The organism is Rathayibacter sp. YIM 133350 (assembly GCF_037404875.1).
GTDB lineage: Bacteria > Actinomycetota > Actinomycetes > Actinomycetales > Microbacteriaceae > Orlajensenia.
Window position 1 is genome coordinate 1 of the sequence record NZ_JBBELO010000018.1, and the last position, 114,624, is coordinate 114,624.

Here is a 114,624-nt window from a genome sequence, read left to right on the forward strand (position 1 = left end):
CATCATCGAAATCCTCAAGGGACTCGAGGTCTTCCAGGAGCGCCGCCATACCCCCAGTTTCGAACACGTGTTCGATAACCGCAAGGGTTCTAATGACTTATTTCGAGCCTCTCACCGGGGTTTCCCTAGGCCCGAGGGCACGTTTCTGCACATCCGGATCAGGCGCCCGGCTTCAGCACCACCTTGATGCAGCCGTCCTTCTTGTCGCGGAAGGTCTCGTACATCTCGGGTCCGCGCGAGAGGGGCACCCGATGGGTGACGAGATCCTCTGTACCGAGGGGATCGTTCTCCTGCTCGACGACCTTCAACAACTGATCGCGCCAGCGGTGCACGTTGCACTGGCCCATGCGCATCGTGAGCTGCTTGTCGAACATGCGCATGAGGGGCATGGGGTCGGCCATGCCGGCGTAGACGCCGGCGAGCGAGACGGTGCCGCCGCGGCGCACCGCATCGATCGCGAGGTCGACGGCGGCGAGGCGGTCCACGCCGGCCGTCGTCATCACTTTCTTCGCGAGCGGATCGGGCAGCACGCCGACGGCGTTCTGCAGCAAGGACGTTGCGGGGTTGCCGTGAGCCTCGAGCCCGACGGCGTCGACCACCGAGTCGGGGCCGCGGCCATCCGTCGCGTCGCGCAGCGCCTCGAGCTCGTCGCCGTCGAGGTCGAAGGTCTCGGCGCCGTAGCGCTCGGCCATCAGACGCCGTTCCGGCACGGGGTCGACGGCCACGACCCGGTGTCCGAGCAGCGATCCGATGCGCACGGCGAACTGCCCGACCGGCCCGAGGCCGATGACGCCGAGCACGCCGGCATCCGGCAGTTCGGCATACTGAACGGCCTGCCAGGCGGTGGGCAGGATGTCGCTCAGGAAGAGGTAGCGGTCATCGGGCAGGTCATGCCCGACGATCAATGCGTTGGCGTCGGCGAGCGGCACGCGCAGGTACTCCGCCTGGCCGCCGGGAACACTGCCGTACAGCTCGGTGTAGCCGTAGAGGTCCGCCCCGGTGCCGTGCTCGCGGTTCTGGGTGGTCTCGCACTGCGTGGTGAACCCGCGCTGGCACATGAAGCAGTGCCCGCAGGCGATGACGAACGGAATGACGACCCGATCGCCCTTCTTGAGCCGCCGGACCGCGGGTCCGACCTCTTCGACGACCCCCATCGTCTCGTGGCCCAGCACGTCTCCACGGTTCAGGAAGGGGCCGAACACGTCGTAGAGGTGGATGTCGGAGCCGCAGATGGCAGTGGACGTCACGCGGATGATCGCGTCGGTGCCCTCCTGGATGCGGGGATCCTCGACCTCGTCGACGCTCACGGAGCGGGTGGCCTGCCAGGTCAGAGCTTTCATGCATTCTGTCTACGCCGGCGGCCAGCACCCGGGCAGGGGCTTGACACCATTCGACCCGGATCCCTCGCCCGAGGCCGTCGCCCGACTACTTCGCCCGACGCGGTGCGGCGTTGTAACGGATGCTGCGGGCCTCGGCGATCTGGCGCTGCCGGTAGTTCGCGCGCTTCTCGCTCAGTCGCTCGTCACGCGGCGGCATCTGCAGTTGATCCTCCGCGGCGATTCCGGCGTGCAGCTGCCTGGCCCGCTCGACCTCTGCGTCGCACTGGGCGCCGAAGAGCAGCGCGAGGTTGGCGATCCACATCCAGATGAGGAAGATGAGGGCGCCGGCCAGCGAACGGTAGATCTTGTCGTAGTTCGAGAACCCGACCGCGTAGATGAAGAACGCCGCCGACGAGAGCACGAGGGTGACGAGCGAGATGACCGCCCCGAGGCTCAGCCAGCGCAACCGCCGCTGGTGCACGTTGGGCGTGGCGAAGTACAGGGTGCCGATCAGCAGCACGCCGAGAAGCACGAGCACCGGCCACTTGCCGATGCTCCACACGGTCACCCAGCCCGTGCCGAGGCCCAGGGCGTCGGCGCTCGCGGTCGCGATCGTGCCCGACACGACCGAGAGCACGGCTATGAGGCCGATGATGAGGATGACCGCGACAGCGACGCCCAACTGCTGCGGCTTGAGGATGCGGAAGGAACGGCCCTCGTCGATCTCGTAGATGCGGTTCATCGCCCGCGCGAAACCGCCGACGTAGCGCGAGACGGTCCACAGGGTCAGGAGCACGCCGAAGGCGAGGGCGAACCAGCCTGAGCCGTGCGCGAGCTCGTCGAGGGCCTGGCGAACGCCCTGCGTCGAGACGCCCGAGAAGGTGTGCTCGAATCCCTTGAGCAGGGTGTCGATCGCGCCCGCGCCGTCGCCGAACATGACGAACCCGGCGACGATGGCGATCAGCGCCGGGAAGATCGAGAGCACGCCGTAGTAGGTGAGGGCAGCTGCCGCGTCGGGCAGGTCGTTGAACCCGAAGGCACGCGTCGTGCGCTTGAGGATGTAGATCCACGTCGAGCGCGGAAGCTGCTGGGGACCTGAGGGCTCCACGTCCTCCTGCTCGGCCGCGACGGCTGCGGTCTGGGTCTGCGTCACGGATTCTCCTCGGCTGATCGATGAACACTGTAGCGGTGAGCGGCCAGGTGCATTGCCCCTTGCGCGTCCGCCGACATCCGGTCATGCTCGGCGGATTCACGGTTGTTCCCGGCGGCACCGGCGTAGCATTGCGGCTATCCGGAAGAGGTGTGTCATGCGTGGATCACGTCGCTGGTTGCCGGCGATTCTCATCCCCGCGGCCATCGCGGCCGCAGCCGTCATCGCGCCGCTCCAGGCGGGCGCTGCGACCGACCTTGCCGACCTGAGCGCCGACCAGTTGGTGCAGCGCGTCGCCGCGTCCGACGCAGAGGCCTTCAGTGGCACGTTCGAGCAGGAATCGCAGCTCGGACTGCCCGACCTCTCCCTTCCCGGCAACGCGCCGCAATCGGAGGCGGGAGCCGCCTCGGCCCTCGAGCTCGCGACGGGCAGCCACACCGGCCGTGTCTACGTCGACGGCGCCGACCACGTGCGGGTGCAGGTGCTCGACGCGCTCGCCGAGCGCGATGCCGTGCGCAACGGCGACGAGGTCTGGCTCTACTCCTCGAAGCAGAACGAGGCCACCCACGCGAGCCTTCCGGATGGCTCGGCGGATGCCGCGCTCAGCAATGCTCAGACTCCGGGGCAGCTGGCCGAGCACTTCCTCACCCTCGCCCGCGAAGACGCCCGCCTCAGCGTCGCCGCCGACGGAAGCGTCGCCGATCGGCCCACGTACACCCTCGTCATCACGCCGACGAGCACGGACACGCTCGTGGGCGACGTGCGCATCTCGGTGGATGCCGCCACCTGGGTTCCCCTGCGGGTGATCGTGCGCGCCCGAGGCGTCTCGGATCCCGCGTTCTCCCTCGGCTTCACGACGTTCGACACCGCCCGCCCCGACGCCGAGCGCTTCGCGTTCACGCCGCCGGCGGGAGCGACCGTGACGGAGCGGACGGTGCCCGCCGGCACGAGGCACGTTTCCGCCGCCGACGACTCCGCCGCCCCGCTCGTCCACGGATCGGGCTGGGACGCCGTCGCCGAATTCGCGACGGGAGCACTGCCGGCCGAGCTCGAGGCCTCGCCGCTGTTCTCACAGCTGACGAACCGGGTCGAGGGCGGCCGGGCGGTCACGACCTCGCTGGCGAGCCTGCTTCTCACCGACGACGGCCGCATCCTTGCCGGGGCGGTGCCGCTCTCCCGCCTGCAGGCGGCGGCCGCCGAGTGAGCCGCTGCTGAACGCCGTGCGCCCGGAGGGCGAGGCCGACCTCGCGATCTCCACCACCGCGCTCGTGAAGAGATTCGGCCGCCACGAGGCCGTCGGCGGCATCGACCTGCGCGTGCCCCGGGGCTCGGTGTTCGGGTTCCTCGGTCCCAACGGGTCGGGCAAGACCACGACGATCCGGATGCTGCTCGGGCTGGCTGCGCCGACCTCGGGGGAGATCCGCGTACTGGGCGCCGCCATGCCGGCGGCGGGCAACGAGGTGCTGCCGCGGGTGGGCGCCCTCGTCGAGGCTCCCGCCTTCCTGCCGTTCCTCAGCGGCATCGAGAACCTCCGCCGTCTCGACAGTGCCAACCGGGCGGCGCCCGGCGGCACGCGTGCGGTCCGGATCGCCTCCGCGCTGGAACGCGTCGGTCTGGCGCACGCCGGGGCGACGAAAGTGAAGGCCTACTCGCTCGGCATGAAGCAGCGCCTCGGCATCGCCGGCGCCCTGCTGCTGCCGCGCGAGCTGCTCATCCTCGATGAGCCGACCAACGGACTGGACCCGCAGGGCACGCGCGAGGTGCGCAGCCTCATCCGGTCCCTCGCGCACGCGGGGACGACCGTGTTCGTCTCGAGCCACCTGCTGGCGGAGGTCGACCAGGTGTGCACGCATGCCGCCGTGATGAGCCATGGATCTCTCGTGGCGTCCTCGTCGATCGAGGCGCTGCGCAGCGGAGGGGAGAGCTCCCTGCGCGTGCTCACCCCGGATGCCACCGCGGCCGTCGCCGCGCTCGCCGCCCTCGGCCTGGCCGGCACGGCGGACGAGCAGGAGGGGCTCGTCGCGGCCCCGCTTCCGCAGGACGGACCGCCTGTCGAGCACGTCGTCGCGGCGCTCGTCTCGGCCGGAGTGCGTGTGCGCGGCATCGAGCGATCCGGACGCAGTCTCGAGGAGCGGTTCGTGGCGCTCACCGGGGAGGGCTTCGATGTCGACGGCTGAGGCGCGGCCCGCCCGCTCGGTCGTCGGGTGGGCGCTCGTGGGCTCCGAGCTCGCCGTGCTCTACCGCCGACGGCGCACGTGGGCGCTCCACGCAGCGCTGGCGGCGGTTCCGGTGCTCATCGCCGTCGCCGTGCGCATCAACGCCGAACGCTCCCGCTCCGGCGGTCCCGCCTTCCTCGGCCAGATCACCGAGAACGGCTTGTTCGTGGCCTTCGCGGCGCTCGTCGTGTGCGTGCCGCTGTTCCTGCCGCTCGCTTCGGCCGTGGTGGCCGGCGACGCGATCGCGGGGGAGGCCGCTCACGGCACGCTGCGTTACCTGCTGGCGGCTCCCGCGGGCCGCGTGCGGCTGCTTGTGGTCAAGTACGCGGCCGCCGTCGTGTTCTGCCTCACGGCCACCCTCGGCATCGTCGTGGCCGGTGTCATCGCGGGCGCGGCCCTCTTCCCGATCGGGCCTGTCACCCTGCTCTCCGGCGACACCGTGGGGGTGACGGAGGCGCTCGGGCGCATCCTCCTCGTCGCCGCCTACGTCTGCGTCTCGCTTCTCGGCGTCGTCGCGATCGGGCTGTTCGTCTCCACGCTCACCGACGTTCCGATGGGGGCGATGGCAGCGACACTCGTGCTGTGCATCGCCTCGCAGGTGCTCGACTCGCTCCCGCAGCTGGATGCGCTGCATCCGTGGCTCTTCAGCCACCTCTGGCTGGGCTTCGCCGACCTGCTGCGCCAGCCGATCGCCTGGGAGTCATTCGGCGCGAACGCCCTGCTGCAGGCCGGCTACATCGCTGTCTTCGGCGCCCTCGCCTTCGGCCGCTTCACGACCAAGGACATCCTCTCCTAGGAATGAATGATCCTCATCGGGTACCGGTGGTGGGACTCGAACCCACATGCCCTCTCGGACAAAGCATTTTGAGTGCTCCGCGTCTGCCATTCCGCCACACCGGCTCACGAGCCTGCATCAGAATACCGTAGGCTTTCCTGCGTGACAGACGCAGACACCACCGCCACTCCGCCCCGACGAGTCGTCGTTGCGGAGGACGAGTCCCTCATCCGCCTCGACATCGTCGAGATCCTGCGCGATAACGGATTCGACGTGGTCGGCGAGGCCGGTGACGGCGAGACCGCCGTGGCCCTGGCAACGGAACTGCGTCCCGATCTCGTCGTCATGGACGTGAAGATGCCCAAGATGACCGGCATCCAGGCGGCCGAGCAGCTGAGCAAGAACCACATCGCCCCCGTCGTGCTGCTGACGGCATTCAGCCAGAAGGAACTCGTGGAGCAGGCGAGCGAGGCGGGCGCCCTGGCGTACGTCGTCAAGCCGTTCACTCCGAACGACCTGCTGCCGGCCATCGAGATCGCCCTGGCCCGTTACGCCCAGATCATCGCCCTCGAGGCCGAGGTCGGCGACATGGTCGAGCGCTTCGAGACCCGGAAGCTCGTGGACCGGGCCAAGGGCCTGCTCAACGAGAAGATGGGCCTGACCGAGCCCGAGGCGTTCCGCTGGATCCAGAAGGCCTCGATGGATCGCCGCCTGACGATGCACGACGTCGCCCAGGCCATCATCGAGCAGCTCGCACCCAAGAAGGCCTAGCCCTCATATGCTCCGCCGTGCATGAGCACGGCGGGTGATCCAGCGGGGTCCGAGGGTGTCGGAACCGGCTTGTAGGCTGGAATGGTGTCGGACGCAGAAAAGCCCACCCTCCTTGTCATCGACGGCCACTCGCTCGCGTTCCGGGCCTTCTACGCGCTGCCGGTGGAGAGTTTCCGCACCCGCGACGGCCAGCACACCAACGGCATCCACGGCTTCCTCTCGATGCTGCTGCTGCTCCTGCAGAACGAGAAGCCGACGCACATCGCCGTCGCCTTCGACATCTCGCGGTACTCCTTCCGCACCCGCGACTACGCGGAGTACAAGGGCACGCGCGGCGAGACGCCGTCCGAGTTCATCGGGCAGATCCCCCTGCTGCGCGACGCCCTTGCGGCCATGAACATCACCACCCTCGACAAAGAGGACTACGAGGCCGACGACATCCTCGCCACCCTCGCCAAGCGCGGGGTCGAAGAGGGCTACCGGGTTCTGCTCGTCTCCGGCGACCGCGACACGATCCAGCTCGTGAACGAGAACGTCATCCTGCTCTACCCCAACTCCCAGGGCGTGTCCCAGCTGAAGCGCTACGACGTCGCCGCGGTGCAGGAGCGCTACGGCATCCGGCCGGAGCAGTACCCCGAGATCGCCGCACTGGTCGGCGAGACGAGCGACAACCTGCCCGGCGTCAGCAAGGTCGGCGAGAAGACCGCCGTCAAGTGGCTGAACCAGTACGGCGACCTGCAGGGCATCCTCGACAACGCCGAGAAGATCACGGGCGTCGTCGGCCAGAACCTGCGCGACCAGAAGGAGAACGTCGTACGCAACCGGCGCCTGAACCGGCTGGTGGACGACGTCGAGCTGCCGATCGCCCTCGGCGACCTCGCCCGGCAGTCGATGAACGACGATGCGGTGCGCGAGCTCTTCGGCCGGCTCGAGTTCCGCACGCTTCTCGACCGCGTCTACAAGCTCGAGGGAACGGGCACCACGAGCGGTGCCGAGGGTGCAGCGGCGATCGCCGCGGCTGCCGCCGGCGTGCCTGCCACGCCCACACCGCTGGCGCTCGTGGGCGACGAGCTCGCCGCCTGGCTCGAGAGCTCTGCTGCGGCCCATCCCGAGGGGCTCGGGTTCACCGTCGAGGTGCTCGACGGTCGCGTCATCGGCTTCGGGGTGGCGAGCCCGACCGAGGCCGTCACCCTTCCGTGGCAGCCGAGTCGTTCCGACTACCTGCCGCTCGAGCGCTGGCTCGCCTCGGATTCGCCCAAGATCATGGCCGACGCGAAGCCCCAGCTGAAGGCGCTCCGGCGGACCGGCCTCGACTTCGACGGCATCCGCACCGACGTGCTCGTCGCCGGATGGCTGCTGCGGCCGAGCCTGCAGGAGAAGACGCTCGCCGATCTCGTTCAGCGTCACCTGCACGAGATCATGCCCGAACCCGACGTGAACCAGCTCGTTCCCGACGATGACGTCGCCGGCGGGGTGGCGATCGCGGCCTGGTACGCCGCTCGCGTCGCGCCCATCGTGCTCGAGCAGCTCTCCGAGGGATCGACCCGGGTGCTCACCGACATCGAGATGCCGGTGCTCGTGGCGCTCGTCGACATGGAGCTGCGCGGCGTCGCCGTCAGCCACGCGGAGCTCTCGGAGCTCTCGGCCCAGCTCGCGGAGCGTGCCGCGTCACTGGCGGCCGCCGCCTACGCCGAGATCGGCCGCGAGGTGAACCTGGGTTCGCCCAAGCAGCTGCAGGAGGTGCTCTTCGATCAGCTGGGAATGCCGAAGACGCGCGCGAACAAGACGGGCTACTCGACGGATGCCGGCGCCCTCGCCGACCTTCAGGAGAGCAACCCGCATCCCTTCCTCGACCTGCTGCTGCAGCATCGTGACGCCACGAAGCTGCGCCAGATCGTCGAGAGCCTCGACAAGGCGATCGACGGTGAGGGTCGCATCCATACGACCTACAGCCAGATCGGCGCGGCCACCGGGCGCATGTCGTCGAACGACCCCAACCTGCAGAACATCCCGGTGCGTACCGAGGAGGGCCGGCGCATCCGCGGGGCCGTGCAGGTGGGAGCGGGCTACGAGACACTGCTCACGGCCGACTACTCGCAGATCGAGATGCGCATCATGGCGCACCTCTCCGAAGACCCGGGGCTCATCGAGGCCTTCAACGCCGGAGAGGACCTGCACCGCTTCGTCGGTGCGCGCATCTTCGGCGTCGACCCCGCCGACGTGACCTCGCTGCAGCGCACGAAGGTCAAGGCGATGTCGTACGGCCTCGCGTACGGCCTGAGCGCCTTCGGCCTGTCCAAGCAGCTGCGCATCGACACCGCCCAGGCACGGCAGCTCATGAGCGACTACTTCGAGCGCTTCGGTGCGGTGCGCGACTACCTGCGCCGTGTCGTCGAGCAGGCCAAGATGGACGGCTACACCGAGACGATCTTCGGTCGCAGACGGCCGTTCCCCGAGCTCGCGAGCCCCAACCGCATCCAACGTGAAGGGGCGGAGCGCGCCGCGCTCAACTCGCCCATTCAGGGCTCGGCCGCCGACATCATCAAGGTCGCCATGGTCGGCATCGAGCGCGACACCGCCGAGCAGCAGCTCAGCTCCCGCATGCTCATGCAGGTGCACGACGAGCTCATCTTCGAGGTCGCCGAGGGGGAGTGGGATGCGATGGAGGCCATCGTGCGTGCCCGCATGGGCGGAGCGGTCGACCTTCTCGTTCCTCTCGACGTCCAGATCGGCCGCGGCCCGAACTGGGACGCCGCCGCCCACTGAGATCGCGTGCACGGGAGTAGCGGCGCCCCATAGAGTCGTGACATGACTGCGCCAGAACAACGCACTCCCACCGCCATCGACGCCATCGCGGAGCAGTGGGTCGACACGATCGTCGAGCTGGAGCCGACGCTCGGCACCTACATCGGCCGCACCGAGTCCGACACCCGCTTCGGCGACTACTCGCCAGCAGGGCACGAAGCACGCGTCGCCGCGGCGAAGGCCGCGGCGGAGACCCTCGTGGCCGCGGAGCCCGTCGACGACGTCGATCGCGTGACGAAGACAGACCTGCTGAGCGAGCTGCTGCTCTCCGTCGAGAGCCACGACGCCGGCCTGCACCTGCGCGACCTCAACGTGATCGCGAGCCCGGCGCAGGAGATCCGCGAGATCTTCGACCTGATGCCGACCGCGAGCGTGGAGAACTGGGACGCCATCTGCAAGCGCCTGGCCGCGGTTCCCGCCGCCGTCGACGGCTACATCCAGACCCTGCGGCTCGGCATCGCGAACGGCGTGACGCCGGCTCGCCGGCAGGTGCGCGAGGTGACCACGCAGGTGCGCAAGTACGCGCACGCCGGCGGATTCTTCACGAGCTTCGTCGCCGATGCCGAGCTCGAGCACGGCTCGCTGCCCGCATCGCTGGCGCGCCACCTGTCCGACCATGCCGGGGAGGCCGCGACGGCCTACGGCGAACTCGCGGACTTCCTCTCTCACGAGCTGGAACCCAAAGCCACCGAGCAGGACGCGATCGGCCGTCACCTCTACGCGCTGAACTCGCGCCGGTTCCTCGGCGCCGTCATCGACCTCGACGACACCTACGAGTGGGGCCTCGAGGAGCTCGCCCGCATGCGCGCAGAGCAGGAGGCGATCGCCCGTGAGATCAAGCCGGGCGCATCCGTTCGGGAGGCCATCGAGTTCCTCGACGGCGATCCGGCGCGCAAGCTGCACGGCACCGACGCGCTGCAGCGCTGGATGCAGGAGACGAGCGATCGCGCCGTCGCCGAGCTGGGCGCGACGCACTTCGACATCCCCCAGGAGATCCGCACGCTCGAATGCCGCATCGCACCCACGCAGGAGGGCGGCATCTACTACACCCCGCCGACCGACGACTTCTCCCGCCCCGGTCGCATGTGGTGGTCGGTGCCCGAGGGGGTCAACGAGTTCGACACCTGGCGCGAGCTCACCACGGTCTACCACGAGGGCGTTCCCGGCCATCACCTGCAGCTGGGCCAGGCGGTCTACAACCGCGCCAAGCTGAACACCTGGCGCAGGCAACTCGCCGGGACCTCGGGCCACGCCGAGGGCTGGGCCCTCTACGCCGAACGGCTCATGGAACAGCTTGGCTACCTCGACGACCCGGCCGACCGCCTCGGCATGCTCGACGGGCAGCGGATGCGCGCCGCTCGCGTGGTGCTCGACATCGGCGTGCACCTGCAGAAGCAGCGGCCCGACGGCCAGGGGGCGTGGACGGCCGAGTACGCCCTCGAGTTCATGCGCGAGAACGTCAACATGAACGACGGCTTCATCCGTTTCGAGGTGAACCGCTACCTCGGCTGGCCCGGGCAGGCGCCCTCCTACAAGGTGGGCCAGCGCATCTGGGAGGAGCTGCGCGACCAGGTGCATTCCCGAGAGGGGGAGTCGTTCTCGATCAAGGAGTTCCACCGTCGCGCCCTCGATCTCGGGGGAGTGGGACTGGACACGCTGCGCCAAGCCCTCCTCGGGTGAGGACCTCCCCGTACGAACGTGCGCTCGGCGGCAGGATTCACGACCTCGACCCGCGACTGCGGGCCTACTTCTCCACGATCCCGGAGGGTCAGGTCGGGCAGGGCCGCGGCACGTTCGACGTCGTCGGCACTCCGCGGCGCTGGCTCTGGCCCGTGCTCTGGCTGCTGAGCGGTGATGACGTGCTCTGGCCCGTATGGCAGGGCGGCGTGCCCTTCGAGATCGAGAACCGGCAGGTGGGCGACGCGCTCGTGGCTCGCCGCGTGTTCCACCTCTCCGGCGGCGATCGCGTGATGGTCGACGAGATGCGCTGCACCGCGGGGCGGCTCGTCGACGCCCTGGGGTCCCGCGGCGACGTGCGCGCCGGCTTCGAGGCCACGGTCGATGCCGGTGCTCTCCAGCTGGACTCACGGGCCGTCGGGTTTCGCATCCGACACCTGCGCGTGACGGTGCCCCGGCTCATCCGGCCGCGCGTGCGCCTGGTCGAGCGGATCGACGGCGCGAGCGGGCGCCAGCACGTGCGGCTCACGATCACGCTGCCCGTTCTGGGACTCATCTACGAATATGCCGGCAGCTTCGAGTACGAGCTGCGGCCTGAGGGGGAGGCATGAAGCGTGTCGTCATCGCCGGCGCGTCCGGCTTCATCGGTCATCGACTGATCGAGCACTATCGGGATCAGGGTGTCGAGGTTCTCACGATCGGCCGCTCCCGAGCGGATGCGGCGTGGGGTGACCGAGACGCGATCCTCGCGCTCATCGAGGGCTCCGACGTGCTCATCAACCTCGCGGGCAAGAGCGTGAACTGCCGTTACACCGCGGCGAACCGGGCGGAGATCTTCCGCTCCCGCCTCGAGACCACCCGAGAGCTCGGCGAGGCCGTTCGGGAGGCCTCCAACCCGCCCTCCGTCTGGTTCAACGCCTCCACCGCCACGATCTACCGCCACGCCGAAGACCGTCCCATGACCGAGTCGACGGGCGAGCTCGGCACCGGATTCTCGGTTCAGGTGGCGAAGGCGTGGGAGGCGGAGCTCTTCGACGGTGAACTGCCCGGCACGCGCCGGGTGGCCCTGCGCATGGCGATCGTCCTGGGCGACGGGAGCGTCATGGTGCCGCTGAGCAACCTCGTCAGGTTCGGCCTCGGCGGCGCCCAGCTCGATGGCCGCTGGTTCCGCACACGCAGTCGGCTCGCCAGCGGAACGCAGCACGTCTTCGGTGCTCGGGGCGGCCGGCAGCGCTTCAGCTGGGTGCACATCGACGACGTCGTCGGCGCCATCGACTTCCTCACCGCGCACGGTGAGATCGACGGCGTCGTCAACGTGAGCGCGCCGCATCCGAGCGACAATCGCACCTTCATGGCGACCCTGCGCCGGCTCCTCGGCGTTCCGATCGGCCTTCCCGCACCGCGGCCGCTGCTCGAGATCGGCTCGGCCGTCATCCGCACGGAGACCGAGCTCGTGCTGAAGAGCCGCTGGGTGCTGCCGGAGCGGCTGACGGATGCGGGCTACGTCTTCGCGTATCCGGACCTCGGACCCGCCCTGCGTGCGGTGCTGGGAGCGAGGAATTCCCAGCCCGAGCCGAGCGTTGCAGCTGAGTGAACTCCCGGTTCAGAGGGGACCTCGCGCGTTTGCGGCCGACCTTCCGAAGCCGGTAAGCTGGAACGTCACGTTCGTGACGTCCTATCCGCATGCCTCTCGCGGAAAAATCAAGAGCTCTGCACTCGCGAGTGGCCTGAACCTGTCCGTACTGGAGCAACTACTACATGACAACCGCAACGACCGAGAAGGCAACCAAGCAGGTCGCTATCAACGACATCGGCTCCGCCGAAGACTTTCTTGCCGCGGTCGAGAAGACTTTGAAGTTCTTCAACGACGGTGACCTCATCGAGGGAACCGTTGTGAAGATCGACCGCGACGAGGTTCTCCTCGACGTCGGCTACAAGACCGAGGGCGTCATCCCCTCGCGCGAACTCTCCATCAAGCACGACGTCGACCCCTCCGAGGTCGTCAACGTCGGCGACACCGTCGAGGCCCTCGTTCTCCAGAAGGAGGACAAGGAAGGCCGCCTCATCCTGTCGAAGAAGCGGGCTCAGTACGAGCGTGCATGGGGCGACGTGGAGAAGATCAAGGAAGCCGATGGCGTCGTGACCGGTTCGGTCATCGAGGTCGTCAAGGGCGGCCTCATCGTCGACATCGGACTCCGCGGATTCCTCCCGGCCTCGCTCATCGAGCTTCGCCGCGTTCGGGACCTCACGCCGTACCTCGGCCAGGAGATCGAGGCGAAGATCCTCGAGCTCGACAAGAACCGCAACAACGTCGTGCTCTCCCGCCGTGCCCTGCTCGAGCAGACCCAGTCCGAGAGCCGCACGACCTTCCTCAACAACCTGCACAAGGGCCAGGTCCGCAAGGGCGTCGTCTCGTCGATCGTCAACTTCGGTGCGTTCGTCGACCTCGGCGGCGTCGACGGTCTGGTTCACGTCTCCGAGCTCAGCTGGAAGCACATCGAGCACGCCAGCGAGGTCGTCGAGGTCGGTCAGGAAGTCACCGTCGAGATCCTCGAGGTCGACCTCGAGCGCGAGCGCGTCTCGCTCTCGCTCAAGGCCACCCAGGAGGACCCGTGGCAGGTGTTCGCCCGTACCCACGCGATCGGCCAGGTCGCACCGGGTAAGGTCACCAAGCTCGTTCCGTTCGGTGCGTTCGTTCGCGTCGCCGACGGCATCGAGGGCCTCGTGCACATCTCCGAGCTCTCCGGCAAGCACGTCGAGCTCGCCGAGCAGGTCGTGTCGGTCGGCGAAGAGGTCTTCGTCAAGGTCATCGACATCGACCTCGAGCGTCGCCGCATCTCGCTGAGCCTCAAGCAGGCCAACGAGGGTGTCGACCCCGAGGGCACCGAGTTCGACCCGGCGCTCTACGGCATGCTCACGGAGTACGACGAGCAGGGCAACTACAAGTACCCTGAGGGCTTCGACCCCGAGACCAACGAGTGGCGTGAGGGCTTCGAGGCCCAGCGCGAGAAGTGGGAGCAGGAGTACGCTGCCGCCCAGGCTCGCTGGGAGGCCCACAAGAAGCAGGTCGCAGCGGCTTCCGCTGAGGCCGCCGAGGCTCCGGCAGCCGCCGGCACGTCGTTCTCGAGCGAGACGGTCTCGGCCGGCACGCTCGCCGATGACGCATCCCTCGCCGCGCTGCGCGAGAAGCTCTCGAGCAACTAGTACAGCCCAGCAGTGAGACGGCCGGACCCTTCGGGGTCCGGCCGTTTCGCGTTTCCTATGCTGGAGGCATGAGTGATCTTCCCCGCGACCGCCGGCATGCGCAGTCCTTCCGAGAGAACGCCGGCGGCTATGACGCGCATCGTCCCGGCTATCCCCGTGAGAGCGTGCAGTGGCTCCTCGGGGACGCGCACGACGTTGCGGATATCGGGGCAGGCACCGGCAAGCTGACGCGGGAGCTCGTCGAGCTCGGTGCGAACGTCACCGCGATCGACCCGGCACCCGAGATGCTGCACGTGCTCGGCGAGCGACTGCCGCAGCTGACCCGCCTGGAGGGCGCCGCCGAGAACCTGCCGCTGCCCGACGCATCGATGGATCTCATCACGTTCGCGCAGGCCTGGCACTGGGTCGACGTGGATGCCGCCACCCGGGAGGCGCTCCGCGTGCTGCGTCCGAAGGGGCGACTCGGCCTCATCTGGAACACGCGCGACGAGTCCGTCCCGTGGGTCGACGCCCTCTCTGCGGCGATGCACCGGGGCCTGCACGAGGCGAGCGCCTACGAACCGCAGCTCGGTTCAGGGCTCGAGCTGGTCGGGCAACGCGAGCAGCGCTGGAACGCGCGCACCGACCGGGAGGGGATCCTCGCCCTGGCAACGACCCGCAGCTACTACCTCACGGCCACCCCGGCCGAGCGCCGGGTCATGATCGCCCGCATCGAGGGCGTGCTGGACGCCTTTCCCGAGACCTCGGGCAGCGAGATCCTTCTGCCGTACGTGACCCAGGCGTGGATCGCCGAACGCTGGACGCCCGGATGCTGAACCTCCCGGGTCGCGTCCGTACCGGGGCCGGTAGGCTGGGCGCGTGTACCTCATCGGTCTGACGGGCGGGATCGCCGCGGGCAAGTCCACCATCGCCCGCCGTCTCGTGGAGCACGGCGCCGTGCACATCGACGCGGACGAACTGGCGCGCCGGGTCGTCGAGCCGGGAACTCCCGGCCTCGCGCAGGTGAGGGAGGCCTTCGGCGATGCCGTCATCACGGCAGACGGACGGCTCGATCGGGCGGCGCTCGGCCAGCTCGTCTTCGGCGACCCCGAAGCTCTCGCCCGGCTGAACGCCATCGTGCACCCGCTGGTTCGCGAGCTCTCGACGGCGCGCATCCAGAAGGCGGCGGCCGCCGACCCGGATGCCGTGGTCGTCTACGACGTGCCCCTGCTCGTCGAGGCCGCCGTCGATCATCCCTTCGACCTCATCGTGGTCGCCCACGCCGAGAAGAAGACCCGGGTGCGCCGGCTGGTCGAGCTGCGCGGTCTGAGCGAGGAGCACGCCGAGGCGCGCGTGGGGGCCCAGGCCGGCGACACAGCGCGCCTGAACGTGGCCGACGTCGTCATCGACACGAACGGCAGCATGGCCAACACGGTGGGCCAGACCGACGGGCTGTGGGCGCGCATCCGGCGGGAGCAGAGGGCGTCCGCTCAGGGCTGAGCGCCAGCGGGCTCGCTCCGGCGGGAGTGTCGGCGGTGCTCCGTAGACTTGGAGAATGGATGCCACACGCTCAGTACGACCCTTCCAGGTCGTCAGCGAATACACGCCGAGCGGCGACCAGCCCACCGCCATCGCGGACCTGGCTGCGCGCATCAACGCCGGCGAGACCGATGTCGTGCTGCTCGGCGCGACGGGTACCGGCAAGTCGGCGACCACCGCCTGGCTGATCGAGCAGGTACAGCGCCCCACGCTCGTGCTCGCGCACAACAAGACGCTCGCGGCGCAGCTCGCGAACGAGTTCCGCGAGCTCATGCCCAACAACGCCGTCGAGTACTTCGTCTCGTACTACGACTACTACCAGCCCGAGGCCTACGTGCCGCAGACCGACACCTTCATCGAGAAGGACTCCTCGGTCAACGCCGAGGTGGAGCGACTGCGCCACTCCACGACGAACTCGCTGCTCAGCCGGCGCGACGTCGTTGTCGTCTCGACCGTCTCCTGCATCTACGGACTGGGAGCGCCGTCCGAATACCTCGATGCGATGATGCCGCTGCAGGTGGGCCAGCGCGTGGACCGGGACTGGCTCATCCGCAAGTTCGTCTCGATGCAGTACCAGCGCAACGACATCGACTTCTCGCGGGGCAACTTCCGCGTGCGCGGCGACACCATCGAGATCATCCCGATGTACGAGGAGCTCGCCATCCGCATCGAGATGTTCGGCGACGAGATCGAGGCGCTCTACACGCTGCATCCGCTCACGGGTGAGATCGTGCGCAAGATGGACTCCGTCGCCGTCTTCCCCGGATCGCACTACGTCGCGAGCACCGACGTGATGAAGCGCGCCATCGGCACCATCCAGTTCGAACTCGGCGAGCGGCTGCGCGAGCTCGAGCGAGAGGGCAAGCTGCTCGAGGCCCAGCGCCTGCGCATGCGCACCCAGTTCGACCTCGAGATGATGGAGCAGATCGGGTTCTGCTCGGGCATCGAGAACTACTCCCGGCACATCGACGGCCGCGCGCCCGGGGAGGCGCCGCACTGCCTGCTCGACTTCTTCCCCGACGACTTCCTCGTGGTCATCGACGAGTCGCACGTGACCGTTCCGCAGATCGGTGCGATGTACGAGGGCGATGCCTCGCGCAAGCGCACGCTCGTGGAGCACGGCTTCCGGCTGCCGAGCGCCATGGACAACCGGCCGCTCAAGTGGGACGAATTCAAGAACCGCGTCGGCCAGACCGTCTACCTCTCCGCGACGCCCGGTCGCTATGAGATGGGCATCGCCGACGGCATCGTGGAGCAGATCATCCGGCCGACCGGGCTGGTCGACCCGCAGATCGTCGTCAAGCCGAGCAAGGGCCAGATCGACGACCTGCTCGAGGAGATCCGCCAGCGCGCCGAGCGCGATGAGCGCGTGCTCGTCACGACGCTCACCAAGAAGATGGCGGAGGAGCTCACCGACTTCCTGACCGAGGCCGGGGTGCGGGTGCGCTACCTGCACTCGGATGTGGACACGCTGCGCCGGGTCGAGCTGCTCACGGAGCTGCGCGCGGGCGTCTACGACGTGCTCGTCGGCATCAACCTGCTGCGCGAGGGCCTCGACCTGCCGGAGGTCTCGCTCGTGTCGATCCTCGACGCCGACAAGGAGGGGTTCCTGCGCTCCTCGACCTCGCTCATCCAGACGATCGGGCGCGCGGCCCGCAATGTCTCCGGACAGGTGCACATGTACGCCGACGTGCTCACCGACTCCATGAAGAACGCGATCGAGGAGACCGAGCGCCGGCGCGAGAAGCAGGTGGCGTACAACACCGCCAACGGCATCGACCCCCAGCCGCTGCGCAAGCGCATCGCCGACATCACCGACGTGCTGGCCCGGGAGGGCGCCGACACCGTGGCCCTGCTGGGTGGACGCGAGGGGCGCACGAAGGCTCCGACGCCCAACCTGCGCAGGGAGGGCATCGCCGCGGCCGGAGCCAACCAGCTCGAGGAGCTCATCGCCGACCTGAACGCCCAGATGATGGAGGCGGCGGGGGAGCTGAAGTTCGAGCTCGCGGCGCGCCTGCGCGACGAGCTCGGCGACCTGAAGCGGGAGCTCCGGCAGATGGAGAAGGCCGGGCACGCCTGAGGCGCCCGGTCCGGCCATCATGAGACTGCTGCTCACCTCCGGCGGAGTCACGAACGCAAGCATCCGAGCGCGTCTCGTCGAGCTCCTGGGCAAGCCGATCGCCGAGTCGCGCGCGCTGTTCATCCCTACGGCGCAATGGGGCCAGCCGCTCTGCTCGCCGGGCACGGTATGGCGTTCGATCGCGGGGGAGGGCGGCGGTGAACGCGGCATGTTCGACCTCGGCTGGGCCTCCGTCGGGGTGCTCGAGCTCACGGCGTTGCCCGGCATCTCCCCGGACCGCTGGGTCCCGTGGGTGCGCGAGGCCGACGTGCTGCTCGTGGACGGCGGCGAGGCGACCTACCTCGCGCACTGGATGCGGCGGTCGGGGTTGGCGGAGCTGCTGCCATCGCTTCAGCAGACGGTCTGGGTCGGCGTGAGCGCCGGGAGCATGGTGATGACGCCGCGCATCGGCCCGGCGTTCGTGGACTGGCCCGAGGGCGACGGCAGCGACGAGACGCTCGGCGTCGTGGATTTCTCCCTCTTCCCGCACCTGGACTATCCCGGCTGGAGTTCCCACACCCGCGAGAACGCCCGCCGCTGGGCCGACGGCATCGACGGCCCCGCGTACGCGATCGACGACCAGAGCGCGATCAGCGTCGTCAACGGCGCCGTCGAGGTCGTCTCCGAGGGGCACTGGGAGCTCCTCAATCCCTAGTGAGCGGCTCCGTTCGCTCAGGGCATCCCCTCGACGCACGAGAGTGTCAGAGGGGTTCCGTAGAATTCTTGGGTGTCTGTAACAAAGGTCGATTCCACCGCCAAACTCAGCGTTCGCGGCGCGCGCGTGCACAACCTGCGCAATGTCGACCTCGAGATTCCTCGTGATGCACTCGTCGTCTTCACCGGCCTCTCCGGCTCCGGGAAGTCCTCCCTCGCGTTCGACACCATCTTCGCCGAGGGCCAGCGCCGCTACGTCGAGTCGCTCTCGGCCTACGCCCGTCAGTTCCTCGGCCAGGTCGACCGCCCCGACGTCGACTTCATCGAGGGTCTGAGCCCCGCCGTCTCGATCGACCAGAAGTCGACGAACCGCAATCCCCGCTCCACCGTCGGAACCATCACCGAGATCTACGACTACATGCGACTGCTGTGGGCGCGTATCGGCGTTCCGCACTGTCCGGTCTGCGGGGCGAGAATCCAGAAGCAGACGGTGCAGCAGATCGCCGACCAGCTGATGGAGCTCGAAGCCGGCACCCGCTACATGATCGTGAGCCCGGTCGTCTCGCAGAAGAAGGGCGAGTTCGTCGACCTGTTCTCCGAACTGGCGGCCTCCGGATACTCGCGGGCCATCGTCGACGGCCAGCAGGTGCAGCTCAGCGAGCCCCCGACCCTGAAGAAGCAGGTCAAGCACGACATCTCCGTCGTCGTCGACCGTCTCGTGGCCGGTCCCGACATCCTCAGCCGCCTGACCGACTCGCTCGAGACGGCCCTGCGGCTCACCGACGGGCTCGTGAGCATCAACTACGTGGATGCCGAAGGCGACGCCGCCTGGCAGAACTTCTCCGAGAAGCTCTCGTGCCCGAACGGCCACCCCATCCAGCTCACCGAGATCGAGCCGCGCACCTTCTCCTTCAACGCGCCGTTCGGCGCTTGCCCCGAGTGCTCCGGCCTCGGAACCCGCATGTCGGTCGATGAGGACCTGCTGCTCGGCGACACCGAACTCTCCATCTCCGAGGGCGTCATCCTGCCGTGGACGAGCCAGGGCAAGAGCCTCTACAACTACTACGAGAAGCTGCTCGAGGGCCTGGCCCGCGACCTGAAGTTCTCGCTCGAGACGCCGTGGCACGACCTGCCCGAGAAGGCGCGCACCGCCGTGCTGCGTGGCGAGAACTTCGAGGTGCGGGTCAAGTGGCGCAACCGGTACGGCCGCGAGATGAGCTACACCTCCGGCTTCGAGGGCGTCGTGCCCTACATCGAGCGCCAGTACCTGCAGGCCGAGACCGACGTGCAGCGTGCGCGCTGGGCGGAATACCTGCGCGAGGTCCCGTGCCCCGTCTGCAACGGCAAGCGGCTGAAGCCCGAGGTTCTCGCCGTGCAGGTGCACGGCTCGAGCATCGCGGATGTCGCCGACCTCAGCCTCAGCGACGCCCACGCCTTCATGGGTGCCATGAAGCTGACCGACCGCGAGCAGCAGATCGCCGCTCAGGTGCTGCGCGAGATCACCCTGCGCCTGGACTTCCTCATCCGGGTCGGCCTGAACTACCTGAACCTCTCCCGGGCGGCGGGTTCGCTCTCCGGGGGCGAGGCCCAGCGCATCCGCTTGGCGACGCAGATCGGGTCCGGCCTGACAGGGGTGCTGTACGTGCTCGACGAGCCGAGCATCGGCCTGCACCAGCGCGACAACCGCCGGCTCATCGAGACCCTCGTTGCGCTGCGCGACCTCGGCAACACCCTCATCGTCGTCGAGCACGACGAAGACACCATCCGCACGGCGGACTGGATCGTCGACATCGGCCCCGGCGCCGGCGTCAACGGCGGGCGGGTCGTGCACTCGGGTTCGCTGGATGCGCTGCTGGAGAACCGGCGATCCCTCACGGGCGACTACCTCTCGCGCCGCAAGGAGATCATCACCCCGCACACGCGGCGACCGTTCGATAAGAACCGCAAGATCACCGTCGTCGGGGCCGAGGCCAACAACCTGCGCAAGGTCACGGTCGACTTCCCGCTGGGAACCTTCACCGCGGTGACCGGCGTGAGCGGCTCGGGGAAGTCCTCGCTCGTGAACGACGTGCTTTACCGGGTGCTCGCCAACAAGCTGAACGGCGCGCGCAAGCTTCCGGGCAAGCACACCCGGGTGACCGGACTCGACCACCTCGACAAGGTCATCCACGTCGACCAGGCGCCGATCGGCCGTACGCCCCGATCGAACCCGGCGACCTACACCGGCGTCTTCGACCGCATCCGCACGCTCTTCGCCGACACGATGGAGGCCAAGGCGCGCGGGTACCTGCCGGGCCGGTTCAGCTTCAACGTCAAGGGCGGCCGCTGCGAGGCGTGCTCCGGCGACGGCACCATCAAGATCGAGATGAACTTCCTGCCCGACGTCTACGTCGCGTGCGAGGTCTGCGGCGGTTCGCGCTACAACCGCGACACCCTGCAGGTGCACTACAAGGGCAAGAACATCGCCGAGGTGCTCGACATGTCGATCAGCGAGGGCGCCGAGTTCTTCGAGCCGATCTCGGCCATCCACCGCTACCTGAAGACCCTCGTCGACGTGGGCCTCGGCTACGTGCGGCTCGGCCAGAGCGCCACGACGCTCTCGGGCGGCGAGGCGCAGCGCGTGAAGCTCGCCACCGAACTGCAGCGCCGCTCGAACGGGCGCAGCGTCTACGTGCTCGACGAGCCGACGACGGGCCTGCACTTCGAAGACGTGCGCAAGCTGCTCAAGGTGCTGAACGGGCTCGTCGACAAGGGCAATACGGTCATCGTGATCGAGCACAACCTCGATGTCATCAAGTCGGCCGACTGGGTGATCGACCTCGGTCCAGAGGGCGGCTCCGGCGGCGGCAGGGTGATCGCGACGGGCACGCCCGAGCACGTGGCCGATGCGCGCGGCAGCCACACGGGCATGTTCCTGCGCGAGGTGCTCGATGCGGATGCGGAGAACCACGGCATCATCGCCAAGGTGGCCGGTTAGTATTCTCCGGCGATGGCCACTGCACTGAGTTACCGGCCCCGGCCGGGAGAGATTCCCACCGACCCCGGCGTCTACCGCTTCCGCGACGCCTCGGCGCGCGTGCTGTACGTCGGCAAGGCGAAGAACCTGCGCGCCCGGCTCTCGAACTACTTCGCGCCGCTGCACACGTTGCACGAGCGCACCCGGCGCATGGTGACGACGGCGGCATCCGTGGAGTGGACCGTCGTCAGCAACGAGGTCGAGGCGCTCCAGCTCGAGTACACCTGGATCAAGGAGTTCGACCCGCCCTTCAACGTCATGTTCAAGGACGACAAGTCCTACCCGTACATGGCGGTGACGCTCGGGGAAGAGGCGCCGCGCGTGCTCGTGACGCGCAACACCAAGATCCGCGGCGCCCGCTACTTCGGGCCGTACCCCAAGAAGTGGGCCGTCGACGAGATGGTCGAGCTCATGCTCAAGGCCTTCCCGATCCGCACCTGCAAGGACTCCGACTACAACCGTGCGATCGCCTCGGGCAAGCCCTGCTTCGCCGGGCAGATCGGGCGCTGCTTCGGCCCGTGCTCGGGCAAGGTCACGGTGGAGGAGCACCGGGTGGCCGTCGGCCGGTTCGTGAGCTTCATGCAGAATCAGGACCGGCGCCTCATCGGAGAGCTCACCCAGGAGATGAGGGAGGCCTCGGCCGAGCTGAACTTCGAGCTCGCCGCTCGTCGCCGCGACCAGATCCAGGCGCTCGAGGCCGTGCTCGCGAAGAGCGCCGTGGTGCTGCGCGACTCGGTCGACATCGACCTCTTCGGCGTGGTGCACGACGAGCTCGCCGTCTCGGTGCAGGAGTTCATCGTTCGCGGAGGCCGGGTGCGCGGTGTGCGCGGCTGGGTCGTCGACAAGGAGCTCGACATGTCGACGGGGGAGATCGTCGACCGGCTGCTCCAGACCGTCTACGGCGAGGGCGCCACGCCCGCGCGCGAGATCGTCGTGCCCGAGCTCCCCGACGACACGACGGCGCTGGAATCGTGGCTCGCCGGCCTCGGGGGCGCGAAGGTGCGGCTGCGGGCAGCCCAGCGCGGTGACAAGGCGGCGCTGCTCGAGACGGCCAACCAGAACGCCGCCCAGGCCCTCATGGTCTACAAGACCCGCCGCAGCGCCGACTTCACCGCCCGCTCGCAGGCCCTGGAAGACATCCAGGAGGCCCTCGAGATGCCCGACGCGCCGCTGAGGATGGAGTGCTACGACGTCTCCCACCTCTCCGGCACCAACATCGTCGCCTCCATGGTGGTCTTCGAAGACGGCCTTCCCCGCAAGGACGAGTACCGCCGGTTCAACGTTCCTGAATCCACCGACGACACCGACTCCATCTACCGGGTGCTGACCCGGCGACTGGCGTACCTTGCCCAGCCCGAGGAGCCGCTCGACGAGGAGTCGGGTCGTCGTCGCAAGTTCAGCTACCGCCCCAACCTGCTCATCGTCGACGGCGGTGCCCCGCAGGTGGCGGCGGCCGCCCGGGCGCTGGCGGAATCCGGCGTGACGGGCATCACCCTCTGCGGAATCGCGAAGCGGCTCGAGGAGATCTGGCTGCCCGACTCGGAGTACCCCGTGATCCTGCCGCGCGGCAGCGAGGCTCTGTTCCTGTTCCAGCGCATCCGTGACGAGGCGCACCGCTTCGCAATCACGCACCAGCGCGCCCGACGCAAGCGGGACATCTCCTCCGTGCTCGCGGAGATCCCCGGCCTGGGGCCTGCCCGGGTGAAGGAACTGCTGCGGCATTTCGGATCGGTGTCGCGCCTGCGCCAGGCGTCGATCGAGGAGATCTGCGAGGTCAAGGGAATCGGGCAGAGCCTGGCGGCCACGATCGGATCCCGTTTGAGCAGCGAGGGCTGATCGCGCTCGATAGGCTTGAACCCCCACCTCCCGACCGAAAAGGGCGAATCTGAGCATGGCTGACGCCGAGCAGAAGGAAGTCCTGATCGTCACCGGCATGTCGGGTGCCGGGCGGTCCACCGTCGCCGACGCGCTCGAGGACCTCGGCTGGTACGTCGTCGACAACCTTCCGCCGCAGATGCTGCGGCCGCTCGTAGAACTCGTCGAGCGGGCGTCGTCGGGGCTGCCCAAGATCGCGGCGGTCGTCGACATCCGCGGTCGCGACTTCTTCTCCCAGCTCACCGAGATGATCAGCGCCCTGCGCAGCGGGACCGAGCTGCGGGTCGTCTTCCTCGACGCCACGGATGCGGCGCTCGTGCGCCGGTTCGAGTCGGTCCGCCGGCCGCACCCCCTGCAGGGTGAGGGCACCATCCTCGACGGCATCGCCGAGGAGAGGCAGCGCCTGGGGGCGATCCGCGAGGCGAGCGACATCGTGATCGACACCTCGGAACTGAACATCCACCAGCTCGCGAACGCCGTCACCGAGTTGTTCACCGAGGAGGGCTCTGCCGCCGTGCGGGTCACGGTGATCAGCTTCGGGTTCAAGTACGGGGTACCCGCCGACGCCGACAACGTCGCCGATGCGCGCTTCCTGCCCAATCCGTTCTGGGTGCCGGAGTTGCGCGGGCTCACGGGATTGGACCCAGCCGTGCGAGAATTCGTACTCGACCAACCGGGCGCGCGCGACTTCGTCGAACGCTACGCCGCGGCGCTCGAGCCGGTGATGGCCGGCTATCGCCGCGAGAACAAGCGGCACGTGACGATCGCCATCGGCTGCACGGGTGGAAAACACCGCTCCGTCTGCCTCGCCCGCGAATTGGCGCTGAAGCTCGAGAAATTCCCGGGCGTCGGCGTGAGCGTCAGGAACCGCGACCTCGGTCGCGAATAGCCGGCTACGCAGCCGCAGAGACACACGCAACAGAATGGAACATCGATTGGCCCTGACAGCCGACGTCAAAGAGGAACTGGCACAACTGGAGGTCAGCAAGAACACGGTGCGGGCCGCTGAGCTCGCGACGGTTCTGCGCTTCTCGGGTGGCTTGCACGTGATCAGCGGACGCATCGCGGTGGAGTCCGAACTGGACTCCGCCACCATCGCCCGGCGCGTGCGCAAGGACCTCGCGGAGCTCTATGGAGTGCGCAGCGACGTCTCCGTCGTGGCCGCATCGGGCATCCGTCGCACGAGCCACTACCTCGTGCGCGTGCTCGACGGCGGCGAGACGCTCGCCCGGCAGACGGGTCTGCTGGATGCGCGCCGCCGGCCCATCCGCGGGCTTCCGAATCGCCTGACCACCGGATCGAAGGAGGAGGTCGCCGCCATCTGGCGCGGCGCGTTCCTCGCCCACGGCAGCCTGACCGATCCTGGCCGATCCGCCGCCCTGGAGATCACCTGCCCAGGCAACGAGTCCGCGATGGCGCTCGTCGGCGCCGCCGGACGCCTGGGCATCGCGGCGAAGGCCCGCGAGGTGCGCGGCGTTCACCGCGTCGTCATCCGCGAGGGCGAGGCCATCAGCGCCATGCTCACCCACATGGGCGCCGAGCGCACCGTGCGCAACTGGGAGGAGCTGCGCCAGCGCCGCGAGGTGCGCGCGACGGCCAACCGTCTCGTGAACTTCGACGACGCCAACCTGCGCCGGTCGGCGCAGGCCGCTGTGGCGGCCTGCTCCCGGGTGGAGCGGGCCCTGGAGATCCTCGGCGACGACGTTCCCGAGCACCTGCGCTACGCGGGCGACCTGCGCCTGAGCTTCCGCGAGGCGAGCCTCGACGAGCTGGGCCACCACGCCGACCCGCCGATGACGAAGGATGCGGTGGCCGGCCGCATCCGTCGCCTGCTGGCCATGGCCGACAAGAAGGCGGCCGACCTCGGCATTCCGGACACCGAGGCGAACCTTCCCGCCGATCTGGACGCATTGTAGGGCGGGCAGGGCCGCGGGGGAAGCATCCCGTAACCTGCGCGGTTGCCCTCACTAGACTGAAAAAGTGTGGCCGGCGCAGACTGTGCCGGCTCCTGAAGGAGGAAAGCGCATATGCCTGAGTACACGTTGCCGGAACTGCCGTACGACTATTCGGCCCTCGAGCCGAGCATCAGCGGCACGATCATGGAACTGCACCACTCCAAGCACCACCAGACCTACGTGACCGGCGCCAACACGGCGATCGCCCAGCTCGCCGAGGCGCGTGAGAGCGGCAACCTCGCGAACGTCAACAAGCTCGAGAAGGACCTCGCCTTCAACCTCGGCGGCCACGTCAACCACTCGATCTTCTGGACCAACCTCTCGCCCGACGGCGGAGACAAGCCCACCGGCGAACTCGCGGCCGCGATCGACGACAACTTCGGATCCTTCGACGCCTTCCAGGCGCACTTCACCGCGACGGCGCTCGGCGTGCAGGGCTCGGGCTGGGCGGTGCTGGCCTGGGACTCGATCGGCCAGCGTCCGATCATCGTGCAGTTCTTCGACCAGCAGTCCAACTTCCCGGCCGGCACCGTGCCGCTGCTCATGCTCGACGTCTGGGAGCACGCGTACTACCTCGACTACAAGAACGTGCGCGCCGACTACGTGAAGGCGTTCTGGAACATCGCGAACTGGGCGAACGTCGCCCAGCGCTTCGAGACCGCCCGCGAGAAGACCGACGGGCTGCTGCTACTGTCATAGCGGCGGGCCGCCTCGCGCGGCCTGGGACACCGCCGTCCCGTTCTTGTTCACCCCATTAATGCGCGTCAGCGCCATCTGCAACAGGAGTCATTCGTGTCCGTAAAGATCGGAATCAACGGATTCGGCCGCATCGGCCGTAACTACTTCCGAGCCGCCCTTGCAAAGGGGAGCGAACTGGAGATCGTGGCGGTCAATGACCTCACCGACAACAAGACGCTCGCCCACCTTCTCAAGTACGACTCCGTCACGGGACGCCTGGACGCCACCGTCGACTACGACGACGAGAACATCATCGTCGACGGCAAGGCCATCCGCGTCTTCGAGGAGCGCGACCCCGCGAACCTCCCGTGGGGTGAGCTCGGCGTCGACATCGTCATCGAGTCCACCGGCCGCTTCACCGACGCCAAGGATGCGCGCAAGCACATCGAGGCCGGTGCGAAGAAGGTGCTCATCTCGGCTCCGGCCAAGGGTGAGGATGCAACCTTCGTCATCGGCGTGAACGAGGGCGACTACGACCCGGCGAACCACCACATCATCTCGAACGCCTCCTGCACGACCAACTGCCTCGCGCCGCTGGCCAAGGTCTTCAACGACGCCTTCGGCATCGAGCGCGGCCTCATGACGACGGTGCACGCCTACACCGCCGACCAGAACCTGCAGGACGGCCCGCACAGCGACCTGCGTCGTGCCCGTGCCGCGGCCATCAACATCGTGCCGACCTCCACGGGTGCCGCGAAGGCCATCGGCCTCGTGCTGCCGGAGCTGAAGGGCAAGCTCGACGGCTTCGCGTTGCGCGTTCCGGTTCCGACCGGCTCGATCACCGACCTCACGGTCACCTCCTCGCGTCCGGTCACGGTCGAAGAGGTCAAGGCGGTCTACAAGGCGGCCGCTGAGGGAGAGCTGAAGGGCATCCTGAAGTACACCGAGGACGAGATCGTCTCGAGCGACATCGTGAGCGACCCGCACTCCTCGATCTTCGACTCCGGCCTGCTGCGGGTCCTGGGCGACCAGGTCAAGCTCTCGGCCTGGTACGACAACGAGTGGGGCTACTCCAACCGCCTCGTCGACCTCGCCGAGTACGTCGCCGAGCGTCTCTGAGGATCGGCGTGAGCCTTCGCACCATCGGGGAACTCGGTTCCCTCGCCGGCACGCGGGTCATCGTCCGTTGCGACCTCAACGTCCCCCTGAAGGACGGTCGCATCACGGATGATGGCCGCGTGCGGGCATCACTGCCCACGCTGACCGCGCTGCTCGAGCAGGGTGCGCGCGTCATCGTCATCTCGCACCTCGGGCGCCCCGACGGCGCGCCCGACGCGAAGTACTCGCTCGGGCCCGTGGCGGAGCGACTCTCGGAGCTGCTGGAGCGTCCGGTCGCCTTCGCGACCGACACCGTCGGCGAGTCCGCGCGTTCCGTCGTGGACGGCCTCGGAGACGGCGAGATCGCCGTCCTGGAGAACCTGCGGTTCAACGCCGGCGAGACCGCGAAGGACTCCGCCGAGCGAACCGTGTTCGCCCAGCAGCTCGCCGCCCTCGGTTCGGTTCTCGTCTCGGACGGTTTCGGCGTCGTGCACCGCAAGCAGGCGAGCGTCTACGAGCTCGCCGAGCTGCTTCCGAGCGCTGCCGGAACGCTCATCGCCGCCGAACTGCGCGTTCTCGAGAAGCTCACCCGCACGCCCGAGAAGCCCTACGCGGTGGTACTCGGCGGGTCGAAGGTCTCCGACAAGCTCGGTGTCATCGGCCACCTGCTGCCCCGGGTGGACTCGCTCCTCATCGGTGGCGGCATGCTGTTCACCTTCCTGGCCGCCCAGGGCCACCCGGTGGGAGCGAGCCTGCTCGAGACCGATCAGATCGACACCGTGAAGGGCTATCTGGCGAAGGCCGAAGAGCTCGGTGTGAAGATCGTGCTGCCCACCGACATCGTCGTGGCGTCCGCCTTCGGAGAGGACGCCGAGCACGTCGTTCGCGCGGCCGACGCCATCGAGGACACCCCGTTCGGCGACAAGGGCATCGGCCTGGACATCGGGCCGGTCACCGCTGCGGCGTTCGCGGAGGTCATCCGCGGCTCGCGGACCGTGTTCTGGAATGGTCCGATGGGCGTCTTCGAGCTCGCGCCGTTCGCGGCGGGAACCAAGACGGTCGCACAGGCCCTCACCGAGGTCGACGGCCTCAGCGTCGTCGGCGGCGGCGACTCGGCCGCGGCCATCCGTGCCCTCGGCTTCAGCGACGACCAGTTCGGCCACGTGTCGACCGGCGGCGGCGCGAGCCTGGAGTTCCTCGAGGGCAAGCGCCTTCCCGGACTGGAGGTGCTCGGATGGCAGTGAGGACCCCGCTCATCGCGGGCAACTGGAAGCTCAACCTCGATCACCTGCAGGCGATCGCCTTCGTGCAGAAGCTGGCATGGAGCCTGAACGACGCGAAGCACGACTTCGCCGCGGTGGAGGTGGCGGTGTTCCCGCCGTTCACCGACCTGCGCAGTGTCCAGACGCTCGTCTCGAGTGACAAGCTCGCGATCGCTTTCGGCGCACAGGATGTCTCGGAGCACGACTCCGGCGCCTACACCGGTGAGATCTCGGGCGCGTTCCTGGCGAAGCTCGAGTGCAGCTACGTGATCATCGGGCACTCCGAGCGGCGCACCCTGCACCACGAGAGCGACGAGGTCGTCGGCGCGAAGGTGGCGGCCGCGCTGCGGCACGGCCTGGCACCGATCATCTGCGTCGGCGAGACGGCCGAGGACCTCGAGAAGCACGGCCCGAGCGCTGTGCCCGTCGCCCAGCTTCGTGCTGCGCTCTCGGGCGTCACGGGCGCGGCCGACGTCGTCGTTGCGTACGAGCCCGTCTGGGCCATCGGGTCGGGCCAGGCGGCCACTCCCGAGCAGGCCGAGCAGGTCGCGGCGGCGCTTCGCGCCGTCATCGAGGAGCTCCTCGGTGCGGATGTCGCGGGCAAGACGCGCATCCTCTACGGCGGCTCGGTGAAGTCCACCAACATCGCGGGCTTCATGCGCGAGCCGAACGTCGACGGCGCGCTCGTGGGCGGGGCCAGCCTCGACCTCGACGAGTTCGCGAGCATCGTGCGGTACAAGCAGCACGTGGGTCTCTGACCCCTCCGACGGCCGGGTGGCGCGCAGGCGAGCCCGGCCGTCAGTGCGCCGGTATACTGGCGTGTGATCCCGGCGCCTCTGCGCGCCGATATGCGAAAGGTTTCACGTGGAGATTCTCCAGGTTGTTCTGCAGGTGCTGCTCGGTCTGACGAGCCTGCTGCTCACCCTCCTCATCCTGCTTCACAAGGGACGCGGCGGCGGTCTGTCCGACATGTTCGGCGGCGGCGTCACCTCCAACCTCGGAGCATCGGGTGTCGCGGAGCGGAACCTGAACCGCATCACCGTCATTCTCGGACTCGTCTGGGTCGCCTGCATCGTCGTGCTGGGCCTCATCACGAAGTTCGAAGCCGGCGCCTGAGCGCCCGCACCATCACGCAGCGCGCCCGGGCGCGATGCACCTAGCGGAGGAAAGAAATGGCTTCAGGTAGCAGCGCGATTCGCGGCTCACGCGTCGGCGCAGGTCCCATGGGCGAGCAGGATCGCGGATTCCACGCGGACCGCGTAGCGGTCTCGTACTGGGACGCGCTGGGCAACGAGACGGTGCGCTACTTCGCCGCGAGCCTGCCCGAGGAAGAGATCCCCGAGGTCATCGACTCGCCCTCGTCCGGACTGCCGGCCGGCCGCGACAAGGAGAACCCGCCCTCGGTGGCCAAGACCGAGCCGTACAAGACGCACCTCGCCTACGTGAAGGAGCGTCGCACCGAGGAGGAGGCCGAGCAGCTGTTGCAGGAAGCCCTCAACCAGTTGCGCGAGCGTCGCGGAACGGCGACCGCCTCCGAGTGATCGCAGAGAGAAGGCCCCTGGTGCGAACCAGGGGCCTTCTTCGTGCGCCGTACTAGTAGCTCGGGGCGATGAGGTTCTCGGGTACCTCCGCTGCCGCCTCGGCATCGACGAAGAAGACCGTGCGCTTGCGTCCCTTGATGCCGGCCACCGGCACCTCGTCACGCGAGGCACCCGCCAAGGCGAGTCCGAGCGCGGATGCCTTGTCGGCTCCGGCGAGCACGAGCCACACGCGGTCGGACGAGTTCAGGGCCGGACGCGTCAGGCTCAGGCGATCGGGCGGCGGCTTGGGGGAGTTGCGCACCGAGATCACCGCGCAGTCATCCAGGCTGATACCCGAGCGGTGCGGGAACAACGACGCCACGTGCCCGTCGGGGCCCACGCCCAGGAACGTGATGTCGAACCGCGGCATCCCGGTGTTCCCGGCCGCGTGGGCGCCGAGTTCGGCCTCGTACCGCGAGACGGCATCATCCAGCTCGATGCCCTCGCCGGATGCCGGGAAGGGGTGCACGTTCTCGGGCGGCACGGCGATGTGGTCCAGGAGCGCCTCGCGGGCCTGCTTCTCGTTGCGCTCGTCGTCATCACGCGGCACCCAGCGCTCGTCGCCCCACCAGAAGCTCACGCGAGACCAGTCGATCGTGTCGCGCGCGGGATTGGCGTTGATCGACGCGAGCACGGCCGTTCCGATGCGCCCGCCCGTCAGCACGACGTTAGCCTCGCCGAGGTCGTCGAGGATGTCGACCATCTTGGTGATGAAGCGCGCCGCCACGGACGCGACGAGTGCGTCGGTGTCGTGGTGGACGAGAACGCGTCGTTCAGTGCTCATGCAAGGGCTCCGGTCGTGATCTCGGTCGGCTCGCCGAGGCTCGCGAGGCCGGTCGTGATGACCTGTCCGTAGAGCTCGTCGGGGTCGAGCCGGCGCAGCTCGTCCGAGAGGCAGTCTCGCAGGCTGCGCCGCTGCAACGCCACCTCGTGGGAGGGCTGGCCCGGTTGCGTCAGCGTCGCGATCCGCGAGGTCACCCGCACGAGGTCGATGGACTCGTCATCGCGGAACAGCCGCACGCCGTGGATGCCCTGCGGGTGGTCCTCGCCCGTCAGTGCGTAGCGGGTCTCGCACTGCAGCGCCTGGTGCAGCCACGCGGCGAGCAACGTCGTCGAGGGAGACTCGGCAGAACCGGAGACCTCGACGGCGGTGATGTTCTCGTACGGCGGCTGGTCGAGCACGGCCGCGAGCTGGGCGCGCCAGAGCGTCGTGCGCGTCCACGCGAAGTCGGTGTCGCCGGGCGTGTAGGTGCGGGCGCACCGATCGAGCGCCTGCTGCGGGTCGGAGGTGCGCGATGAGGCGTCCGTGATGCGGCGCAGGGCGATGCGGCCGAGCGGCGAGTCGCCGGGAACCTCGGGGGCACGTCCCGGCCACCAGACCACCACGGGGGCATCCGGCAGCAGGAGCGCCATGACGAGGCTCTGCTCGTCGATGGCCGCCTCGCCGCGCGGGCGCAGCATGATGACCTCGCTCGCGCCGGCGTCGCCGCCCACGCGGATCTCGGCATCGAGCCGTGGCGCCTCCTCGGAGGAGGACTCCGGGTCGGTGGCGATGACGATCACGCGCATCGGGTGCTCGCGCGAGGCGTCGTTGGCCGCCTCGATGGCCTCCTCCGCCGCGGACTCGTCCGCGGCGATGATGAGGGTCAGCACGCGTCCGAGGGCGACGGCGCCACCCTCCTCACGCAGCTTGACGAGGGTCTTCGAGATGCCACTCGTCGTGGTGTCGGGCAGGTCGACGATCATGGGCGCCTCCAAGTGCGGCCGTCGCGGGCGAGGAGATCCTCCGCGGATTTCGGACCCCAGGAACCGGGTCGGTACTGCTCGGGCTGGCCCTGGGTCGCCCAGAACTCCTCGATCGGATCCAGGATCTTCCACGAGAGCTCGACCTCCTCGTGTCGGGGGAAGAGCGGGGGCTCGCCGAGGAGCACATCGAGGATGAGTCGCTCGTACGCCTCGGTGAAGGCGTGGCCGTAACCGAAGTCCATGGTCACGTCGCGCACCTGCATGCCGGCACCGGGAACCTTGGACCCGAACCGGATGGTGATGCCCTCGTCGGGCTGAACCCGGATGACGAGGGCGTTCTGTCCGAGCATCGAGGTCTGCGAGCCCTGGAAGAGCTGCTGCGGGGCGCGCTTGAACACGACCGCGATCTCGGTCACCCGGCGGCCGAGCCGCTTGCCGGCGCGAAGGTAGAACGGAACGCCCGCCCACCGGCGCGTGCCGATCTCGAGCTTCACGGCCGCGTAGGTCTCGGTGGTGGAGTCCGGGTTCATGCCCTCCTCCTCGAGGAAGCCGAGGACCTTCTCGCCGCCCTCCCATCCGCCGGCGTACTGGCCTCGAGCCGTCGCGGTCGAGAGGTCCTCTGGCAGGCGCACGGCCGAGAGGATCTTCTCCTTCTCGGCACGCAGGTCGCTCGCCTTGAACGAGATCGGCTCTTCCATCGCGGTGAGGGCGAGCAGCTGCAGCAGGTGGTTCTGGATGACGTCGCGCGCCGCCCCGATGCCGTCGTAGTAGCCGGCGCGGCCGCCCACTCCGATGTCCTCCGCCATCGTGATCTGCACGTGGTCGACGAAGTTGCTGTTCCAGATGGGCTCGTAGAGCTGGTTGGCGAAGCGCAGGGCCAGGATGTTCTGGACCGTCTCCTTGCCGAGGTAGTGGTCGATGCGGAACACCGCGTCCTGCGGGAACACCGAGCCGACGACCTGGTTCAGCTCACGTGCCGACTGCAGGTCGTGTCCGAAGGGCTTCTCGATGACGACGCGTCGCCACTGTCCGTCCTTCTTCTCGGCGAGACCGGACCGGCGCAGCTGCTCCGTGACCTGGGGGAACGCCTTGGGCGGGATCGACAGGTAGAAGGCGTGGTTGCCCATGGTTCCCCGGTCGCGATCCAGTTCGTCGAGGGTGTTCTTCAGCGTCTCGAATGCGGCGTCGTCGTCGAACGTGCCCGGCACGAAGCGGATGCCCTGGGCCAGTTGCTCCCAGACCTCCTCGCGGAACTCCGTGCGCGCGTACTGCTCGACCGAGTCGTGCACGATCTGCATGAAGTCCTGGTCTTCCCAGTCCCTGCGGGCGAAGCCGACGAGCCCGAATCCGGGAGGAAGCAGGCCGCGATTGGCGAGGTCGTAGACCGCGGGCATGAGCTTCTTGCGCGAGAGGTCGCCGGTCACGCCGAAGATGACCAGTGCGCTCGGGCCGGCGATGCGGTTCAGGCGGAAATCGACCGGCGATCGCAGCGGATTGTGCTGCTCCGTGACGTCAGCGGATGACATGCGTCTCCTTCTTGCCGGTCAACGGATCGCGTCGAACAGTGCGTCGACGTCCGCAGCGGCATCCGTGAGGTTCAGGCGCAGCACGGGGCGACCGTGATCGGCGAGCACGCTCGCGTCGCCGCTGGCCTGGGCCTGGATGAGCTGCCCGAAGGTGAACGGGCGCTCGGGGATGTCGAGGTCTTCGACGGGGTTCTGCGTGATCTGCAGGAACACGCCGACCGCCGGTCCGCCCTTGTGGAACTGCCCGGTGGAGTGCAGGAACCGCGGGCCCCATCCGAACGTGACCGGACGGCCGGAGCGCGCGGCGAGCAGCGAACGCAACTGCGCCAACTGGGGGAGGGCGATGCGGTTGACGTACGCCTGCACCGAGATGTAGCCGTTCGCGGGCAGCTCCTCGAGCAGCACCTCGAGCGCCGACGCGAGGTCGCTGGATGCGCCGATGACATCGGGCGTTCCGCGCACCTCGATGCCGCCGGTCACGAAGGCGGCGGGCTCCGGCGCCGGAGTGGAATCCAGCAGGCCGCGTGCGGCGATCTTGGCGGACTCGACGTCGGGCTGGTCGAAGGGGTTGATGCCCAGGATGCGCCCGGCGACGGCCGTCGCGTACTCCCAGACGAGGAACTGCGCTCCGAGGGTTCCGCTGACGCGGATCTCGTCGGCGCCGTCTTCGGAGAAGACGTGGTCTCCGGCCTCGTCGACCAGGCGCACGAGCAGCAGGTCGTCGAGTCCGGCGGTGATCTCGGGTGCGTCCTTCTCCAGCACGACGGGAAGGATGCCGGTGCCCTGCTTGCCCGTGGACTCGGCGATGAGCTGTTCGACCCAGTCGCCGAAGCCCACGATGTGGGTGCCGTCGGCCACCAGGCCCAGCTTGTCGCGACGCGGGTTCGTTGCGGCGATGGCTGCACCCAGGATGAGACCCGGGTTCTCGTCGTTGTCGACGGCGAGCTGCAGCGCGATCGTCTCGGCCTCGTCGAGCAGTTCGCCGAGGTCGACGCCGGCGAGGCCAGAGGGAACCAGTCCGAAGGCGGTGAGGGCCGAGTAGCGACCGCCCACGTTCGGGTCCGCGTTGAAGACGCGGTAGCCCTCGGCGCGAGCGGACTGATCCAGCGGCGAACCGGGGTCGGTCACGACGATGATGCGGGTGAGCGGGTTGATGCCGAGCGCCCGGAAGGCGCGCTCGAAGACCCGGCGCTGGCTGTCGGTCTCCACCGTGGAGCCCGACTTCGACGAGACCACGAGGGCGGTCTCGGCGAGCCGGTCGCCCAGGGCGTCCAGAACCTGGCCGGGCTCGGTGGAGTCCAGCACGGTGAGGTCGACGCCGACGGTGCGGGTGATCACCTCGGGTGCCAGGGAGGACCCGCCCATGCCGGCGAGGGCGATGTGGCGAACGCCGGCCGCGTGGAGCTCCTCGCGCAGGGTGGTGATCTCGGGAACGAGCGGGCGCGAGATGGCGACGGACTCTGTCCAGCCGAGGCGCTTGGCAGCCTCCTCCTCGGCGTCGGGACCCCAGAGGGCGGCGTCGAGGCCGGTGATGCCCGACGCGACGAGGTCGTCGACCAGTGCGGGCAGCGCGCTGCGCACAGCGTCGGCGGCGGCGCCGCTGACGGCGATCTTGAAGCTCACTTGGCCGCCTCCAGCGCCGTCTTCACGGTCTCGAGCAGTTCGTTCCACGACACGATGAACTTCTCCACGCCCTCCTTCTCGAGCAGGGCGGTGACCTCGTCGTACGAGACGCCGACCTTCTCGAGGGCGTCGAGCACCTCGCGAGCCGCGGCGTAGGAGCCGGTGACGGAGTCTCCGGCGATCTCGGCGTGGTCGAACGTCGCCTCGAGGGTCTTCTCGGGCATCGTGTTGACGACGCCGGGTGCCACGAGGTTGGTGACGTAGAGCGTGTCGGGAAGGCTCGGGTCCTTGACGCCGGTCGAGGCCCACAGGGGGCGCTGCTTGTTGGCTCCCGCCTCCAGCAGTGCCTTCGCACGGTCCGTGGCGAACTCCTGCTCGAACAGCTGGTAGGCCAGCTGCGCGTTGGCGACCCCGGCCTTGCTCTTGAGGGCGATCGCCTCGTCGGTTCCGATGGCGCCCAGGCGCTTGTCGATCTCGGTGTCCACGCGGGAGACGAAGAACGAGGCGACCGACTCGATGCTCGAGATGTCGATGCCGGCGGCCTTGGCCTTCTCCAGTCCGGCGAGGTAGGCCTCGATGACGGCGCGGTGACGCTCGAGGCTGAAGATGAGCGTGACGTTGACGCTGATGCCGGCCCCGATGACCTCGGTGATGGCCTCGAGGCCCTCGATCGTCGCGGGGATCTTGATCATCGCGTTCGGGCGGTCGACCTTGGCCCAGAGCTGCTTGGCCTGGGCGATCGTGCCGGCGGCGTCGTGCGCGAGACCGGGCTCGACCTCGATGGAGACGCGTCCGTCGACCTTGCCCGATGCCTCGTAGACCGGGCGGAAGATCTCCGCGGCGTGCGCCACGTCATCCGTCGTGATCTCGAAGACGGCCTCGTCGACGCTCGCCCCGCTCGCGGCGAGCTGGCGTACCTGCTCGTCGTAGGAGCTTCCGTTGGCCAGGGCCGCGGCGAAGATCGTCGGGTTCGTCGTGACGCCCACGACGTTCCTCTCGTCGATGAGCTTCTGCAGCCCGCCCGACGTGATGCGCTGGCGCGACAGGTCGTCGAGCCAGATGCTGACGCCGGCGGCGCTGAGCGCGGCCGTGGGAGTGGTGGTCGTGGTGTTCGTGTCAGTCATTTTTCGCTTCTCTCCAGAACGCGTCACGCGGACGCGAGGGTTTCCTTGGCGGCCGCGACGACGGCGTCCGCGGTGATGCCGAACTCGCGGAACAGGGTCTTCCAGTCCGCGGAGGCGCCGAAGTGCTCGATCGAGACGCTGCGTCCGCGGTCTCCGACGTAGCGCACCCAGGTCAGGGCCGAACCGGCCTCGACCGAGACGCGGGCGGTGACGGCCTTCGGGAGCACCGATTCGCGGTACTCCTCGCTCTGCTCGGCGAACCACTCCAGGCTCGGGGCGGAGACGACGCGGGCGTTCACGCCCTCGGCCTTCAGGGCCTCGCGGGCCTGCAGGCCCAGCTGCACCTCGGAGCCGGTGGCGATGATGATCACGTCGGGGGTGCCGTTCGGCGCCTCCGCGAGCACGTAGGCGCCCTTCGCGGTGTTCTTCGCCGAGGCGAGGGTGTCGCCGGAGGCCTCGCCGTCGCCGCGCTCGAACACCGGGATGTTCTGGCGGGTCAGGGCGATGCCGGCCGGTCCCTTGCGGCGGCGCAGCATCTCGAGCCATGCGTAGGCGGTCTCGTTCGCGTCACCGGGGCGCACGACCGAGAAGCCGGGGATGGCGCGCAGCGTCGAGAGCTGCTCTATGGGCTGGTGTGTGGGGCCGTCCTCGCCGAGGGCGACGGAGTCGTGGGTCCAGACGAACAGCGAGGGAGCCTGCATCAGCGCGGCCAGGCGCAGCGAGGGGCGCTGGTAGTCGCTGAAGATGAGGAAGGTGCCGCCGAAGGCGCGCGTGTTGCCGTGCAGCACGATGCCGTTCAGGATGGCGGCCATCGCGTGCTCGCGGATGCCGAAGTGCAGCACGCGGCCGTACGGGTTGCCGCGCCACTCGTGCGTCGAGCGCTCGCTCGGAACGAAGGAGGAGGCATCCGTGATGGTGGTCAGGTTCGACTCGGCGAGGTCGGCCGAGCCGCCCCAGAGCTCGGGCATGTGGGGGGCGATCGCGTTGATCACCTTTCCGGATGCCGCGCGCGTGGAGATCTCGGTGCCGCCCTCGAAGACGGGAAGCGCCTGCTCGAGGTCATCGGGAAGCTCACCCGAGAGGACCCGGTCCAGCAGCGCCTTGCGCTCGGCGTTGGCGCCGGCCCAGGCGTCGAAGCCCTCCTGCCACTCGGCGTGCTGCTGCGCGCCGCGCTCGAGCGCCTTGCGGGTGTGCTCGATGACCTCGTCGGCGACCTCGAAGGTCTTCTCGGGGTCGAACCCGAGCACCTCCTTGACGGCGGCCAGCTCATCGGCGCCGAGGGCCGAGCCGTGGATCTTGCCGGTGTTCTGCTTCTTCGGGCTGGGCCAGCCGATGATCGTCTTCAGGACGATGATCGAGGGCTTGCTCGTCTCGGCCTTGGCGGCCTCGATCGCGCCGTAGAGCTCCTGGACGTCTTCGACGTACTCGCCGGTCTTCTTCCAGTCCACCGTCTGCACGTGCCAGCCGTAGGCGGCGTAGCGTGCCGCGACATCCTCGGTGAAGGCGATGTCGGTGTCGTCCTCGATGGAGATCTGGTTCGAGTCGTAGATGACGACGAGGTTGCCGAGCTCCTGGTGGCCGGCGAGCGAGGAGGCCTCGCTCGTGATGCCCTCCTCCAGGTCGCCGTCGCTCGCGATCACGAAGACGTGGTGGTCGAAGGGGGAGGTACCCGCCTCGGCCTCGGGGTCGAACAGGCCGCGCTCGTAGCGCTGCGCGTACGCCATTCCCACGGCGGAGGAGAGTCCCTGGCCGAGCGGACCGGTGGTGATCTCGACACCGTCGGTGTGGCCGTATTCGGGGTGGCCGGGAGTCTTGGAGCCCCACGTGCGCAGTTCCTTCAGGTCTTCGAGCTCGAGCCCGTAGCCGCCGAAGTAGAGCTGGATGTACTGCGTCAGCGAGGAGTGCCCCGCGGAGAGCACGAACCGGTCGCGACCGATCCAGGTGTTGTCTGCCGGGTCACGGCGCATCACCTTCTGGAACAGCAGATACGCGGCGGGGGCGAGGCTCATCGCCGTTCCCGGGTGGCCGTTCCCCACCTTCTCGACCGCGTCCGCGGCGAGGATCCGTGCCGTGTCGACGGCCCTGTCGTCGATGGGTTCCCATTGCAAGGTTGCCACTTGGTAACTGCCCCTTCTGGATGTTTGGAGCCGTACTGACTGTTCTGGCTCCGGTTGTTTCGGAGCGCGCCATGGTCTTCTTCGGCACAGCACATCGTGTGTGGAGCAAGCCGCTCGCATCGGGGTCGGCTCACGCACAGGCACAGGCTGGATTGGCGAGCACTCTCAGTATAGGTACAGGCTTCCCCTCTGTTGCCCTGCTTGACATCGCGACGCAGACCACGCTCAGCTTTCGCGTCGTGCCCGGTGCTTTAGACTGGAGGCAGGTTCACCGGCCTGCAGATTCCCGCATGCAGAGGCCGGAACTCGGATGCATGGGGATTGATGGACGTCGCAGTAGCACAGGCACCGGCAGCGAGCCCTCGTGCCGGATTCCGCCGAAAGCTCTCGGCGTACTTCGCGCTCACCAAGCCGAGGGTGATCGAGCTCCTGCTCGTCGTCACGGCCCCGACGATGATCCTCGCCCAGAACGGCGTGCCCTCACTGTGGCTCGTTCTCGCGACGCTCATCGGCGGCGCGATGAGCGCCGGCAGCGCCGGAGCGTTCAACTGCTACATCGACCGTGACATCGACCGGCTCATGAAGCGCACGAGCAATCGCCCGCTCGTGACCGGCGCCCTCTCGGACCGCGAGGCGCTCGTGTTCGCCTATGCGCTCGGCACCGCATCCGTCGTGTGGCTCTGGGTGTTCACGAACTGGCTGGCCGCGGCGCTCTCGCTGGCGGCGATCCTGCTCTACGTCGTCTTCTACAGCATGATCCTCAAGCGCCGCACTGCGCAGAACATCGTCTGGGGCGGTGTCGCGGGCTGCATGCCCGTGCTCATCGGCTGGGCGGCGGTGACGGGGAGCCTGGACTGGACGCCCTTCATCCTGTTCATGATCATCTTCCTGTGGACGCCGCCGCACTACTGGCCGCTCTCGATGAAGTACCGCGAGGACTACAAGGCGGCGGGTGTTCCGATGCTCGCGGTGGTGCGCGGCCGGGCGCAGGTGGGCCTGCAGGTCATCCTGTACGCCTGGGCGACACTGGCCTGCTCACTGCTGCTCATCCCGGTGGCCGGAATGGGCGTGCTGTACACCGTCGTCGCGCTCGCGGCGGGCGGCTGGTTCGTCTTCGAGACGCACCGGCTCTACAACCTCGCCATCCGGCACGCCGACGTCTCGCCGATGCGCGTGTTCCACGGCTCGATCGCCTACCTCTCGCTGCTGTTCCTCGCGATCGGCATCGACCCGCTGCTGCCCTTCTGAGGCTTCAGCCCGCTTCAGCCCGAGTACGACGTTGGTCGTCGCCGCAGCCAGCAGCACGGCGAGCACCATGTGCAGGCCCACGAGTGCGGCGGGCAGGCCCAGGCGCGCCTGGATGAGGCCCACGGGGATCTGCAGGCACTCCACGACGAGCAGAAGCAGCACCGACCCTCCGCCGCGGATGCCGGCGACGAGCGCGCTGACGAGCATCGCGATCGTGATGGCGAGCGTCGCATAGGCCGGCCAGGAGTGGATGTGCTGCAGCAGTTCCGAGTTCAGGTTGTTGCGGGGAGCGTTCGCGTCACCCGCGTGCGGCCCTGAGCCCGTCGTGAGGATGCCGACGATGATCGTGATGGCGACGAAGACGGTCAGCACGTGAGCCAGCACGGCGTACCAGCGCGGCACCACCAGGGCTCGCGGGCCCGGCGTCGCGTACACCCGGTGCACGAGGGCGGTCGCGAGGCACACGAGCACGACCGACACGATGAAGTGCAGCCCGACGACATACGGATTCAGCTGTGTGAGAACGCTCACGCCGCCGACGACCCCCTGGGCCGGGATGCCCAGGCCGATGAGCAGGCTGATCACGAACAGGTCGCGCCGTTGCCGTCGGAACTTCAGCACCGAGAGGAACATGAGCACGGCGACGACGACGAGCACGAAGGTGAGCGTGCGGTTGCCGAACTCGATGATGCCGTGGATGCCCATCTCGGGCGTGTTCACGAGGGAATCGGACGTGCAGGTCGGCCAGGTGGGGCAGCCAAGGCCGGAGGCCGTGAGGCGCACGAGGCCGCCGGTGCCGACGAGGACGACCTGGACGATGAGGGAGAGCCACGCGAAGACGCGCACGCGGGCGTCCACGTTCTCGGGCAGCCAGTTCCAGAATCGCTTCACGGCGGGTGTGTTCCTTCGGGATGCGGATGCGACGCTGAGGCGCCCTCGCTGTGACGACGGCACGGCACCCTGTAGAATCAATTGGTTCGAGAACCGCGGGCCCCGCCGCTGTCGAAGGGCGGTCAGTGCGGTCGCAGGTTCGAAGAACATCATAGGTACGCACAGAAGCTGCCCGCGAAATCAGACCTCGTGACCGCCGCCACCACGGCGCGGGAGGGGAATGAGCCGGACTGATATCCGGTTGTCGAAGGTAGGGAAGAGGGAGACATGTCCGACGTACTGATTGACCGCCCGGAGCTCGAAGGACTCGGTACCTACGAGTTCGGTTGGGCCGATTCCGACGCGGCAGGCGCATCCGCTCGTCGCGGGATCTCGACCGAGGTGGTCGGCGATATCTCGGCGCTCAAGAACGAACCCGCGTGGATGCTGCAGCGCCGCCTCAAGGCCCTGCAGCTGTTCGAGCGCAAGCCCATGCCGACGTGGGGCGCCGACCTCAGCGAGATCGACTTCGACAACATCAAGTACTTCGTGCGCTCCACGGAGAAGCAGGCCCAGAGCTGGGAAGACCTGCCCGACGACATCAAGAGCACCTACGAGAAGCTCGGCATCCCCGAGGCAGAGCGCCAGCGCCTCGTCGCCGGCGTCGCCGCGCAGTACGAGTCCGAGGTGGTCTACCACCAGATCAACGAGGAGCTCGAGGCTCAGGGCGTCATCTTCATGGACACCGACACGGCGCTGAAGGAGCACCCCGAGTTCTTCGAGGAGTACTTCGGCACCGTCATCCCCTCGGGCGACAACAAGTTCGCCGCCCTCAACACGGCCGTCTGGTCGGGCGGCTCGTTCGTCTACGTGCCCCCGGGCGTGCACGTGAGCATCCCTCTTCAGGCCTACTTCCGCATCAACACCGAGAACATGGGCCAGTTCGAGCGCACGCTCATCATCGCCGACGAGGGCAGCTACGTTCACTACATCGAGGGCTGCACGGCCCCGATCTACAAGAGCGACTCGCTGCACTCCGCCGTCGTCGAGATCATCGTGAAGAAGAACGCCCGTGTTCGCTACACGACCATCCAGAACTGGTCGAACAACGTCTACAACCTCGTCACGAAGCGCGCCACGGCCGCAGAGGGCGCGACGATGGAGTGGATCGACGGCAACATCGGTTCCAAGGTGACCATGAAGTACCCCTCGATCTACCTCATGGGGGAGCACGCGAAGGGCGAGACCCTCTCGGTGGCCTTCGCCGGTCCGGGGCAGCACCAGGACGCCGGCGCGAAGATGATCCACATGGCGCCGCACACGCAGTCCTCGATCGTCTCCAAGTCGATCGCCCGTGGCGGCGGCCGTGCCGGCTATCGCGGTGAGGTGCGGGTGGATGCGAACGCGCACCACGCCGCGAACACCGTGCGCTGCGACGCCCTGCTCGTCGACACCATCTCGCGCTCGGACACCTACCCCGCCATCGACATCCGCGTCGACGACGTGCAGCTCGGTCACGAGGCGACCGTGTCGCGGGTGTCGGAGGAGCAGCTGTTCTACCTCATGAGCCGCGGCATGCCGGAAGACGAGGCCATGGCCATGATCGTGCGCGGCTTCATCGAGCCCATCGCCCGTGAACTGCCCATGGAGTACGCGCTCGAACTCAACAAGCTCATCGAGATGGGCATGGAAGGCTCTGTCGGATAGTCATGTCGTCTGCTGCACCCATTACCCCCACTGTTCCCACCTTCGAGCAGCACGGTCTGAAGAAGCACAGCGACGGCGGTTGGGGCCTTGTTCCCGTCCAGACCCGCTCCGAGCGCTTCCGTTCCACGAACGTCGAGGACTTCGCGCCGGTCACCGGCCGCGAGGTGGACTGGCGCTACAGCCCCGTCGCCCGCCTGAAGACCCTCACCGAGGGTGACCTCGACGGCTCGACCCCCGACGTGACGGCCGAGTCGATCGACGGCGTCACGCTCACCTGGGTCGACCGCAACGATGCCCGCATCGGCACTGCGGGAACGCCCGAGGACCGCGCATCCGCCAACGCATGGGGCGCGTTCGAGCGGGCCCTCGTGATCGGCATCACCGGAGAAGACGCGAAGACGATGATCGTGCGTCGTTCCGGTCTGGGGAACACCCCTCGCGGCGCACACACCATCATCGAGGCGGCACCGTTCAGCCGCGCGCTCGTGGTGCTCGGCGGCAGCGGCGAGGCCCACCTGGCCGAGAACGTCGAGATCCTGCTCGGCGAGGGCGCCCAGCTCACGGTCGTGAGCATCCAGGAGTGGGCGGATGACGCCGTGCACCTCGCGACGCATTTCTCGCGCGTCGGCCGCGACGCCAAGCTCAAGCACATCGTCGTCTCGCTCGGCGGGTCGATCGTGCGGGTGAACCCGTCCACCCACCTCGCGGAGCAGGGCGGTGACATCGAGGCGTACGGCATGTACTTCGCCGATGCCGGCCAGCACCTCGAGCAGCAGGTCTACGTCAACCACGACGCCCCCAACACCCGCTCGCGCGTCACCTATAAGGGCGCGCTGCAGGGTGAGGGTGCGCACACCGTGTGGGTCGGCGACGTGCTCATCGGCAACAAGGCGGTCGGAACCGACAGCTACGAGCAGAACCGCAACCTCGTTCTCACCGACGGCACCCGGGCCGACTCCGTGCCGAACCTCGAGATCGAGACCGGCGACATCGCTGGGGCCGGCCACGCGAGTGCCACGGGTCGCTTCGACGACGAGCAGCTGTTCTACCTCATGGCCCGCGGCATCCGTGAGGACGAGGCCCGCCGGCTCGTCGTGCGCGGCTTCCTCAGCGAGATCGTGCAGCAGATCGGCGACGCCGACCTCGAGACGCACCTGCAGGCCGCCCTCGAGGCGGAGCTCTCGGGAACGAGGCTGATCTGATGGCGGCGGAACGGGTGTGCTCGGTCGATGACCTCGGCACCAACCAGGCCCAGCGCTTCGTCGTGGGCGGCACCGCGATCGCGGTCGTGAAGGATGCCGCCGGCGACGTGTTCGCCATCGGCGACACCTGCACGCACGGCGACATCTCGCTCTCCGAGGGTTTCGTGGAAGACGACACCCTCGAATGCTGGGCGCACGGATCGCAGTTCTCGCTGCGCACCGGCAAGCCCCTCTCCCTTCCGGCCTACGAGCCGGTCCCCGTCTTCACGGTCGATGTGCGCGATGGCGACATCTACATCGACCCCACCGTGACCGTCGCGGTCTGATTCGAAAGAGATACGAAAACCAATGTCAGTTCTTGAGATCAAGGACCTCCGCGTCAGCGTCGAGACCGACCAGGGCACCAAGCACATCCTGAAGGGTGTGGACCTCACCATCAACGAGGGCGAGATCCACGCCGTCATGGGCCCCAACGGCTCGGGCAAGTCCACCCTCGCCTACACGATCGCAGGACACCCGAAGTACCACGTCGAGGGCGGATCGATCCTGCTCGACGGCGCCGAGGTGCTCGAGATGACCGTCGACCAGCGTGCGCGTGCCGGCCTCTTCTTGGCCATGCAGTACCCGGTCGAGATCCCCGGCGTGACGAACACGAACTTCCTCCGCACCGCGAAGACCGCCATCGAGGGCGAGGCGCCCGCCATCCGCACGTGGGGCAAAGACGTCAAGTCCGCCATGGAGGCGCTGCGCATGGACCCGTCCTTCGCGGCGCGCAACGTGAACGAGGGCTTCTCGGGCGGCGAGAAGAAGCGCAACGAGATCCTGCAGCTCGAGCTGCTGAAGCCCCGTTTCGCCGTGCTCGACGAGACCGACTCCGGCCTCGACGTCGACGCGCTGAAGATCGTCTCCGAGGGCGTGAACCGGGCCAAGGCCAACACCGGCCTCGGCATACTGCTCATCACGCACTACACGCGCATCCTGCGCTACATCACCCCCGACTTCGTGCACGTGTTCGTCAACGGACGTGTCGCGGAGCAGGGTGGCCGCGAGCTGGCCGATCGCCTTGAAGATGAGGGCTACGACCGCTACCTGACCGGTGCGAGCGTAGGCTAGGAGCATGGTCGTCTCGCTCGCTCCCGCCCTCTTCGACCAGGTCGAAGAGGCGCTCAAAGAGGTCATGGACCCCGAACTCGGCGTGAACGTCGTGGACCTCGGGCTCATCTACGACCTCGGCTGGGATGACGAGAACAACGCGCTCGTCATCCACATGACCCTCACGAGCGCCGGCTGCCCGCTGACCGACGTGCTCGAGGAGCAGACCGCCGAAGCCCTCGACGGCATCGTCGAGGCGTTCCGCATCAACTGGGTGTGGATGCCGCCGTGGGGCCCCGAGCGCATCACCGACGACGGGCGCGACCAGATGCGGGCTCTCGGCTTCGCGATCTAGCGTTCGCGAGGCGCGTGCTCACTCCAGCCCGCGTCGCTCGAGCAGCGGCTCGATGCGCGCGTCTCGGCCGCGGAAGTCACGGTAGGCCTCGAGCGGATCTTTGCTGCCACCCACGCCGAGCAGTCGGCTGCGGAACCGGTCGCCGTTGGCGCGGGTGAGTCCGCCGTTCTGCTCGAACCATTCGACGGTGTCGGCGTCGAGCACCTCGCTCCAGATGTACGAGTAGTAGCCGGCGTCGTAGCCGCCCGAGAACGTGTGCGCGAAGTAGGTGCTCGCGTAGCGCGGGGGCACCGCGGGGTTGTCGAGGCCGGCCTTCGCCAGGGCGGCGGCCTCGAAGGCCGCGACATCCGTGATGACATCATCCGCCGTCACCGAGTGCCAGGCCTGGTCGAGCATGGCCGCCGCGAGGTACTCGCTCGTCTTGAATCCCTCGTTGAACGCCGCCGATGCGCGCAGCGAGTCGACGAGCCCTTGCGGCATCGGTTCACCCGTCTGGTGGTGGCGAGCGTAGTTGGCGAGGATCTCGGGCCACAGCAGCCACATCTCGTTGACCTGGCTCGGGAACTCGACGAAGTCACGGAACACGTTGGTGCCCGAGAACCGGGGATAGCGTACGTGGGCGAACAGGCCGTGCAGGGCATGCCCGAACTCGTGGAAGAGCGTCGTGGCCTCATCGAGCGTCAGCAGCGTCGGCTCGCCGGTCGCCGGCTTGGGGATGTTGAGGTTGTTGACGACGACGGTCGGGGTGCCGAGCAGCTCGGACTGCGAGACGAGCGCGTTCATCCAGGCGCCGCCGCGCTTGGAATCGCGCGTGTAGAAGTCGCCGATGTAGAGCCCGAGCCCTGACCCGTCGCTGTCGATGACCTCGAAGACGCGGGCATCCGGATGATAGGCGACGAGGTCGGGCCGATCGACGAAGCTCACTCCGTAGAGCTGCGTCGACGCGAAGAAGACGCCGTCCCTGAGCACGCGCTCGAGCTCGAAATAGGGCCGCATCGCCGCGACGTCGACGTCGTAGGTGGCGGCCCGCACGCGCTCGGCATAGAACGCCCAGTCCCAGCTCTCGATGTGCTCGACCTCTCCTCCGGCCGCACGCAGCAGGTCCTGCTGCTGGGCTCGCGCGTTGCGGGCGGCCGGGACCGCGAGCCTCTCGAGCATGGCGGCGACGGCCTCGGGCGTACCCGCCGTCTCGTCCGCAGTGACGACGGCCGCGTGCGTGGCGTACCCGAGCAGTCGCGCGCGCTCGGCGCGCAGGCGCGTGATCTCGAGCACGAGTGCTGTGTTGTCGTGCTCGCCGCCGCGGATGCCGCGCTGGCGCGATGCGCGCATGATCCGCTTACGAGCCCCGCGATTCGTCAGCGACGCCAGGTAGGGGTGACCGGTCGGAAGCACGAGGGTGATGAGAGAGCCGGTCTCGTGGCCGTGCTCCCTGGCCGCCGCGGCCGCGGCGGAGAGCTGGCCGGCCGAGAGCCCGTCCAGCTCCGCCTCGTCCTCGAAGAACGCCGCGAGTTCGTTCGTGTCGGCGAGCAGGTTCTTCTCGAAGCGGGTGGTGAGGGTGGCGAGCCGCTCGTTGAGCGAGCGCAGCCTGGCCTTGCCCTCCTCGTCGAGACCGGCGCCGGCGAGGGTGAACTCGACGCGGGTGCGTTCGAGGAGGTACCTGCTCTCGGTGTCCAGCTGCAGCCCCGCCGAGCTCGCAGCCACCTGCTCGACGCGAGCGTACAACACGCCGTCGAGCAGGATGGCGTCGGAGTGGGCCGACAGGAGGGGCGCGAGCTGCTCCTCGATGGCATCCGTGCCCGGCGTGCTGTCGGCGGAGGAGGCATTGAAGAAGATCTCGGAGACTCGGTGCAGTGCCTGACCGGAGCGCTCGAGGGCGAGGATCGTGTTCTCGAAGCTCGGTGGCTGCTGCTCGCCCGTGATCGCGGCGATCTCGGCGCGCTGCTCGGCCATGGCCGTCTCGAAGGCCGGCAGGTAGTGTTCCTCGCGGATCTCGGCGAAGGCGGGCAACTGGTAGGGCAGGCTGCTCGGAGTCAGCAGCGGGTTCGCGTCGGCCATCGCCTCAGCCTAGCGACGGCCGGGCGCTCGCTAGGCTGAGGCAATGGCGATGGATGCGGAAGAGAAGGAGGTCGCCCCGCGCGACCAGTACATGCACGGGCACCACGAGAGCGTCCTGCGCTCGCACACGTGGCGAACGGTCGAGAACTCGGCGGCCTACCTCGTGCCGCACCTCTCGCCCGGACTGGATGTGCTCGACCTCGGCTGCGGTCCCGGCACCATCACGGTCGACCTGGCTCGTCGGGTCGCACCGGGCCGGGTCATCGGAGTGGACGCCTCGGCCGAGATCGTGGAGCACGCTGCAGGGTACGGGGTGAGCAGCGGCGTGGCGAACGTGCAGTTCCAGACGGCGGATGCCTATGCGCTGCCCTTCGACGACGCCAGCTTCGACGTCGTTCACGCCCATCAGGTGCTTCAGCACCTGTCCCGTCCTGTGGAGGCGCTGCGCGAGGCGCTGCGGGTGCTGAAGCCCGGGGGCGTGCTCGCCGTGCGCGACGTCGACTACGGGGGAGTCCTGTGGTACCCCGCGCTGCCCGGCCTGCAGGAATGGCTGGACCGGTATCACGAGGTTGCCCGCTTCGACGGCGGAGAGCCGGACGCCGGGCGCATGCTGAAGTCTTGGGTGCGGGCGGCCGGCTTCGAGCGCGTCGAGTGCACCGCCTCCATCTGGAATTTCGCCTCCGACGCCGATCGCGACTGGTGGGGCCGCTCGTGGGCGGCACGGGCGACGGAATCCGCCTTCGCGGCCCACGCCATCGAGGGCGGTATCGCCGACCTCGAGAAGCTGCACGAGATCGCCGAGGCGTGGCTGGCCTGGAAGGACGATGCAGACGGGTGGCTCGCGATGCCCCATGGCGAGGTCATCGCGCGCAAGGCGGGCTGAGGCCTACCAGTCCTCGTCGTCGTCCGTGGTCTCCGCGGGGAGGGTGATCGTCGCGGCGTCCTCGGCCGCGTCGTACCGGATGACGGTGCCGTCGTCGAGCTCGACCACCGGCTTGCCCTCGAGCCAGGTGAGGGTCCACCTCCAGTCCGGTGTCGCATCCTGGGCGAGGGAGTCGTCGGACTCCACCGTCTGGATCGCCATCGTGACGACCTCGGGAAGGGTGGCGGGCTGCTCCCCGCTGCCATAGGCCCAGCGCGTGCCCAACTGCATCAGGCGCTGGCCTCGTAGGTCACCCATTCGGTGCGCGCGCCGACCTGGTCGTACAGCTTCTGCGCGGTGTCGTTGTCGGCGGCCGTGATCCAGGTCACCGTGCGCAGCCCGCGCTCGCGCGCGACCTCGCGGGCCTTCTCGATGAGTGCTGCTCCGACGCCGTGCGACCGCGCGTCCGGAGCGACGAAGAGATCGTCGAGGAAGAGCGCCCGATCGCCTTCGAGCGTGCGGGGGTACTCCCGAACGTGAGCGAGGCCGACCAGCTGCCCGTCCTCTTCGGCGACGAAGCCGGAGAGGTCGTGGTTCTTATCCATCAGCCACGTCCACACGCGCAGTGCCTTGGTGTCGGTCAACTCTGACGCGTAGAACTCGGTGTAGCCCTCCCACAGGCCGAGCCAATTGAAGAAGTCGCGGTCGACCAGCGGACGAACCTGAACGGACATGCAGTTCTCCTAACTCTCCGGCACCGTCTCGAGCACGATGTCCGTCACCCCGAGTTCATCGCCCTCGCGGAACGAGAGTTCGGCGATGCGCCCAACGGCCTTGAGATCAGAGGCGGCCAGCTTCAGCAGGCCCACCTGTTCCTTCGTTCCCGTTATTACAGCAGAAATAACGCCGGTACGCTGCGAAACCTTCGCATCGGTCTTGGCGCGTCGGATGGCGGTCAGCGCCCGGCTCGCGAGATCGAGCACCGCTGTCGCCGTGTCCTCCTCCTGACCGATGAGCTCGGTCTCGTTGGGCCAACCGGCCAGGTGAACGGACCCGTCGTGCGACCAGGACCAGGCCTCTTCGGTGGCGAACGGCACGAAGGGAGCGAACAGTCGAAGCAGCGTCGACAGTGCGAGGTGCAGGGCGGCGATGGCCGATGCCCGGTCGTGCTCGTCGCCGCCGTAGGCGCGCTCCTTCACGAGTTCGAGGTAGTCGTCGCAGAAGGTCCAGAAGAAGGTCTCGGTGACTTCCAGCGCCCGGGCGTGGTCGTAGCCGTCGAGCGCCATCGTGGCCTGGTGCACGACCTCTGACAGCGTCGCGAGCATGCTCGCGTCCAGCGGGTTGCTCACGTTGGCGCCGGCGAGATCGGCCGGTGCGCCGATGCCGTGGATGAACTTGGCGGCGTTGAGGATCTTGATGGCGAGCCGGCGGCCGATCTTGATCTGCGTCGGGTTCTGCGGGTCGAAGGCCGCATCGGTGCCGAGCCGAGAGGATGCTGCCCAGTAGCGCACCGCATCCGAGCCGTGCTGCTCGAGGATGTCGGAGGGCGTGACGACGTTGCCCTTCGACTTGGACATCTTCTTGCGGTCGGGGTCCACGATGAAGCCCGAGATGGCGGCATCCCGCCACGGCAGGGCGCCGGACTCGAGCTCGGAGCGCAGCACCGTCGAGAACAGCCAGGTGCGGATGATGTCCTGGGCCTGCGGGCGCAACGAGAAGGGGAAGACGATGTCGAACAGCTCGGAATCGCGTTCCCACTTTCCCGCGAGCTGCGGGGTGAGGGAGGAGGTCGCCCACGTGTCCATGACGTCGTGCTCGCCGACGAACCCGCCGGCCTGCCCGCGCTGGCTCTCGTCGTATCCCGGCGCCGCGTCGGAGGAGGGGTCGACGGGAAGCAGTTCGCGCGTGGCGAGGATGGGCTCGTCGAACACCGGGTTGCCGTCGCCGTCGAGCGGGTACCAGACCGGGATGGGAACGCCGAAGAAGCGCTGGCGCGAGATGAGCCAGTCGCCCGTGAGGCCGCCCACCCAGTTCTCGTAGCGCACGCGCATGAACTCGGGGTGCCAGGCCAGCTGCTTGCCGTGTTCGATGAGGCGCGCGCGCAGCCCTTCATCGCGGGCGCCGTTGCGGATGTACCACTGTCGTGTTGACACGACCTCGAGCGGCTTGTCGCCCTTCTCGAAGAACTTCACGGGGTGGGTGATGTTCTTGGGCTCGTCGATGAGGTCACCGGAGGCGCGCAGCAGTTCCACCATGGCCTGCTTCGCCGAGAAGACCGTCTTGCCGGCGAGTTCGCCGAATGCCGCACGCCCGGCATCCGTCGTGATCGCGTCGGGCGCCTCGGAGACGATGCGGCCGTCGAAGCCGATGATGGCCCGGTTGGGCAGGTCGAGGTCGCGCCACCAGATGACGTCGGTCACGTCGCCGAAGGTGCAGATCATGGCGATGCCGGAGCCCTTGTCCTGTTGGGCGAGGTGGTGGGCCAGAATCGGAACCTCGACCTCGAACACCGGGGTCGTCACGGTGGTGCCGAACAGCGGCTTGTAGCGCTCGTCGTCGGGATGCGCGACGAGGGCCACGCAGGCGGGCAGCAGTTCCGGCCGGGTCGTCTCGATCTCGATCGTGCCGCCGTCGGGCGTGTGGAAGCTCACGCGGTGGTACGCGGCCGGCTGGTCGCGGTCTTCGAGCTCGGCCTGAGCGACGGCGGTGCGGAACGTCACGTCCCACAGCGTGGGTGCCATCGCCTGGTAGGCCTCGCCGCGCTCGACGTTGCGCAGGAAGGCGAGCTGCGAGGTGAAGAGCGACTCGGGTCCGATGGTGCGGTAGGTCTGCGACCAGTCCACGGAGAGCCCCAGGGAGCGCCACAGCTTCTCGAACTGCACCTCGTCTTCGGCGGTCAGACGCTCGCACAGCTCGATGAAGTTGCGCCGGCTGATGGGCTTCTGGTCGGCCGCCTTCGTGCTCTTGCCGTCGCCGCCTTCGAACGGCGGCGCGAAGTCGGGGTCGTAGGGCAGCGACGGATCGCAGCGCACGCCGTAGTAGTTCTGAACGCGGCGCTCGGTGGGCAGGCCGTTGTCGTCCCAGCCCATGGGGTAGAACACGCTGCGGCCGCGCATGCGCTGGAAGCGCGCGACCACATCCGTGTGCGTGTAGCTGAAGACGTGTCCGATGTGAAGCGACCCGGATGCCGTCGGGGGCGGGGTGTCGATGGAGAAGATGCTCTCGGGCGTTGCGCGCTCACGATCGAAGCGGTGCACGCCATCGCGCTCCCAGGCCTCGCCCCACTTGGATTCCAGCCCCTCGAGGGCCGGCTTCTCCGGAATGCTCCCGGTCATCGTGCTCCGATCGATATGTGCGGCACCGTGTCAGTGGTGAGGTGCCTGAGTATGCGTTCGGAACAGTTTAGCGAAGAGCGGCATCCGCGCTCTCGCCGAGCTCGGGAGCCTTCGGCATCCGGGCTGCGACGAACGCCGCGACGAGCGTGAGCGCCGAGAGCACGGCCAGCACGATGCCGGGGTGCCACCAGGCGTTGCCCGTCGCCGTTCCGATCGCGAGCGTCACGAGGGGGATGAACCCGCTGACGGTGGCGGCGATCGCGTAGGCGAACGAGAGCGCCGAGTAACGGTAGTGGTCGGCGAACAGGTCGTTCATGAGACCGCCGAGAGCCGCCCACGACATCGTGGGCAGGATGCCCCCGACGATCATCGTGCCCACCAGGATGGGGAAGGTGGCGAACTGCAGCAGGAAGTACATCGGGAAGGCGATGAGCAGCGTTCCGAGTGCGCCCCACGCGACGACTCGCGCCGAGCCGATCCGGTTGGCCCATGCGCCGAAGAGCGGAATGGTCACCAGTTGCAGCAACCCGCCGATCGTCGTGGCGACGAGCAGGTCTTGGAAGCTGAATCCGAGCACACTGCTGCCGTAGTTGATCGTGTAGGTGTTCATGAGCGAGTACGACCCGATGCCGAGCAGGGCCGCCCCGATGGCGACGAGAATCGCGGTCGGCTGCTCGCGGAACATGCGGGCGAACGGAATGCGGTCGCGGCGCTTCTCGGCGACGAGCTCACTGAAGACGGGTGTCTCGGTGACGGACCAGCGCAGGTAGAGCGAGACCAGCAGCAGGGGGATCGCGACCAGGAACGGGATACGCCAGCCCCATGTCGCGAGGTCCTCCGGGCTGAGCGTGAGGGTCATCACGATGAACAGCGCCGCGCTGAGGATCGAACCGACCGGGGAGCCCAGCTGCGGGATCGCGGCGTAGAAGGCGCGCTTCACGGGGTTGGCGTGCTCGGTGGCGAGCAGGATGGAGCCGCCCCATTCGCCCCCGAGCGAGAGTCCCTGGACGAGACGGAGCAGCACGAGCAGCACGGCCCCGAGCCAGCCCGCCTGGGCGTAGGTCGGAAGCACGCCGATGAGTCCCGTGGCGATCCCCATGAGGCCGACCGTCCAGAGGAGCGTGGCGCGACGACCGAGCCGATCGCCGAGATGGCCGAAGATGATCGCGCCGACCGGGCGGATGATGAACGCCAGCGCCACGGTCGAGAACCCCGCGAGCTGGGCGCCGACGGCACCGAGCGGATCGAAGAACAGCGGTCCGATGAAGTAGGCCGAGAAATAGGCGAAGACGTAGAAATCGAAGGATTCCAGGCTGGTTCCGACCATCGACGCCCACGACACCCGCCGCACCATGGCGGGGGAGGAAGGCTGGAGGGCGGTCTCTGTTGCGGCAGTCACGGAGTGCACGCTATCCAAAACGGCGCGGCGCGGAGCGCCATTCCCTCACCAAGATTTCGCCCCGGATCTTGTGCCGCGTGTTGCGGAGGCTGCGTCGCTTCCGGGCCACCTCCCCAGACCGAAAAGCGAGGAGATTCCGAAAAGCGAGGCGATTCGACGTGCCACGCCGCGCGAGTTCGTGCCCGAAGCGGCGCGGCGGCCGAAATCGCCTCGCTTTTCGGCGCGCGCGTTCCGAAACGGCCGGTCAGACGAGGAGAAATTCCGCGAGACCCGCCGGATAACCCTTGCCATAATCGAACACGTGTTCTAAACTGGGGGTATGGCGGCGCTCCTGGAAGACCTCGAGTCCCTTGAGGATTTCGATGATGAGGACTGGTCGCCGACCGAGCGCGGGCATCTCGAGGACTGCCTGGATCAGGTGCGGGACGCTGAGGTCGCTGCCGCCCGGGCTTCTGCGGGGGTGTATGCGATGATCGCCACCGTCCTGGAGGCGGCCCGGCGCTCACCGGAGATCTATGTGGGTTCCGTGCAGGTGTCCACCCGGATGTTCTCGGAGTTGTTGGAACGGTGTGTGGCGAAGGATCTGGCGTTGCGGCTCTCGATGGCCGAGAACACCGTGCGGGGCATGATGTGCGACGCGGAAATGCTGACCGGCTCGTTCCCGCTGATCTGGGCGGGCTTCCGTTCCGGGGTCATCACCCAACCCGCCGCGCTCGCGTTGATGGCCGCCGCCCGCGGTCTGCCCCAGGAGTTGTGTGACGCCTACGATGCGGCGATGGTGGAACCGGCGCAACGCCTCACCCCGGGGAAGTTGAAGACCCGGGCGCGGATGGTGCGGGAACGCCTGGAGCACACCACCCGGCAGGAACGCTTCGATACCGCGGCAACGTATCGGCGGGTCGATTTGGAGCCCGGAGCGGATGGGATGGCGTGGTTGCACATCTACGACCGCGCCGCCGTCCTCGCCCGCGCGAAAGCGCGGATCGATGCGAACGCGAAACGGATCGCCGACCAGAGCGGTGAGTCCCGCACGTTGGAGCAGGTGCGTGCCGATGTGGCCGGTGACCTGCTCACCGGAGCCGGCACCCCCTACCAGGTGCGCACCGAGGTGTTCGTCACCGTCCCCGCCCTGCGCCTCATCGGCACCGACGAGGGTGAGGGCGAGATCAGCGATCGCGACACCGGCATCCGGCAGCTGGCCGCGGCGGATGCGGCCACGCTGGAGGGGTACGGGATCATCGATGATGACACCGCCCGGGCCCTGTTCGCCCAGGCACCCAGTTTCCGGCGGATCGCCACTGACCCGTTCACCGGGATCAAGCTGGCGTTGGGTCGTACTCGGTACCGGCCGACGCGGGAGATGCGGGACTGGCTGCGACTGAAATACCGCACCTGCGCGGAGCCCGGCTGCAACCGGCCCGCCAAGGAATGCGACATCGATCACTCCCACGACTGGCAATACGGCGGCGCCACCGACGAGATCAACCTCGCCAATTTGTGCGAACCCGGCCACACCGTCAAACACGAAACCCGGTTCCGATACGAACGGAACCGAGCCGGCACCATCACCATCACCACCCCCACCGGGTACAGCAAAGACACCGACGAACCACCCTTCTAAGCGCCGTGATCTTCCGACCCCATTGCGCACGGCGCTGCCGCTAGACTTGCGTGCAACGACATCGATCCGGCCATCACCGGGGAGTCTTCGGAAGAACGGCGAAAGCCCAGTAGAACCGAACGGGTCTGGCCCGTCACAGCCAATGAACAAGCGGCTGCGCTCGGCTCGTCCATCGGACACCGAGTTCAGCAAGCGGGGTGGTACCGCGATGGGATTCGTCGAACCCGTCGTCCTCGTGGAACAGGCCGATTGCCTCCAGGAGTGAAGCGTTGTACCCCAAGGGTCAAGATTCCCAGAACGCCGCAGCGGGCGTCGTTCCATCACCCGACTTCCCGCAGGTCGAGCGCGAGGTGCTCGCCTACTGGGCGAGCGATGACACCTTCCAGGCGTCGATCGATCATCGCGAGGGCGCGCCCGAGTGGGTCTTCTACGACGGCCCGCCTTTCGCCAACGGACTTCCGCACTACGGCCACCTGCTGACCGGATACGCGAAAGATGTCTTCCCGCGGTTCCAGACGATGCGCGGAAAGAAGGTGCATCGCCGGTTCGGCTGGGACACCCACGGGCTGCCCGCCGAGCTCGAGGCCGAGCGGCAGCTCGGCATCACCGACAAGAGCCAGATCGAGAAGATGGGGCTCGCCGCCTTCAACAAGGCCGCCCGCGACGCCGTGCTGCGCTACACGAAGGAATGGCAGGACTACGTCACCCGCCAGGCCCGCTGGGTCGACTTCGAGAACGACTACAAGACCCTCGACGTGACCTTCATGGAGAGCGTCATCTGGGCGTTCAAGCAGCTGCACGAGAAGGGCCTCGCCTACGAGGGCTACCGGGTGCTCCCGTACTGCTGGCGCGACCAGACCCCGCTGTCGAACCACGAGCTGCGCATGGACGACGACGTCTACAAGGATCGCCAGGACCAGACCGTCACCGTGACCTTCCCGCTCACCGGGCCCAAGGCAGAGTCGCTCGGGCTCACCGCCGCTCGGGCGCTCGCGTGGACGACGACGCCGTGGACCCTGCCCACGAATCTCGCCCTCGCGGTGGGTCCCGACATCGAGTACGCCGTCGTCCCCGCCGGACCGAACGGTACACCGGATGCGACGGTTCTGCGCGAGAAGCAGCCCCAGGCATCCGCCGGCGGACCCATGGATGCGACCGAGGTGCTCGGCGGCGACTACGTCCTCGCCGCAGCGCTCGTCGGGAACTACGCCAAGGAGCTCGGCTACGACTCCGCTGCGGATGCCACGGCAGCCATCAGCCGCACGATCGCGGGCCGCGAGCTCGAGGGCATCAGCTACGACCGCCTCTTCGACTACTACGCCGACGTCGAACGCTTCGGGCTGCAGAACGCCTGGCGCATCGTGGTCGCCGACTATGTGACCACCGATGACGGCACCGGCATGGTGCACATCGCCCCGGCCTACGGTGAGGAGGACCAGAAGGTCTCGGAGGCCAACGGCATTCCCGTCATCGTCTCCCTCGACGAGGGCGGCCGCTTCCTGCCGCAGGTCTCGGATGTCGCCGGGCAGCTCTGGATGGACGCCAACAAGCCGCTCACCCAGCTGCTGCGCTCCGAGGGGCGCCTGCTGCGCCAGGCGAGCTATGTGCACTCCTACCCGCACTGCTGGCGATGCCGCAACCCGCTGATCTACCGCGCGGTATCGAGCTGGTTCATCAGGGTGCCAGAGTTCCGCGACCGCATGGTGGAGCTCAACCAGGAGATCACCTGGGTTCCCGAGAACGTCAAGGACGGTCAGTTCGGCAAGTGGGTCGGCAACGCCCGTGACTGGTCGATCAGCCGCAATCGGTACTGGGGATCGCCGATCCCCGTGTGGAAGAGCGATGACCCGGCCTACCCGCGCATCGACGTCTACGGCTCCCTCGCCGAGCTCGAGCGCGACTTCGGCCGGCTGCCGCACAACGAGGCGGGCGAGCCCGACCTGCACCGTCCCTACATCGACGACCTCACCCGGCCCAACCCCGACGATCCCACCGGCGCGTCGACGATGCGCCGCATCCCCGACGTCTTCGACGTCTGGTTCGACTCGGGGTCGATGCCGTTCGCGCAGGTGCACTACCCGTTCGAGAACGAGGAGTGGTTCGGCTCTCACAGCCCGGCCGACTTCATCGTCGAGTACATCGGCCAGACGCGCGGCTGGTTCTACGTGATGCACGTGCTCTCCACGGCGCTGTTCGACCGGCCGGCCTTCCGCAACGTCGTCAGCCACGGCATCGTGCTCGGCAGCGACGGGGCGAAGATGTCGAAGTCACTGCGCAACTATCCCGATGTCTCCGAGGTCTTCGACCGCGACGGCTCGGATGCGATGCGCTGGTTCCTCATGTCGAGTTCGGTGCTCCGCGGCGGCAACCTCATCGTGACCGAGGAGGCGATCCGCGAGGGCGTGCGCCAGGTGATGCTGCCGTTGTGGAGCACGTGGTACTTCTTCTCGCTCTACGCCAACGCCTCCGGCTACGACGCGCGCCGTCGCACCGATTCGGCCGACGTGCTGGACCGCTACCTGCTGGCCAAGACGCGCGAGACGGTGACGGCGGTCACGACCGACCTCGAGAACCTCGACTCCACGCTGGCCGCCGCGAAGCTGCGCGACTTCGCCGATGTGCTGACCAATTGGTACGTGCGCCGCTCGCGCGAGCGCTTCTGGCAGGGAGTCGGCGAGAACGGTGAGAACGCCGAGGCCTTCGACACCCTGTTCACCGTGCTCGAGACCTTCGCCCGCCTCGCGGCCCCGCTGCTGCCGCTCGTGACCGAGCGCATCTGGCAGGGTCTGACGGGCGGGCGCAGCGTCCACCTCACCGACTGGCCGGACGCAGCGGAGTTCCCCGCCGACGACGACCTCGTGGCCGCAATGGACCAGGTGCGCTCGATCAGCTCGACGGCGCTCTCGCTGCGCAAGCAGGCCGGTCTGCGCGTACGCCTGCCCCTCGCCCGGCTCACGGTGGTGTCGGCGGATGCGTCCAGCCTCGCCGCCTTCGACGACATCCTGCGCGACGAGCTCAACGTGAAGTCGGTCGAGCTCGTGCAGCTCACCGAGACCAGTGCCGCCGAGTACGGCATCACGCGCAAGCTCACGGTCAACGCCCGTGCCGCGGGCCCCCGGCTCGGCAAGGCGGTGCAGCAGGCCATCCAGGCCGCTCGCAGCGGCGACTGGAGCGAGAGCGAGGGCGTCGTGGTCGCGGGTGGTATCGCCCTCGAGCCCGCCGAGTACGACCTCGTGCTCGAGGCTGCGACGGATGCCGGATCCGGCGTCGCCCTTGCCCTGCTTCCCGGCGGCGGCTTCGTGCTGCTCGAGACGGCGACCACCGACGAACTCGAGGCCGAGGGACTGGCGCGCGATGCCATCCGCGGCGTGCAGGACGCACGCCGGTCGGCAGGACTCGAGGTGAGCGACCGCATCCGGCTGCGGCTGACTCTGGACACGGCGGGCGTGGCGGCGGCCCGAACGCATGCCGAGCTCATCGCGGGGGAGACCCTCGCGATCTCGGTCGACATCGACGAGTTCGACGGCGGAGAACTGCCGGTCGAGGCGCTGTCGGTCGGGCGGGACTCGACCCTCAAGATCGCACTGGAGAAGGCATGAACGACGAGGACGAATTCCGCGATGCGGCCGACGAGGTCTACCGCGAGCTCCTGACGCGCATGGGGGAGGCGAGTCCGCAGCCGCGGCTCGCCGCCACCCGCCGGGCGGTCGAGCTGCTCGGCGACCCTCAGCGCGCGTACCCGATCATCCACATCACCGGCACGAACGGCAAGACGACCACGAGCCGCATCGCCGACAGCATCCTGCGCGCCTACGGACTGAAGACGGGACTGCTCACGAGCCCGCACCTGGTGCGCTTCAACGAGCGCATCCGCATCGAGGGCGAGCCGATCAGTGACGAGGCGCTCGTACGCAACTGGGAGGACATCGCCCCCTACCTCGCCATGACGGATGCCGAACTCGAGGCCGCGGGAGAGCTGCCGCTCACCTTCTTCGAGGCGCTCACCGTGCTGGCCTTCGCCGCCTTCGCGGACGCCCCCGTCGATGTCGTCGTGCTCGAGGTGGGCATGGGCGGCGAGTGGGACTCCACGAACGTCGCCGACGGGCAGGTGGCCGTGTTCACGCCGATCGCGCTGGACCACGTCGGTCGGCTGGGCAACACGATCGCCGAGATCGCGCGCACGAAGTCGGGCATCATCAAGCCGGCGGCGAGCGTCGTATCGGCCCATCAGGTGCCCGAGGCCGCCGCCGAACTCGCGCGGGCGGCGGAGCTCACCGAGTCCCAGCTCGCCGTCGAGGGCAGCCAGTTCGAGGTGACGGATGCCCGGGTCGCCGTCGGTGGCCAGCTCATCTCAGTCAAAGGCATCGCCGGGCGTTACGACGACCTGTTCCTTCCCCTCTTCGGCGCCCACCAGGCGCAGAACGCCGCCGTGGCGATCGCCGCCGTCGAGGCCTTCCTCGGGGGCGGCGAGCAGCCGCTCACCGAGGAGCTGCTCACCGAGGGCCTGGCCACGGTCATCTCTCCCGGCCGTCTGCACCTCATCGGCATCGAGCCGAGCGTGCTCGTCGACGCCGCGCACAACCCGCACGGGGCGCAGGCGCTCGTGAGCGCGGTGACGAGCGCGTTCGACTTCGACGAGATCGCGATCGTGCTCGGCGTGCTCAGCGACAAGGACGCCGACGGCATCATCGCCGCCCTGGCGCCGCTGGCCACGCGTTTCCTGGCAACGCAGTCCGGTTCGGAGCGGGCGATCGCGGCCGACGTGCTCGCGGACCGCATCCGTGAGATCTCTCCCGACGCCGACGTGACGAGCTTCGGCTGGGTCGAGTCCGCGCTGACGGAGGCGCGGGAGTGGGCGTCGGCGGCACCCAAGCGCGCCGTGCTCGTGACCGGCTCCATCACGCTGGTCGGCGAGGCGATGAGCCTCGCGGAGGAGGGGCGGTGGATGCAGGCATGAGCGTCGCATCCGCCCCGCGCAGCGCTCCCCGCTCGGTGCGTCGCAGCCTGGCCTCGATCGTGCTCGGGTTCGAGCTCATCGTCGTCTTCCTCGCGGCACTCGTGAACTTCGGACTGCCGACCGGTGGCGTCATCACCCTCGGGCCCGTCGGCTCACTCGTGGCCGGCGGGGTCTTGTGCGTGCTCATCATCGTTACGCTCGGGCTGCTGCGCTTCCGCTTCGCCTATGTTGTCGGATGGGTCGTGCAGGCACTCATCGTGCTCGGCGGCCTGTTCAATGTCGCGATGTTCTTCGTCGGCGCCCTCTTCGCCGGCATGTGGGCCTTCGCGATGATCCGCGGCCGAAAGATCGATACCTGGAACATGACCAACTGGAACAAGGAGAACGCATGAGCACGCCCATCGAACAGACCCTCGTCCTCGTGAAGCCGGATGGCGTCGCACGCAACCTGACCGGCGAGATCCTTCGGCGCATCGAGGCCAAGGGGTACTCGCTCGTCGACATCCGCATGGTGGAGCCCGACCGCGACCTGCTCTCCGCCCACTACGCGGAGCACGAGGGCAAGCCGTTCTTCGAGCCGCTGCTCGAGTTCATGGAGTCCGGCCCGATCGTCGCGCTCCGCGTGGCCGGCAACCGCGTCATCGAGGGCTTCCGCTCGCTCGCAGGGGCGACCGACCCCACGGTGGCCGCACCGGGCACCATCCGCGGAGACTTCGCTCGCGACTGGGGCCTGAAGGTGCAGCAGAACCTCGTTCACGGCTCCGACTCGCCGGAGTCCGCAGAGCGCGAGCTCGCCCTCTGGTTCGCCTGAGCCGGTCGATCTCGGCCAGGCCTGCCCGCGCGCGCTCGCGCTCTAGAAGATATAGCGCAGCACGTCGAGGCGGGCCTGGGCGATGATCGCGACGACCAGGTAGCAGACGAGCGTGATGAGCGGAATCCACGTGTAGGCGGCGTCGGCGAACGAACGCACCCGCTGACCGACCGGGAAGACGCCGGTGCGCAGGTTGTTCAGCGTCACGATCCAGAACAGCGGGATGACGACCGCCCAGGTGACCATGCACCACGGGCAGAGCGTGCCCAGCACGAAGATGGACTGGCCCATGAGCCAGATCACGAAGACGAGCGCGCCGAGCACTCCGACGTTGAACCCGATCCAGAACCACGTCGCGAAGGCGGCTCTGGCGAGAAGCGCGACACCGATCGTGATCACGACCGACCAGCAGATCACGCCGATCACGGGGTTCGGAAAGCCGAAGAGGGAGCCCTGCCACGACGCCAGGTTCGCCCCGCACTGCACCACGACACTGAAGTCGCACGAGGCCTTCGAACCCGGATGCTCGAGCACGTGGAACTTCTCAAGGGTCAGGTCGAACGCCGCCCAGAGGCCGATCGCCCCGAGGATCGCGAGCAGGGAACCGAGCAGGATCGGCGGCTTTGTGCGGGCGGTGTCGGACATGTCTCGGATTATGGCATGGCGTGCGGACCGTCAATCTGTGAAGACATGCGATAATCGTCATGTCCGGTGAGCCGCGCTCCCTCGGACGCCAACGAAGGCTTGAAGGGTGCCCAGCACCCGATTCGGTCACAGGACCGCACAGAAGTGGCAGTCAGAGCCAAGGGGCCGACTGCAGTAGACAGAGGATTTGCGAGGTTCCGCCCGGCGGGATTTCGCACAGAGAGTATCCGGCGCGGGTGGCGCGGCCAGTCGCACCGGTCGAGGAGTGCCCCAGAAATGGTGGAGAACAACGAGAACAACGCGACGACGGGCGATTCGGGCCGTCGACGGGGTCGGATCTTCGGCGCGCGCAAGGCGGTTCGCCCCGCCCACGCCCCGGTAACGCCTCGCGAGCAAAGCGCGCCGACGCCGCCGATCGCGGCGGCCACCGAATCCGCTGCGGTCCACGTGGATCCGGTCGACGTACCGCGCGTCGCGGATGCTGGCGAGCCGAACGCACCTGCAGAGGCTGCGCCCGCTGAGGCCGCGCCCGCTGAGGCTGCGCCCGCGGAGGCCGCGCCCGCTGAGGCGGAGGAGCCGGCGGTCGAGAACGCGGCTCTGGCATCCCCGATCCCGCCGGTGCTGAGCACGACGTCGCTCATCTTCCACGCGCCCGAGATCCTTCCGCTGCCCGAGCGCGAGGACCGCGAACGGCCCGACCGTCCGGAAGGCGATGAGTCCACCGTGCGTCGGCGGGCGCGCCGCCGAAGCGGCGACGAGGACAGGGGCCCTTCGGGCGACCCAGCCAACACCGTCGTCAAGGTGCGCCAACCGCGTGAGGCGCCGCTGATCACCGAGCCCCAGCGCATCAAGGGCTCCACGCGACTCGAGGCCAAGAAGCAGCGCCGTCGCGACGGCCGTGACGCCGGCCGCCGGCGCACTGTGATCACAGAGGCCGAGTTCCTGGCCCGCCGCGAATCCGTCGACCGCACGATGGTGGTGCGCTCCAAGAGCGGTCGCATCCAGATCGGCGTGCTCGAAGACGGCGTGCTCGTGGAGCACTACGTGGCCCGCAACCAGGACGCATCCCTCATCGGCAACGTCTACCTGGGCCGCGTGCAGAACGTGCTGCCCAGCATGGAGGCGGCCTTCGTCGACATCGGCCGCGGTCGCAACGCCGTGCTCTACTCGGGCGAGGTCGACTGGGATGCCGCGGCGGAGAACGGCGAGAAGAACCAGCCGCGACGCATCGAGCTCGCGCTCAAGCCGGGCGACAAGGTGCTCGTGCAGGTGACGAAGGATCCCGTCGGCCACAAGGGCGCCCGACTGACGAGCCAGATCTCGCTCCCGGGCCGCTACCTGGTCTACGTGCCGAACGGCACCATGAACGGCATCAGCCGCAAGCTGCCCGACACCGAGCGTGCGCGCCTGAAGAAGATCCTCAAAGAGGTGCTCCCCGACAACCAGGGCGTCATCGTGCGCACCGCGGCCGAGGGTGCGACCGAGGAGCAGCTCACCGTCGACGTGAACCGCCTCATCTCGCAGTGGTCCGCCATCGCGAAGCAGCTCGAGAACCAGCCGGCCCCGGCCCTGCTGCACTCGGAGCCCGACCTGCTGATCAAGATCGTGCGCGACGTCTTCAACGAGGACTTCCAGCGCATGGTGATCGCAGGGGAGGACGCCCGCGAGACCATCGAGAGCTACCTGCGCGCCGTCGCCCCCGACCTGCTCGAGCGCGTGGAGCCCTACACCGGCGACCGCGACGCCTTCGACGAGTTCCGCATCTCGGAGCAGATCGAGAAGGCGCTCGACCGCAAGGTGTGGCTGCCCTCCGGTGGTTCCCTCGTGATCGACCGCACCGAGGCCATGACCGTGGTCGACGTCAACACCGGGAAGTTCGTCGGTTCGGGCGGCAACCTCGAGGAGACCGTCACCAAGAACAACCTCGAGGCGGCCGAGGAGATCGTGCGCCAGCTGCGCCTGCGCGACATCGGCGGCATCATCGTGGTCGACTTCATCGACATGGTGCTCGAGTCCAACCGCGACCTCGTGCTGCGCCGGCTCATCGAGTGCCTCTCGCGAGACCGCACCAAGCACCAGGTGGCCGAGGTCACCTCGCTCGGACTCGTGCAGATGACACGCAAGAAGCTCGGCCTCGGCCTGCTCGAGACCTTCAGCGAGCCGTGCGAGACCTGCGCCGGGCGTGGTGTGCTCGTGCACCACGACCCCGTCTCCAAGCACCGTCCGCCCCAGCAGCAGCAACAGCAGCAGCCCGGCCGCCGTCGGGGTCCCGCCGGTTCGGCGCCGAGCAACTCGTCGACGGATGCCGCCAAGGCTTCCAACGGCGCCAATGGCACCCACGGCATCACCGAGGACGCGAAGCACGCCCTCGCGCTGATCGCCGCCTCGACGCTGCACGCCGAGAAGGAGGCGCAGGCCGCCGGCGCCGAGGCCGAGGCCGCGGCCGCGGCGTCCGCAGACGACAGCAGCCAACGCGGCACCGCGGAGCGCAAGTCGCGTCGCGGCCGTCGTGGACGGCACTCCGGACGCGTCGACCTCGATGGCGCGATCGGCGAGGAGACGCAGGACGGCACGCCGGAGACCGCGCCCGAGAAGACGCCCCAGCCGGCGCCGGTGGCTTCGGCGGAGGAGCCGGACGCGCCGGCATCCGTCGCCGAGCCCGTGGCCATCCTCGACATCCCCGTCGAGAAGGTGGCCCGCCAGAGCGCACCGGTCGATCGCGTCGATGCCGAGCACCTGCTCGATTCGGTGCTCGAGGCGTTGCCTGCTCCGAAGGAGCCCGGTCAGGGCCGCACGCGCAGTCGTCGGGTGACCACGGCGGGCCTCTCGACAACGCCCGTCGAGCCGATCATCACGACCAAGGGCGAGTAGGCGGCCCTAGAGGTCTCGCCGCTCGCGAGCCGTGACGCGCAGGCCGCTGCCGCGCAGGCGCGTCACGAGTTCGCGGTTGCTCACGTGCACCGCACCGGCCTCGACCAGTGCAGCGTGTCGCTCACGCGGCACGTCGTAGTGGTCGAGGTCGAAGCTGCGCGGGGGGATGCCGTTGACGCCCGCGAATGCGTGCAGCTCTTCGAGGGACTCGTCGCTGACGAGATGCGCCCAGAGGGTGCCGTGATTGGGCCACATGGGCGTGTCGATCAGCACGGTCATGCTGGAATTGTAAGGTTGGTGTGAACCAAGGCGCGGAGTCGGCTCCGTTTGACCGGCGTATCCCGATCAGCTAGACTCGACCTTTGGTGTGTGCTGGATTCTGTCCGCACCGTCACCACGGTTTTCTGGTGGGCCCGTCGTTGGTCGAACCAGGGTGTATTTCCCGTGATAGGAATCGGGGCTCGTTCTGAGCTCCCCAGAGAATAGGTACGTAAAGTGGTTTACGCAGTTGTGCGCGCCGGTGGCCGCCAGGAAAAGGTCGAGGTCGGAACCATCGTGACGATGGACCGCATCAAGGCTGACAAGAACGGCACTGTCGAGCTCGCCCCCGTGCTGCTTGTCGACGGAGACACCATCACGAGCGACGCCGAGTCGCTCGCCAAGGTGAAGGTGACCGCCGAGGTTCTCGGCGACCTGCGCGGTCCGAAGATCGTCATCCAGAAGTTCAAGAACAAGACCGGCTACAAGAAGCGCCAGGGGCACCGTCAGGAGCTCACGCGCGTCAAGGTCACCGGAATCAAGTAAGGCCCAGGAGACACACGAGATGGCACACAAAAAGGGAGCAAGCTCCACTCGCAACGGTCGTGACTCGAACGCGCAGCGCCTCGGCGTGAAGCGCTTCGGCGGCCAGGTCGTCAGCGCGGGCGAGATCATCGTCCGCCAGCGCGGCACCCACTTCCACCCCGGCGCGGGCGTCGGCCGTGGCGGCGACGACACCCTCTTCGCCCTGCAGCCGGGCTCGGTCGAGTTCGGCACCAAGGGCGGCCGCAAGGTCGTCAACATCGTGGCGGTCGCCGAGTAGGCATCCCACATCTGTGAACGCGAGGGCGGGCTTCGGCCCGCCCTCGCGTGTTTATCGCTAGACCCAGCTTCAGGAGAACCCAGTGGCCAGCTTCGTCGACAACGTCACGCTGCACTTGCGTGCCGGCCATGGCGGCAACGGATGCGTCTCCGTACGCCGCGAGAAGTTCAAGCCGCTCGCCGGCCCTGACGGAGGCAACGGCGGACACGGCGGCGACATCGTGCTCGTCGCCGATCCCCAGGTGACGACCCTCCTCGGCTACCACCGGGCTCCCCACCGCTCCAGTGACAACGGCGGACCCGGCATGGGAGACCACCGTGCCGGCGCCAACGGCGAGGAACTCGAGCTCTCGATCCCCGTCGGAACCGTGGTGAAGGGTGGCGACGGCGAAGAGCTCATCGACATGAGCGAGCCGGGCATGCGCTTCGTCGTGGCGCCTGGAGGCCAGGGCGGACTGGGCAACGCCGCCCTCGCGACGACCAAGCGCAAGGCGCCGGGCTTCGCGCTGCTGGGCACCCCGGGCTGGGAGGGCGACGTCGTCCTCGAGCTCAAGACCGTCGCCGACGTTGCCCTCGTCGGCTTCCCGTCTGCGGGGAAGTCGAGCCTGATCGCCGCCCTCTCGGCGGCGCGGCCCAAGATCGCCGACTACCCGTTCACGACCCTGCACCCCAACCTCGGCGTCGTGCAGGCCGGCGACGTGCGCTACACCGTCGCCGACGTGCCCGGCCTCATCGAGGGCGCGAGCGAGGGCAAGGGCCTGGGCCTGGAGTTCCTGCGCCACGTGGAGCGTTGCACCGCCCTGCTGCACGTGCTCGACTGCGGCACGCTCGATCCCGGACGCGATCCGCTGAGCGACCTCGACATCATCCTGGGCGAACTGGCCGCCTACCCGGTACCCGAGGGGCAGAAGCCCCTCCTCGAGCGGCCGCAGCTGATCGCCCTGAACAAGATCGACATCCCCGAGGCCCGGGAACTCGCCGACTTCGTGCGCCCCGACCTCGAGGCCCGCGGCTACCGCGTCTTCGAGATCTCGACGGCGAGCCATGAGGGCCTGCGTCCGTTGAGCTTCGCCCTCGCCGAACTCGTCGAAGCCGGTCGCGTCGAGGCCGCTGCCGAGCCGCCCAAGCCGCGCATCGTGCTGCGTCCGAACGCGGTCGACGAGCAGGACTTCACGATCCGGGTCGAGGGTGGCAGCTACGGGTCCATCTACCGCATCCTCGGAACCAAGCCCGAGCGCTGGGTCGCCCAGACCGACTTCACGAACGACGAGGCCGTCGGCTTCCTCGCCGATCGCCTTGCCAAGCTCGGCGTGGAGGATCGGCTCTTCAAGGCCGGAGCCGTGGCGGGCTCGACCGTCGTCATCGGCCCGGGGGAGGGCATCGTCTTCGACTGGGAGCCCACGCTCACCTCGACCGCCGAGCTCATCACCGCTCCGCGCGGAACGGACGCGCGCCTGGACGAGAATCGCCGCGCCACGCGCAACGAACGTCGTGAGAACTACTTCGAGCGCATGGATGCGAAGGCCGAGGCGCGCGCCGAACTCGAGCGCGAGCGCCAGGCGGGCGTGTGGCGCGGTCCGGACAGCGCGGAGGACGCCAACGGCGACGGGGAGAACGACGAGCGGTGAGAATCAGCGAGCGCGCAGCGATCCCGGCGGCGAAACGGGTCGTCGTGAAGGTCGGGTCCTCGTCGATCAGCGGTGAGAACGCCGGCCAGATCACGCCGCTCGTCGACGCCCTCGCCGCAGCATACGGTCGTGGCATCGAGGTCGTGCTCGTCTCATCGGGTGCGATCGCGACCGGCATGCCCTATCTCAAGCTCGACGCCCGGCCGAACGACCTGGCCACCCAACAGGCGGCCGCATCCGTCGGCCAGAACCTGCTCATCTTCCGCTACCAGGACAGCCTGCGTCGCTATGGCATCGTCGCCGGCCAGGTGCTGCTGACGGCCGGTGACCTCGAGAACGACACCCCCCGCTCGAACGCGCAGCGCGCGATGGAGCGCCTGCTCGACCTGCGCATCCTTCCCATCGTCAACGAGAACGACACGGTGGCCACGCACGAGATCCGCTTCGGCGACAACGACAGGCTGGCGGCGCTCGTCGCCCACCTGATCGGAGCCGACCTGCTCGTGCTGCTCAGCGACGTGGATGCGCTGTACACGAAGCCGCCGCACCTTCCGGGCGCCGAACGCATCGACTCCGTCGCCTTCGGTGACCCTCTCGACGGCCTCGAGTTCGGTTCCGTGGGAGCGGCCGGTGTCGGAACCGGCGGCGCCTCCACGAAGGTCTCGGCGGCACGGCTGGCCGCACAGGCCGGCACTGCCGTTCTGGTGACCTCGACGGGCCTCGTGAACGACGCCCTCACGGGGACGGCGATCGGCACGTGGTTCGAGCCGGCACACGCCGAAACGGAGCCGGTGGCTGGCCTAGGCTGACAGCATGCCTGAAACGGATGCGTCCCTGCCGGGTTTCAGCGAGCGCCTCGACGCCGCACGTTCTGCCGCGCTGCGCCTGGCGACCGCGACGACGCAGCAGAAGAACGCCGCTCTCTCCGCGATCGCGAACGCCCTGCGCTCCGCGGCAGGTGAGATCATCGCGGCGAACGCACGCGACCTCGAGAACGGCGAGGGCAACGGCCTGTCCGCCGGCCTTCTGGACCGGCTGCGGCTCGATGAAGGCCGCGTCGGCGCCCTCGCCGACGCGGTGGAGCAGATCATCGTGCTGACCGATCCCGTCGGCGAAGTCGTCCGCGGAAGCACGCTGCCCAACGGCGTGCGCATCAGCGAGGTGCGTGTGCCCTTCGGCGTGGTGGGCGCCATCTACGAGGCGCGTCCCAACGTGACCGTCGACATCGCCGCCCTCGCGCTGAAGAGCGGTAATGCCGCCGTGCTGCGCGGTGGATCCGCCGCCGAGAACAGCAACGGAGCGCTCGTGAGCCTCATCCAGGGCGCCCTCGCATCCGCAGGACTTCCGGGCGAGGCCGTGCAGACGATCGATGATTTCGGGCGCGACGGGGCGACGGCACTCATGCAGGCCCGCGGCTACGTCGACGTGCTGATTCCGCGCGGCAGTGCCGACCTCATCAACACCGTCGTCACGCAGTCCACGGTTCCCGTCATCGAGACGGGTGCGGGCGTCGTGCACATCTTCCTCGACGAGAGTGCGACCCCATCGTGGGCGGTCGACATCGTGCACAACGCGAAGACCCAGCGTCCGAGCGTCTGCAACACCGTGGAGACGGTGCTCGTGCACGAGGGTGCCGCCGAGCGGCTGCTGCCTGCAGTGCTCGATCGGCTCGCGGAGGCCGGTGTCACGGTGCACGGCGACGAGGCCACACGGGCGATCTGGCCCCGGGCAGTGGCGGCGACCGCCGAGGACTGGGGCACCGAGTACATGAGCCTCGACGTGACCGTCGGCGTCGTGCCGTCGCTCGACGAGGCCATCCAGCACATCCGGCGCTATTCGACGCGGCACACGGAATCGATCATCACGAACGACCTGGCGAACGCGGAGCGCTTCCTCAACGAGGTCGACTCGGCGACCGTCATGGTGAACGCCTCCACCCGCTTCAGCGACGGCGGTGAATTCGGCTTCGGTGCCGAGGTCGGCATCTCGACCCAGAAGCTGCACGCCCGCGGCCCGATGGGCCTGCCGGAGCTGACGAGCACCAAATGGGTGGTGCGCGGTTCCGGGCAGGTGCGCGCGTAGGCGATAAGCTGGGCGGGAAGTCTGGCTGAACACGCCGTGAATGGAGATGTACATGTCGTTGCTGACCACCGTGCTCGCTGAGGGCACTGAGCCCGCCGTTCCGACGTTCGTCTTCGGCTTGGTCGCCCTGGGCGTCTTCGCCGTTCTCGGGTTCATCACCTTCAGCTACCGCGATGTGGCCAACCGTCACAGCGCGAAGGCCGACGCCTATGCCGCCGCGCATTCGGGTTCGGCCGAACACGGCGGGCACGGCGGGCACTGAGCGAGCCGGCGACGAGCATCCCGGTCATGGCGGAATCCGCACGGCGCCCGCGCATCGGCATCATGGGTGGAACCTTCGATCCGATCCACCACGGGCACCTCGTCGCGGCGAGCGAGGTCGCACAGGGTTACGACCTCGACGAGGTAGTGTTCGTGCCGACGGGGCAGCCGTGGCAGAAGGCCGCGGTGAGCCTGGCCGAGCACCGCTACCTGATGACGGTGGTCGCCACCGCATCCAACCCTCGCTTCACCGTGAGCCGCGTCGACATCGACCGGAGCGGGCCGACGTACACCATCGACACCCTGCGCGACATGCGCGCCCAGTGGCCCGATGCGGAGCTCTTCTTCATCACCGGAGCGGACGCGATCGCGCAGATCCTCACGTGGAAGAACGTGCACGAGCTCTGGGAATTGGCGCATTTCGTTGCTGTGAGTCGTCCGGGACACGATCTCTCCATTTCTGGATTGCCACAGGCGGACGTAAGCTTGTTGGAGGTTCCGGCACTTGCGATCTCTTCGACCGATTGTCGGGAGCGTGTGAGCCGGGGTTATCCGGTCTGGTATCTGGTGCCCGATGGGGTGGTCCAGTACATCTCGAAGCACCATCTGTATCGGAGTAGTGCGGCATGACGACGGGTCAAGTGCCTCAGACGCGCAGGCAGGCGCGTGAAATGGAGCGTTCACGCGAGGACGCTCCGTCGCCGACCCCGAATTCCCGGCGAGCCGTGACCAACGAGGCGACTCCCGGGGGAGAGGCGCCGCATCTCGTCACGGCGTTCCCCACTGCTCCAGACGCTCCCAAGAGCGCCGAGGGGGAGCGAACCGAAGCCGCCGCAGCAACGCGCCCCACGGTGCCCGCGTACGCCGGCTACACCGCCGGCGGTTACGCGCCTCCGACTTCTCGCCTCGCCGTCTCCACACCTGAGGCACCCCGCCCCGCTTCCGACGTTCCGGCCTTCACCACGCCGTCACTGACCACGCCGTCCGATGCGTCACGGGTCAGCGGTGAGACCGATACCCCTGACGACGCCGAGGCGTCCGAATCCGTCCCAACTCACACTCTGACCCGCCGGCAGTTGCGCGCCATGCTCGCCGCCCAGCAGGGTGGGAGTGTGCAGGCCGGCGTCGAGTCTGCCACCGAGCCCGTCGTGCTCACGCAGGCGCCCGCCGCCGAGGTCGAGCCGACCACGACGGACACCGGCCGCCGTGTCACTTGGACCCCTCCCGTCGCCGACGACACCGACACCCGCCCTGTCTGGGCCGTCGCGGCGCCGAGCGTCAATCCGCGTACGCAGGAAGGCCCCGCGCGTGAGGCGGTCGCATCGGCGCCGAGAGTCGCGCCGCTGCCCGTCACCGAGCTGCCTCCGACCGAGCCGACGTCGGCCATCACCGACGCCGCGCCCGCGCCGGCGGCCTCCGCTGCTCCTCGCGTGGGTCACTGGTCCGTGCCCGTCGAGGAGGAGACGCCTGATGCGCCGCAGTCCTTCGACCAGCTGATCGGGCGCGGCGTCGCATCCGGCGGAGTTCCGACCACGACGAACGCGTTGATCCTGCCCTCGATTCCGCAGGCCACCGAGGGTCCGGTCGCGTTGAACACCGGCGAAGTGCTCATCACCGGCTCCTTCGACCTTCCGCGCAGTCTCGGCAGCACCGGGGCGCACCCGAACCGCATCGACTCCTCCGACATCGACCGGATGTTCGATGCCGACGACGACCAGCCGGCGACCGGGGCGCAGCCCATCCGGGCCAGCCGTGCGGTCAGTACCCATTCCTCCACCCGCGACGTGCTCACGCCTCCGAAGAAGCAGAGCCGCTGGACGGTTCCCTTCACCATGGCGGTCTCCGGCGGCGTGCTGCTCGTCGGTGTCGTCGGGCTCGTCACCGCGGGCTTCATGTCCGGCATCTTCTGATGTCATTCCGTTCTTCACCGTTCCAAGGATTTCCTGTATGACCGCATCCGAGCACGCCATCGAGCTGTTGAACCTCGCCGCCGCCGCGGCCGATTCGAAGGCCGGTGAAGATCTCGTCGCTCTGGATGTCTCGGGACCGCTTCCGCTGGTCGACGCCTTCCTGCTGGTGACGGGCCGCAGCGAGCGCAATGTCGTCGCCATCGCCGAGGCGATCGAGGACCGCCTGGCCGAGGCCGGTGCCAAGACGCTGCGGCGCGAGGGCCGCTCCGAGGGCCGTTGGATTCTTCTGGACTTCGGCGACCTCGTGGTGCACGTCTTCCACGAGGAGGAGCGCATGTACTACGCCCTCGAGCGGCTGTGGAAGGACTGCCCGGTCATCCCGGTCGACCTTCCCGCCCACGAAGCGCGGGGCTGAGCGGCCGACGCACCCGGGCTGCCGTCTCGATTTCTTCGGATGCGGCGGGTGTAGTAATCTGAACAAGTTGCTTCCGCGGGTCGGAAACAGCGTCTGGGTCTGTGGCGCAGCTGGTAGCGCACCTGCATGGCATGCAGGGGGTCAGGGGTTCGAGTCCCCTCAGATCCACCAAAACCGCAGTTGAACGGGATCATTCCGTTGCGGGGTCCAGCTTTTTGGGCTCTGTTGGGTTCTTCTTGGTCTTCGCGTCGCTCCACCATCAACTACAAGTGACTGCGCCGATCCCCAGCGAGATTTCAACTTGGCGTGTCAGCGCACGGGACTGCTGCAGCTCTGGTCGTTTCGATAACCGAAGCTGCAGCGTCCCAGGCGACATGCCCATGCGGATTCGTGACTGGTTTGTCGACCGCGGGATCCGCTTCCCGGCGTCACCAGCCGAGATGACACGGAGCGTCATCGAGATCCTCGCCCAGGCATTATCGGATGCGGTGGATGTGGGTGAAGTCGGATCACCAGGTCTCGCAGAATTCCCAGCCATCGACAGCTGGCGACGACCTTGCGCGCGACCGCTGTCGCTCCTTGCCACAAGGATGCCGTGAGCATCAATGTGGGTGCAGTACGACGCGACCCCGGCGCCGCCGACATCGTGATCGACGATGATGAGGCGTCATAGGTGCCGCGCTGTCCGGAGAACGCGACGACGCCGTCGGTGACCGCAAGGATCGGCGTGACCGCTAGAGCCACTAGGTCGCTGCCGGCATGAAATCTCGACTCGCCTGTTCATTCGTGGGGTGTCGCGGCGCATCTCAGCCTTGCGAGAGTGCGGCGCAGGTGTCGCGGCGGGGGCCGAAGTCGTGGAGGTAGGTCTCCCACTCGTCCTGCGTGAGCTCCCGCCCCGCCAGTCGGCACGCCGCGCGGAAGTGGTCTTCCGGGTCGAGGGACCATTGCACGACGCCCTCCGCCGCATTCAGGACGAAGGCCGCGCCATCCGGGGCGAGGTAGCCGCCCACCGTGTTCGGGGCATCGGCCTGCAGGCGGTCGCCGAGCCGCGCCCCGGCGGCGAGGTCGTACACGGCAACGGACTGGTCGCGCGCGGCCACGAGCAGCGTGCCACCGTCATTGGACGCCGTGAGCGCGAGGGCCGCCGCGCGGGTTCGGGGCAGAGTGCCCTCGGCCGTGAGGTCGTCGAGCCGGTACCGGGTGAGGCGCTGCGGGCCAGAGCCGATGAGCTCGTCGCCGGCGATCTCGGTGCCCAGGTCGCCGGGCGGTCCCTCGGCGACGGGCTCGCCCGTTTGGCCGTCGAAGATCCTCGTCGCGAAGCCGGACCCGTCCGCCGCGACGTATGTGACGGCGACCCGGGAGCCGTCGAGGGTGTCGCTCACAACGAGGCCACGGCCCGGCACCACGAAGGTGGTGTCGAGGCGATGACCCGTGGTCGGGTCGACCGTGTACACGTCGCCATCGGTGATCGGGACATACAGGCGCTCCCCGTCGCGGCTCGCGGTCGGGTTGCGCCAGTCCTCCGCGGCCCAGTCGGCGATGCGCCGCTGCCCGGTCGCGACATCCAGCACCCCGAACCGCCCGTCTCGATTGGCCTCGAGCAGGGCGCCGTCGCCGGCCCAGAAGTACTCCGTGCCGTCGACGAGGTCGAGGTTGAGTGGCGCCTCCGCGGAGAGGTCCCAGATCACGGTGTCGCCGCCGACCGACTCGAGGTGTGGCGCGTCCGGCCGCGTCGAGGTCATCAGGTATCGTCCGGAGGGGTCGAAGCCGGCGCCCACGGCGAGGCGCCCGCCCACGACGAGATCGGAGGCGGGGCCGGATCCGTCTACGCGCCAGCGCACGATCACGGGTGCCTGCGCAGCGTAGGCGATCACCTCCGTGCCGTCGTCGCTCAACTCGAGCTTCGCGATCGCATCGACCTGCGGCTCGATCCGCCGCCCCGTCGGCAGCCCGGTGCGCAGGTCGCGTTCCTCGATGAGCCCGGAGTCACTCGCGCAGAAGAAGCGGTCGTTTTCGGCGTCGACCACGAGCCTGAGGCACTGCCAGTCCTCGAGGAGTGCGAAGTCGCGCTCCCAGAGCACCGCACCGCTCGCGAGGTCTAGCGCGGCGAGGCCGTACGGGCCCGAGGAGACGGCGATCCCGCCGTCCGTCGCCAGGGTCTGCGTCGTCGCGCCGACGGAGACGTCGGCCCCTCGCACCACGCGCCGCGAGACGAGGTCGACGAGCTCAATTCGCCCCGGCGTCGAGACGACGAGCATCCCGTCGGCCGTGACTGCGGCCCTCGTCCAGACGTCGTCGCCGACGGGTGCCCGGAACCCCGCGATGGTCGCTGGGGCGTCGGCACGGCCTGTTGCGGGATCAAGCACGGTCAGGATGCCGCTTGCGGTCTCTATCGCGGCGAAGCGGCCGTCGGCGAGCCAGCCGGCACCGTCGGTCGTCTGCGTCACGGCGACGGGGCCGGTCGTCGCGAAAGTCTGGAGATCGACGAACGCCGCGCCAGCGGCGTCCTCCGTGGCACCGACGACGACGGCGTACCGGCCGTCCGGCCGGATGCCGACGTACGGCGCGTACGCGCCTGCGGACACGGGAAGGTCGACCTCGTGGGCCTCCGCGCCGGTCTCGACGTCGATGATCGCTGCCGAGCTGTGGTCACGCATGACGAAGGCCTCGTCCGTCCCGGGGATCAGGCCGCCGGCGACGCCGTCCGATGCGCCCTCGACGTAGGTGCTTCCGATGTAGCCGCCCGCCGCGGTCATCGACCCCATGAGCGCGATCCGGCTCCGCGGGTCGTCGGGCGCGCGGCGGTAGAGCTCGGCCGCGAGCAGCGCCGCGACGTCGCGATCGCTCGACCGCGACGCGAGCGACGTGCTCATGAGCGCCTCGAGCGCGGCATCGTCGGCGCTCCGCCTCGCCTCCGCCGACGTCGAGGTCGCGACTCCCGCCGCGATCGCCGCCACGACGAACGCGGCCGTCGCGCCCACGAGCGCGGCGCGGAGCGTGCGCCCCTGCCTGACCTCCCGCGCGGCTCGAGCCTCGAGGACGCCGAGCTCCGTCCGGGCGGCGAGCGCGGAGGCGTCGAGGAACCCGGCCTCCACGGGCGTAAGGTCGGGGGTCGTCCGTTCCCGCCACTCGATCGCGGTCTGGAGGCGGGCGCCGCGGTAGAGATCCTCGGGGGAGCGGCCGCCCGCATTCCACTCCTCGGCGGCCGCGACGAGGCCGCCGAGCACGCGCGCGCCCTCCGCATCCTCGTCGAGCCAGCCGGCTAGGCGCGGCCAGGCCTCCGCGATCGCCTCGTGCGCCACGGCGATCGAGTCGGACTCCGCGGTCACGAGGCGCGCGCGCTCCAGTCGGTCGATGAGCGCGTCGCGCGCAGCGTCTTCCCGAAGCGGCGGCGTCAGCATCCGGCGCCGCACGGCCTGTCCGTCCGGACCACGGCTGACCAGCCGCAGGAAGGTCGCCCGGCAGAGCTCGCGCTCCGAGGCATCCAGCGATCGGTAGAGGCGGTCGGCGGACTGCGCGATCGCTCCGACGATGCCACCGGATGCTTCATAAGCGCCGACCGTGAGCGTGCGGCCCTCGCGTCGCAGCCACGCCTCGACGAGCGCGTGGGAGAGGTGGGGGAGGGCGGCGGGCTGGCCGCTCGCGTCGCGCAGGATGAGTTCGGCGAGCCCGGACTCGAGGCGCAGGCCGGCGACACGCGCGGGTTCCTCGATCGCACGCCTCAGCGCCTCGCGGCTCATCGGGCCGATGAGCGTGACGCCATTCACGAGGAGCGGTTCGAGGGCCGGCGTGGAGGCGATCCGGTCGAGGAAGTCGCTGCGGACGGTCGCGACGAGCGGAACGCCGGCGGACGCCGCGGCGCCGAGGGCCGTGGTGAACGCCCCGGCGTCCGCGTCGCCGAGGGCGAACGCCTCCTCGAGCTGGTCGACGACCACGATCGCGCCGTCGCCGGCTTCCACGGCCAGGGTCATGGCGACCACGCCCAGGGCGTCCGGGCGGATGACCTGGACGTCGCGTGCGCGCCGCCGCAGTTCGGGCACGAGGCCCGCGAGGACGGTGGAGGACTTGCCCGACCCCGACGCTCCGGCCACGACGACGGGCGGCGCTGCGCCGAGCCGTTCGAGGAGGGCGGCGATCTCGGCCTCGCGTCCGAAGAAGAACTCCGCGTCACCCACGGCGTAGGCCGCGAGACCGCGGTACGGGCACGTGTCGTTCGCGCGCGGCGGTACCGGCGCGGGATCGAGGGCGGGATCCTGGCGCAGCATGGCCTGCTCGAGGTCGACAAGTTCGCGGCCCGGGTCGACGCCGAGCTCGTCGGCGAGCCGCTCGCGCGCGCTTCTGAGCGTCGCGAGGGCCTCAGCCTGCCGGCCGGAGCGGTAGTCCGCGAGGGCGAGGACGGCCCAGCGGTGCTCGCGCAGCGGCGCCTCGCGGAGCAGCCGCTCCGCGTCAGCGATGACGCTGCGATGCTCGCCGCATGCCAGTCGGGCATCGAGGAGCTCCTCCTCGGCCGAGCGTCGTAGTTCGGCGAGCCGGTCCGCCTCCGCCGTCGCGGGCTCCCACGAGGCGAGATCCGCGAACGCCCGTCCGTGCCAGAGTGCGAGGGCCCGGTCGAGGGCGTCGGCGGCGCGATCGGCCTCACCGTAGGCGGCGTGGGAGCGCGCCGCGGCAACAAGCCGCTCGAAGCGGCGGGCGTCGATGGATTCCGCATCAAGCCCGAGTGCGTAGCCCACCGCGTCGGTGCGTACGGCCCCTGCTCCGAGAGCTCGACGGATCTGCGCAATCGAGGTCTTGACCTGCTGTGCCCAGGTCGCCGGCGGCTCCGCGCCCCACACCGCGTCTGAGAGCGTCGCGGCGTCGATGCTCTCGGGCGCGCGGACGACGAGAGCCGCGAGCACGGATCGCTCGCGCGGGCTGAGCGACGCCTCGCCCGCGATGAGGGGCCCGAGCACCCGCACGTCCATGGCACGAGCATCCGCCCTTACGGACGCCCCCGTCAACGGTCCCGCGACCGACGAGTACCGGACGAGTACCGGACGCGGCGATGACGAGTACCGGCGCCCGCGACAGTGGGCTCATGCGAACCTCACCTCTCTCTCAGCACGGCGGCTCCCGCGAGCGGATGACCGCCGCGATCGCACTGCTCGCTCTCGTCTCGCTCACGGCCTGCACGCCGGCGGCCGACCTCTCGAACGCCGCGACGGAGGCGGCTCCCTCAGGCGCCGGGGCGCCGTCGCCCGAGGGGCTCGTCGCCTTCGGTGCCTCCACCACCGGAGAGCCCGACATCATGACGATCGCCCTCGACGGCAGCGGCCGCACGTCGGTGACCGACGACCCCGCGTTCGACGCCTGCCCGGCCTTCACCCCCGACGGTTCCACGATCCTCTTCTGCAGCGACCGCTCGGGCACGTACCAGGTCTGGGCGATAGGAGCGGATGGATCCGATCCGCGCCAGGTGACCGACATCGGCTCCGCCCTCTTCCCGGACGTCTCTCCCGACGGATCACTCGTCGCCTTCTGCGGACTCGCAGACGGGGAGCCCGAAGAGACGGAGGACCTCTGGGTCGTCGGCATCGATGGCTCCGACCCGCATCCGATCAGCGACACGCCTGGAGGATTCGACTGCTATCCGAGCTGGTCTCCCGACGGCTCGATGCTCGCGTTCGTGAGCGACCGCAGCGGCTCCCCGCAACTCTGGCTCGCCGCGGCCGACGGCTCCGACCCGCACGCACTGACGACGGATGCGGTCGATGTCACCCAGGTGCCCGACTGGAGCCCCGACGGCCGCACGATCGCCTACGCCGCAGCGGGAGACGTATGGCTCATCGAGGCCGACGGTACGGACCCGCATGCCATCACCGCCGACGACGTGCTGGAGTTCAGCCCGGCGTGGACTGGGGACGGCTCCGCGATCGTCTACCGGAAGGCGGCCGACGACCTCACCGAGCTGTGGATCATGGCGGCCGACGGCTCCGGAGCGCGGGTGCTCTCGGCCGAGCCCGCCGAGAACGCCTTCAAGCCCACGGTCTCGTGGTGAGCGATGCTGGCTGTGCAGATCCGGCGCGAGGCGCAAGATCGAGTACAAGCTGCGCATGCTCGGAGAGGTCCTTCCGTCGGTCCCAGATGAGCGCCTTTCGGAGTCGCTCCGGTCGAGATGACCCGAGCATCGTTACCTCCAATCTGATCAGCAGTAAAACGGAAGTCGGCATTTGATTCCTCAGTCGAATGACTCGAATCCTCGGGTCCCGCGAACCGAGATGACGCACGAACATAAGCGCGGGACGTGAAGGTACGAGAGTCACTTCACCCGGTCTAGGCCAGCTCGAGGGATGGGGCGAAGGCCGGGCCGTCCTCACCGTCAACGGACGGGGTCACACTGCCAGTGGTTTCCCGGCGGCCGCAGCTTGATATGCCCGCACCACGCGGCGACGAGTCGGTTGGCTATCTGGGCCGTTGCACGACGTCGAACATGTTGCCGTCCGGGTCGGTGAGGACGACATAGTCCGCGTCCTCTTCGTAGCGCCAGTCGACTCGGCTGGCACCGAGAGCGAGAAGCCGTGCGACCTCCTTCTGCTGATCATCGCTGTAGAGGTCGATGTGGTGTCGACGACGACCTTCTGGAGCAGTGTGGACTTCCATGATGGCGAGCTGCACCCCCGCTCCGCTGCGGGGAACGAGGACCGCCCAATCCCGGGAAGGCTCCTCCCTCGGCTCGTAATCGAGTGCCGCGCACCAGAAAGCGATCGCTCGCGAGACGTCGCGTGAGCCCCAAACGACTGATCCGATGGTTGTCTCCACAGTGACCTCTCCCGTGCGCCCAGTGACATCCGTATCCGAAGTCTCCCACCCGGGGACCTCACGGTTCCCTGCGCCACGGGCCGACTCGCCGGCGCCCCGAGCGCGGACATCGTCCGCAGGCCGTAACCGCGGGTCATGTTCGCTCCCGGCAACCGGTCGACCCCTACCATCGGTGCATGGTCGTCGCACTCGGAATCGCCGCTGGCCTCGTGGCGTTGACCGCTGCCCTCGGGCTCGTACTGCGCGCTCGCCAGGGCCGGGTGCGACACGCGGATGCCACGGCCGTGGTCGACCCTGCCGAGTTGAGCCCCACCGCCAGATTCGGCGAGAGCGCGACGCTTCTGCAGTTCTCCACGGAGTTCTGCTCCTCGTGTCCGCAGAGCCGCCGGGTGCTCGCTTCGGTCGCCGCGGCACGGCCCGGAGTCGTGCACCTCGACGTCGACCTCACCCACCGGCCCGATCTCGCCCGCCGCTTCGCGGTGCTCCAGACGCCGACGACCCTGCTCCTCGATAGACACGGAGTCGTGCACGCGCGCATCGGCGGGGCGCCGGCCGCACAGACCGTCACCACCCAGCTCGACCGACTCATCGGGGGCACCGCATGACCCACCCCACCTCCGCGACGGATGCGACCGCCCCTCGAGCCACCGCTCCTCAGGCCATCGACCCGCGCGGGCCCCGCTTCGGCGCCGCAATCACGGCAGTCCTCCTTCTCACCGACGTGGTGCTCGGCTTCGCGGGCCTCAACACCGCAGCACTCATCCTGCTGATCGTTATCGCACTCGTGTTCGCGTGGGGTGCGTTCGCCGGTGTGCAGCGGCATCCGTACGGCCTGCTCTTCAAGGCCGCCGTGCGCCCGCGGCTGAAGCCGCCGAGCGAGCTCGAAGACCCGCGTCCGCCCACGTTCGCGCAGCTGGTCGGGCTGATCGTGACGGGTGTCGGCGTCATCCTCGGGCTGTTCGGGCTCACGCTGGCCGTGCCGATCGCGGCCGCGCTCGCCTTTGTTGCTGCCTTCTTGAATGCCGCGTTCGCCTACTGCCTGGGCTGCCAGATCTACCTGCTGCTCCAGCGTCTGCGCCCCGTCTCGGCGTAGCGACGCCTGCCGACAACGCAGAGCGGCTCACGCCATGGCGGTCGACCGCACATACAGCACCGGTGCGGTCGGTCGAAGCGTTCTGGACAGTGCATCAGCGCCGGGCGTACTGTGAGCGCAGCGCGGGCACCCGGCTCAACGGCGGAACGACCCACCATGTAGCCCGAGAAGGACGAGGATCATGGACCTGACGACCGAGCCGGACCTCATCGGCATCTACTCGTCGCTCGGTCGACTCGACCCTCTGCTCAATGGCCTGATCGAAGAACATGGAACGCCGGACCCGTTCCTCTTCCCGGATGGCGGGCGCACCGCACACAGCAACTTCGCAGGGATGGTCATGCACATCCTCGCTCAGCAGATCGCCACGAAGGTGGCGCTCGTCCTGTACGACCGACTCGTCGAGGCGACCGGTGGCACACCGACTCCCGAGGCGGTGTTGCGCCTGGATGTCGAGGAGTTGAGGGCCATCGGCACCTCGCATTCGAAAGCCACCTACGTCCGGGCGCTCGCCGAAGCCGTGCAGTCCGGCCAGCTCGACATCGAGGGGCTGGAGTCCGTGGGGGACGCCGAAGCCGAAGCCGCACTGACCAGGGTCAAGGGAATCGGGCCCTGGAGTGCGGAGATGTTCCTCATCCACCAGCTACGGCGAGGCGACATCCTGCCGGCCGGCGACCTCGGAATCCGGGCCGCCGTACGTAACCTCGACTCGCTGGAGGCCGTGCCTTCCATCGACGCGGTGCGCGCCCGCGGCGAGGCGTGGGCGCCCTATCGGACATACGCGGCGGCGCTGCTGTGGCGGTCGCTCTCCGAGCCCGCGGCGCTCATCCACTGATGGGCGTACGGATCAGCTCACCATCTGCGACAGGATGATCGCCCCGAGAATCATCGAGCCGATGTTGAGGGCGATACCCACGAAGCTCACGATGATTCCGACGAGGGCCAGCGTGCGTGCCTGCGGTTCGCGCGACCGGGAGAGGAAGCCCAGCACCACCCCGACGATGCCGACGATGAGCCAGACGATCGGAAGGATCCAGCACAGCAGTACGCTCACGGCCCCCAGGATGACCGAGACGATCGCGAGTGTCTTCGTGGACGTGGTCTGGGCGGCATCGGTCATGGTGACTCCTCAAATCGGTGCCGGCCACGGTGGTCGGCTTCGTCACACTATCGGCGGGCAGCACGGTCGCGCCGAATCCATCCACAGGCCATTTCGGTCTGTGGACCCGGGCAGAGTCCCGCAACGACTAGCGGCGCTCCGGCAACACTCGGATCGCACCGTCGATCGGATGTCGGGGCGCACGCTCCAGCCAGCGGATGACGAGGCCGGCACCGACCAGCGCTGCAGCGAACTGGCTGGCGAGTGATTGAACGGTGCCGATCAGCGCGGTGCGACTTCAGGCGCCCGAACCGTCGATCGGCGGCGCGCTGTCGATGCAGCTCACGTCGCTGATCCACGCGTAGTCGTAGGTGTCGTTCCCGAAAGCGAAATTCAGCACCTCTCCGGCATCGACGTGAGTGCGGTACTCGGACCGGGTCTCCGCGGCAAGAGCGGAGTCGGCGTCGTTCGAGAAGGAGTAGCTCACTTCCATCTTCGAGCAGGCCGCTTCGGGGATCACGCTCATCTGCCAGCAGCCGTTGAGGAACTCGGGCAGGCAGAGGTTCGCGAGCCGGTTGTCGTTATAGATGTCCACCGCAGCCCGGGACGAGAAGCCGTTCTCGTCGGCGCTCCAATGCTGTACCGGCTCGAGATCCTCCTGCGCGGAATCGTCCGTGCCCGGCTCGCTCGCGGCCGGAGCAGCCGGACCAGCCGGTGCGCTGGCGTCCCCGGCCTGGCCCGAGCGCACGCCCTCGGCGAAGCCCGCCGCGAACGGCGGGATCACCGCGAACGCCCCGTAGACCACGACGAGTGCGAGCACGACGGACGCCGCGACGATGCCGATCACGACAACGGGTGAGAGGCGCTTCTTCGGCGCTGCCACGACGGGCGTGGGGGCCGGGAATCGGGAGAGGAGAAGCGCCCGGGCGTCGGACAGCGTGTTCATCCAACTCTCCGCCGCTGCCCGCCCCTCACCCTCCGGATAGAGACTCGGGTGACGGGCGGCCACCGCCTGCCGGTACGCGTGCTCGACGACCTCATGCGTGGGTGCGAGGTACCCGGGTACCTCGAGCACCCGATACGCGTCGCTGATCTCCATCGCGGCAGAGTATCGGTGCGCCCGTGCCGGCCGGTAGACCCCGTGCGGGTCGCGCCCTCAGCTGTCAGTGCCCCGATCCTCGGGCAGCGGGATCACCTCGTGCTCGGCTGGATCACGATCGACTCTATTCGGCCGCTCGACTGGCCAGGAATGCGAGCAGGTAGGTCCGCGAGTTCGCGTCGTCGATGGGAACGGCATCTGGCGCGCTCGCCCGTTGGAAGGCATCCGCCGCGGCCTGCTTGCTGCGCAGCGCCGCGTACATGAGGAGGTAGTCGCCGAACTGCACGTTGTAGCCGCCGGGGGTCGCCTCCTCGAGGTTGGCCGTCATGCGATCGACGTCGCCCACGAGGTAACCCGCGACGGGCGGCATGGGGATGAGCTGGATGCCGAACTTGGCGTTCGGGTCGGCGCTGAACCACGTGGAGTAGTCGCGTTTGATGCCCCAGTTGAGCGCGATCACGGAGTGCGCGTAGCCCGTGTAGACGGGCTGGGAGGCGTCGAATCCGATCCAGTACGCCTGCGCGGTGGCGGCCTCGTTGGCCAGCATCCAGCGCGCCTGCCCGGCGAGGCCGGCGTTCTTCGTCGCGTCGGCCCACAGTGCAAGGCCGTTCCACGCCGAGACCGCCTCCGAACTGGACTCCTGGTTGTTGCCGTCGCGGAAGGGCACGTAGCCCGACGCCCACGAGTGGCCCGCGTACAGATCGAAGACGCGGTGGCTCGGGAAGAACGAGCTGTCGGCGTCGGTGGCGAGATCGGCGGCGACGAGGTCCATCACCGGACGCAGGCGGTCGCTGAGCTTCGGGTCGTCGGCGACGGCGATTCCTGCCGCATAGAGCAGGTAGCCGTAGTGGAAGTGGTGGTCGTTGAACTCATCGGAACCGAAGGAGGCGACCTTCCCGACGATTCCCTTCACGTCCGGGTCGTAGACGAAGCACCGGGCCGTGGCCCTCCTGCAGCGGTCGACCGTGGTCCAGTCGCTGAGCGCGTCGACGAGGCGTTTGCGGGCGACGGCGGCGGCGTCCTTGTCGTGTAGTTGCACGGCGAGCTGCAGGAGGTTCGCCAGCCGGTAGAGCGCCTTGCCGCCGAAGTAGGTGTCGTCGGGCAGTTCGCTGGGCCGCGCGACGTCGGCCGCGAGTTGGGTGCGGAGCGTCTGCTTGGTCGTGTCGTCGACCGCCTTCAGAGACAGCGCGCCCGAGGGTTTCACGAGCGGGGCGCTCCACGTGAGCGTGCGTCCCGAGCACAACTGCGCAGTGCCGTAGACGGTCTCGTAGGTGCCGAGCGTGCAGTGGGCGGATGCCGGCGCGGTACGCGAAGCCTGCTGGTGGGGGAGCACGGCGATGAGGGTGTCCTTCGCATCCGCCGTCGCGAAGGCGAGCGTCGTGGTCGCGGCCTTCCGGGTGACCCCGTCGCTGCCGGAGACGCCCGTGACGGTGTTCGCCGACGCGGCGAGCTTCCCTGCGTCGCCGCCCGTGGGCACCGCGAACCAGCGCACGTCGTCGCCGCTCTTCAGGGTGAGGGTGCCGCCATCGACGGACCCCGTGGTGAGCATGCCGTAATCGCGGCCGGCGATCGTCGTCGTATAGAGGTCGCCCGAGGCGTGTTCCGGGGGGGTCCTCAAGCTGATCGTCGTCGATGCCTTCGCGGCGAAGGAGACGAGAGGTGAGCCTTCGGCGATCGTCACGGTCCCGAGTTGCGTGGCAGCGCCGTCCGTGAGCCCGATCGAGACGGACGCGTCGTCGTAGGCCACGACCTTCGAGGTGACCGTCGTCGGGAAGGCCGCGGACACGTCGAGGCTCGGACCGGCGGAGATGGTGTCGGCGCCGGTCACGACGGCCGGAACCCCGAAATCGAATCCGGCACCGGTCAGGCTGAACGACAGGGGCAGCGGGAACACGGGCTCGGGCTCGTCGCCGAAGACGAGCCCGGAGAACCAGCGGTTCGTCGGCGGGATGAGCCCCTTCGCGAGGCGGGCCGCAGGCATCGGGGTCACCGATTCGTGCGGCAGCTTCTTGATGGTGTCGGCGACAGCCGCATCGGGGAAGACGCCGGTACCGCTGTGCGGCTCGCTGGGATTCGGCCCGACGGTGCACGCGCTCACTCCGAGCAGCACGGCGCCGAGCACGACGGATGCGACGGCCGCACGGATGCGGGTCATACGCCGATCTGCTCCAGGAAGTCGAGCCACGCACCCCGGAGGCCGGCGAGCGGGCCTTCGTCTTTCAGGTGCAGCATCGCCGTGACCGGTGTGCCCGACATGACGAGGCCGCCCGCGGCGCCCATCTTCAGGTTCTTGCTGCCGATGGTGAGGTCGGCGTCCGCGCGCCCGTCGACGGTCGAGACCCGCACGTCGGTCACTTCACCTGCGAGGCGGGTGTGGTCGGGCAGGATGATGTCGGCTTTCGCGCCTTTCTCCACGCGTGCGAAGTTGTAGGGCTCGAGGTGGTACTCGGCCCGCACGTACATTCCCTCGCCGCGGTCGACGGTCGCAAGCGACTGGCCGGCGCCGACGAACGCGCCCACGCTCGCGTCGATCTTCGAGATGACCCCCGTCTCGGTGGCGAGGAGGGACAGCATCCCGTCGTCGGTGACCGTGTACGCGGTGCTCGTCGGCACGGTGATCGTCGTGCTCGCGAGCGCCTGCGTGAGCGTCGGGCTCTGGATCGTCATGAGCGGCTCGCCCTTGGTGACCTTCTCGCCCTGCTTCATGCTCTGCGCGACGACGATTCCGGGGTAGTCCGAGCCCACCGAGTACGAGAGCGCCTCGATGGAGGCGGATGCCGATGCCACCTGGCTCTCGCGCTGGTTGAGGATGATGGTCGCTGCCGCGACGATCACGACGATGACGACGAGGCCGACCAGGAGTCGAAGTCTGTTGATCCAGGTCATGCGATGCTCCGGTTGGGTGCGGCAACGGCGGCTGCGATCCGGATGCGGCGCGCCTGACGGTCCTGCACCTTCCCCACGTGCGATTCGCGGAACGCGGCGATGATGAACACGCCGATGACGATCGTGTTGGTCACGTTCCACGCGGTGGCGAGCGTGAGCGTGAGATGCCCGACGTCTTTCGCGATGGCAACGATCGAGGTCAGGAAGAGGAAGGCGAAGAGGAGCACCTGGGGGATCATGAAGTTGAACGGTGAGGAGCGCCGACCGCCGCCTCCCGTCACGTGCCACTTCTGTTCGCGCTGCGAGAAGACATTGATGAGCGCGGCGATGTAGATGGGGAACGATACCGTCGCGAGAACGAGCGTCTCGAAGCGGAACGACCCCATCGTGTGGAAGGCGAGCAGCATCTGCAGACCGTAGAAGCCGGCGTAGAAGAGGAACCACGTGAGCGGCGTAATGGTGAGGTTCACCGGGCGCAGGTCGAAGTAGATCTCGAGTGGGGGCACCATGAGCAGCAGAAACGGCGTGATGCCCGCGAAGTAGTGCGTTGCGGTGATCGTGTACTGCAGACGCTGGTCGAGCGTCAGATGCGTGCGCGGGCTGAGCGGGTTGCGCTGCATGAGGATCTCGAAGCCACCGGATGCCCAACGCATCTGCTGCTTCGTGTAGTCCTCGACCGTCTCGGGCGCATCGCCGATCGCGAGCGTGACCGGGATGTAGATGGAGCGCCATCCGCGTTCGTGCAATTCGAGCGAGGTCCAGACGTCTTCGGACTTGGAGTCGGTGTTCATACCGCCGATGTCCATGATCGCCTTGCGGCGGAACACGACGTTGGTGCCGACGCAGAACGCTGCGTTGAAGCGATTGCGGCCCGGCTGGATGAAGCGGTAGAAGACCGCCTGCATGAAGCCGGCGCCGCGGGAGACGAGGTTGTGCATGTTGCCGTACGCCTGCGGGGTCTGCACGAACGCGACGTCGTCGTCGATGAAGAACGGCATGGTCTCGTAGAGGAAGTCGGGTTTCGGCACGAAGTCGGCGTCGAAGATCGCGAAGTACTCGCCCTTGGCGACCGACATGGCGTGGTTGATGTTGCCGGCCTTGGCGCCGCCGCCCGACAAGCGCCGGATGTAGTTGGCGCCGAGATCTGCGGCCAGCGCGCGGATCGCATCCGACTTTCCATCGTCGAGGATCCACGTGGTGTGCTCACCGCGTATCGCGACCGCTGCCGTCGTCGTGGCGCGTACCTTCTCGATGTCTTCGCCGTACACCGTGATGAAGACGTCGACGTCGAGTCGCGTGTCGTTGACGAACATCGGCCAGTGCTCGGGGCTGGCGGTCGCGTTCTTCTGTTCGGTGAGGTCGCGATCGAAGAGACGTTCCTGCGCGTGATGGAACGTGAAGTCGCGCGGGTCACGGCCGCCGGCGAGGATCGTCCACATCGACACGAGCGCCTGCGAGACGAGCACGACTTCGGCGACGATGACGAGCGAGTACGGAAGCCAGTCGCCGCGGTTGCTCGGGTTGATCAAGAAGACTGTGTACGCGAGCACGCCGATCGTGGCGATGATCACGAACAGGCTCAGAGTGGGCGACTGGGCCGCCTTGTTCTCCGTGGCGCGCGCGAGCGGAGAGTCTTCAGAGCGGCGTGGGCCGCGGTAGAGCCGATCGGTGAGCGTGGGCATCGCAGTTCGCCTCCCGGCCTCTGAGTGGATGCCCCCAGTTCCGCACACTGTCGTCGCCGGCTCTAGGCGCTTGACACCTGACGCTCGACGTGCGCTCCGCCTCGAGCGTCCGTGATCAGGCCTCGAGCGGGTCGATGAGGCTCGGGTCTGCTGCGTCGATGCGGCGGTGGTTGTTCACCCTCGGGTCGACCTCGTACTCGGTGATCGTCGGGGCCACAAGGTCGGACTGGTGCGTCAGGAAATCCACCATTTCGGCCATTCCGGCCGGGTCGAGCTTGACCGGGTCGAGATAGCGGTCGATCGCGTCGGAGGTGAGGTACACCGGCATCCGGTCGTGGATCTCGCCCGAGGCATCCCGCGCCTCCCGCGTGATGATCGACGTCGAGACCTCCCACGACCCGTCGTCGATCTTCCTCGCCGTCGAGATGCCGGCTGCGGCCAGCATGCCGCCGTCGCCGTGCAAGAAGTGCGCGCGCTTGGAGCCGGGCTCGCCCGTCCACTCGTAGTACCCCTGCATCGGCACGATGCACCGGCCGGATGCGAAGGCGCCCTTCCAGAGGCCGTTCGTGGCCACCGTCTCGATGCGGGTGTTGAACTGCGGGCGTTTTGCCTCTTTCAGGAACGGCGGGTGGAAGTTCCAGATTGCCGGCTCGAGTCGACGACGCAGCTCACCCGTCTCGGCGTCGGCGCGCTCGCGGATGATGGGCACGACATCCGTCGGCGCGAGCGAATACAGCGGTTGCCACTCGGGGAATCGGTTCTCGGCGTCGAAGACGTCGGTGAGATCTTCCACCTTCTGGGAAACGACGAAACGTCCGCACATGAGGGCAACGCTACCCCGTGGGTCCGACAGCGCTCACGGCCGCGAGAACGCGGGCGTGCCCTCAGTGACTGCGGTGATCGACGAAGGCGGCTCGAGGTGCCCGGCGCGGCTTTCCGGGCACGCCCTCTGCCTCGAGCAGGCGCACCACGCGATACCGGTGCCCGCGCCAGGGCTCCATCGCTTCGATCATCTCGTCGTCGGTGAAGTCACGGCCGAAGAGGGCATGCCCGATGTAGTCCGAGAGGTGGTAGTCGCCGACGCTGAGGGCGTCCGCGTCGCCGAGGGCACGTTGTGCCACTTCGGCGGCCGTCCACACGCCGATGCCGGGAACGCTCATGAGCCGGCGCTGCGCCTCGGAGGCCGGCAGGTCGGCGAGTTGGTCGATGCTGTCCGCCACTCGGCAGGCGCGCACGATGGTCTGCGAGCGCTGCGGGTCGACGCCGGCCTTGTGCCACTCCCAGGAGGGGATGCGGCGGATCGCCTCCGCCGCCGGCACCACCCGCATGGGCCGTGGGGTGGGGCCGGGGGCAACGGATCCGAAGCGCAGAAGCAGGTGACGCCATGATGCGTTGGCCTGCAGGGTGATCACCTTCTGTTCCAGGATGGCCGGCACGAGCGCCTCCATCACCCGTCCGGTGCGAGGAACGCGCAGGCCGGTGAAGCGTCGGTGCGCGCGGCTGAGCACGGGGTGAACCGGCCGGAACGAGCTGGAGTCATCGCCCGAGCCGAGCATTCGGGGGGCGGATGCGACGGCATCGGCGGCTCCGGCGCCCCAGGCCTCGCAGAGGATGCGGTCGAGCCGATTCTGGGTGATGCGCAGCGTCGCCGGACCGGTGGGCATGAGGGTCGTGCGCCAGATGGCGCCGTCGGTTGCGACGAGCTGGGTGGGGTCGCCCGGCCCGCGGCGCAGGCGGGCGGTCGTGAGCCGCGCATCCGTCGGGTGCGGCGGCGCCCAGTCGAGCGCCGCATCCGTCTTCATGATTCCAGTGTGCGCTATCGCGCTGACAAAAGCGGGCGCGCCGGAAGGGGAGCCGCCTCACGGGGAACTCGGCGCTTATCGTCGAGCACGAGGGGAGGAGTTCGCATGCCACGCCGACGCCGGTTCGCTGCTGCCTCCTGCGTGCTCGTCGCCGTGCTCGCGAGCGTTCTCGTGCTCTCGGGGGCGCCGGCCGCCGACGCGGAAGACTATCCCTCGTGGGACGAGGTGCTCGCCGCGAAGGCCAGCGCTGCCGCCACGCAGACCGAGGTCGATCGCATCAACGCCTTCATCACCGACCTCACGGCGGAGGCGGCCCGACTGGGAAAGCAGACCATCGAGAAGGCCGCGGCGTACACGGTCGCCAAGGACGAGCTCGATGCCGCGACCGCGCGGTCGGACCGGCTGAACACCCTCTCGGCGCAGGCCGCGGCCGACGCGGACGCCGCGCATGAGCGCTACGGGCGCATCGTGGCCCAGCTCGTGCGCTCCTCTGCCGGCCAGAACCTCACCGTGCGGCTGATCCTCGACGGCACGAAGAGCGACCAGCTGCTGCGCAAGCTCGGGTCGATCGCAAAGCTCACCGAGCAGGCCTCCTCCCTCGAGGCGCGCGCCGAGGAACTGCGCAACCAATCCGACGCCCTCACCAAGCAGGCCGCTGTGGCCAAGGCGGAGTGCGACCGACTCGCCGCGATCGCCCAGGACGCGCTCGAGCAGGCTCAGGCGGCTGAGAAAGCCGCCGACGACAAGCTGGCCGAGCAGAAGGCGGCGAGCCAGACGCTCTACGCACAGCTCGCGACCCTCACGACGCAGGCGGCCGACGTGCAGCGACGCTATGACGAGGGGGAGGCCCAGAGGCGGGCGGCTGCTGCTGCCGCGGCGGCTGCGGCGGCCGCGGCGGCAGCGGCGAACAGCGCATCGTCGGGAACCATCTGGACCGGGGATGTCGTCGTCGATCCCGCCGGCGCGCAGGCATATGCGCGGGGAGCCATCGGCCGCTACGGCTGGGGAGCCGATCAGATGAGCTGCCTCGTGCGACTGTGGAACCAGGAGTCCGGCTGGCGGGCGAACGCCTACAACCGCTCGAGCGGGGCATACGGCATTCCGCAATCACTGCCGGCGGAGAAGATGGCCAGCGCCGGGGTGGACTGGCGCACCAACGGGAACACCCAGATCGATTGGGGGCTGAACTACATCGCAGGCCGCTACGGTTCGCCATGCGGCGCGTGGTCGCACGAGGTCGGCTACAACTGGTACTGATCCGCGAGCTGGTCCTGCACCGCGGCATCGCCGCGAAGCTCGCGCAGGCGCTGCACGATCCGGTCGGCCACTGCGGCATTCAGCGAGGCGCAGACGATGCTGTTCGCGCCGAGGGAGGCCAGCCCGCCGGCACGAACCCGGATGACCTCCCAGCCCACCTCCGCCAAGGCAGCGTCCTTCTCGCGGTCGGAGGCCTCCTTCAGTCCGCGGTGAGCCCGTCGGGAGCGGCCCGGGTCGTCGTATTCGATCGCCACGCGCAGCGCGGGGAGCACGATGTCGGGCCACACCTCCTGCTGCCCGTAGAACATGCGGTTGACGCGCACGGTGTTCACGCCCGCCGGCACGCGGATGCGTTCGGCGAGCAGCGCGCGCAGCCGCTGTTCGGTGTGGGAGGTGCGCGTACGCAGTCCCGCGTTCATGGACGCGACTCCGCCGTCGGAGGCCACCGTCGCCTCGGCGGCGTTGCGGATGCACTTCGGGCATCCGGGGCCGGTCAGCACGTCGATCACTGCGGCGGTGTAGCGGTCATGCCCGCGAGCGCAGACCCAGGTGTACTCGGCACCGACGCGCGTCTCGAACGCCAGGGCGGAACGGCAGGGTGCAGCAGCGCGTCTCAGTAGCTCCGCACGTGTGCGGTGGGTCTCGGAAATGAGCATGCACAGCGGGCACTGGCGCCGAAGCACGAGTATTCCCTCTGCGGCATCTGCGCCGTGTCCGCAGGCGAAGCGCACCGCTGTCATGTTCGTCCTCGCGTTCGTGGTGGCCGTGGATCGTTCTCGTCGAGAGACTACGCGCCGCATCCGACACGGGTGCCCTTCGGCTTGACGCCCTCGTTCGGGGGACAGACAATGGCAGGACCGACCAGCGACGTGCGTGACAGACGTTTCAGAAGAGAAAGACATCATGGCCACTCGGACTCAGAGCACCGCCACGAAAGCGACCACCCCGCCCGCAGAGCCGCAACCGGCGAACGCGCCCGAGGTGCTCGCCGAGACCAGCGTGCTACCGCCCTTCAGCCCGGAACTGGAGGCCGCCGAGGCCATCGACCCCCATGAGCTCGCCGCATCGGGCCGGCCGGATGCTGCTCCGGCTCCGGCGCCCGGCGCTCCCGCGTCCGGCGCAGCCGTGCCGGCCGTGCGATCGGTCCGAACCGACAAGCCGTCGTGGTTCTCGCAGCAGCCCCTGCGGTTGATGCTCGTCGTCATCATCGGCGTGATCGCGCTGTTCTTCGCGTTCGGGCTGCTGATCATCTTCAGCCCGACGAACGCCTCCGTCGCCGCTCTCGCGGTCATCGCGACGCCCATCGCCTCGATGGTCGCCGCGTACTACGGCATCACCCTGAGCATGCAGCAGGTGCGCACCGAGCGCACCGAGAAGGAGAAGGCGCTGGCGCGGCTCGTGGAGGCCGAGAAGGCCGCCCGGGATGCCGACGTGTGGGCGGCCCAGATGGAGTCCGGCCTGCGCGTGGCGAAGGTGAAGCTCGATGCCGCTCGCATCACGAGCACCGACGTGTCGAAGGCGGCGGGCGTCACCGACGAGTTCTTCTGATCGGTTCCGGCTTCTTCACGCCGGGCGTGAGCGGGGCGCCGGTGCGCGCAGCATCCGGTCCACCCGCCGGAGCGACGCGCGCTTGGGCAGTTCCCGCACGACGCGGGGGAGCAGCGGCCAGACCCGGCGCGTGATGACGAGCGCGACGCGCAGCCAGCGGCCCGCCCGCGGCGTCCAGCGCATTCCGTAGAGATCGCGCACACCGGGAGGCAGCAGGCCGATGGTCGTCAGCCGGGCGAGGGGCATGAGCACCCGCATCCACGCCGGGATGCTCGTGGGGAAGAGCAGCCGACGAGCCACCTCCCGGGTCTCCGCATCGACCTGCAGGGTGGGGAGCATCGCCTCCCAGTAGTCGCGGAACGCCGCGCGGTCCACCGGCCACAGCTCGGGCGGCATCTGCAGTACGGTCGCGAGCTCGGAGTAGGCCGTGTAGAACGTGTCGGCGTCGTGCTCGGCGACCGGTCCGATGAGACGCTCATGAACGGTGACGGCCGTCTCGTAGAGCGTCGCAGCGACCCAGAGCTGCAGAGAGCCGTCGCGCGCATCGTACGCGGGATGCTCCCCGGGTTGCGAACGCACACGGCGGTGGGCGCGATCGACCGCCCGCACGGCCGCCTGCCGTTGCGCGTCGTCGCCGAAGGTGACGGCGTACACGAAACCCAGCGTGTTCCAGAGGCGCTCGAGTGCTCGATGCTCGAAGTCGGACTGACGGGCGACCCCGCGGCCGACAGCGGGATGCGCGAGCTGGAGGAGGATCGCCCGACCGCCGCCTGCGACCAGGATGCCGTCGGAGGCGAACTCCGGGAGAGTCGGTCGGGGCGACCTCACGCCGTGCCCCGCTCGTCGGGCCCTTCGGAGTCCTCATCGCCTCCGCCGAGCAGTCGCGACAGCAGGCCGTCGAAGACGTAGACCAGGAAAGCGAGCGGGCCCAGCAGCGGGGAGAGCGCGAGCGCGAGCAGGGCAAGCAGCAACGCACTCAGCGCGTTCCTCCTGCTGAGGCGCGCCTGGCGCGGGGAGACGTCGACCCCGTCATTCCCGTCGCGCGTCAGCCAGAGCCATTGCCCGTAGGACACGGCGATCACGAAGGCGAAGTTCGCGGGCAGCAGTACGCGACCGAGCACGAGGTCCGAGTACTGGCCGGTGAGACTCGTCGTGAAGGGCACGAGCACGATGCCGAACAGGCGCACCGAGTTCATCCAGATCGTCGGGGTGTCCACCGCCACGACGTGCTCGAAGACGCTGACGTGCTGCAGCCACATCATGCAGAGCAGCAGGAAGCTGATGGTGAAGCTGAGGAAGACGGGCCCGAGATGGGCGAGTTGCTCCCACAGTGCGGCATCCGTCGGTGCGGGCCGCAGGTCGCTCGTCGTGAGGTCGAGAACCAACAGGGTGGCCGCGATGGCGAAGACGCCGTCGGTGAATGCCTCGAGGCGGCGGGTCGACAACGTGGCAGCGGGGTGCGCCCTGCGCATCACTCGGCTCCGACGATCTCTTCGTGCACCCGGCGCAGGTCTTCGGTGAGGGAACCGATGAGCACCCAGTGCTGCGGGTGAGGGGTGGGGATGCGCAGCGGAGCCGTGAGCAGCGGCACGCTCTGGGTCGCGGTGCTCGGCGGGGAGCTCGCAGCGGCAGGAGCCGTCCGCACGAGCAACCGCAGGTCGTGGGCCGCCCGGTCGAGCTCGTCGGCGATCGCGACGACGGTCGGCTCGTGCGCGAGGTCGGCGTCGTAGTGGTCGCGAAGGGCGCGGGTCATTCCGAGCGCTCGCGTCACGAGCGGGCCCATCCGGGTGAACAGGGCCTGCTGATGTGCGAGGCCTTCGCGGTTGCGACCGCCGCGGGGGTTGAAGGCCAGGCTCTCGTCGGCCGTGTTGAGGGCGGCCTTCGCGTCGGCCTCCAGAGGCCGCAGGAGGCGCGCGGTCAGCAGCATCTCCTCGAGGTCGGCGGCGGAGGCCGGTGTGCGCAGCGCTGCGGCGAGCCGGTCGAAGGTCGCGGCGATCTCGGTTCCGAGGCGGGAGACCGCTTCGGTAGCCGGACCGAGGTGCACCGGCGGGACGATGAGCACGTTGACGATGAGCCCGAGCGCGGCACCGATGGCCGTCTCCACGATGCGCGCGAGGGCGTAGCCCGGGGTCGAGATCCCGATCGAGAGCACGAGCATGGCGCTGATGGGAATCTGGCTCGCCGAGCTGGCCGTGAGCCGCAGAGCCCAGCCGATGAAGATGGCGGCGACGACCCCGAGGATGACGACCCAGCTGCTGGCACCGAAGACGAACACGATCGCCAGGGCGAGGATGACGCCGGCGATGACGCCCGCCGTGCGCTCGATGGCCTTGCCGACCGACTGGTTCACGCTGGGCTGCACCACGAGCAGCGCGGCGATCGCGGCGAAGACGGGCAGCTGCGTCGGCAGAAGCAGCCCCGCGAGAATCCAGGCCGCGACCGTCGCCACCGCGACCTTGGCGACCTGCAGCAGCGGCACCCGGCTGCTCGCTCGCAGCTGCGGGGTCAAGCGTGGAAGAGTGGCCACACGCTCAGGCTACAAGGGGCTGCCCGAGGAACCGCGCGTACTCACGAGATGCGCGTCGCAGGGCCGGGGAGTCGGCGAGCGAAGCGGGCGCCGACGCGAACGGCGTCACCTCCACGCGCACGCCCTTCTTCACCACGGCTCGGCGCCAGAGCGCGAGAACCCGTCCGCCGCGCATGACGGTTGGTTGGAACACGCCGTTGCCACCGGGTACGACGAGGTTCTCGTCGGCCGTGTCGATGATCGGCGAGCGGTCGGTGTACCCGAGGTAGAACTCGTCGAAGCCCGGAAGCAGCTGAACGGATGCGGCGAATCGCCGCCGTCGCTGCGCAGTGCCCGGGGTGGCATCCGCGTCGGCGTTCATGAGCAGGTCGTCGCCGTAGGCGAGGATGCGGTCGCCGGCGACCGCGCGGGCCCGGCGCGCCTCGCCGAGCGAGAGCTTGCTCCAGCCGACGAAGTCGCGCAGTGCTGCCGGTCCGTGGCCGCCCAGGTAGCGCACGAGGTATTCGCCGAGGGCTTCGTCGGGCTCGAGCGCGCGTGCTGCGCGAATCCACTCGGAGCACAGGACGAGCCGTTGCATGCCGTCTCGAACAGGCCCCCAGCACCAGGTGCCCGTCTGGGCGAGGTGGGCGATGACGTGGTAGCCCCGGCCGGCGCGCGGATCGATGCCGCTCTCGTTCAGCAGCGACATGAACTCGTCGCGGCTGACCTCACCTCCTCCGGACAGGGCGCCCACCGCGATCTCGCGGGCGGACTCGATCACCCGGTCATCCAGTCCCAGCTGCTCCCGGCGCCGAGCCGCTTGGGCGAGCATGCGCCCGGCCGTGAGCGAGAGCAACCAGGACAGATCGCCGGCGGGAACCGCGAAGAGGGTGCCGCGCATGGTCCATGCGCGCACGAGGTCCCCGCGGCTGAAGGCGTCCAGGACCTCCTCGCGCGTGCGTCCGGATCTCAGGCCGATCGCCCACTGCGCTGCCGCGAAGTCCTGGGCCTGGATGGCGAGCATCCGCTGCCCGACGGCGGCGACGGTGCTCTCGGCGCCGATCCCGTGCGCGGTGGCGCGCAGACGGCGCAGTTCCGCAGCTGAATCGACCACGACGCCAGTATGCCGCGCACCGCGGACAGAGAAGCGGCTCGCACGCCGTAGACTGGATGGCTGCGCACCGTCGCGTCTTCCCTCTCAACTTCCACCGGAAAGGTGTCGCCGTGCTCGCCGTGCATGACCTCGAGATCCGCGTCGGTGCGCGCGTGCTCATGGAGGGCGTGAACTTCCGCGTCTCCGACGGAGACAAGATCGGCCTTGTCGGCCGCAACGGAGCAGGCAAGACCACGCTCACCAAGACCCTCGCCGGCGAGACGCTCCCCACGGGCGGGCGCATCGAACGCAGCGGCGAGATCGGATACCTTCCCCAGGATCCGCGATCGGGCGACCCCGAGGAGTTGGCGCGCACGCGCATCCTGAACGCCCGCGGGCTCGGCTCGATCGTGCTCGGCATGCACGAGGCCTCGCTCGAGATGGCGAGCACGGATGCCGCGGTGAGCGCCGCCGGAATGAAGCGCTACGGCAACCTGACCGACCGCTTCCAGGCGCTGGGTGGCTATGCCGCGGAGGCGGAGGCCGCATCCATCGCCAACAACCTCAACCTGCCCGATCGCATTCTCGACCAGCCGCTGAAGACGCTCTCGGGTGGCCAGCGACGGCGTATCGAGCTCGCCCGCATCCTGTTCTCGGATGCCGGAACGATGATCCTCGACGAGCCGACCAACCACCTCGACGCCGACTCGGTGGTGTGGCTGCGCGAGTTCCTGAAGAACTATCGCGGCGGCTTCATCGTGATCAGCCACGATGTCGAACTCGTCGGCGAGACCGTGAACCGCGTGTTCTACCTCGATGCGAACCGCATGGTCATCGACGTCTACAACATGAACTGGAAGAACTACCAGCGTCAGCGTGCCGCCGACGAGGAGCGTCGCAAGAAGGAGCGCGCCAACGCCGAGAAGAAGGCGGGCGCCCTGCAGCTGCAGGCCGCCAAGTTCGGCGCGAAGGCATCGAAGGCCGCAGCCGCCCACCAGATGGTGGCGCGTGCCGAGAAGCTGCTCTCGGGCCTGGAGGAGGTGCGCACCGCCGACCGCGTGGCGAAGCTGCGCTTCCCGACGCCCGCACCGTGCGGACGCACGCCCCTGCAGGCATCCGACCTGTCGAAGAGCTACGGATCGCTCGAGATCTTCACCGCCGTCGACCTCGCCATCGACCGTGGCTCCAAGGTGGTCGTCATCGGGCTGAACGGCGCCGGCAAGACGACCCTGCTGCGCATCCTCGGCGGTGTCGACCAGCCCGACACCGGGCAGGTCGAGCCCGGTCACGGCCTGAGGATCGGCTACTTCGCCCAGGAGCACGAGACCATCGACGTCAAGCGCACCGTCCTGCAGAACATGGTCTCCTCCTCGCCGAACCTCACCGAGACCGAGGCGCGCAAGGTGCTCGGCTCGTTCCTGTTCACCGGGGATGACTCCCACAAGCTCGCCGGAGTGCTCTCGGGCGGCGAGAAGACGCGACTGGCCCTCGCCATGATCGTCGTCTCCGGCGCCAACGTGCTGCTGCTCGACGAGCCGACGAACAACCTCGATCCTGCGAGCCGCGCCGAGATCCTCGATGCGCTCGCGCACTTCGAGGGCGCCGTCGTTCTCGTCTCCCACGACCCGGGCGCCGTCGAGGCGCTGAACCCGGAGCGGGTTCTCATCCTTCCCGACGGAGTCGAGGACCACTGGAACGCGGAGTACGCGGACCTCATCGCCCTGGCGTGATGCGCCGCGCCGCTCAGCGCCGTTCGCTCAGTGCTGGCGATCGAGGATCTCGTCCTCGATGACGGCGTCGGTGCGCGCCTTGAGTGCACGACGCCGGGCGCGCTCGGCCGCCCGCTCGCGCTCCTCGGGGTCTTCGGCGTTGACGACCCGGTACTCCTGGGTCAGGGCCCACCCGAACCCGACGAATCCCAGCAGGGCGAACACGAACCACTGGAACGCGTAGGAGAGGTGCGGGCCCTCGTCGAGCGGGGGCTTCTGCGCCGCCTGCGGTCGCGTGGACGGGGCAGGCGACTCCGACGCCATGAGCCCGTACGCACCGGTGTACGTGGGTTCGCCGATGATCTTCTGCATGTCGGTCAGCTCGATGGTCTGCACCTGGCCGGATGGGGCCTGCTTCCGGCTGGCGATGTGCGGTTCGCCGGCCTTCAGCCGTGCGACGACGGTGACGCGTCCCTCGGGCGCGGCGGGCACGCTCGCCGGCGCATCCGGCGTGTCGCCGGTGGGCAGCCAGCCGCGGTCGACGACGAAGACGGTGCCATCGTCCAACTGCAGGGGAGTGAGCACCTCGAAGCCCGGCCCCGAATCGCCGGGACGGTTGCGAACGAGGCGCTCATCGTCGAGCAGGTAGCTGCCGGTGAGGGAGACGGGAACGTACTTCTGATCGACGCGGAAGCTCGTCAGCCTGGGAAGCGCCTCGCCGACCGGCACCGGGTCGGCGTTCCAGTTCGTCTCGATGCGGTGGATCTCGGCGAGGGCCTCGCCTCGTCGTGCGATCTGCCAGAAACCGAGGCTCACGCAGACGATCGCGAACAGCGTCACGAGCGCGAGATAACCGGCCCACCGCCGGCTGAAGGCGAAGCGCCAGCCGCTCACGATGCTGCTTCCTCGCCGAGAGGCGACACCGTCACCGGGAACTCCCGGGCGGCGAGGAAGTCGCGCAGGAAGTCGACGTGCTCCTGGCAGGCCAGCCAGGTCTTGCCGCGCTCTCCCGTGTGGATGCGCGGATTCTTCCAGTCGACGCGCCACCGGGCGCCCTCCTGGCAGCCGGCGCGCGAGCAGGTGGCCCCCTCGGGGCCGGGGGACAGGGAGATCACTTCGACTCCTCGTCCTTCCGCTCGGCCGGACCGAGCGCGAGCGTTCCCGGTCGCAGAACGCCGGCCTTCTGCGGATTGGACCCCACGTTCGCCAGCACCACCGCAACATAGGGCAGCAGGATGGCGCCGGCGGCGAAGACCGCGAGCCACCAGCCGCGTGCGAACAGCAGTGCGATGATGCAGACCACGCGGATCGACATGGCGACCGTGTACTTGATCATGCGTGCGCGGCGCTCATCCTCGGGAGAGGGCGGGAGCGTCGTGATCGAGGAGGGCTGCTTCATTCCTGGCCGAACCGCGAACCGAAGTGGTCCGCTTTCTGCCTCAAGCCTACGCCGACCGAAGGAGGCACCCGTGCCTTCGGCGTAGTCTGGGAGGCCCGGCTTCCATCCGCCGCAGCACGCCCGTCACGAAGGGGATTCCCGCATGAGCACCGCCCGCACCGTTCTCGTCACCGGAGGAAACCGGGGCATCGGCTATGCCATCGCCGAGGAGTTCGTGCGACAGGGGCACCGCGTGGCCGTCACGGCCCGCTCGGGCCAGGGGCCGGAGGGAACGTTGACCGTTCAGGCGGATGTCACGGATTCGGCGTCGGTTGATGCCGCTTTCAGCGCTGTGGAGGCCGAACTCGGTCCCGTCGAGGTCGTGGTCGCCAACGCCGGCATCACCCGCGACACCCTGCTCATGCGCATGAGCGACGAGGACTTCGAGTCGGTGATCGACACCAACCTCACGGGCGCCTTCCGTGTCGTCAAGCGCGCCTCGAAGAACCTGCTCAAGGCGCGGTACGGGCGCATCGTGCTCATCTCGAGCGTCGTCGGCCTCTACGGCGGCGCCGGGCAGGCGAACTACTCGGCGTCCAAGGCCGCACTCGTCGGGTTCGCCCGTTCGATCACCCGCGAGCTGGGCGGTCGCGGCATCACGGCGAACGTGGTGGCGCCCGGCTTCATCGAGACCGACATGACGGCCGCCCTCCCCGAAGCCCAGCAGGCGGAGTACAAGAAGAGCATCCCGGCCGGGCGCTTCGCGACGCCGAACGAGGTGGCGAGGGTCGTCGCGTGGATCGCCGGCGACGAGGCCGCCTACATCTCCGGGGCGGTCATCCCCGTGGATGGCGGCCTCGGCATGGGGCACTAGCCTCTCGAGAGACCCAGCAGCGGCAGCACCTGTCGCAGGTCGGGCACGGTGATGCTGACGTCGGCGTGCCGGCGCACCAGTGGCTTCGCGTTGAAGGCCACCGACAGGCCGGCTTCGGCCATCATGAGCAGGTCGTTGGCGCCGTCGCCCACGGCGACCGTGCGCCCCAGCGGAACCCCGAATCGCTCCGCCCACTCGCGCAGTGCGCGCGCCTTGGCCTGTGCGTCGATGATCGGGCCGCTCACCGTGCCGGTGAGCGCACCGTGCTCAACGGCGAGGCGGTTCGCGCTCCACACGTCGAGGCCGTAGTCCGCTCCGATGGGATCGAGCAGTTCGTGGAACCCGCCCGACACGACGCCCACGACGCCGCCGGACGCCTGCACGCCCGCGATGAGGTCGTGCACGCCGTCTGTCGGCCGGATGCGTCGGCCGACCTCTTCGAAAACCGACTCCGGAAGGCCACGCAGCGTCGCGACCCGTTCCCGCAGGCTCGCCGCGAAGTCGAGTTCCCCGCGCATCGCCCGCTCGGTGATCTCGGCGACCAGGGGGCGCGAGCCGGCCGCATCCGCGAGCAGTTCGATGACCTCGTCCTGGATGAGGGTGGAATCGGCGTCGAGCACCACGAGCAGGCGCGCCGGGGCGCGCCGCGGGACTTCGCCCATCAGGCGGTGACCCTGGTCCCCTTGCCGACGACCGTGATTCCCGAGTCGGAGACGGCGAAGCCGCGCTCGATGTCCCGTGCCCGGTCGACGCCGATTCTCGCGCCTGCCTCGACGACGACGTTCTTGTCGAGCACCGCACGGCCGACGTAGGCGCCGGGCTCGATGCGGGCGCGTTCGAACAGGATGGAGTCGACCACGGTGGCTCCCGATCCGATGACGCACCATGGCCCGAGCACGCTGCGCTCGATGTGGGCTCCGGAGATGACCGAACCGAGGGAGACGATGGAGTCGATCGTCGTGCCGAGGGCGCCCTGGGCGTCCCGTGTGAACTTGGCGGGCGGCGCGTTCAGCTGCTGGGTGAAGATGGGCCAGGCCTGGTTGTACAGGTTGAAGACCGGCAGGGCCGAGATGAGGTCTTGGTGGGCCTCGAAGAAGGAGTCGATCGTTCCCACGTCGCGCCAGTAGTAGCGGTCGCGGTCGGTGGAGCCCGGCACGTCATTGCGACGCAGGTCGTAGACGCCGGCCGTGCCGCGGGCGACGAAGTCGGGAACGATGTCGCCGCCCATGTCGTGGCCCGAATCGGTCCGCTCACCGTCGCGCAGCACCGCGTCGACGAGCGCGTCGGCGTTGAAGACGTAGTTGCCCATGGACGCGAACACCTCGTGGGGCGCGTCCGCGAGTCCGATCGGGTCTTGGGGCTTCTCGCGGAAGGCGCTGATGGCGGTGGGGTTGTCCTCATCGACCTCGATGACGCCGAACTGGTTCGCCAGCTCGATGGGCTGGCGGATCGCCGCGACCGTCGCCTCCGCGCCGGAGTCGATGTGGGCCTGCACCATCTGCGAGAAGTCCATGCGGTACACGTGATCGGCGCCGACGACGACGATGATGTCGGGCTGCTCGTCGTGGATGAGGTTGAGGCTCTGCAGGATGGCGTCGGCCGACCCCGAGAACCAGCGCTTGCCGAGGCGCTGCTGCGCCGGAACCGAGGCGATGTAGGAGTTGAGCAGGCCCGACAGCCGCCAGCTCTGGGAGACGTGACGGTCCAGGCTGTGCGACTTGTACTGCGTCAGCACGACGATCTGCGTGAGCCCGGAGTTGATGAGGTTCGAGAGGGCGAAGTCGATCAGACGGTAGTGACCGCCGAAGGGCACGGCAGGCTTGGCCCTGTCCTCCGTGAGAGGCATGAGTCGCTTGCCTTCCCCACCTGCCAGAACGATGCCGAAGATCTTCGCAGACTGCATGGGTCAACAGTAGCGGGGAGCGCTGCGCGAGGCAGGGGATTGCGAAACACAACCCCGATGTCATACCCCTTGCGGTGCCCTAACGTTGCGTACATGCGCGTCGATCTTGTCACCCGTGAGTATCCGCCGGAGGTCTATGGGGGAGCGGGGGTGCATGTCGCCGAACTCGTGCGGGCGCTCCGCTCCAGCACGGAGGTCGTGGTGCGGGCCTTCGGGGCCCCGCGCGATGCGCCCGACACCTTCTCGTACGGCATTCCGCAGGAACTGGCCCATGCCAACCCCGCCGTCTCGACGCTCGGGACCGACCTCGTCATCGCGCAGGATGTCGCCGGCGCCGACATCGTGCACTCGCACACCTGGTACGCCAACGGCGCCGGGCACGTTGCCAAGCTGCTGCACGGCATCCCGCACGTCGTGACGGCCCACAGCCTCGAGCCGCTGCGGCCCTGGAAGGCCGAGCAGCTCGGCGGCGGGTACGCCGTCTCGAGTTGGGTCGAACGCACGGCATTCGAGGCCGCGGATGCGGTCATCGCCGTGAGCGAGGGCATGGGGCGCGACATCCTGCGTTCCTATCCCGCGATCGACCCGGCCCGCCTGCACGTCGTCTACAACGGCATCGACCTGGATCGCTGGCGGCCGATCGACGACCTCGACACGGTGCGCAGCTTCGGCATCGACCCTGAGCGGCCCACCGTCGTCTTCGTCGGCCGGATCACCCGGCAGAAGGGCCTGCCCTACCTGTTGCGCGCGGCCCGCCTGCTGCCCCCCGAGGTGCAGCTCGTGCTCTGTGCCGGCGCCCCCGACACCCAGGCGATCATGGACGAGGTCAGCGCGCTCGTGCGCGAACTTCAGACCGAGCGCACCGGGGTGGTCTGGATCGATCGGCTGCTCAGCCAGCCCGAGCTCGCCGCGGTGCTCACCGCGGGAACCGCGTTCGTCTGCCCGTCGGTCTACGAACCGCTCGGCATCGTGAACCTCGAGGCGATGGCCTGCGGACTGCCGGTCGTCGGGACCGCGACCGGCGGCATCCCCGAGGTCGTCGACGACGGCGTGACGGGTCGTCTGGTGCCCATCGAACAGCTCGATGACGGCACCGGAACACCCCTGGACCCCGATCGTTTCGTCGCCGACCTCGCCGAGGCGCTGACGGCGGTCGTCTCCGACCGCGAGGCCGCCGCCGCCATGGGCGTGGCCGGGCGGCGGCGTGCGCAGGAGCAGTTCGGCTGGGACCGCATCGCCACCCGTACCCGGGAGATCTACGACGCCCTCATCGCCTGAGGCGGCGTGGAACGGGCCCGGTGCGCCGATAGCATGGCTCTATGCCGAACGTTCTCCAGTTCTCTGACGTGACCGTCGTTCGCGGCGGGAATACCATCCTCGATGCGGTGAACTGGGAGGTCGACGACGACCAGCGCTGGGTGGTGCTCGGACCGAACGGAGCAGGCAAGACGACGCTGCTGCAGATCGCCGCCGCGCTGCTGCACCCGACCAGCGGAACCGCGGAGCTGCTCGACGAGCGCCTCGGCGCCGTGGACGTGTTCGAGCTGCGCCCCATGATCGGCTTCGCCAGCACGGCGATGGCGCGGCGGGTTCCGGCGCGCGAGAGCGTGCTGAACGTCGTCATGACCGCCGCCTACTCGGTGACCGGGCGCTGGCACGAGGAGTACGAGGAGATCGATTCCCGGCGGGCGCAGCGCGTGCTCGCCGAGTGGAAGCTCGACCACCTCGCCGACCGCGAGTTCGGAACGCTCAGCGACGGGGAGCAGAAGCGGGTGCAGATCGCCCGATCGGTCATGACGGATCCCGAGTTGCTCCTGCTGGACGAGCCGGCTGCGAGCCTGGACCTCGGCGCGCGCGAGGAGCTGCTGCAGTTGCTCTCCGGCTATGCACAGGAGCCGGCCTCGCCCGCGTTCGTGATGGTGACGCATCACGTGGAGGAGATTCCCGTCGGCTTCACCCACGCGCTGCTGCTCAAGCAGGGGCGTACGGTCGCATCCGGACCCATCGGACAGGCACTCACCTCGCAGACGCTGACGGAGACCTTCGACATGCCGATCGAGCTCACCGAGAGCGATGGTCGCTACACCGCCCGCGCCTCACGCGGCGAGGGCGCGGCCTGAGATCGTGCGCCGGCAGGCGCTCAGGCACCCGATCGATCTCTGCTAAGATTGGTAGCTGGCCCACCGCGGCCCACTGTTTCATCGCCGTTCGGCGATCTCATGAAACCGCATTCGAAACCCAAGGAAGCTCTGATGAAGTCTGACATTCACCCCTCGTACGCACCGGTGGTATTCCGCGACCTGGCGTCGGGGGAGTCGTTCCTGACCCGTTCGACGGTCGGCAGCGACAAGACCATCGAGTGGGAAGACGGCAACACCTACCCCGTCATCGACGTCGAGATCAGCTCGGCGTCGCACCCGTTCTACACCGGCAAGCAGCGCATCATGGACTCGGCCGGTCGCGTCGAGAAGTTCAACCAGCGCTTCAAGAACTTCGGCGGAGCCAAGTAGGTCGCACCGCCTCACCGCGAGCCCTCGACGCGAGTCGGGGGCTCACGTGCGTTAACCGGCGCCTCAGCGCTCCGGCCAGGCCCCCGACGTGGTGAACTCGGGGTCCTTTTCGCGGCGCATCCACTCCTGGAAGCTCTCGGCGTGCTCACGGCACCAGTCGACCTGGCGGGCGTGCAGGTCTTCTGCGGTCATCGCCAGGGCATGCGGGTAGCGACGGGCGATGGCCTGGGCCAGATGGCCGGCGGCGATGGCATCCGCGCCGGCATCGTGCGCCGCCGTGAGCACGACCCCGTAGTGCTCGGTCGCGGCGCTCAGCGTGCGCTTGCCCTTGCGGTAGCGATCCACGGCCTTGTCGATGACGAACGGGTCGATGATCGGCGCCGGCGTGGCCAACGGGGCGATGCCGTAGCGGCGGGCCTCGCGGTTGAGGATGGTGAGGTCATAGGCGGCGTTGTATGCCACGAGGGGAATGCCGGCGTCCAGATGCCCGCGTACGGCGTTGACGATCTCGGTGATCGCCTCAGCGGCGACCCGGCCGTAGATGCGCACGTACTCGGTCGTCAGGCCGTGCACGGCACTCGCCTGCTCGGGAATGTCGATGGCGGGATCGACGATCCAGTCGATGCGTTCTGTCACGGTGCCCGCCGCGTCGATGACGGCGACGGTCGCGCTGACGATGCGACTGGTCTCCACGTCGATTCCGGTGGTCTCGAGGTCGAAGACGGCGAGGGTGTCGCACCAGGTCGCCAGGGGGAGCATCGTCACGGATTCAGGGTAGACAGCACGGCCGACATCCCTCGTGAGCCACTCCGCGAAGCTGAGCGTTCCCGTCACATCCGGATGCGGTGGCAGGTTGGCGCCGTTCCGGAATGCGGCCGTCAGCCGTCGGGGGAGCGGCAGCGGGATGATCGGCCCGTTGCCGAGGTGCGCTGAACGTCGCAGTGACGCGATCGTGTGTGCGGGAAGCACCTCGGGCCCGGCGACGGTGATCACCCGCTGGCGTCCCGGAGGGATGACGGCCTCGTCCACGAGCACCCGCGCCACGTCGGCGACTGCGACCGGCTGGAAGCGCAGGCCCGGCGTCCTTGTGGTCCAGCCGAAGGGCGCCAGCCCGAAGAGCCGGTCGACGAGGTCGTGGAACTGGGTGGCCCGCACGATCGTGAACTGGAGCCCGCTTTCGCGGTAGGCCTGCTCCTGGGCAACCTTCGCCCGGTAGTAGGGCAGCGGCGTCTGCTCGATTCCGACGATCGAGAGCAGGACGAGCCGGCGCACCTTGGCGATGCGGGCCGCGGCTGCGACGACCCGTGGCCCGGTGGTGAGGGTCTTCAGGCTCGCCCCGGCGGAGCCGTTGGTCGCGTCGATGACGGCGCTCGCTCCCGTGAGCGCGCCGATGAGTCCCACACCGGTGACGATGTCGCCCTGCACGTATTCCACGTCGGCCGACCTGCCCCCGTGCGGCGGCAGGCGGCGGGCGAGCACGCGCACGCGCAGACCGCGGGCACGGGCATCGGCCACCACCGCGCGACCCGCCGTTCCCGTGCCTCCGAGCACGAGGATCAGCGGCGGCCCCGAGGGGGCATCAGCCACAGTGCAGCCAGTAGAAGCTCTGGGTCGCGAGGGTGAGGGTGAGCTTGCCCTCGTCGTCGAACGACGGGAAGACGCCGCCGCCGAAGAGGTCGTACAGGCGCGTGCCGGCCAGGGCGGGGTCTTCGATCGTCACCGAGATGGGGTTGTGCGAGAAGCTGAACACGCACAGCACGGTCTCGGCCTGGTCGCCGCCGTAGGTGCCGTACCGGGGGGCGCTGCCGTCGTAGTGCCGCAGGAAGGCCAGCGCGGAGTCGTTGTCGGTCTGCAGGAGCGTCAGGTCGCCGAGGCCGAAGACCGGGTGCCCCTTGCGTACGTGGATGACGTTGCGCACCCAGTGCAGCAGCGAGCGCGACTGGGCCAGCTGCGACTCGACGTTCACCTGGTTGTAGTGGAAGACGAGGGACTGCACGACGGGCAGGTAGAGCTTGCCCGGGTCGGCGGCGCTGAAGCCGGCGTTGCGGTCTGGCGTCCACTGCATCGGCGTCCGCGAGGAGTCGCGGTCGGGGAGCCAGATGTTGTCGCCCATGCCGATCTCATCGCCGTAGTAGAGGAAGGGGCTTCCCGGGAGCGAGAACAGCAGGGCGTGGGCGAGCTCCAGCTCCGCCCGTGAGTTGTCGAGCAGGGGCGCCAGGCGCCGGCGGATGCCGACGTTCGACCGCATGCGCGGGTCGTAGGCGTACCAGCCGTACATCGCCTGCCGATACTCCTCCGAGACCATCTCGAGCGTCAGCTCGTCGTGGTTGCGCAGGAAGACGCCCCAGCCGGCCGAAGCAGGCACGTCGGTCGTCTCGGAGAGCACTCGCTTCAGCTCCTCGGCCTGCTGCGAGCGCAGGGCGTAGAAGATGCGGGGCATCACCGGGAAGTCGAAGGCCATGTGGCATTCGGGCTCCTCCTCGGTGCCGAAGAACGCCGCGACCTCACGCGGCCACTGGTTCGCCTCGGCGATCATCACGCGGCCGGGGTAGTCGCGGTCGATCATGGCCCGCATGCGCTTGACGAACTCGTGGGTCTCGGGCTCGCCCTCGCCGTTGCCCTCGTCGGACTCGTAGAAGTAGGGCACCGCATCCAGTCGCAGACCATCGACCCCCATGTCGAGCCAGAACCGGACAATGTCGAAGACGGCCTCGTGCACCGCCGGGTTCTCGAAGTTCAGGTCGGGCTGGTGCGAGAAGAAGCGGTGGAAGTAGAACTGGCGGCGCACCGAGTCGAAGGCCCAGTTGGAGTCCTCGGTGTCGACGAAGATGATGCGGATGTCGGGCCACTTGTCGTCGGTGTCGTTCCAGACGTAGAAGTCGCCGTAGGGGCCATCGGGATCTTCCCGGGAGGCCTGGAACCACTCGTGCTGGTCGCTCGTGTGGTTCAGCGGAAGGTCGATGACGATGCGCATGTCGCGCTCGTGCGCCTTCGTCACGAGCTCGCGGAACTCGTCGACCGTTCCGAACTCGGGCAGCACCGATTTGTAGTCGGAGATGTCGTACCCGCCGTCTCGCAGCGGCGAGGCGAAGACCGGCGGGATCCACAGGGCGTCGATGCCGAGCCATTGCAGGTAGTCGAGCTTGGAGATCAGGCCGGCGATGTCGCCCGTTCCGTCGCCGTTGGCGTCGACGAAGGAGCGCACCATCACCTCGTAGAAGACGCTGCGCTTGTACCACTGGGGATCGAGGGTGAGTCCGGGCAACTGGATGGGCGCGGTGAAGGTCACTCTCCGAGTCTAAGAGGGAGCGTTCGCTCTCTGTCCAACGGTTGACAGCGGCGGTGTGTCGTCGTGCCCGTCGCCGCCGCGCAGAGACACCTTAGACTTACTGCGATGACCGCTCCCTCGCCGTATGCCGCCGCGCTGGCGCGCATCCCCGTGGTCGAGCGCTCGCTGTCTGCGGCCGGCAGTACGACCCGCTACTGGGAGTACGGCGACGCGGATGCCGAGACGACCATCGTCGCCGTGCACGGGTTCCGGGGTGATCACCACGGGCTGGAACCCGTCGTTGCGCAGTTGCCGCAGTTCCGCATCATCTCGCCCGACCTGCCCGGCTTCGGTCTCTCCGATCCCCTTCCGGCCGGTCACGACATCGACGCGTACGTCGGGTGGTTGCGCGCGTTCCTGGAGGGCCTCGAGGTGCGCGGCCGTCTTGTGCTGCTGGGGCACTCCTTCGGCTCGATCGTCGCCTCCGCAGCCGTCGCGGCCGGCGTGGAGGTCGATGACCTCATCCTCGTCAATCCCATCGGCGCGCCGGCGCTCGAGGGCCCGCGGGGCGTCATGACCCGGCTCGCCGTGCTCTACTACCGGGCCGGCGCTGCGCTGCCCGAGCGGGCGGGCTTCGCCCTGCTGCGCAACCGCGTCATCGTGCGGGTGATGAGCATCTCGATGGCCAAGACGAAGGACCGCGACCTGCGCCGATTCGTGCACGACCAGCACGACCGCTACTTCTCGGCGTTCAGCGATCGCGACGTCGTCCTCGAGGCGTTCCGGGCATCCGTCAGCCACGACGTGAGCGAGTACGCCCATGACATCACGACCCGTACGCTGCTCATCGCGGCCGAGAAGGACGACATCACGCCGCTCGCCGCCGAGGTGCGCCTGCAGACGCTCTTCCCGGATGCCGAGCTCCAGGTGATCGAAGACGTGGGGCACCTCATCCACTACGAGACCCCCCTCGCCGCCGCCGAGCACATCCGGAGCTTCCTCACGTGAAAATCGTCTTCGACTGCCGCTACACGCGGTTCGACCGACATGATGGCATCAGCCGGTACACCGCGAGCCTCGTCGAAGCATTCGCCCGCCTGCATCCGGTCACGATGCTCATCAGCGATCACCGCCAGCTCGACCTGCTGCCCGACCTGCCCTGGCAACTCGTGGCGAGCCCGACGAGCGCCCGGGACCCCTTCGTCGCCCGGCAGGTGAACCGGCTGAAGCCCGATGTGGTCTACACGCCCATGCAGACCATGGGCTCATGGGGCCGGCGCTACGCGTTCGTGCTGACGGTGCACGACCTCATCTACTACACGAACCGCACCCCGCCCCGGAACCTGCCGTTGGCCATCCGCGGACTCTGGCGGCTCTACCACCTGGCGTGGTGGCCGCAGCGCCTCCTCCTGAACCGGGCGGACGCGGTCGCGACGGTCTCGCACACGACGGCGGAACTGATCGCGCGGCATTCGCTGACCCACCGGCCGGTCACCGTCATCCCCAATGCGGCGCCGCCCCTTCCCGGCGAGGACGTGCCGGTGCGGGCGCGGCCCCAGCAGCGCTCGCTCGTCTACATGGGCTCGTTCATGCCGTACAAGAACGTCGAGGCGCTCGTTCGGGCCGTGGCGCTGGTGCCGGGAACCCGGCTGCACCTGATGAGCGGAGTGAGCGACGCCGACCGGCGGCGACTGACGGCACTCGCCCCGCAGGCCGACCTCGTCTTCCACGACGGCGCCACCGACGCCGAGTACGCCGACATCCTGAGGCACGCGACCGCGCTCGTCTCCACCTCCCTCGATGAGGGCTTCGGCATTCCGCTCGTCGAGGCCATGTCGGTCGGTACGCCCATCGTCGTCAGCGACATCCCGATCTTCCGCGAGATCGGGGGAGCGGCAGCCCTCTACGTGGATCCGAAGGATCCGAAGGCGATCGCCGCGGGCATCCTCTCGCTCGACGCGCCCGGAGACTGGGAGCGTCGCTCGCTCGCGGGACGCACCGAGGCTGCCCGGTTCACGTGGGAGGGTTCTGCCCGCAAGCTGCTGGCCCTGCTCGAGCAGACGGTGGCCGCGCGCCGCCGTTGAGCACCGCGGGTGTGCTCGCGATGACTCAGCTGGAGACGGGCTTCGGCTCCTCTTCGAGGAAGACTCCGCCCGGACGGCCCGAAGCGGTCATGAGCTGTTCGACCCACTCGCGGTTGATCGTAGGCGTGCGCGAGCCGCTGTACGCGTAGTGGATGCCCACGCCGTTGTCGATCCAGAGCGCACGCCGTCCGCTGCCGAGTTCGAAAGGCTGCAGCCACGAGAGCACGAAGGGCTCGTGCCGTCTCAGCTTCGTCGTGAGCACCAGCTGCAGGTGGGCGAGCACCCGGTCCTCGAATTCGAAGCCCTCGTGGTCGTAGAAGAGTGTGCCCACGCGAAGTCCGTCCGATCCAGTGCCGCGTTCGGGCACCCGTAGAAGATTACAGTGCGCGGAAGGGCCCCTCGTGCAGTTCACCTGCCGAGGGCCGGTAGCCTTGCTGGGGCGAAGACGTCGGTCTCGCCGTACTGAGTGAATGGAGCGCGCCGCGTGGTGATCAACAGACTGACGGTCGATGGCAAGGACTACTTCCTCCCCGACCCCATCGATGAGCTGCGCACCCAGATCCTCGGTGCCGTGCAAGCAGGCGGCGGCTACGTCAACATCCCGCCGCTGCGCGGAGGTCCCGGCATCGACATCCTGTTCTCGCCGGGCATGCCGGTCACCTGGACCAAGATCGAAGTGAACGAGAGCACCGAGGCTGCCGCGGACCCGAACGCGGACACCGACTTCGACTTCTGAGCTGCTGACGCCGTGACGAGCGTCGAGGCCTACTGCCGGTTCTCCAGCAGAAGCGCCTCGACCTCGACGCGCGGCAGCGGCCGCGCGATCAGGTAACCCTGCGCACGATCGCAGCGCAGTCGACGGGCACGCTGCAGGTCCGCAGGCGTCTCCACGCCCTCCGCAACGACGCGGATGCCGCGATCCTTGACCAGGCCGATGACGGTGGCCAGCATCCGATTGCCGATGGCGCTGTCGTCCTGCACGATGGTGCGGTCGATCTTCAATTCACTCGCCGGCAGGCTCATGAGCTGCTCGACCGAGGTGTGGCCGGTGCCGAAGTCGTCGATCGAGATGCCCACGCCCGTTCCACGCACCTGCGAAAGCCGCTCGGAAACGGCCTCGAGGTCGTCGATCCGCTCGCTCTCCGTGATCTCGATCGTCAGGCGTCCCGCCTCGATGCCGGCGTGGCCGACGTAGCCCTCCAGGTCGCCGAAGAAGCGGTCGTCATCGAGTTGCCTGGCCGAGACGTTGACGGAGACCTCGATGGCCAGCCCCTGGGCGTCCCAGTCAGCGGCGAGGCGGCAGGCGTCGGCCAGCATGAAGCGGCCGATGTCGTGGATGGCTCCCGTCGCCTCGGCGAGGGGGATGAAGACGTCGGGCGGCACGAGGCCGAGCTCGGGATGCTGCCACCGGCTCAGCGATTCCACGGCGACGAACGCCCCGGTCGCCAAGTCGACCTGGGGCTGATAGCGAGCGACGATCTGGCCGAGGTCGACGGCCACGGCGAGGTCGCGCCTGAGGCGCTCCTCCGTCGTCGCTTCAGTGGAGCTCATTGCATGCGTCCCGTCGTCTTTTCCGGATACTCGATTCTCGATCGTGCAGAGAAGCCGGAAATTCGTCAACCGCCCTATCCGTCGATTTCCATGCGCTACTCTACGTTCTCCCGGGCGATCGAAGCCGCAATGAGGGCGATGACAGGGCCTCCGGTTATGCTTGCTCCGGCCGTGACCTTCATCGCCGATCCGGCCCCGCCGGAGCCCCGACAGAGGAGCCCCAGGTGCCCTTGACCTCACCGCAGGACGTCGACGTCCAGCACCGCAACAACGTGACGATCACCGGGAACCCCACAGGACGGCCGATCGTCTTCGCCCACGGATTCGGCTGTAGTCAGGAGATGTGGCGCTTCGTCGCCCCTGCTTTCGAAGAGGATCACCTCGTCGTGCTGTTCGACCACGTGGGGGCGGGCGGCTCCGACCTCAGCGCGTACGACCGCGCCAAGTACGACTCCCTGCACGGCTACGCCGACGACGTGCTCGAGATCCTCGAGCAGCTGGATCTGAGCGACGCAGTATACGTTGGACACTCCGTCAGCGCAATGGTCGGAATTCTGGCCGCCGCGCACGACCCCACGCGCTTCGGAAACCTCGTGCTTGTCGGCCCCTCTCCGCGCTACATCGACGACGCCGACTACACCGGCGGCTTCAGCCGAGAGGACATCGAAGGACTGCTCGACGCCCTCGACTCCAACCACCTCGGGTGGTCGGCCACCATGGCGCCGATCATCATGGGCAACCCCGACCGACCGGCCCTCGGCGAGGAACTGACCACCAGTTTCTGCAACGTCGACCCGGCCATCGCGCGGCATTTCGCGCGCGTTACCTTCACCTCCGACAACCGGGCCGATCTCGCAGCCGTCCTCACGCCGACGCTCGTGCTGCAGAGCGCCGATGACGCCATCGCACCCCGTGTGGTCGGTGAGTACGTGCACGACCAGATCGCCGACAGCCGTTTCGTGCTGCTGGATGCCTCGGGCCACTGCCCCAACCTCTCGGCGCCCGAGGAAGTGGTGCGCGCCATCCGGGAATACCTGTCGTGACCGAGGTGACCCCGGCAGCGCCTCCTCGTTCCGTCGACGGCGAGTCGGTGTCGGCCGCTCTGTACGATCACGCGCCGTGCGGCCTGCTCTGCATCGCATCCGACGGCACCATCACCCGTGCGAACTCCACCCTGCTGCAGTGGCTGGGGTACCGAGGGGAAGAGCTCGATGGCAGCCCGTTCGTCGACGTGCTCGACACGGCGCCACGGTTGTTCTACGAGACGCGCTTCCTTCCGGTGCTGAACCTCGAGGGCGAGGTGCGCGAGATCTCCCTCTCCCTGCGACGCGCCGATGGCTCGACGCTTCCCGTGCTGATGAACGCCGTCAAGGTCGGCGATGAGGTGCGCGCCGCCATCTTCGACGCCACCCAGCGTCAGGACTACGAACGCGAACTGCTGAATGCGCGACGGGAGGCGGAGGCCTCCGCCGTGCGCATCCGCGTGCTCCAGCAGGCCTCGCTCCGCTTCGACGGATGCGCCACCGAGCAGGACCTGGCGAGCGTTCTGGCCGAATGCGCACGCGAGGCATTCGCGGCGGCTCCCGTGACCGTGCTGCTGGCCGCGGATGCCGGCGCGTTCTACCTCGCAGCCGGCGAACTGCCCACGCGGCCCGGCTCGCAGGTGGGCGACCGCCTCGAGACGGCCGGCGGGCCGGCCTCCGACGCACTGCGTCACGGTGAGGTCGTCAGTGTCTCGGATCGGCAGGAGCTGGCGAGAACCTACCCGCAATTCAGCGAGCAGTTCCGGCGCGCACGCGTCGAGGCGGTGACGGCCACACCGCTGCTGCCCGACGGCGCAGGGCCCCTCGGAGTGCTGCTGTGCTTCTTCGGGAGGGGGCGTCCGTTCCCGCCCGAGACGTTGGAGCTGATGCAGTCGCTCGCGCGACAGGCGTCCCAGACGCTCATCCGCATCCGGCTGCAGGAACGGCTCGAACGGATGGCGTTGTACGACCAGCTCACGGGGATCGCCAATCGCCGGCTGCTCATCGAGCGCCTCGGCGAGGTGCTCGAGTCCGGCCGGCGGAACGGTCGGTGCACCGCGCTCGTGTTCCTGGACCTCGACGGCTTCAAGCCCGTGAACGACCAGCTCGGTCATGCCGTCGGCGACGACCTGCTGCGCGTCGTGGCGGCCCGCATCCGCTCGAGCGTGCGCCCCTATGACACGGCAGGCCGCTTCGGCGGCGACGAGTTCATCATCGTCTGCGACGACACCGACGCGCACGGTGCTGCCGTGATCGCCGAGCGCGTGCGCGCCGCCATCGAGGCACCGATCGCCGAGCTTCCCGACGGTTTCACCATTCGCGCGAGCATCGGCATCGCCGTGCACGATCACGCGGTCCAGTCGGTGCCCATCTCGGCCGGCGCCTTGATCCATGCCGCCGATGACGCCATGTTCGAATCCAAGCGTGCGGGCGGCAATCAGTTCACGATCGTGGACGCCTGAGGTCGGAACGAATCGCGTGGGGGCCGCTGGAGCGCAGGGCCCGACGCAGTTCCTTGCCGACGACGACGGCTGAGGGGCGCTCGGCGGGCTCGCGCGCCGTCATCCGCTCGATGAGGGAGCGCCACGGCCCGGAGACGATGTCGGGGATCTCGGGGTCCCGGCGCAGTCGCGCCATGGCCGAGGCGACCGGATCGCCGGGGTACTGGATGGTGCGGGTGAAGCACTCCAGCAGCACGAGTCCCAGCGAGTAGATGTCGGACGCGGTGCTCAGTGGCAGCCCGCGCACCTGTTCCGGGCTGAGGTAGGCCGCGGTTCCCGTGACGGTCGCGGCGCTCTCCACCGCCCTCTCGGAGTGGATCGCGATGCCGAAGTCGGTCAGGCGTGCCCGCACCCGGGACTGGCCGACGCCGTAGTCCACGAGCATGATGTTGGAGGGCGTGATGTCGCGGTGGATGATTCCGCGCGCGTGCACGTACTCGAGAGCCTCGGCCACCTCGTACCCGATCTCGCCGATCTGGCGGAGCGACAGGGCGTGCTCGGCGAGGGTGGCACGAAGCGTGCGACCCGGCACGAGTTCCATGATGAGGAAGGGTCGCGGGTCCTCGGGGGTGGAGAGGTCGACGCCGGCATCGAGGATGGATACGAGACCGTGGTGGCTGAGCGCAGCGAGCACCCGCAATTCGTGCCGGTACTGGCTGACGTGGGATTCCGTTCCGCCGCTGAACACCTTGATCGCCACGGCTCGTCCAAGGGATTCGTCACGTCCCGAGAACACGGATGCCGAGCCGCCCCGCGCGATGAGGGCGAGCGGCTGGTAGCGATCCAGGAGCAGGGGGGCGTTGAGGGCCTGGCCCGGTTGGTCGCCTCCGCTCATGCGCTCACCCTATTCGTGCCCGGCACGAGCGCGAAAGCGGATTCAGAGCCTTGACACGGGGTGCTCCGACCTGCCAAGGGCGGCCGCCCGTGTTCCTCGCTCAGAGCAGGGCGGCGATGGCCTCGAGCGTCTCCGTGGTTCCCGCGTCGACCTTGACGGCGGCGCGCGAATCGCCCTTCGTGAGGCCTCGATTGATGATGACGATGGGCGTGCGCTGGCGGCGTGCCTGTTCGACGAGGCGGATGCCGGAGTTCACGACGAGCGAGGAGCCGGCGACGAGAAGCACATCGGCGGCACGAAGGAGCGCCTGCGCCTGGCGGAAGCGATCGACCGGTACGAACTCGCCGAAGAAGACCACGTCGGGCTTCAGCATGCCGCCGCAGACCGTGCAATCGGGCACGACGAAGTCATCGACCTCGCTGACCTCGGCGTCGCCGTCGGGCGCAAGGCGTGCCGCCTCCGCGTCGTCGAGCCACGGATTGGCGGCGGCGAGGCGCTCGGCGATGTCGGTGCGCGCGAACACCTGGCCGCAGTGCAGGCAGAGCACGCGATCCATGGAGCCGTGCAGGGTCACGACGCGGCCGGATCCCGCGCGGCTGTGCAGGCCGTCGACGTTCTGGGTGATGATGCCGCTGACGCGTCCGGCCTCTTCGAGCTCCGCGAGCAGACGGTGCCCCCGGTTGGGCTGGGCGGCGGCGAAGCGGTGCCAGCCGAGGTGGCTGCCTGCCCAGTAGCGCTTGCGGTTGCGCTCGTCGGCGAGGAACTGCTGGAACGTCATGGGATTGCGCGCGGGCGCGCCGGCGCCGCGGTAGTCGGGGATGCCGGAGTCGGTCGACACCCCGGCGCCGGTGAGCACGACGCTCGAGCGGCCGCGCATCAGCTCGGCCGCGGTCTGCGCGCCGAGCACCTGCTCGCCGGTGAGCTCGAGCACAGGATTGCTCATGCCGGCCCCTTCCGTTCCCCTGAGTCTAAACACGCGAGTTTTCCGGAATGTTTCCTGCCGCTGAGACGATGGAGGGGTGCAGCTGATTCCGATCACCGACCTGAGTACAGACGGCCTCTCCGATTACGCCCGGCTGACCGATGTCGCCCTGCGGCGGCTCACGGAACCGGAGGGCGGCCTCTACATCGCCGAGTCGACCAAGGTGATCGCCCGAGCGCTCGCTGCGGGCCATCGCCCTCGCTCCGTACTCGTGCAGCGGCAGTGGATTCCCGACGTCGAGCCACTGCTGGCCGAGTGGCCCGACGTGCCCGTCTACGTGGGCGAGAGCGCCCTGCTGGAGAGCCTGACCGGGTACAGGATGCACCGTGGGGCCCTGGCGGCGATGCATCGTCCGGCGCTGCCCGATCCCGCCGACCTGCTCGTCGGCGCGCGTCGTGTCGTCATGTTGGAGGACATCGTCGACCACACCAATGTCGGTGCGGTCTTCCGCGCGGCAGCCGGCCTCGGCGCCGATGCCGTGCTCATCAGCCCGCGGTGCGCCGACCCCCTCTACCGCCGCAGCGTGCGGGTGAGCATGGGCACCGTGCTGCAGGTGCCGTGGACGCGTATTCCGGAGTGGGACGAGGCGGCACCGCTGCTGCACGCGGCCGGCTTCACGGTCGCGGCGCTCGCCCTCGCCGAGCACGCGGTCAGCCTGCGGGCGTTCGCCGCCGATCCTCCCGACCGGGTGGCCATCGTGCTCGGAACGGAGGGTGACGGCCTCAGCCGTTCTGCCATCGCGGCCGCCGACACGGTTCTCACCATCCCCATGCTGCACGGCGTCGACTCGCTCAACGTCGCCGCCGCGAGCGCGGTTGCCCTGTACGCGCTGCAGGTGGACGAGAGCGCATCCGCGGGAATTTAGACTGAGCGGATGCCCCTCACTCGACGCCAGATCTACCGACGTCGCAGAATCGTCGTCTTCGGCGGTCTCGTCCTGGTTCTCGCCGCCCTCATCTACTCCTTCAGCACCCTCACCGCCTCGGTCCCCGCGACCGCCGCCGAACTGAAGGAGCCCGCCGCGATCTCGACGCCGCAGGCGCAGCCCGCATGGCCGGGGTTCGGCCGCGGCGCCGTCGGCGCCGTCGGGTTCGACGGCGTTCTCTCGGCCAGCGGCGACCAGTCGGCCGCGCCGATGGCGAGCATCACGAAGATCATCACCGCCCTCGTCGTGCTCGACGCCAAGCCGATCGCCGTGGGGGAGGATGGGCCCTCGATCACCTACACCGACGCCGATGTCGACATCTACTACCAGGAGGTGGCCGCTGACGCCTCCGTCGCGCCGGTGCGCGATGGCCTCGTGCTGAGTGAGAAGCAGTCCCTCACGATGATGCTGCTGCCCTCGGCGGGCAACTACTCGATCTCGGTCGCGAACTGGGCGTTCGGCTCGGTCGACGCCTACCTCGGTGCCGCGGCCACGTGGCTGAAGGCCCACGGCCTTGCGAACACGACGGTCGTCGACACGAGCGGCCTGTCCGACGAGAGCGCGAGCACCCCGGCAGACCTCGTGGAACTGGCCAAGATCGCCAACACCGACCCCACCATCTCGGCGATCGTCTCGCAGCCCTCGGCCGAGATCCCCGGAATCGGAACCATCGAGAACACGAACAAGATGATCGGCAGCCACAACGTCGACGGCATCAAGACCGGCACGAACGACAATGCCGGCGCCTGCCTGCTGTTCTCGGCCGACTACACGATCGGCTCCCGCACCGTGACCGTCGTCGGGGTGCTGCTGGGCGGCCCCGACATGGGCGATCACGCCGAGCTCGATGCGGCGGTCGGAACGCTGCTGGACTCCGTCTCGGCGGCCTTCCACGAGGTCACGCTCACCAAGGCCGGAGAACGCTACGCGAGCTACACGTCGGAGTGGGGCGACACCGTGACGGCCGTCGCCGAGCACGACGCCTCCGCCCTGGTCTGGTCGAACAC

Annotated in this window: 103 protein-coding genes, 2 tRNA genes and 1 pseudogene (1 of these 106 only partly in view); 64 read left to right on the forward strand and 42 right to left on the reverse strand. The window is 68.6% G+C overall.

Going from position 1 to position 114,624, the window contains the following annotated elements; all coding sequences use genetic code 11:
• Positions 1–158: 158 nt before the first annotated feature.
• Positions 159–1,340: an alcohol dehydrogenase catalytic domain-containing protein gene (locus WDJ51_RS04525; protein WP_337851242.1), complete on the reverse strand. Its 1,182-nt coding sequence runs from the start codon at positions 1,338–1,340 to the stop codon at positions 159–161.
• Between the two features lie 85 nt (positions 1,341–1,425).
• On the reverse strand, positions 1,426–2,472 hold the full coding sequence (locus WDJ51_RS04530; protein WP_337851243.1) for a YihY/virulence factor BrkB family protein: 1,047 nt from the start codon (positions 2,470–2,472) through the stop codon (positions 1,426–1,428).
• A gap of 154 nt (positions 2,473–2,626) precedes the next feature.
• Here WDJ51_RS04530 and WDJ51_RS04535 point away from each other — a divergent pair, with 154 nt between their 5' ends.
• The 3 genes from WDJ51_RS04535 to WDJ51_RS04545 are packed head-to-tail and all read left to right on the forward strand — an operon-like array spanning position 2,627 to position 5,481.
• Entirely contained in the window at positions 2,627–3,673 is a 1,047-nt protein-coding gene (locus tag WDJ51_RS04535; RefSeq protein WP_337851244.1) for a LolA family protein, read from the forward strand.
• Positions 3,674–3,680: 7 nt separating this feature from the next.
• Positions 3,681–4,646: an ABC transporter ATP-binding protein gene (locus tag WDJ51_RS04540; protein WP_337851376.1), complete on the forward strand. Its 966-nt coding sequence runs from the start codon at positions 3,681–3,683 to the stop codon at positions 4,644–4,646.
• Complete coding sequence (locus tag WDJ51_RS04545) at positions 4,633–5,481, forward strand: ABC transporter permease (RefSeq protein WP_337851245.1); 849 nt, start codon at positions 4,633–4,635, stop codon at positions 5,479–5,481. The genes WDJ51_RS04540 and WDJ51_RS04545 overlap by 14 nt, the downstream gene beginning before the upstream one ends.
• 21 nt (positions 5,482–5,502) lie before the next feature.
• Here the strand turns inward: WDJ51_RS04545 and WDJ51_RS04550 are convergent.
• Positions 5,503–5,585, reverse strand: a tRNA-Leu gene (locus tag WDJ51_RS04550).
• A 37-nt stretch (positions 5,586–5,622) separates the two neighbouring features.
• Between WDJ51_RS04550 and WDJ51_RS04555 the strand changes: the two genes are divergently transcribed.
• The 20 genes from WDJ51_RS04555 to WDJ51_RS04650 all read left to right on the forward strand — a co-directional run bounded on the left by WDJ51_RS04555 (position 5,623) and on the right by WDJ51_RS04650 (position 29,633).
• Entirely contained in the window at positions 5,623–6,231 is a 609-nt protein-coding gene (locus WDJ51_RS04555) for an ANTAR domain-containing response regulator (RefSeq protein ID WP_337851246.1), read from the forward strand.
• Positions 6,232–6,315: 84 nt separating this feature from the next.
• The gene (polA, locus tag WDJ51_RS04560; RefSeq protein ID WP_337851247.1) at positions 6,316–8,997 is read left to right on the forward strand and encodes a DNA polymerase I; all 2,682 of its coding nucleotides are present in this window, start codon (positions 6,316–6,318) and stop codon (positions 8,995–8,997) included.
• A gap of 42 nt (positions 8,998–9,039) precedes the next feature.
• Positions 9,040–10,716 carry a DUF885 domain-containing protein gene (locus tag WDJ51_RS04565; RefSeq protein ID WP_337851248.1) on the forward strand — a complete coding sequence of 559 codons (1,677 nt, stop codon included), beginning with the start codon at positions 9,040–9,042 and terminating at the stop codon, positions 10,714–10,716.
• A complete protein-coding gene (locus WDJ51_RS04570; RefSeq protein ID WP_337851249.1) occupies positions 10,713–11,324 on the forward strand; it encodes a DUF4166 domain-containing protein in 612 nt (203 codons plus the stop codon). The genes WDJ51_RS04565 and WDJ51_RS04570 overlap by 4 nt, the downstream gene beginning before the upstream one ends.
• Positions 11,321–12,307 carry an epimerase gene (locus tag WDJ51_RS04575; RefSeq protein ID WP_337851250.1) on the forward strand — a complete coding sequence of 329 codons (987 nt, stop codon included), beginning with the start codon at positions 11,321–11,323 and terminating at the stop codon, positions 12,305–12,307. The genes WDJ51_RS04570 and WDJ51_RS04575 overlap by 4 nt, the downstream gene beginning before the upstream one ends.
• Positions 12,308–12,471: 164 nt before the next feature.
• Positions 12,472–13,917 carry a 30S ribosomal protein S1 gene (gene rpsA / locus WDJ51_RS04580; protein WP_337851251.1) on the forward strand — a complete coding sequence of 482 codons (1,446 nt, stop codon included), beginning with the start codon at positions 12,472–12,474 and terminating at the stop codon, positions 13,915–13,917.
• A gap of 68 nt (positions 13,918–13,985) precedes the next feature.
• Positions 13,986–14,732, forward strand: coding sequence for a class I SAM-dependent methyltransferase (locus tag WDJ51_RS04585; protein WP_337851252.1), 747 nt, complete (start codon positions 13,986–13,988; stop codon positions 14,730–14,732).
• A gap of 43 nt (positions 14,733–14,775) precedes the next feature.
• Positions 14,776–15,396 carry a dephospho-CoA kinase gene (gene coaE / locus WDJ51_RS04590; RefSeq protein WP_337851253.1) on the forward strand — a complete coding sequence of 207 codons (621 nt, stop codon included), beginning with the start codon at positions 14,776–14,778 and terminating at the stop codon, positions 15,394–15,396.
• Positions 15,397–15,451: 55 nt separating this feature from the next.
• Positions 15,452–17,515, forward strand: coding sequence for an excinuclease ABC subunit UvrB (uvrB, locus tag WDJ51_RS04595; protein WP_337851254.1), 2,064 nt, complete (start codon positions 15,452–15,454; stop codon positions 17,513–17,515).
• A 19-nt stretch (positions 17,516–17,534) separates the two neighbouring features.
• Positions 17,535–18,209 carry a Type 1 glutamine amidotransferase-like domain-containing protein gene (locus WDJ51_RS04600; RefSeq protein ID WP_337851255.1) on the forward strand — a complete coding sequence of 225 codons (675 nt, stop codon included), beginning with the start codon at positions 17,535–17,537 and terminating at the stop codon, positions 18,207–18,209.
• 72 nt (positions 18,210–18,281) lie between these two features.
• Complete coding sequence (uvrA, locus tag WDJ51_RS04605) at positions 18,282–21,185, forward strand: excinuclease ABC subunit UvrA (protein WP_337851256.1); 2,904 nt, start codon at positions 18,282–18,284, stop codon at positions 21,183–21,185.
• Between the two features lie 12 nt (positions 21,186–21,197).
• Positions 21,198–23,060, forward strand: a complete 1,863-nt coding sequence (gene uvrC, locus WDJ51_RS04610) for an excinuclease ABC subunit UvrC (RefSeq protein ID WP_337851257.1) — start codon at positions 21,198–21,200, stop codon at positions 23,058–23,060.
• Between the two features lie 55 nt (positions 23,061–23,115).
• A complete protein-coding gene (gene rapZ / locus WDJ51_RS04615) occupies positions 23,116–23,988 on the forward strand; it encodes an RNase adapter RapZ (RefSeq protein ID WP_337851258.1) in 873 nt (290 codons plus the stop codon).
• Between the two features lie 46 nt (positions 23,989–24,034).
• Positions 24,035–25,015, forward strand: a complete 981-nt coding sequence (gene whiA / locus WDJ51_RS04620) for a DNA-binding protein WhiA (RefSeq protein ID WP_337851259.1) — start codon at positions 24,035–24,037, stop codon at positions 25,013–25,015.
• A 111-nt stretch (positions 25,016–25,126) separates the two neighbouring features.
• Positions 25,127–25,753, forward strand: a complete 627-nt coding sequence (locus tag WDJ51_RS04625; protein ID WP_337851260.1) for a superoxide dismutase — start codon at positions 25,127–25,129, stop codon at positions 25,751–25,753.
• 93 nt (positions 25,754–25,846) lie between these two features.
• Complete coding sequence (gap, locus tag WDJ51_RS04630) at positions 25,847–26,851, forward strand: type I glyceraldehyde-3-phosphate dehydrogenase (protein WP_337851261.1); 1,005 nt, start codon at positions 25,847–25,849, stop codon at positions 26,849–26,851.
• An 8-nt stretch (positions 26,852–26,859) separates the two neighbouring features.
• Positions 26,860–28,074, forward strand: coding sequence for a phosphoglycerate kinase (locus WDJ51_RS04635; protein WP_337851262.1), 1,215 nt, complete (start codon positions 26,860–26,862; stop codon positions 28,072–28,074).
• Positions 28,065–28,850, forward strand: a complete 786-nt coding sequence (tpiA, locus tag WDJ51_RS04640; protein WP_337851263.1) for a triose-phosphate isomerase — start codon at positions 28,065–28,067, stop codon at positions 28,848–28,850. Before WDJ51_RS04635 ends, tpiA begins: the two co-directional genes overlap by 10 nt.
• 106 nt (positions 28,851–28,956) lie before the next feature.
• On the forward strand, positions 28,957–29,208 hold the full coding sequence (gene secG, locus WDJ51_RS04645) for a preprotein translocase subunit SecG (RefSeq protein ID WP_337851264.1): 252 nt from the start codon (positions 28,957–28,959) through the stop codon (positions 29,206–29,208).
• Between the two features lie 56 nt (positions 29,209–29,264).
• Entirely contained in the window at positions 29,265–29,633 is a 369-nt protein-coding gene (locus tag WDJ51_RS04650; RefSeq protein WP_337851265.1) for an RNA polymerase-binding protein RbpA, read from the forward strand.
• A gap of 52 nt (positions 29,634–29,685) precedes the next feature.
• Here WDJ51_RS04650 and pgl read toward each other — a convergent pair whose 3' ends face one another.
• From pgl to tkt, 6 genes are read right to left on the reverse strand one after another with little or no spacing between them, the layout of a single operon-like run.
• A complete protein-coding gene (gene pgl, locus WDJ51_RS04655) occupies positions 29,686–30,456 on the reverse strand; it encodes a 6-phosphogluconolactonase (protein WP_337851266.1) in 771 nt (256 codons plus the stop codon).
• Positions 30,453–31,418 carry a glucose-6-phosphate dehydrogenase assembly protein OpcA gene (locus WDJ51_RS04660; protein ID WP_337851267.1) on the reverse strand — a complete coding sequence of 322 codons (966 nt, stop codon included), beginning with the start codon at positions 31,416–31,418 and terminating at the stop codon, positions 30,453–30,455. Before WDJ51_RS04660 ends, pgl begins: the two co-directional genes overlap by 4 nt.
• The gene (gene zwf, locus WDJ51_RS04665; RefSeq protein WP_337851268.1) at positions 31,415–32,944 is read right to left on the reverse strand and encodes a glucose-6-phosphate dehydrogenase; all 1,530 of its coding nucleotides are present in this window, start codon (positions 32,942–32,944) and stop codon (positions 31,415–31,417) included. Before zwf ends, WDJ51_RS04660 begins: the two co-directional genes overlap by 4 nt.
• Before the next feature lie 18 nt (positions 32,945–32,962).
• A complete protein-coding gene (locus WDJ51_RS04670; protein ID WP_337851269.1) occupies positions 32,963–34,567 on the reverse strand; it encodes a glucose-6-phosphate isomerase in 1,605 nt (534 codons plus the stop codon).
• Positions 34,564–35,691 carry a transaldolase gene (gene tal, locus WDJ51_RS04675; protein ID WP_337851270.1) on the reverse strand — a complete coding sequence of 376 codons (1,128 nt, stop codon included), beginning with the start codon at positions 35,689–35,691 and terminating at the stop codon, positions 34,564–34,566. The genes WDJ51_RS04670 and tal overlap by 4 nt, the downstream gene beginning before the upstream one ends.
• A gap of 23 nt (positions 35,692–35,714) precedes the next feature.
• Positions 35,715–37,808 (reverse strand): transketolase, encoded by a 2,094-nt coding sequence (tkt, locus tag WDJ51_RS04680; RefSeq protein ID WP_337851271.1) that lies wholly within the window; start codon positions 37,806–37,808, stop codon positions 35,715–35,717.
• A gap of 324 nt (positions 37,809–38,132) precedes the next feature.
• Here tkt and WDJ51_RS04685 point away from each other — a divergent pair, with 324 nt between their 5' ends.
• Entirely contained in the window at positions 38,133–39,056 is a 924-nt protein-coding gene (locus WDJ51_RS04685) for a heme o synthase (protein ID WP_337851272.1), read from the forward strand.
• 96 nt (positions 39,057–39,152) lie between these two features.
• Here WDJ51_RS04685 and WDJ51_RS04690 read toward each other — a convergent pair.
• Positions 39,153–40,100 (reverse strand): annotated as a pseudogene (locus tag WDJ51_RS04690) (COX15/CtaA family protein); the annotation flags it as partial.
• 114 nt (positions 40,101–40,214) lie between these two features.
• Here WDJ51_RS04690 and sufB point away from each other — a divergent pair.
• From sufB to WDJ51_RS04715, 5 genes are read left to right on the forward strand one after another with little or no spacing between them, the layout of a single operon-like run.
• Positions 40,215–41,633, forward strand: coding sequence for a Fe-S cluster assembly protein SufB (sufB, locus tag WDJ51_RS04695; RefSeq protein ID WP_337851273.1), 1,419 nt, complete (start codon positions 40,215–40,217; stop codon positions 41,631–41,633).
• Between the two features lie 2 nt (positions 41,634–41,635).
• On the forward strand, positions 41,636–42,835 hold the full coding sequence (gene sufD / locus WDJ51_RS04700; RefSeq protein WP_337851274.1) for a Fe-S cluster assembly protein SufD: 1,200 nt from the start codon (positions 41,636–41,638) through the stop codon (positions 42,833–42,835).
• Positions 42,835–43,161, forward strand: a complete 327-nt coding sequence (locus tag WDJ51_RS04705) for a non-heme iron oxygenase ferredoxin subunit (protein WP_337851275.1) — start codon at positions 42,835–42,837, stop codon at positions 43,159–43,161. The genes sufD and WDJ51_RS04705 overlap by 1 nt, the downstream gene beginning before the upstream one ends.
• A gap of 22 nt (positions 43,162–43,183) precedes the next feature.
• Positions 43,184–43,948: a Fe-S cluster assembly ATPase SufC gene (sufC, locus tag WDJ51_RS04710; RefSeq protein WP_337851276.1), complete on the forward strand. Its 765-nt coding sequence runs from the start codon at positions 43,184–43,186 to the stop codon at positions 43,946–43,948.
• Positions 43,949–43,952: 4 nt separating this feature from the next.
• Positions 43,953–44,282, forward strand: a complete 330-nt coding sequence (locus WDJ51_RS04715; RefSeq protein ID WP_337851277.1) for a metal-sulfur cluster assembly factor — start codon at positions 43,953–43,955, stop codon at positions 44,280–44,282.
• Between the two features lie 18 nt (positions 44,283–44,300).
• Here the strand turns inward: WDJ51_RS04715 and WDJ51_RS04720 are convergent, their stop codons facing one another.
• Entirely contained in the window at positions 44,301–46,337 is a 2,037-nt protein-coding gene (locus WDJ51_RS04720) for a M3 family metallopeptidase (protein ID WP_337851278.1), read from the reverse strand.
• A 43-nt stretch (positions 46,338–46,380) separates the two neighbouring features.
• On the opposite strand from WDJ51_RS04720, the gene WDJ51_RS04725 reads away from it, so the two are divergent.
• The gene (locus tag WDJ51_RS04725) at positions 46,381–47,220 is read left to right on the forward strand and encodes a methyltransferase domain-containing protein (RefSeq protein ID WP_337851279.1); all 840 of its coding nucleotides are present in this window, start codon (positions 46,381–46,383) and stop codon (positions 47,218–47,220) included.
• Between the two features lie 3 nt (positions 47,221–47,223).
• On the opposite strand, the gene WDJ51_RS04730 is transcribed toward WDJ51_RS04725, so the two are convergent.
• The 4 genes from WDJ51_RS04730 to WDJ51_RS04745 form a co-directional block, all read right to left on the reverse strand.
• Complete coding sequence (locus tag WDJ51_RS04730) at positions 47,224–47,490, reverse strand: hypothetical protein (RefSeq protein WP_337851280.1); 267 nt, start codon at positions 47,488–47,490, stop codon at positions 47,224–47,226.
• On the reverse strand, positions 47,490–47,933 hold the full coding sequence (locus tag WDJ51_RS04735; protein ID WP_337851281.1) for a GNAT family N-acetyltransferase: 444 nt from the start codon (positions 47,931–47,933) through the stop codon (positions 47,490–47,492). The genes WDJ51_RS04730 and WDJ51_RS04735 overlap by 1 nt, the downstream gene beginning before the upstream one ends.
• Positions 47,934–47,942: 9 nt before the next feature.
• Positions 47,943–50,534, reverse strand: a complete 2,592-nt coding sequence (gene valS, locus WDJ51_RS04740; RefSeq protein WP_337851282.1) for a valine--tRNA ligase — start codon at positions 50,532–50,534, stop codon at positions 47,943–47,945.
• Positions 50,535–50,601: 67 nt separating this feature from the next.
• Positions 50,602–51,933 carry an MFS transporter gene (locus WDJ51_RS04745; RefSeq protein WP_337851283.1) on the reverse strand — a complete coding sequence of 444 codons (1,332 nt, stop codon included), beginning with the start codon at positions 51,931–51,933 and terminating at the stop codon, positions 50,602–50,604.
• A gap of 319 nt (positions 51,934–52,252) precedes the next feature.
• On the opposite strand from WDJ51_RS04745, the gene WDJ51_RS04750 reads away from it, so the two are divergent.
• From WDJ51_RS04750 to ndk, 5 genes are all read left to right on the forward strand, one after another.
• Positions 52,253–53,554, forward strand: coding sequence for an HNH endonuclease signature motif containing protein (locus WDJ51_RS04750; RefSeq protein WP_337851284.1), 1,302 nt, complete (start codon positions 52,253–52,255; stop codon positions 53,552–53,554).
• A gap of 269 nt (positions 53,555–53,823) precedes the next feature.
• Entirely contained in the window at positions 53,824–57,153 is a 3,330-nt protein-coding gene (gene ileS, locus WDJ51_RS04755) for an isoleucine--tRNA ligase (protein WP_337851285.1), read from the forward strand.
• Positions 57,150–58,511: a bifunctional folylpolyglutamate synthase/dihydrofolate synthase gene (locus WDJ51_RS04760; protein ID WP_337851286.1), complete on the forward strand. Its 1,362-nt coding sequence runs from the start codon at positions 57,150–57,152 to the stop codon at positions 58,509–58,511. Before ileS ends, WDJ51_RS04760 begins: the two co-directional genes overlap by 4 nt.
• Positions 58,508–58,903 carry a DUF4233 domain-containing protein gene (locus WDJ51_RS04765; RefSeq protein ID WP_337851287.1) on the forward strand — a complete coding sequence of 132 codons (396 nt, stop codon included), beginning with the start codon at positions 58,508–58,510 and terminating at the stop codon, positions 58,901–58,903. The genes WDJ51_RS04760 and WDJ51_RS04765 overlap by 4 nt, the downstream gene beginning before the upstream one ends.
• The gene (gene ndk, locus WDJ51_RS04770; protein ID WP_337851288.1) at positions 58,900–59,322 is read left to right on the forward strand and encodes a nucleoside-diphosphate kinase; all 423 of its coding nucleotides are present in this window, start codon (positions 58,900–58,902) and stop codon (positions 59,320–59,322) included. The genes WDJ51_RS04765 and ndk overlap by 4 nt, the downstream gene beginning before the upstream one ends.
• 42 nt (positions 59,323–59,364) lie before the next feature.
• On the opposite strand, the gene WDJ51_RS04775 is transcribed toward ndk, so the two are convergent.
• Positions 59,365–59,967 carry a vitamin K epoxide reductase family protein gene (locus WDJ51_RS04775; protein WP_337851289.1) on the reverse strand — a complete coding sequence of 201 codons (603 nt, stop codon included), beginning with the start codon at positions 59,965–59,967 and terminating at the stop codon, positions 59,365–59,367.
• Between the two features lie 276 nt (positions 59,968–60,243).
• On the opposite strand from WDJ51_RS04775, the gene WDJ51_RS04780 reads away from it, so the two are divergent.
• The gene (locus tag WDJ51_RS04780) at positions 60,244–62,838 is read left to right on the forward strand and encodes an Rne/Rng family ribonuclease (protein WP_337851290.1); all 2,595 of its coding nucleotides are present in this window, start codon (positions 60,244–60,246) and stop codon (positions 62,836–62,838) included.
• A 6-nt stretch (positions 62,839–62,844) separates the two neighbouring features.
• Here the strand turns inward: WDJ51_RS04780 and WDJ51_RS04785 are convergent, their stop codons facing one another.
• Complete coding sequence (locus WDJ51_RS04785; protein WP_337851291.1) at positions 62,845–63,117, reverse strand: DUF4031 domain-containing protein; 273 nt, start codon at positions 63,115–63,117, stop codon at positions 62,845–62,847.
• Positions 63,118–63,333: 216 nt separating this feature from the next.
• Here WDJ51_RS04785 and rplU point away from each other — a divergent pair, with 216 nt between their 5' ends.
• The 10 genes from rplU to WDJ51_RS04835 all read left to right on the forward strand — a co-directional run bounded on the left by rplU (position 63,334) and on the right by WDJ51_RS04835 (position 70,385).
• Positions 63,334–63,642, forward strand: coding sequence for a 50S ribosomal protein L21 (rplU, locus tag WDJ51_RS04790; protein WP_337851292.1), 309 nt, complete (start codon positions 63,334–63,336; stop codon positions 63,640–63,642).
• A 19-nt stretch (positions 63,643–63,661) separates the two neighbouring features.
• Positions 63,662–63,919 (forward strand): 50S ribosomal protein L27, encoded by a 258-nt coding sequence (gene rpmA / locus WDJ51_RS04795; protein ID WP_337851293.1) that lies wholly within the window; start codon positions 63,662–63,664, stop codon positions 63,917–63,919.
• Positions 63,920–64,001: 82 nt separating this feature from the next.
• Positions 64,002–65,546: a GTPase ObgE gene (gene obgE / locus WDJ51_RS04800; RefSeq protein WP_337851294.1), complete on the forward strand. Its 1,545-nt coding sequence runs from the start codon at positions 64,002–64,004 to the stop codon at positions 65,544–65,546.
• On the forward strand, positions 65,543–66,355 hold the full coding sequence (proB, locus tag WDJ51_RS04805) for a glutamate 5-kinase (protein ID WP_337851295.1): 813 nt from the start codon (positions 65,543–65,545) through the stop codon (positions 66,353–66,355). The genes obgE and proB overlap by 4 nt, the downstream gene beginning before the upstream one ends.
• Before the next feature lie 4 nt (positions 66,356–66,359).
• Entirely contained in the window at positions 66,360–67,628 is a 1,269-nt protein-coding gene (locus WDJ51_RS04810) for a glutamate-5-semialdehyde dehydrogenase (protein WP_337851296.1), read from the forward strand.
• A 52-nt stretch (positions 67,629–67,680) separates the two neighbouring features.
• On the forward strand, positions 67,681–67,890 hold the full coding sequence (locus tag WDJ51_RS04815; RefSeq protein WP_337851297.1) for a hypothetical protein: 210 nt from the start codon (positions 67,681–67,683) through the stop codon (positions 67,888–67,890).
• 26 nt (positions 67,891–67,916) lie between these two features.
• Complete coding sequence (gene nadD / locus WDJ51_RS04820) at positions 67,917–68,519, forward strand: nicotinate-nucleotide adenylyltransferase (RefSeq protein ID WP_337851298.1); 603 nt, start codon at positions 67,917–67,919, stop codon at positions 68,517–68,519.
• 41 nt (positions 68,520–68,560) lie between these two features.
• Entirely contained in the window at positions 68,561–69,799 is a 1,239-nt protein-coding gene (locus tag WDJ51_RS04825) for a hypothetical protein (RefSeq protein WP_337851299.1), read from the forward strand.
• A gap of 37 nt (positions 69,800–69,836) precedes the next feature.
• Positions 69,837–70,214 carry a ribosome silencing factor gene (gene rsfS, locus WDJ51_RS04830; protein ID WP_337851300.1) on the forward strand — a complete coding sequence of 126 codons (378 nt, stop codon included), beginning with the start codon at positions 69,837–69,839 and terminating at the stop codon, positions 70,212–70,214.
• A gap of 95 nt (positions 70,215–70,309) precedes the next feature.
• Positions 70,310–70,385: transfer RNA gene (locus tag WDJ51_RS04835), tRNA-Ala, on the forward strand.
• A gap of 635 nt (positions 70,386–71,020) precedes the next feature.
• Here WDJ51_RS04835 and WDJ51_RS04840 read toward each other — a convergent pair.
• A complete protein-coding gene (locus WDJ51_RS04840) occupies positions 71,021–75,175 on the reverse strand; it encodes an nSTAND1 domain-containing NTPase (protein WP_337851301.1) in 4,155 nt (1,384 codons plus the stop codon).
• Positions 75,176–75,288: 113 nt separating this feature from the next.
• Here WDJ51_RS04840 and WDJ51_RS04845 point away from each other — a divergent pair, with 113 nt between their 5' ends.
• Positions 75,289–76,248 (forward strand): TolB family protein, encoded by a 960-nt coding sequence (locus tag WDJ51_RS04845; protein ID WP_337851302.1) that lies wholly within the window; start codon positions 75,289–75,291, stop codon positions 76,246–76,248.
• A 404-nt stretch (positions 76,249–76,652) separates the two neighbouring features.
• Here WDJ51_RS04845 and WDJ51_RS04850 read toward each other — a convergent pair whose 3' ends face one another.
• Positions 76,653–77,198, reverse strand: coding sequence for a VOC family protein (locus tag WDJ51_RS04850; protein ID WP_337851303.1), 546 nt, complete (start codon positions 77,196–77,198; stop codon positions 76,653–76,655).
• Here WDJ51_RS04850 and WDJ51_RS04855 point away from each other — a divergent pair.
• The 3 genes from WDJ51_RS04855 (at position 77,186) to WDJ51_RS04865 (ending at position 78,937) form a co-directional block, all read left to right on the forward strand.
• The gene (locus WDJ51_RS04855) at positions 77,186–77,614 is read left to right on the forward strand and encodes a TlpA family protein disulfide reductase (RefSeq protein WP_337851304.1); all 429 of its coding nucleotides are present in this window, start codon (positions 77,186–77,188) and stop codon (positions 77,612–77,614) included. The genes WDJ51_RS04850 and WDJ51_RS04855 overlap by 13 nt on opposite strands.
• The gene (locus WDJ51_RS04860; protein ID WP_337851305.1) at positions 77,611–78,102 is read left to right on the forward strand and encodes a DUF4395 domain-containing protein; all 492 of its coding nucleotides are present in this window, start codon (positions 77,611–77,613) and stop codon (positions 78,100–78,102) included. Before WDJ51_RS04855 ends, WDJ51_RS04860 begins: the two co-directional genes overlap by 4 nt.
• A 181-nt stretch (positions 78,103–78,283) precedes the next feature.
• Entirely contained in the window at positions 78,284–78,937 is a 654-nt protein-coding gene (locus WDJ51_RS04865) for a DNA-3-methyladenine glycosylase family protein (RefSeq protein ID WP_337851306.1), read from the forward strand.
• Between the two features lie 12 nt (positions 78,938–78,949).
• Here the strand turns inward: WDJ51_RS04865 and WDJ51_RS04870 are convergent, their stop codons facing one another.
• The 7 genes from WDJ51_RS04870 to WDJ51_RS04900 form a co-directional block, all read right to left on the reverse strand.
• A complete protein-coding gene (locus tag WDJ51_RS04870; protein WP_337851307.1) occupies positions 78,950–79,222 on the reverse strand; it encodes a hypothetical protein in 273 nt (90 codons plus the stop codon).
• A gap of 277 nt (positions 79,223–79,499) precedes the next feature.
• Positions 79,500–80,300 (reverse strand): hypothetical protein, encoded by an 801-nt coding sequence (locus WDJ51_RS04875; RefSeq protein ID WP_337851308.1) that lies wholly within the window; start codon positions 80,298–80,300, stop codon positions 79,500–79,502.
• Positions 80,301–80,424: 124 nt separating this feature from the next.
• On the reverse strand, positions 80,425–82,455 hold the full coding sequence (locus tag WDJ51_RS04880) for a glycosyl hydrolase (RefSeq protein WP_337851309.1): 2,031 nt from the start codon (positions 82,453–82,455) through the stop codon (positions 80,425–80,427).
• Entirely contained in the window at positions 82,452–83,186 is a 735-nt protein-coding gene (locus WDJ51_RS04885; protein ID WP_337851310.1) for an HlyD family efflux transporter periplasmic adaptor subunit, read from the reverse strand. The genes WDJ51_RS04880 and WDJ51_RS04885 overlap by 4 nt, the downstream gene beginning before the upstream one ends.
• A complete protein-coding gene (locus WDJ51_RS04890) occupies positions 83,183–84,868 on the reverse strand; it encodes a glycosyltransferase family 2 protein (RefSeq protein WP_337851311.1) in 1,686 nt (561 codons plus the stop codon). Before WDJ51_RS04890 ends, WDJ51_RS04885 begins: the two co-directional genes overlap by 4 nt.
• A gap of 115 nt (positions 84,869–84,983) precedes the next feature.
• Entirely contained in the window at positions 84,984–85,691 is a 708-nt protein-coding gene (locus WDJ51_RS04895; protein ID WP_337851312.1) for an SOS response-associated peptidase, read from the reverse strand.
• A gap of 61 nt (positions 85,692–85,752) precedes the next feature.
• On the reverse strand, positions 85,753–86,670 hold the full coding sequence (locus WDJ51_RS04900) for a DNA-3-methyladenine glycosylase family protein (protein ID WP_337851313.1): 918 nt from the start codon (positions 86,668–86,670) through the stop codon (positions 85,753–85,755).
• A 105-nt stretch (positions 86,671–86,775) separates the two neighbouring features.
• Between WDJ51_RS04900 and WDJ51_RS04905 the strand changes: the two genes are divergently transcribed.
• Positions 86,776–87,927 (forward strand): coiled-coil domain-containing protein, encoded by a 1,152-nt coding sequence (locus tag WDJ51_RS04905; RefSeq protein ID WP_337851314.1) that lies wholly within the window; start codon positions 86,776–86,778, stop codon positions 87,925–87,927.
• Here the strand turns inward: WDJ51_RS04905 and WDJ51_RS04910 are convergent.
• Positions 87,912–88,667 (reverse strand): hypothetical protein, encoded by a 756-nt coding sequence (locus WDJ51_RS04910; RefSeq protein WP_337851315.1) that lies wholly within the window; start codon positions 88,665–88,667, stop codon positions 87,912–87,914. The two genes, WDJ51_RS04905 and WDJ51_RS04910, sit on opposite strands and share 16 nt — an antisense overlap.
• A gap of 163 nt (positions 88,668–88,830) precedes the next feature.
• Between WDJ51_RS04910 and WDJ51_RS04915 the strand changes: the two genes are divergently transcribed.
• Complete coding sequence (locus WDJ51_RS04915) at positions 88,831–89,475, forward strand: hypothetical protein (protein ID WP_337851316.1); 645 nt, start codon at positions 88,831–88,833, stop codon at positions 89,473–89,475.
• A 15-nt stretch (positions 89,476–89,490) separates the two neighbouring features.
• Here the strand turns inward: WDJ51_RS04915 and WDJ51_RS04920 are convergent, their stop codons facing one another.
• The 4 genes from WDJ51_RS04920 to WDJ51_RS04935 are packed head-to-tail and all read right to left on the reverse strand — an operon-like array spanning position 89,491 to position 93,095.
• The gene (locus tag WDJ51_RS04920) at positions 89,491–90,303 is read right to left on the reverse strand and encodes an oxygenase MpaB family protein (RefSeq protein WP_337851317.1); all 813 of its coding nucleotides are present in this window, start codon (positions 90,301–90,303) and stop codon (positions 89,491–89,493) included.
• Positions 90,300–90,947, reverse strand: a complete 648-nt coding sequence (locus WDJ51_RS04925; protein ID WP_337851318.1) for a TMEM175 family protein — start codon at positions 90,945–90,947, stop codon at positions 90,300–90,302. The genes WDJ51_RS04920 and WDJ51_RS04925 overlap by 4 nt, the downstream gene beginning before the upstream one ends.
• Positions 90,947–92,002: an FUSC family protein gene (locus WDJ51_RS04930; protein ID WP_337851319.1), complete on the reverse strand. Its 1,056-nt coding sequence runs from the start codon at positions 92,000–92,002 to the stop codon at positions 90,947–90,949. Before WDJ51_RS04930 ends, WDJ51_RS04925 begins: the two co-directional genes overlap by 1 nt.
• A gap of 4 nt (positions 92,003–92,006) precedes the next feature.
• Positions 92,007–93,095 carry a winged helix DNA-binding domain-containing protein gene (locus WDJ51_RS04935; RefSeq protein WP_337851320.1) on the reverse strand — a complete coding sequence of 363 codons (1,089 nt, stop codon included), beginning with the start codon at positions 93,093–93,095 and terminating at the stop codon, positions 92,007–92,009.
• A gap of 110 nt (positions 93,096–93,205) precedes the next feature.
• Between WDJ51_RS04935 and WDJ51_RS04940 the strand changes: the two genes are divergently transcribed.
• On the forward strand, positions 93,206–94,804 hold the full coding sequence (locus WDJ51_RS04940; RefSeq protein ID WP_337851377.1) for an ABC-F family ATP-binding cassette domain-containing protein: 1,599 nt from the start codon (positions 93,206–93,208) through the stop codon (positions 94,802–94,804).
• Between the two features lie 27 nt (positions 94,805–94,831).
• Here the strand turns inward: WDJ51_RS04940 and WDJ51_RS04945 are convergent, their stop codons facing one another.
• From WDJ51_RS04945 to WDJ51_RS04955, 3 genes are read right to left on the reverse strand one after another with little or no spacing between them, the layout of a single operon-like run.
• Positions 94,832–95,677 (reverse strand): SURF1 family cytochrome oxidase biogenesis protein, encoded by an 846-nt coding sequence (locus WDJ51_RS04945; protein WP_337851321.1) that lies wholly within the window; start codon positions 95,675–95,677, stop codon positions 94,832–94,834.
• Positions 95,674–95,898, reverse strand: a complete 225-nt coding sequence (locus tag WDJ51_RS04950; protein ID WP_337851322.1) for a hypothetical protein — start codon at positions 95,896–95,898, stop codon at positions 95,674–95,676. Before WDJ51_RS04950 ends, WDJ51_RS04945 begins: the two co-directional genes overlap by 4 nt.
• A complete protein-coding gene (locus tag WDJ51_RS04955; RefSeq protein WP_337851323.1) occupies positions 95,895–96,182 on the reverse strand; it encodes a DUF3099 domain-containing protein in 288 nt (95 codons plus the stop codon). The genes WDJ51_RS04950 and WDJ51_RS04955 overlap by 4 nt, the downstream gene beginning before the upstream one ends.
• Positions 96,183–96,324: 142 nt before the next feature.
• Here WDJ51_RS04955 and fabG point away from each other — a divergent pair, with 142 nt between their 5' ends.
• Positions 96,325–97,035: a 3-oxoacyl-ACP reductase FabG gene (gene fabG, locus WDJ51_RS04960; protein WP_337851324.1), complete on the forward strand. Its 711-nt coding sequence runs from the start codon at positions 96,325–96,327 to the stop codon at positions 97,033–97,035.
• Here fabG and serB read toward each other — a convergent pair.
• Positions 97,032–97,697, reverse strand: a complete 666-nt coding sequence (serB, locus tag WDJ51_RS04965) for a phosphoserine phosphatase SerB (RefSeq protein ID WP_337851325.1) — start codon at positions 97,695–97,697, stop codon at positions 97,032–97,034. The two genes, fabG and serB, sit on opposite strands and share 4 nt — an antisense overlap.
• The gene (locus WDJ51_RS04970; protein ID WP_337851326.1) at positions 97,697–98,938 is read right to left on the reverse strand and encodes a glucose-1-phosphate adenylyltransferase; all 1,242 of its coding nucleotides are present in this window, start codon (positions 98,936–98,938) and stop codon (positions 97,697–97,699) included. The genes serB and WDJ51_RS04970 overlap by 1 nt, the downstream gene beginning before the upstream one ends.
• Positions 98,939–99,031: 93 nt before the next feature.
• Here WDJ51_RS04970 and glgA point away from each other — a divergent pair, with 93 nt between their 5' ends.
• The 3 genes from glgA to WDJ51_RS04985 all read left to right on the forward strand — a co-directional run bounded on the left by glgA (position 99,032) and on the right by WDJ51_RS04985 (position 101,448).
• Complete coding sequence (gene glgA / locus WDJ51_RS04975; RefSeq protein WP_337851327.1) at positions 99,032–100,216, forward strand: glycogen synthase; 1,185 nt, start codon at positions 99,032–99,034, stop codon at positions 100,214–100,216.
• Positions 100,217–100,257: 41 nt separating this feature from the next.
• Positions 100,258–101,058 carry an ABC transporter ATP-binding protein gene (locus tag WDJ51_RS04980; RefSeq protein ID WP_337851328.1) on the forward strand — a complete coding sequence of 267 codons (801 nt, stop codon included), beginning with the start codon at positions 100,258–100,260 and terminating at the stop codon, positions 101,056–101,058.
• Between the two features lie 132 nt (positions 101,059–101,190).
• Complete coding sequence (locus WDJ51_RS04985) at positions 101,191–101,448, forward strand: type B 50S ribosomal protein L31 (protein ID WP_337851329.1); 258 nt, start codon at positions 101,191–101,193, stop codon at positions 101,446–101,448.
• Between the two features lie 63 nt (positions 101,449–101,511).
• Here the strand turns inward: WDJ51_RS04985 and WDJ51_RS04990 are convergent, their stop codons facing one another.
• Together WDJ51_RS04990 and treS are read right to left on the reverse strand one after the other, a co-directional pair.
• The gene (locus WDJ51_RS04990; protein ID WP_337851330.1) at positions 101,512–103,035 is read right to left on the reverse strand and encodes an NAD(P)H-binding protein; all 1,524 of its coding nucleotides are present in this window, start codon (positions 103,033–103,035) and stop codon (positions 101,512–101,514) included.
• Entirely contained in the window at positions 103,028–104,737 is a 1,710-nt protein-coding gene (gene treS / locus WDJ51_RS04995) for a maltose alpha-D-glucosyltransferase (RefSeq protein WP_337851331.1), read from the reverse strand. Before treS ends, WDJ51_RS04990 begins: the two co-directional genes overlap by 8 nt.
• A gap of 105 nt (positions 104,738–104,842) precedes the next feature.
• Here treS and WDJ51_RS05000 point away from each other — a divergent pair, with 105 nt between their 5' ends.
• Together WDJ51_RS05000 and WDJ51_RS05005 are read left to right on the forward strand one after the other, a co-directional pair.
• Positions 104,843–105,724, forward strand: a complete 882-nt coding sequence (locus WDJ51_RS05000; protein WP_337851332.1) for an alpha/beta fold hydrolase — start codon at positions 104,843–104,845, stop codon at positions 105,722–105,724.
• On the forward strand, positions 105,721–106,800 hold the full coding sequence (locus tag WDJ51_RS05005; protein ID WP_337851333.1) for a glycosyltransferase family 4 protein: 1,080 nt from the start codon (positions 105,721–105,723) through the stop codon (positions 106,798–106,800). The genes WDJ51_RS05000 and WDJ51_RS05005 overlap by 4 nt, the downstream gene beginning before the upstream one ends.
• A 25-nt stretch (positions 106,801–106,825) precedes the next feature.
• Here WDJ51_RS05005 and WDJ51_RS05010 read toward each other — a convergent pair whose 3' ends face one another.
• The gene (locus tag WDJ51_RS05010) at positions 106,826–107,131 is read right to left on the reverse strand and encodes a DUF7882 family protein (protein WP_337851334.1); all 306 of its coding nucleotides are present in this window, start codon (positions 107,129–107,131) and stop codon (positions 106,826–106,828) included.
• 153 nt (positions 107,132–107,284) lie between these two features.
• On the opposite strand from WDJ51_RS05010, the gene WDJ51_RS05015 reads away from it, so the two are divergent.
• Positions 107,285–107,536, forward strand: a complete 252-nt coding sequence (locus WDJ51_RS05015; RefSeq protein WP_337851335.1) for a hypothetical protein — start codon at positions 107,285–107,287, stop codon at positions 107,534–107,536.
• Positions 107,537–107,565: 29 nt separating this feature from the next.
• Here WDJ51_RS05015 and WDJ51_RS05020 read toward each other — a convergent pair whose 3' ends face one another.
• Complete coding sequence (locus WDJ51_RS05020; protein ID WP_337851336.1) at positions 107,566–108,351, reverse strand: EAL domain-containing protein; 786 nt, start codon at positions 108,349–108,351, stop codon at positions 107,566–107,568.
• A 230-nt stretch (positions 108,352–108,581) separates the two neighbouring features.
• Between WDJ51_RS05020 and WDJ51_RS05025 the strand changes: the two genes are divergently transcribed.
• Together WDJ51_RS05025 and WDJ51_RS05030 are read left to right on the forward strand one after the other, a co-directional pair.
• Positions 108,582–109,394, forward strand: coding sequence for an alpha/beta fold hydrolase (locus tag WDJ51_RS05025; RefSeq protein ID WP_337851378.1), 813 nt, complete (start codon positions 108,582–108,584; stop codon positions 109,392–109,394).
• Positions 109,391–110,836, forward strand: a complete 1,446-nt coding sequence (locus WDJ51_RS05030) for a sensor domain-containing protein (RefSeq protein ID WP_337851337.1) — start codon at positions 109,391–109,393, stop codon at positions 110,834–110,836. The genes WDJ51_RS05025 and WDJ51_RS05030 overlap by 4 nt, the downstream gene beginning before the upstream one ends.
• On the opposite strand, the gene WDJ51_RS05035 is transcribed toward WDJ51_RS05030, so the two are convergent.
• Positions 110,817–111,710, reverse strand: coding sequence for a serine/threonine-protein kinase (locus WDJ51_RS05035; protein ID WP_337851338.1), 894 nt, complete (start codon positions 111,708–111,710; stop codon positions 110,817–110,819). The two genes, WDJ51_RS05030 and WDJ51_RS05035, sit on opposite strands and share 20 nt — an antisense overlap.
• A gap of 100 nt (positions 111,711–111,810) precedes the next feature.
• A complete protein-coding gene (locus tag WDJ51_RS05040; protein WP_443218456.1) occupies positions 111,811–112,653 on the reverse strand; it encodes an NAD-dependent protein deacetylase in 843 nt (280 codons plus the stop codon).
• A gap of 76 nt (positions 112,654–112,729) precedes the next feature.
• On the opposite strand from WDJ51_RS05040, the gene WDJ51_RS05045 reads away from it, so the two are divergent.
• Together WDJ51_RS05045 and WDJ51_RS05050 are read left to right on the forward strand one after the other, a co-directional pair.
• On the forward strand, positions 112,730–113,557 hold the full coding sequence (locus WDJ51_RS05045) for a TrmH family RNA methyltransferase (protein ID WP_337851339.1): 828 nt from the start codon (positions 112,730–112,732) through the stop codon (positions 113,555–113,557).
• A gap of 9 nt (positions 113,558–113,566) precedes the next feature.
• A protein-coding gene (locus tag WDJ51_RS05050) for a D-alanyl-D-alanine carboxypeptidase family protein (protein WP_337851340.1) crosses the window boundary here: on the forward strand, positions 113,567–114,624 show its 5' portion. 181 nt of this gene lie beyond the right edge of the window; 1,058 of the gene's 1,239 nt are visible here — the first part of the coding sequence; its start codon is at positions 113,567–113,569; the stop codon falls past the right edge of the window.

Excerpts from the sequence above, each read along its gene's own strand:
- WDJ51_RS04525 (WP_337851242.1), bottom strand. The coding sequence starts at position 1,340 with ATGAAAGCTCTGACCTGGCAGGCCACCCGCTCCGTGAGCGTCGACGAG.
- WDJ51_RS04535 (WP_337851244.1), top strand. The coding sequence starts at position 2,627 with ATGCGTGGATCACGTCGCTGGTTGCCGGCGATTCTCATCCCCGCGGCC.
- WDJ51_RS04545 (WP_337851245.1), top strand. The coding sequence starts at position 4,633 with ATGTCGACGGCTGAGGCGCGGCCCGCCCGCTCGGTCGTCGGGTGGGCG.
- WDJ51_RS04565 (WP_337851248.1), top strand. The coding sequence starts at position 9,040 with ATGACTGCGCCAGAACAACGCACTCCCACCGCCATCGACGCCATCGCG.
- WDJ51_RS04575 (WP_337851250.1), top strand. The coding sequence starts at position 11,321 with ATGAAGCGTGTCGTCATCGCCGGCGCGTCCGGCTTCATCGGTCATCGA.
- rpsA (WP_337851251.1), top strand. The coding sequence starts at position 12,472 with ATGACAACCGCAACGACCGAGAAGGCAACCAAGCAGGTCGCTATCAAC.
- WDJ51_RS04585 (WP_337851252.1), top strand. The coding sequence starts at position 13,986 with ATGAGTGATCTTCCCCGCGACCGCCGGCATGCGCAGTCCTTCCGAGAG.
- uvrB (WP_337851254.1), top strand. The coding sequence starts at position 15,452 with ATGGATGCCACACGCTCAGTACGACCCTTCCAGGTCGTCAGCGAATAC.
- WDJ51_RS04600 (WP_337851255.1), top strand. The coding sequence starts at position 17,535 with ATGAGACTGCTGCTCACCTCCGGCGGAGTCACGAACGCAAGCATCCGA.
- uvrC (WP_337851257.1), top strand. The coding sequence starts at position 21,198 with ATGGCCACTGCACTGAGTTACCGGCCCCGGCCGGGAGAGATTCCCACC.
- rapZ (WP_337851258.1), top strand. The coding sequence starts at position 23,116 with ATGGCTGACGCCGAGCAGAAGGAAGTCCTGATCGTCACCGGCATGTCG.
- WDJ51_RS04625 (WP_337851260.1), top strand. The coding sequence starts at position 25,127 with ATGCCTGAGTACACGTTGCCGGAACTGCCGTACGACTATTCGGCCCTC.
- tpiA (WP_337851263.1), top strand. The coding sequence starts at position 28,065 with ATGGCAGTGAGGACCCCGCTCATCGCGGGCAACTGGAAGCTCAACCTC.
- WDJ51_RS04650 (WP_337851265.1), top strand. The coding sequence starts at position 29,265 with ATGGCTTCAGGTAGCAGCGCGATTCGCGGCTCACGCGTCGGCGCAGGT.
- pgl (WP_337851266.1), bottom strand. The coding sequence starts at position 30,456 with ATGAGCACTGAACGACGCGTTCTCGTCCACCACGACACCGACGCACTC.
- WDJ51_RS04660 (WP_337851267.1), bottom strand. The coding sequence starts at position 31,418 with ATGATCGTCGACCTGCCCGACACCACGACGAGTGGCATCTCGAAGACC.
- zwf (WP_337851268.1), bottom strand. The coding sequence starts at position 32,944 with ATGTCATCCGCTGACGTCACGGAGCAGCACAATCCGCTGCGATCGCCG.
- tal (WP_337851270.1), bottom strand. The coding sequence starts at position 35,691 with ATGACTGACACGAACACCACGACCACCACTCCCACGGCCGCGCTCAGC.
- WDJ51_RS04685 (WP_337851272.1), top strand. The coding sequence starts at position 38,133 with ATGGACGTCGCAGTAGCACAGGCACCGGCAGCGAGCCCTCGTGCCGGA.
- sufB (WP_337851273.1), top strand. The coding sequence starts at position 40,215 with ATGTCCGACGTACTGATTGACCGCCCGGAGCTCGAAGGACTCGGTACC.
- sufD (WP_337851274.1), top strand. The coding sequence starts at position 41,636 with ATGTCGTCTGCTGCACCCATTACCCCCACTGTTCCCACCTTCGAGCAG.
- WDJ51_RS04705 (WP_337851275.1), top strand. The coding sequence starts at position 42,835 with ATGGCGGCGGAACGGGTGTGCTCGGTCGATGACCTCGGCACCAACCAG.
- sufC (WP_337851276.1), top strand. The coding sequence starts at position 43,184 with ATGTCAGTTCTTGAGATCAAGGACCTCCGCGTCAGCGTCGAGACCGAC.
- WDJ51_RS04715 (WP_337851277.1), top strand. The coding sequence starts at position 43,953 with ATGGTCGTCTCGCTCGCTCCCGCCCTCTTCGACCAGGTCGAAGAGGCG.
- WDJ51_RS04720 (WP_337851278.1), bottom strand. The coding sequence starts at position 46,337 with ATGGCCGACGCGAACCCGCTGCTGACTCCGAGCAGCCTGCCCTACCAG.
- WDJ51_RS04725 (WP_337851279.1), top strand. The coding sequence starts at position 46,381 with ATGGCGATGGATGCGGAAGAGAAGGAGGTCGCCCCGCGCGACCAGTAC.
- WDJ51_RS04730 (WP_337851280.1), bottom strand. The coding sequence starts at position 47,490 with ATGCAGTTGGGCACGCGCTGGGCCTATGGCAGCGGGGAGCAGCCCGCC.
- WDJ51_RS04735 (WP_337851281.1), bottom strand. The coding sequence starts at position 47,933 with ATGTCCGTTCAGGTTCGTCCGCTGGTCGACCGCGACTTCTTCAATTGG.
- valS (WP_337851282.1), bottom strand. The coding sequence starts at position 50,534 with ATGACCGGGAGCATTCCGGAGAAGCCGGCCCTCGAGGGGCTGGAATCC.
- WDJ51_RS04750 (WP_337851284.1), top strand. The coding sequence starts at position 52,253 with ATGGCGGCGCTCCTGGAAGACCTCGAGTCCCTTGAGGATTTCGATGAT.
- WDJ51_RS04760 (WP_337851286.1), top strand. The coding sequence starts at position 57,150 with ATGAACGACGAGGACGAATTCCGCGATGCGGCCGACGAGGTCTACCGC.
- WDJ51_RS04765 (WP_337851287.1), top strand. The coding sequence starts at position 58,508 with ATGAGCGTCGCATCCGCCCCGCGCAGCGCTCCCCGCTCGGTGCGTCGC.
- ndk (WP_337851288.1), top strand. The coding sequence starts at position 58,900 with ATGAGCACGCCCATCGAACAGACCCTCGTCCTCGTGAAGCCGGATGGC.
- WDJ51_RS04775 (WP_337851289.1), bottom strand. The coding sequence starts at position 59,967 with ATGTCCGACACCGCCCGCACAAAGCCGCCGATCCTGCTCGGTTCCCTG.
- WDJ51_RS04780 (WP_337851290.1), top strand. The coding sequence starts at position 60,244 with ATGGTGGAGAACAACGAGAACAACGCGACGACGGGCGATTCGGGCCGT.
- WDJ51_RS04785 (WP_337851291.1), bottom strand. The coding sequence starts at position 63,117 with ATGACCGTGCTGATCGACACGCCCATGTGGCCCAATCACGGCACCCTC.
- rpmA (WP_337851293.1), top strand. The coding sequence starts at position 63,662 with ATGGCACACAAAAAGGGAGCAAGCTCCACTCGCAACGGTCGTGACTCG.
- WDJ51_RS04810 (WP_337851296.1), top strand. The coding sequence starts at position 66,360 with ATGCCTGAAACGGATGCGTCCCTGCCGGGTTTCAGCGAGCGCCTCGAC.
- WDJ51_RS04815 (WP_337851297.1), top strand. The coding sequence starts at position 67,681 with ATGTCGTTGCTGACCACCGTGCTCGCTGAGGGCACTGAGCCCGCCGTT.
- nadD (WP_337851298.1), top strand. The coding sequence starts at position 67,917 with ATGGCGGAATCCGCACGGCGCCCGCGCATCGGCATCATGGGTGGAACC.
- WDJ51_RS04825 (WP_337851299.1), top strand. The coding sequence starts at position 68,561 with ATGGAGCGTTCACGCGAGGACGCTCCGTCGCCGACCCCGAATTCCCGG.
- rsfS (WP_337851300.1), top strand. The coding sequence starts at position 69,837 with ATGACCGCATCCGAGCACGCCATCGAGCTGTTGAACCTCGCCGCCGCC.
- WDJ51_RS04840 (WP_337851301.1), bottom strand. The coding sequence starts at position 75,175 with ATGGACGTGCGGGTGCTCGGGCCCCTCATCGCGGGCGAGGCGTCGCTC.
- WDJ51_RS04845 (WP_337851302.1), top strand. The coding sequence starts at position 75,289 with ATGCGAACCTCACCTCTCTCTCAGCACGGCGGCTCCCGCGAGCGGATG.
- WDJ51_RS04855 (WP_337851304.1), top strand. The coding sequence starts at position 77,186 with ATGGTCGTCGCACTCGGAATCGCCGCTGGCCTCGTGGCGTTGACCGCT.
- WDJ51_RS04860 (WP_337851305.1), top strand. The coding sequence starts at position 77,611 with ATGACCCACCCCACCTCCGCGACGGATGCGACCGCCCCTCGAGCCACC.
- WDJ51_RS04865 (WP_337851306.1), top strand. The coding sequence starts at position 78,284 with ATGGACCTGACGACCGAGCCGGACCTCATCGGCATCTACTCGTCGCTC.
- WDJ51_RS04870 (WP_337851307.1), bottom strand. The coding sequence starts at position 79,222 with ATGACCGATGCCGCCCAGACCACGTCCACGAAGACACTCGCGATCGTC.
- WDJ51_RS04875 (WP_337851308.1), bottom strand. The coding sequence starts at position 80,300 with ATGGAGATCAGCGACGCGTATCGGGTGCTCGAGGTACCCGGGTACCTC.
- WDJ51_RS04880 (WP_337851309.1), bottom strand. The coding sequence starts at position 82,455 with ATGACCCGCATCCGTGCGGCCGTCGCATCCGTCGTGCTCGGCGCCGTG.
- WDJ51_RS04885 (WP_337851310.1), bottom strand. The coding sequence starts at position 83,186 with ATGACCTGGATCAACAGACTTCGACTCCTGGTCGGCCTCGTCGTCATC.
- WDJ51_RS04890 (WP_337851311.1), bottom strand. The coding sequence starts at position 84,868 with ATGCCCACGCTCACCGATCGGCTCTACCGCGGCCCACGCCGCTCTGAA.
- WDJ51_RS04895 (WP_337851312.1), bottom strand. The coding sequence starts at position 85,691 with ATGTGCGGACGTTTCGTCGTTTCCCAGAAGGTGGAAGATCTCACCGAC.
- WDJ51_RS04900 (WP_337851313.1), bottom strand. The coding sequence starts at position 86,670 with ATGAAGACGGATGCGGCGCTCGACTGGGCGCCGCCGCACCCGACGGAT.
- WDJ51_RS04905 (WP_337851314.1), top strand. The coding sequence starts at position 86,776 with ATGCCACGCCGACGCCGGTTCGCTGCTGCCTCCTGCGTGCTCGTCGCC.
- WDJ51_RS04910 (WP_337851315.1), bottom strand. The coding sequence starts at position 88,667 with ATGACAGCGGTGCGCTTCGCCTGCGGACACGGCGCAGATGCCGCAGAG.
- WDJ51_RS04915 (WP_337851316.1), top strand. The coding sequence starts at position 88,831 with ATGGCCACTCGGACTCAGAGCACCGCCACGAAAGCGACCACCCCGCCC.
- WDJ51_RS04925 (WP_337851318.1), bottom strand. The coding sequence starts at position 90,947 with ATGCGCAGGGCGCACCCCGCTGCCACGTTGTCGACCCGCCGCCTCGAG.
- WDJ51_RS04955 (WP_337851323.1), bottom strand. The coding sequence starts at position 96,182 with ATGAAGCAGCCCTCCTCGATCACGACGCTCCCGCCCTCTCCCGAGGAT.
- fabG (WP_337851324.1), top strand. The coding sequence starts at position 96,325 with ATGAGCACCGCCCGCACCGTTCTCGTCACCGGAGGAAACCGGGGCATC.
- serB (WP_337851325.1), bottom strand. The coding sequence starts at position 97,697 with ATGGGCGAAGTCCCGCGGCGCGCCCCGGCGCGCCTGCTCGTGGTGCTC.
- WDJ51_RS04970 (WP_337851326.1), bottom strand. The coding sequence starts at position 98,938 with ATGCAGTCTGCGAAGATCTTCGGCATCGTTCTGGCAGGTGGGGAAGGC.
- glgA (WP_337851327.1), top strand. The coding sequence starts at position 99,032 with ATGCGCGTCGATCTTGTCACCCGTGAGTATCCGCCGGAGGTCTATGGG.
- WDJ51_RS04980 (WP_337851328.1), top strand. The coding sequence starts at position 100,258 with ATGCCGAACGTTCTCCAGTTCTCTGACGTGACCGTCGTTCGCGGCGGG.
- WDJ51_RS04985 (WP_337851329.1), top strand. The coding sequence starts at position 101,191 with ATGAAGTCTGACATTCACCCCTCGTACGCACCGGTGGTATTCCGCGAC.
- WDJ51_RS05000 (WP_337851332.1), top strand. The coding sequence starts at position 104,843 with ATGACCGCTCCCTCGCCGTATGCCGCCGCGCTGGCGCGCATCCCCGTG.
- WDJ51_RS05020 (WP_337851336.1), bottom strand. The coding sequence starts at position 108,351 with ATGAGCTCCACTGAAGCGACGACGGAGGAGCGCCTCAGGCGCGACCTC.
- WDJ51_RS05035 (WP_337851338.1), bottom strand. The coding sequence starts at position 111,710 with ATGAGCGGAGGCGACCAACCGGGCCAGGCCCTCAACGCCCCCCTGCTC.
- WDJ51_RS05040 (WP_443218456.1), bottom strand. The coding sequence starts at position 112,653 with ATGAGCAATCCTGTGCTCGAGCTCACCGGCGAGCAGGTGCTCGGCGCG.